Origin of the sequence: Adhaeribacter terreus (assembly GCF_042657365.1) — a bacterium.
GTDB lineage: Bacteria > Bacteroidota > Bacteroidia > Cytophagales > Hymenobacteraceae > Adhaeribacter_A > Adhaeribacter_A terreus.
Genome location: NZ_JBHSKT010000003.1, coordinates 288,357 through 403,699 on the forward strand (window position 1 = coordinate 288,357; position 115,343 = coordinate 403,699).

Sequence of the window (115,343 nt, forward strand, 5' to 3'; positions counted from 1 at the left end):
CGTAAGCCAAATGCCAGCAATCAAAAACCGGCTTTTCCGGAACAAACACGCGCCTGCGGCATAAAGACCACAACGGCATTTGAGGTGAAAGTGCTGGCCAAAGGGCTCGAAAAACCCTGGGCTGTAGAGCCCCTTTCAGATGGTGCTTTACTCGTTACCGAAAAACCCGGCCGTATGCGGATCGTTTCGGTTTCCGGACAAATAAGTAAACCGATAGCAGGTTTGCCGGCAGTAGATTATGGCGGACAAGGTGGTTTACTGGATGTAGCTTTGAGCCCGGATTTCGATAAAAGCAGAAAAATCTTCTGGAGTTTTACGGAAGCTCGTAAAGGTGGCAACGCAACTTCCGTTGCCAGCGGAATTTTATCGGCAGATCGCACCCGGTTAGAAAATGTGAAAATTATCTTTCGGGCTTTACCGGTACACGATGGACGACATCATTTTGGTTCACGGCTGACTTTTGGTCCGGATGGTTTTCTGTATGTAACCCTGGGCGAACGCTCCGATATTGAGATCAGGCCGCAGGCACAGGAAATGAACAGCCACATGGGAAAGATCCTGCGCCTGACACCCGAAGGAACTTCCGCTCCTGGCAATCCTTTTGCAGGAAAAAAAGATGTAATGCCTGAGATCTGGACAGTGGGTCACCGGAACGTACAAGCAGCTGCTTTCGACCAGAACGGCCAGTTTTGGATCGTAGAAATGGGGCCGCAAGGCGGCGATGAACTTAACCTGATCCAAAAAGGAAAAAATTATGGCTGGCCTTTGGTAAGCTTCGGGGAAGAATATTCTGGGGAACCGATTCAGGGATCAGTTACAGATAAAGCTGGCTTTGAACGACCGGTTTATTACTGGGACCCGGTAATTGCGCCGTCTGGAGCTCAGTTTTACAGCGGTAAAGCTTTTCCGGAGTGGAAGGGTAATTTGTTTGTTGGTGCATTACGCGATCAGAAACTGGTTCGTCTGAAAATTGAGAACAACAAAGTGGTTGGCGAAGAACATCTGCTTACTGAACGAAGCCAACGTATTCGGGATGTGAAAGAAGGACCTGATGGCGCTTTATACCTGGTAACCGATGAGACTAAAGGAGAATTACTAAAAATTGTTCCTAAACAGTAATCTTTTCGGAAGATCGAATTAAAAGATTCCGCGTTTTGTTTTCGGCCTTTTGGATTACTTTCCGGATGAAAAACGGTATGGTTTTAGGCATAAAAACTCAAGCCAAATTTAAACAAATGCAGATAAGAAAACGGTAGGGTTTAGGGTCGAAAAACTACCATTTTCTTATCTGCTTTCTCTTGAATTTTTCAGGAAAATTTTGAAGTAATACACTCGTGTTTCTGTTCTGAATTCGCCTTACGCTTTCACAAATTCTTTTGTACTTCTTGTCGTATCGATCGGGCGGACCAGCTTTTCAATTTCGGCTCGTTTAGGTTCTAAAAATGGCGGTAACGATAGTTTTTCGCCCAGCGTTTCGTAGGGTTCATCGCCCATAAATCCTGGGCCGTCGGTGGCAAATTCGAATAAGATCTGGGGCGCAACCCTTATATACAGCGATTCGAAAAAGTGGCGGTTTACGTAGCCGGAAGTTGGAATGCCAAAACTGCTCATCCGCGCGATCCATTCATCTAAAACGGCCCTGTTTTCTACCCTGAACGCAGCATGATGCACCGTACCGTAGCCTTGTTGCGCGATGTTTATTTTAGCATTTTCCTCCACGATCACCGATGCGCCGTTGCCGCCTTCGCCCATTTCAAATAAATGAAATGCGCCGTCCTGAGCTGTTTCCTTCCACAAAAGCACCGTTTCAAGCATTATTTTAAAGTTCTGAAAATCAGCGATCCGGACGAAAACGGGGCCTAAACCGGTAATTGCAAATTCCAGTGGCACAGGACCTTTTTGCCAGGGCGTGCCGGAAACAATGCCTTTATTATTTTCATCGGAGATCAACTGGTACTGCTGGTCGTCAAAATCAACGAAGGAAAGCGTTTTCTTGCCGAATTGTTCTTTTATGTTTTCGTGGCTGATCTTTAACCGGTCGAAACGCTTTATCCAGTAATCCAAAGCTGCATTGGTAGGCACCCGGAACGAGGTTTTAGCAATTTCGTTGGTACCGTGCACGCCTTTCTGAATACCCGGAAAATCGAAGAAAGTCATATCGGTTCCGGCGCTGCCTTTGTCGTCGGCAAAAAACAAATGGTAGGTCTGAATATCGTCCTGGTTTACCGTTTTCTTTACCAGCCGCATGCCCAAAATATTCGTAAAAAAATCGTAATTCTTTTCGGCGCTGCTGGTAATGGCAGTAACGTGGTGCACTCCTTTTAGCTGATTCATAAAAATTTCACTATACAATTCAGTTGAAAAACGGTATGGTTTTAACCTCAAAAACTCAGGTAATCTTCTGCCGCTGTAAAATTGGTTTCTTCTTTCACAGAATTATTATTTTCTCCGGAAAAAAAGAAATGAAGTGGCCGAAATAAAATCTCAGGATTCCTCCACCCGCTCCGTTTCCCGGTTCGTTTTTTCACCCAGAAATTCTACCCAAGCCTTTTTAATGCACGGATAATGTTTGGATGCTTCCACCTGATTCCTGAACGCTACCAGGTTATCTTCAAATCTTTTGGCTAGTTTTTCATCTTTTAAATTGCCTTGTGCATCAAAAGCCTCGTGCGCCGTAGCCAGCGAAAACATATCCGGATAAACCCGTGTGCCCAAATGTTCCAGCGGAATGCGCAAAGACCACAAACCCCGGTTGCCGCCAACCATAGATGGCGAAGCTGACATTAATAAAGCGTGATGCTGGTGAAAAGGCTGCGGCCGGAAACGGGAAACCCAATCAATCATATTTTTCAGCACGCCGGGCATGGAAGCGTTATATTCCGGCGAAGCAATAATAAAAGCATCGGTAGCCAATACACGTTTCCGGAATGCTTCTGCGCCCTCCGGATGAAAATCATCTACCTCCAGATCCTGATTAAAAGAAGGACAATCGAACGCGTTCATATAAGCAAAATCTACTTTACTGCCATTTTTTTCGAGCACCTGCGCCGCTAATCTGGCCAGTTTGGTGTTCAGCGAATCAGCCCGCAGCGAGGCCGAAAAAACCAGAAAACTGGTTTGCCCTTGTCCGTCAGGCATTTGTTGTTCTTCCATCAGTTATAGTTTAGAATTTGGGTTGCACAAAAGCATGAAAATTTGATCGTCTTCCTTTTTGGTGGATTACGCGTAATATTCGAATTAGTGGCTTAAAAGCGCACAAATTTCACCGTTAACTTATATTTCAACCCAATATTTAGCATGAAAGCAATTACCCTGATACCCGGCACCAAAACCGTATGCCTGGAAGATAGAACCGAACCGCAAATAACCACCGACGATGAAGTGAAAATAAAGGTCTGGGAAGTAGGCATTTGCGGCACCGACCGCGAAGAAACGTCCGGCGGCCAGGCCACTGCACCAGCCGGAAAACAGAAACTGGTAATTGGTCATGAAATGTTCGGGCAGGTGGAAACGGTAGGCAAATTGGTTAAAAAAGTCAAATCCGGAGATTTTGGCGTTTTCATGGTGCGGCGTGGTTGCGGCGAATGCGAGGCTTGCCTTAACAGCCGCAGCGATATGTGCTACACCGGAAACTATACCGAAAGAGGCATAAAAGGTGCCGACGGTTTTCAGGCGGAATACGTGGTAGACAAAGAAGAATTCCTGATAAAAGTACCGGAAGCAATCAAACATCTCGGCGTTTTAACCGAACCCATGAGCGTAGCCGCGAAGGCAATAGATGAAGCTTTGGGTTTACAAAAAGCCCGCTTAAAAGACATTATGAACCAGGAAAAATGGCTGCAGGGCAAAAGAACGCTGGTAGCTGGAACGGGTGCTATTGGCTTGTTGGCTGCATTAATTTTACGCCTGAAAGGAGCCGAAGTAATAGGTCTGGATATTGTGCCGGAAGATTCGTTGCGGCCGCAGCTTTTAAAACAAATTGGCGGTACGTATGTAAACGGAAAGTTGGTTAAAATGCAGGAAATAGATAAAGTATTTGGCCAGATCGATCTTATTTTTGAAGCCACCGGCATTGCCGAATTGCAGTTCCAGTTAATGGAAGCGTTGGGCATAAACGGCATTTACGTTGCCACCGGAATTCCTACCGGCAAACGCCCCATATCAAATATAAGCGCTGACCTGATGAAACAACTCGTTCTGAAAAACCAGATCCTGCTCGGCAGCGTGAATGCCAGTTATGCGCACTATGAAATGGCTGTAGAAATGCTGCAACAAAGTTACCGGAAGTGGCCCGAAGTTGTAAACCAGCTCATCACTTCCCGCATTCCTTTCGAGGATTTTCAGACTGCCTTACATCAGCACGACGACGATGAAATAAAAGTGGTGGTGGAATGGCATAAAGAAACAAAAAACTCTAGGGTTTAGAGCCCAAAAACTCTGGCAACAGTTTCTTGGATCTTATAAAAAAACCGGCTCAGATTTTAAAATTCTGAGCCGGTTTGGGAAACTTATTTCAGCATTATTTTGCCTTTCATTACGGGGTGAAAAGTACAGTAATAGCTGGCACTTTTGGTTACCGTCAACCTCCAGGACTTACCGGTAGCCAAGTCCGGCGATTTCCAGGATTTTCCGCTTGCTTCTGTTACATTATGCACTACCATATCGCGGTTAATGAACAAGATCTTATCACCGTTTTTTACGGTAATCTGCGCGGGTTTGAACTTCATTTGCACGATCTCCACAGTATGCGTTACCGGCGCTTTTTCTGCTCCGGAAACAACCTTGCCAGTATAGAAAAGCAGCAATGTAACAACAAGCAATAAGGCTGGCTTTAAATTCTTTCGGATACTCATTTTTTACTGATGCTCCTGAATTGTTTCTGAACCATTTGGGCATGTTCCAGGTGCGCTTGAAAAATTGGAGCTGCATCCTGCAACAGTTTCTTGAGTTCCGCATTTTCCGTTTCCGGAATGAGCACATCTTTAACCGTCGAAATTACGGCTTTGTGGTAAGCAACTTCATTGTCGATGTACGCTTTGTCGAAAGCAGCCCCGGATTTTGCCCGCAGTATGGTTTTGGTTTTTTCCGCATCGGCCAGTAGCTTTTTGGTTGTAGCATTATCTTTCGGGGTTATCTTTAATTTTCCGGCAAGCGCCACCGCCTGGTCAATTACCGACTGGTGATCTTTCGCCATCATATCAGCAAACTTTATCACTTCGGCATTCTTCGATCTCTCTTTCGCAATTTTAGCATAATCTATGTCGATCAGGTTGGCGGTTACTGCTACCGAAGCCACTTCGGGGTCTGATAATTTACCGGTTGCTTTCTGAGCCTGGGCCGGAACCTGCAATAAAAATACACTGAACAGCGCACCGGCTATCCAGGCAGTCGCATTTTGAATTTTTCTCATAATTTTCGTTTTAGTTGTGGTTTATTTCTTAGAGTTAAAAAACGACCAAAGGTTACAAAAACGGATAGGGTAAATTTTATGGCTGTAACAAGATGTTTACCCTAAAGTTAGGCTTTAAAACGACAAGCTTGGAAAGCACTTTTTCTCGTTAAAAGTATACCGTTCTGGACATCAGCAAGCATTGCAGAATTCTTTTTGAAAACGGAAAAACAGCGAGATAAAACGCTATGGTTTTTGCTTGAAAAAGTGCTTCGGATCAATTAGCAAATAGCTTGGAAATGCCTTTATGTATGATAGAAAAACCCCAGAATAGCACCGTAAATCAAATGGCCCAGCAGCGTTACGATCGGGGTTCCTTTGCCATAGTTCAGCGCAAATATGCCGGGCGGCTCCAGCTGTTTGGTAGGCGTTGGCCCCTGAAAAGGCCGGGCCATACGCGGGTGAATAAACGTAAGAATTTCCAGCCCGACCGATAATACAAAAGCTACGTGCACCAGCCCGATGGCCATCCCAAACCACCAGGTTTGCAAACCCGAACTTTCGAAAGCAGCGCCGTAAATAAAAGCAAAGAGCCAGCCCATGGTTAAGTGAGCCAGCAAACCAAGCCACGGCGCTTTGTTCCGGTTTGCGGTAAAAAGCGTGCCTAAAATAAAGGGCAGATCCATGCGGGTAAAACCCAGCGGCCGGGACGCAGCAAGCAAAATGGTTAGTATAATGGTAGCGGCAAAACCCCATAAGAGCAGGTTATCGATATTCATCGGGCAATTTCCTTTCCTTTGCACGATTCATTTAAAGTCAGGGCGGCGCAGATCAACCCGATATGCGTAAAACCCTGCGGATAATTACCCAGCATTTCTCCGGTTTCCGGTTCAAATTCTTCGGCCAGCAAGCCCGCCGGACTCGCATTTTTCAGCACCGCTTCGAATACCATTTGTGCTTCCTCAATTTCCCCCGCCATCACTAAATTTTCTACCAGCCAGAAATTACAGATCCCAAATGCCCCTTCGCCACCACGCAAACCATCGTCTACATGTTTATAACGGTACACTAGGTTCCGGTTCGTAAGCTGCTCTTGAATTTGCTGCCTGGTAGAACGCATTTGCGGAGAATCTGCGGGACAATAACCAACCAGCGGAAAAACCAATGAACTGGCATCCAGCGTACTTCCATTGAACTCGCGGGTATAAGCGCCGATTTTTCCGTTATACCCATATTGCTCCACGGCCTTCCGGATCTGCTGGCTTACTTCGCGGTATTTCTCCAGGGGAGCTTCCTTCCATTGATATTTTTCAGCCAGCTTAATTAACCGGTCAAGCCCAGCCCAGGCCATTACTTTTGAATGCGTATGATGCGTATTTGCGGAACGTACTTCCCAAATTCCGTTGTCAGGTTGGTTCCATTCCCGGCAGATTATCTCGCCTAAGCCCAACAGAAATTTCCGGGAATCGCGGGCAAATTCTTTAACCAGCGGCGCATATTCATAAACGGCATCCAGCACTTCGCCATAAACATCCAACTGAAACTGATCATGCGCGCCGTTTCCAATACGCACTGGTTTCGAATTATTAAAACCGGTAAGCCAGTTCAAAGTTGTTTCCTGCAAAGAAGCATGTCCGAAAACCGAGTAAACAACCTGTAATTCCGGTTGCGTAAGGCGGGTGGCGTGCAATATCCAATCCATATACGCATGCGCTTCTTCCTCAAATCCCAGTTTCACCAAAACCCGGGTGGTAAAAGAAGCATCGCGCAGCCAGCAAAACCGGTAATCCCAGTTGCGTTCCCCTCCAGCTTCTTCCGGTAGCGATGTGGTTGGTGCCGCAATAATGGCTCCGGAAGGTGCATGCGCCAATAGTTTCAGGGTAAGGGCGCTGCGTTTTACCATTTGTTCGTACAAGCCTTTGTATTTGCATTGCTTCAGCCAGTTGTTCCAATATTCATCGGTAAGCTGCAATCTTCTCAAAGCTGTTTCTTTCAGTTCGGGTAATACAGCAGGGCTTTGGCTGGAATAACTTAAAGAAAAAATAACCCGTTCGCCGGCGCGTAAACGAAACGTTGCAGTTGCGCATTCTTTAGTTTTTGCCACGTTTATGATACCGTTATCCAGGGTGCTGAGCAAGTTAAAAATATGCTCTTTCCATAAAACCTGAATGCCTAACTTCTTACGGTCTTGCAGCGTGGCAGCTTCTTTCCCGTAAAATAACCGGGGTTCATATTCCATTCGAAATTCTATTTCGCCGGAAGTTACTTCGAGCACCCGCAAAATTTCATGATCCGGAAAAAGCGATCTGGTTTTCTCTTCCTCCGTCATGGCTACAAACGCATCGAGTAATCTGGCCTCCGAATCAGCTACTTTATAGCGTGTTTCCACCACATTCGAAGCCGGAAGGTATGTTTGGGAACACGTAAAAGCTGCAACCGGCGCAATGGAAAAATGACCTCCCCGTTCCGTATCTAACAGGGCCGCTAAAATAGCCGGCGAATCGAACTCTGGTAGACAACACCAGTCGATGGAGCCGCTATTGCTTACCAAAGCAGCCGCGCGACAATTTCCAATAAGTGCATAATCTGAAAGTCTGGCGGCCATTATAATGTAATCGGTTCTTAAAAAAGAAGATCTAAAACCAGCTTCCTTTCTTCTTCGGATAGCTATTTAGTTATATGGTGTAATTCCCGGTAAGCAGCAGTAAACGGATGTTCTCTGGCATCGCCGGCTTTCATAATATGCATTACTTTCCAGTTCCGTTCTTTTAAATAATCAGAGATCAGAGCCCGATGACAACGCCACCAAACCGCTTCCGAACACATGTAAGCGGTACGTTTTGCAACAGCCAACTCCGTAAGCCGGCTTATACCTTCAGCAAATGCAGTGGTTTCGGTATAATCGGCGTAAGCCCGGAAAGATGCGCTGGTCCAGATGGTGTTTTTGGAATCGGGGTTAGGTTTGCGGCGGCCGCCTAATTCCGGAAAAGGTTGGTAAGCAATACCGGTTTCAGGCAGATAATTTTCCAGCGCACCGGCATTGAATTGCGGGTATTTCCGGGAACCCGGAAAGCGCCTGACATCCGCCAACGCTTCAATTCCAAACGACAGCAAGGTTTCCAGAAAATCCTCCTGGCTCCGGGTAGAGTGGCCGATGGTCCAGATTTCAGGTTGCGGCTTTGCCATTACTGTTTGATTCTGATTTTTTTTTAAGCGTTTTCTACTGGTTAGACGCTTAAAAAACGGTAGGGTTTTAGGGTTAAAAACTCAGGAAAGCCAGATAATTCACTTTCCCGGAAACTACATCTGCTAATCGTGTATTTTGATAAGCACCGAACCTTTGTGAGCGGCAATGTGGTCGGTTGTATCGCTTTAATTTCGTATTGCGGTTCTTCTTTGCTGGCGCGGTGCGTATGGCCTTTATAATCGAAATCTGAAGTGTGCACTTTGATGATCTTGCCAGTAACGTAGCCCGCTTCAGAATTCCATTTCACGTGGTCGCCGGTTTTGAAGCTCTTTTCCATAGCTTTTTTCTTTTCTTTTAAAGGCTCGCGTTCATATATTCCGAATTCTGCTTTTGAAAGTTTATTCAATAACCGGCAAATTCTTCGGTGCGGATGTTATCGTCGTCTATGCCGGCATCGGTAAGCGTTTTCCGGATGGACGAAACCATACTGGCCGGGCCTGAAATAAAGTAAATAGGCGCGGAAAGATCGGGAAGATATTTTTTTAGTAATTCCTCCCTGAAGAAACCTGTTTCTCCCTCCCATTTTTCGCCGGTTCCTTCTAATTTGGTCATGGAAGGCACAAACGTAAAGTTGGGATTTTCTTTCCGGGCAGTCAGCAGATCATCGAGAAAAGCCGTAGTTTTTGGCGAATTGTTGGCGTAAAAAAGAAAGAGTTTATGCTCGGTTTTATCGTGAGCAGCTTGCAGCAACATACTGTGCATAGGTGTAATGCCAATGCCGCCGGAAAGAAAAACCACCGGTGATTTTGTATTGTTCGGCAAGGTAAAAGAGCCTGAAGGTCCTTCCATGGTTAATTCCGCCCCCGTTTCCATATTTTTCAGGTTCCGCTTAAAAGCAGTATCGCGCATGCGGGTAGCAAACATGATATCTTCCTGGTATGGCGCATTGGCCAGCGAAAACGCCCGGCCATTTCCTTCTTCATCGGTTTCTTTCGGATCAATAAGCTTGAATTCTGCATACTGCCCGGCTTTATAAGTGAATCCGGCCGGTTTTTCGAAATAAAAAGCCATGGTGCCATCAGCTATTTCTTTTTTGCTTTTGAGCCTGATCTGATATGTTGCCATATATTTTCATTTATGGTTAAACAAACAAAATTACGACCTTTAAAAGAGAGGTACCTCACTTTAAACTTAAAGCAGTATTCCAGCAAATTCCGTGACATTGCTTTACAATGGCAACCACCCCGACAAGTAATTGTTTATACTTACCGGACGAGACACCATTCCTAACCTTCAATCCTAATCGCAACTATATTATTCTATAACGATTAGAGCCTCCACAAGGAATTACGTTACATCCTTTTGACATTATTTTTCAATTCGGGAAGATGTCTATAAAGAGAATTTTATACTACAAACTGAAACCGGCACCAGCAGCAACAACTGAATAGAAGTTAAAAACGCTATGGTTTTAGATGGAAAAACTATTGTTGCTACAAGCGCTTTTCACTTTTTATTGAGCCTGAAAAACTCTGGGGAAGAAAAAAGATAACGAAGGGAAGCTTTAATGAATCAGTCTAAAATAATAAGTTAATGACTGGTACAGAAACAAAGAAAAAACAATAAAAATAACATGTCGTTTTAAAAGCGATATAAACAAAAAAGCACTTACAAGTTTTATCTCGTAAGTGCTTTTTACTTTTTGAGCCCCCAGTCGGAATCGAACCAACGACCTACTGATTACAAGTCAGTTGCTCTACCAGCTGAGCTATGGAGGCTTCTTTCTTTCAGGCTTAATTGCCCGATTGATGATGCAAAAGTAGCGGCTTAAACTTATTTTACAAGTTTTTGCCGCTACTTTTTTTTAACTTTTTAATAACGTTTTGAAAATCAAACTGAAAAAATTAGCTACGGATCTCTTTCAGTTGTTTCTGCAGAAGCTCTATCCGGCTGTTGGCCTGTAAAATACGGTCATCGTACTCTTCTCGTAGCTTTTCAGCATTCTTGGAGCGAGCAAAAAACTCGATGTTCGTCTTAAGCGTACGAATGTCGTTTTCAAGCTGACTGATTTCTTTGCGAATGCTCTGCTCCTTCTGATACAATTTATTCGATGCATCCGGACCGCCTTTCAGTTTATTCATCTGAAGTTTGAAGAGCACATCGGTTTTTTGTTCGTTGGACAGCTCCGGAACAGTATCAAGGTATTTTTCCATCAAGGCAAAGAATTTTTCTTCTGCCTGGGCATTGCTGCGACCAGAACCGGAATCAAAACTCTGCCATTTGGTAACCATTTCTTTCAGGTGTTCCAGATTTCCAGCCTGCGGATGCTGATGCTGCGAAATGCGTTCCGTAAGTTCATCCAGATAAGCGGTTTTTTCTTCCGAAAGTTTATCCAGTTCAGCTTCTTTGTGCTGCGCATCTGCCTGCCGGCGATCGAAAAATTCGTTGCATGCGGCGCGGAAGCGTTCCCAGATCTTATCGGAATATTTATCCGGAACACGGCCAATGGTTTTCCATTTTTTCTGCAGCTGGATCAGCTGTTCTTTGGTCGCATCCCAATCGGTACTATCTTTTACAGCTTCGGCCTGTTCGCAAAGTTCCGTCTTCAGCTTCAGGTTCTGCATTTTCTGCTCATCCAAAGCTTTGAAGAACTGGTTTTTGTTATGGAAGAATGCTTTATAAATTCCCCAGAACTTTTTGTTGATTACGTCGGCATTTTCCTTTGGTACTAAACCAATGGCATCCCATTCTTCCTTAATTTTCTGAATCTCGTCGGTTTTATCGCGCCAGTCGTTAATGCGGTCGGTATTGTAATTCTGGAAAACTTCCAGGCGGTTCAATACTTCCGTTTTCTTAGAAAGGTTAGCTGTTTCTACCTCGCGGCGGCCAGCCATGAATTCTTTTTTGCGCTCATGCACTTTTTCCGAAGCCTGGATAAAGCGTTCCCAGATAGCATCGCGCTGGTCGTTCGGAACCGGGCCAATGTTTTTCCATTCTTCGTGTAAATGGCGCAGTTCCTGCAAGCTCGCATTGATCGATGGATTCTGCTCCAGCGCTTCGGCGCGGGCTACCAGTTGTAATTTGGCATCTAGGTTACGTTTGCGGTCCAGCTCTTTCAGCTCAAAATAAATGCTACGGTTGTTGTAGAAAATATCAAGCAGCGCATGGTAAGAATTCCAGAGCTGCTGCGATTCGTTTTGCGGCACTGGTCCAATTGCTTTCCATTCTTCTTGGATCGCTTTCATTTTATCGGCACTGCTTTTGGTTTCGGCAGCTTCTACCACTTCGCGAAGCTGGGCAATAAGCTCCTGTTTGCGCTGCAGGTTTTTCTGCTTCTGTTCTTCTTCACTGCGCTGATCGCGGTAACGGTTTTCGCGGAACTGTTGTATAGCCTTTTCAAGCTGCTGGCGTTCCGGCGATAAACGGTATTCAAAATCATCGGCAGTACCGCCTTCGGCAATGAATCTTTCCTGCGCTTCATTTTTTTCAGCAGCCAGTTTCAGTTCATATTCGCGGTACATATCGTTTACCTGGCGGAAGTTTTTACGGCTATCGGTTTTCAGAATTGCCATTAACTGCCGCTCGAGTTCAGCTGCCGGCATGGCCGCATAATCGGTGTCGGTAAACTGCTCGTCTTCAGTACTTAATTCGTAAGTTTCTTCCGTTTTTTCGGCTGAAATATGCGCTACACCAGTACCGGTATTTTCAATTTCTTCCGCTTTACGCTGGGCAGGCATAACTTCCGGAATGATCTCATGCGCTGCAATAGCACCAGAAATTACATTGCCAACAGTATTTTCGTCGCCTAAAGCAGCATCACGTTCGGCTTCAGTTGTACCACCAGAAACGGTATTACTTTGACCTGAAAAAGTGCCGATAGCTGGTTCATTTGTAATAGTTGCTGTTGATTCTTCAGTTTCTGAGACGTTGGTTTCCACCACTGGTTCGCTTACTTGTGAGATCGGGTTTTCTGCAGGAGGAATTACTTCGTGCGTAGCAACTGCTCCACCGGCAACTGTAGAAGCATCTGGTGCTGAAACCGGCGTCTCAGTGCTGGCCGGAGTTTCGGTGCGCGGCATATTTTCAGGCAGTGAAATCGACCCTGCTTCAATATTTTCGATATTTGTTTCCGGTGCAGGTTGCTCAGTTTTTGTTTCCGGAATTGGAATGGAATTGGTGGCCGGGGCAGCTGCAGGGGCTATTGGTTCAGCAGGCATACTTTCGGCAAATGCCGTTGGTGAAACCGGAGCAGCAGGCTCATTACTACCAGGAGTCGCTCCGCTCTTCCGGGCGTTTATTTCGGCCAGGCGTTTCTCCAGAATACTCATTGCGTCTTCTTTAGGCGCGGGTGGTGGGGTATTATTGGGGTTATTTGGGTTAGCGTTATTCTCGTTCGTCGGGTTTTCGTTCTCTAAGGTCATTAGCTCAGGGGTTAGCGTTGGTTTACAGTATGGTATCTTCTTTTAATTCGGATGTTAGTTTAAGCTCGGGTCTACAGGGTAGTTTGACAGTATCTTATACTTTCCGCCCATTTCTTTTAATATCTGGCGCCAGAGCGTATCAGCATTCAAAGTAAATAATTTTTTCGAGGCATTGTTGTTCACGATCCAAACATTTTTCTCGATCTCTTCTTCCAGTTGCCCGGGCGTCCAGCCAGAATAGCCTAAAAAGAAGCGTATCTCTTCCGGATTTATTTCTCCGTTTTCGAGTTTGTTTTTTACATAATCGTAATTTCCACCCCAATATAAGGTATCGCTCAGTTTTATGGCATCCGGAAAATCGGTGCGGTTATGAATATAATGTAACGTATTATGCTGCAGAGGGCCGCCAATGCCGAGTTCCATTTCCAAACCTTTATCGAAGTAGTCAAGCACGTCGGCCAGTTTCAAATTAGAACGGCGGTTCAATACAAGCCCGAAACTTCCTTCTTCGTCGTGCCGGCATACGAGCACCACGGTCCTTTCAAAGTTCGGGTCGCCCAGGTAGGGTTCGGAGATCAGAATGCTGCCGGCTTTAATATCTGTCATTTGCATATTATCGTTATACTTTTCAAGCCTAAAACACTACCGTTTACGGTTATGCCACCTCACAATACGCACAACATACTCCTTAAGTGGCAAAAATGTTAATTAAATAACCAATAAATGTTAAAAATATTGCCTGATTATGCATTTTGGCTTGCTTACTATAAAAACCATTTAGTAAACAATAGGTTTTCGGCAATAAAATGAAAGCTTACCGGCTTTTTTTTTAATTTTGAACAGCATTGCCCCAAAAACTATGAACCAACCACTTTCCCTAGCCGATATCCGGAAGAATTATTCCCGCGAAGAACTGACCGAGCAAAGCGTATTGCCAGACCCGATCCAGCAATTTGAATTCTGGCTGAATGAAGCGTTAAATGCCCAGGTAGAGGAAGCTACTGCGATGGTACTTTCTACTGCTACGCCGGATGGCCGTCCGTCGTCGCGGGTGGTGCTTCTGAAAGGAATAGAAAACGGCAGCTTAATTTTTTTTACGAATTACATGAGCCGCAAAGGCCAGCAACTCGGTAGTAATCCTTTTGCAGCCATTACTTTTTTCTGGCCCGCGCTGGAACGCCAGGTACGCATTGAGGGAAAGATAGAGAAAATTTCCGAAACGGCTTCCGATATTTATTTCCATTCGCGGCCGAAAGGAAGCCAGATCGGTGCTTGGGCCTCGCCGCAAAGCCAGGTGGTAGAAAGCCGCTCTGAACTGGAACAAGCCGAACACAGCTTTGCCGAAAAATTCAGTTCTACAGTAGAAATTCCGCGTCCGAAACATTGGGGCGGTTACCAGCTAGTGCCCGATTACCTGGAGTTCTGGCAAGGCCGCCCAAACCGCCTGCACGACCGCATTGTTTACGAAAAGCATAATCATGGTGGCTGGCATATAAACCGCATTGCACCCTGATTTTTATTATGTATTTTAAATTTTAACCCGGCAGAAATTCAATTGCATTGCTTCGGGTTTTTACCTGAAAAAGGATAGCGTTTTTCCCTTGCTAAAGAAAGAAAAACAGAAACCTCATAATCGATAAATTGCACTTATGGCCGAAATAAAGCCACTCCGCGCCTGGCGCTACCACAATAAGTTTACTCCACAGATCGATTCGCTTACGTCGCCGTTATTCGACGTAGTTTCTAAAAAACAGCGCGAAGCATTATACCAGAATCCATTAAACAGCATCCATCTATCCGTTCCGCGTGGCGAAAATCCGGCCGAAAACGCTGCCGCTTTGCTGGATGACTGGAAGCGCGATAATGTACTTCATCAGGATGAACTGCCGGCTATTTACGTTTATTACCAGCATTTTCAATTGGCCGGTTCGAATAAGAGCTATGTGCGCAAAGGATTTTTATGCCACATTAAAGCCTACGACTGGAACGAAAAAGTTTTACTGCGTCACGAAAACACCATTCCGGATGCGGTAAACGACCGGATAGAATTGCTGGAAAAAACTCTGCTGAACAGCAGCGCCACGCACGGTCTTTACGCCGATCCCGATTTCCGTTTAGAGCAATTAATGGATGAAGCCATGCTGGATCCGGTTTACGAAACGGAAGATTACCAGGGCGCCCGCGATGTTCTGGCAATTATTCAGGACGCCAAGGTTATTGAACAGTTTATCAACGTTTTAAAAGACAAACAAGTATTGCTTGCCGATGGGCATCACCGCTACGAAGGTTCGCTGGAATACCGCAAAAAGATGATGGCGGCCAACCCGAAACACACTGGAAACGAGGCTTATAATTATCATTTAATGTACCTCACCAATTCCGAATCGGATGATTTGCGCATTTTGCCTACGCACCGTTTACTGGAAAAACTGCCTATTCCGAAAGAGGAATTTCTACAAAAGCTAGAGCCATATTTTGTAGTTACGCCCAAAGAAGATCCGTTTGAACTGAACGAAGTAATTGCCGGTAAACCCTGGGCTTTTGGTTTGTATTTAGATGGTCTGGCTTATAAACTGCGCCTGAAACCGGAAGTGCATGGCATGATAAATTGGGAAACTACTCCGGAAGTAAAGCAACTTGACTTAACGGTGTTGCATTTCTTCGTTTTCGAAAAAGTGCTTGGCATTGCTTCGGAAGCGCAGCGTAATTACCCGGGGCTTAGCTACGTGCGTAATTTCACCGAATGCATATCCAAAGTAGATACGCACGCCGCAGAAGCCGCTTTTATCACCAACGAAGTATCGATGGAGCAGGTGAAAAACGTTTGCTTTAGCGGCGCTATTATGCCACAAAAATCTACTTTCTTTTACCCGAAGGTGATCTGCGGTTTTGTTTTTAGTTCTATAAAAGAAGATGAATTTACCCGTGAAACTGATCCTTGCTTCTAATTCGCCGCGCCGCAAAGAAATATTAAGCGGTTTGCGCATTCCGTTCAGCATCCAGGTAAAAGACGTAGCTGAAGATTTTGAACCGCACCTGCAACGCGAGCAAATTGCCGAACACTTAGCCGAACACAAAGCCTCTGCCTACAAAAATGACTTAAAAGCGGATGAAGTTGTGCTTACGGCCGATACCATTGTGTGGCTGCAAGACAGCGTGTTGAATAAACCCAAAGATCTGGCCGAAGCAAAGCAAATGTTGCAACGTTTATCGGGCAATGTGCATGAAGTAATTACCGGCGTTTGTCTGCAATCGCACGAGAAACACGAGGTTTTTCACGATGTATCAAAAGTTTATTTTCGGGATTTAAGCGAAACCGAGATCGATTTTTACCTGGAGCATTTTAAACCACTGGATAAAGCCGGAGCTTACGGGGTGCAGGAATTCATTGGCATGATCGGGATCGAGCGCATTGAAGGTTCTTATTTCAATGTGATGGGCTTGCCGGTGCATTTGGTTTATGAAAAACTGAAGTATTTTGGCATATTACCTTTATAAAACGGTATCGTTTTGCATGTAAAAAGTCAAGGCCGGATAATTATTTATCCGGCCTTGACTTTTTTTGCCTGAAACCCTAGCACTTTTTACTTGAATTTCTCTTTCAGAATTTCCATTTCTACGGTTGGTGAAATGCGTTCGTAAAGAATGTTGTAAACGGCCGTGGTAATAGGCATATCTACTTTGTATTTCTTATTCAATTCGTAAATGCTTTGTACTGCGTAGTAACCTTCGGCAATCATGTTCATTTCAAATTGCGCAGATTTTACGCTGTAGCCTCTTCCTATCATATTCCCAAAAGTACGATTACGACTGAACTGCGAATATGCGGTAACCAGCAGATCGCCTAAATAAGCGGAACCAACCAGGCTGCGGTGCTGCGGCATTACGGCATTCAGGAAACGGTCAATTTCATCCATGGCATTCGAAACCATAACCGCCTGGAAATTATCGCCGAAACCTAAACCGTGGGCAATGCCGCAAGCCAGGGCAATTATGTTTTTCATAACAGCACAATATTCAATGCCGTCAATATCGCCGAGCGGATTGGCTTTTACATAACGGTTGCGGAGTAATTCGCAGAAGCGGTTGGCATTGTCCAGATCATGAGAACCGATGGTAAGATAAGATTGCTTCTCCAGCGCCACTTCTTCCGCATGACACGGGCCGGCAATTACGCATTGGTGTGAAGCCGGTACGTTGTAATGTTTTTCGAGGTAATCGGTTATCAGGCAGTTTTCATTCGGGATCATGCCTTTAATAGCCGAAACCATAACTTTGCCTTCGAAAGCAGTTTTTGGCAGCGAAGCAATTGCGTTTTGCACGAAAGCGCCCGGCACCGCCAGAATAACCCAGTCTGCTGCTTTCACAACTGCTTCAAGATCGACAGATGGTTTTACGTAGTCAAGATCGAAACTTACGCCACTCAAATAACGCGGGTTATGATGGTATTGCAGCAAGTGTTTTATGTCGTCTTGCTGGCGCATCCACCAGTGTATTTCCGATCTGTTTTCCGAAAGAATTTTTACGAGTGCAGTGGCCCAACTGCCGCCGCCAATAACCGCTATTTTTTCCAATTTCAGTGTTGCTTTAAAAATAAAATTCCGGTCCCGAATTGCTTCGGAACCGGTTTTTTGTCTGTTTTACCTACCGTTTTCCGGTCTATTCTTTGTCGTCGCCTTTGGTATCGCTGGCTTCTTTTGCAATGGTTTCTGCATCTTTAACCACTACGTTATCATTGTTTTTCAGAGTTTTGGAAACTGCCCGGAATGGTCCGGAAATTACCTCCTGCCCTTCTTTCAGGCCTTCAAGAATTTCAATGTTATCGAAGTCAGAAATACCGGTCTTTACTTTTTTAGCTACAGCCTTTCCGTTTTCATGCAGAAATACGATCTCCAGCAATTCTTCTTTTGGTTTCTTTTCGTCGTCAGCTTCGTTCTTATCTTTCCGGCGTTCTTCTTTTTTTTCTTTACCTGTCAGGAAATCGGCCGTTCTGGTAGTTACAGCAGCCAGCGGAACGGTTAAAATATTCCGTTTCTGATCCGTAATAATATCTACAGAAGCAGTCATGCCCGGCCGGAATGGATTACGTTTTTTCTTCCGCGCCAGTTCTTTATAAGACTCATTCAGTAACCGGATGCGTACTTCAAATTCCGTTACTGCTTCCAGCGTCAATGCATCTTTTGCAGTGTTCGCGATCTGGGTTACTACGCCTTTAAATTTATGATCCTGGTTGGAATAAGAATCTACGTCTACAATTACCGAGTCGCCGAGTTTTACGCGTACAATATCGTTCTCATTCACGTTTACCCGCACTTCCATGGTGTTCAGGTTGGCAATGCGCAGCAATTCTGTACCAGCCATTTGCGAAGTACCCACTACCCGCTCGCCGCGCTCCACGCTTAGCTTAGAAATGGTGCCGCTTACCGGCGCATAGATCGTAGTTTTATTCAGGTTTTCGCGGGCTTCTTTTAAAGAAGCAATGGCACTTTGAACGCCGTATTCAGCCGCTTTTACGCTTTCCTTTCCAGATTCAATTTCCTGCTGGCTTACATCGAAATTAGCTTTACTGGTTTCGAATTCGGCCTGCGAAATTACTTTCTCTTTGTAAAGCGAAGTATTGCGCTGGTGCGTTTGCTTGATCTGCACATTATTGGCAATATTCTGTGAAAGTCGCGCTCTGGCCTGCGCCAGGTTTGCTTTCGCCTGGTTTACGGCTGCAATGCGCATATCTACCATGCTCTGGTAATTATCTGGCTTTATTTTAAGCAGCAACTGGCCTTTTTTAACTGAATCGCCTTCAGCAATATATAGCTCCGTAATTTCACCGGAAACGTCGGGGCTGATCTTTACTTCCACCTCCGGCTGCACTTTGCCCGAGGCGCTTACGCGTTCCGTAATATCAGCGCGCTTTACTTTGTCTACGGTTATACCCGTACCGACCGGTTTACCAACCCAGCCTTTTTTCTTAGCCACCAGGCCAATAATCAATAATACTAAAACAATCGCACCTAAAATGTATATCAGGCGGTTGGAGCTTTTTGCAGCCATAGTTTTCTTTAGAACGTGATCGGTTTTCCCTGGTAAAAGTCGAGAATTTTCAGCTTAAATGTATAATCGTATTTCGCCTGAATAATATCTGACTGGGCTTTAATATAATTATTTTTCGAAACATTAAAATCGGTACTGTTCAGAATACCGTTATTAAAACGAATTTCGGCGTTTTTATAAGCTTTTTCGAAAGACTCCAATTGTTTTTTAGCAGCTATATATTTTTTCTGCGAAGCCGTAGCATCGGCATAAGCCTGTTCTACTTTCTGGCGGAGCGTGTTTTTCTCGAGCTGCAGATTCAGTTCCGCATTCTGCACATTTACCTGCGAACGTTGCACGCTGTAACGGGCCTGAAAGCGGTTGAAAATTGGAATACTGAGGTTTAGGCTTAAAGCCTTGCTGATGTTATCGTTAAATTGATCGCCGAAAGCATATTTGCTTACAACAAAATTTGGCGCCGGAGTATAAATAGTAGTTGGCGAACCGCCGTTTGGATCCGTGTAAAAAGTAGAAGGCGTAAAGATAATGCCATCTACGGTGGTAGCTTGCCGCGCGCTGGAATAACCGGTAGAAATAGAACCCGAAAACGTTAATCTTGGATAATAATTTCCGCGCGCAACATCTACGCCTTTCATTGCGCTGCGAACCCGCAACGTTGCCGCATTGATTTCCGGCTGGGTTTGCTGGGCCGTTTCAAAAACCTGTTCCGCATTAAAACCAATTACCGATTGGTCTGGCTCCGGAATTACGGGTTTTTCAACTTCGAAATTAGATTTATCCTGCAGATCGAGTAATTGCATGAGGTTCAGTTCCGCAATGTCTTTGTTATTCTGCGCGTTAATTACGTTCAGTTCATCGGCGGCCACCTGCGCATTTATTTCCAGCAGATTGGTTTCGGCCACACTACCAGCTTTATAGAGCTTTTCCGTGCGAACAGCCTGCGATTGCGACGTGCTTAAATTCAGTTTGGCCGTGGTCAGTAATTCATCGTTGAAAAGCACCTGCATATAAGCCGTCACGATGTTCAGGATCATATCGTTCTTTGCTTTGGCCAGGTCGGCTTCACTTGCCTGCAGATTAATGCGCGATTGCTGCACATTGTTCTTCAGCTGCATACCTGCAAATAACGTAACGTTGCTGTTCAGACTCAAACCCGTAGACCAGATACTCTGGTTCACGAAATTATTGGTGAACGGGTCAATAGAACGACCGGCATTGTAGTTTTCGTTTACATTGCCTGAAAGGCCCGGGAGTTGCGCCGCACGGTTTTCGCGCAGGTTAATTCTGCTTACTTCGGTATTTAAGGCGCTGAGTTTAACCTGAAGATTGTGCTGCAAGGCATGGTCTACGGCTCGTTGCAGACTCCAGCGCGTACCCGTTTCGCTTTGGGCGTTTGCCGGTAAATAACCCGCAACAGCCAAAGCCATTATTAAAATACTTTTCTTCGGTATCCGAAACATATCAGTCAATATTTGGAATATAGGTTACATTTTTTACCCACTTCAGATGCCGCAGATATTCCAGCGCAACCGAACTTATGCTGCTGTCCATTTCGATGAATTGTCGGGCCATTTCATTTTTCCCTTTGCGGGAAACGTTCATGGTGGCAATGTTGCAATCGTCGTGGGCAATTACGTCGGCAATAAACGCGATGCTGCCTTTCACATCATCGGCATCAATAATTAAAGTGTGCAAACTGGCTGAGAAATCGGCTGAAAAACCATCTACTTCCACGATCCGGATCACGCCGCCGCCGCGGCTCTGACCAATAACTTCCACTTCGCGCCCGCCACCTTTCAGGTTCAGTTTAATGGTGTTCGGGTGCATGGTAGAAGCATTGCCAATGGAGCGGAACGTGTATTTCAACCCCCTTTTTTCGGCAAGTTCAAAAGCATCTTTTATCCGTTTGTCATCGGTTTTAAAGTCGAGCAGCCCTGCAAGTATCGCTTTATCGGAACCGTGGCCTTCATACGTGCGCGCAAACGAATTGTAGAACGTAATGATCGCTTCTTCCGGAAGACTGCCAAGAATACGATTTGCCGCGCGCGCAATGCGCACTACGCCAGCCGTATGGGAACTGGAAGGTCCAATCATAACCGGGCCGATCATGTCGAAGATGCTGCTTTTTTCAGCCATAACAGGTAAATAGGTAAGAATTATATTCCAAAAACCAAATTTAGCAATTAAGCCGTAGTTTGTTCTTTTTTGTCTGAAATTTCTGCTCCTTCTTCCCGGTCAGGAAGGCTTTGCTGTTCTGAAACGGTACAGTTTTCTGTCTCAAAACCGGACACTTCTTGCTCCTTCAATTTTCCGATAGGGCCGCAAAAACGGTATGCTTTTCGGGTTAAAAAGTAATTCAGGAGAGAATAAAAAATTGAAAATCAAGGTTTTTTAAGCGAAAAGCATAGTTTCTTTGGTAGGAATATTCTGCTTACCAATACTTTTTAGTTTATTTGCACTGCGTTAGCATTCACGATTATAGTGCCAAAATGAACCAAGAATTTAGCCCTGAGGTGCTGAAACAATTAAAGCGCCTGCAAGAAAAATATACCGCCGACGGGCAAGACCTGGCTGGTTATCTGGAAGGTTTGTATCATACCCAATACCTGAACTATTGGGATTACATTCACCTCGACACGCTTTTAAGCCTGCAGAATCCGAAGTCGGACATTCCGGATGAGAAGATCTTTATCATGTATCATCAGATCACGGAGCTTTACTTCAAGCTTTGCCTGAACGAATATGAGCAGATCGGTAATAATCAGAATATTACGGTAGATGAACTGATAATGCGCGTGAACCGCGTAAACCGTTATTTCGATGCGCTTACCAGCTCTTTCGATGTAATGGTAGAAGGCATGTCCCGCGAGCAATTCCTGACTTTCCGGATGGCGCTGATGCCAGCTTCGGGTTTCCAGAGTGTTCAGTATCGTATGATTGAGCTGGCTTCAACAAGCTTATACAATCTCAGCGACAAAGCAAAACGTGCTGCATTAGGCCTGAACTCAACTCACGACGAAATGATGGGTTGCATTTACTGGAAAGCCGGTGCAACCATGGCCGAAACGGGTGTAAAAACTTTAACGCTGCTGCAGTTCGAAGAAAAATATACCGATTTCCTGATTAAATTCTCGCACGAGTATAAAGACAAGAATGTGTGGGCCGTATATAAACGTTTACCGGAAGAAGACCAAAAGAACCCGAAACTGATCAAGCAGTTAAAAGCGCTGGACAGCAACGTAAACGTGAACTGGCCACTGATGCATTATAAGTCTGCTGTGCGTTATTTAAAAACCGACCCAAGCAACGTAATTGCTGCTACCGGCGGAACGAACTGGCAAAAATACTTGCCTCCACGTTTCCAGAAACGCATTTTCTACCCGGAGATCTGGACCGAAGAAGAAATTGAAAACTGGGGCATGGGCTGGGTTGAAAGCGTGTTGAGCGAAGCAAAGTAATTTCTTAATTTGCTAATGCGTCATTCAAATGTTGCGTTAGTATTTCATATAAAATCCTCACTAGTGAAAACTGGTGAGGATTTTTGTTTAATAGGCAAAAAAAAATATCAGAAAGAATTACATTATTTTTCTGAAGACCAAATACTTATATTTTTATACTCTCTTAAATTAAGCCTTTTATAAATCATAAGGCAAATAATAATTGGGATTAAGAAAGAGGAACAAATATAGAAATAGAACCAAAACTTTAACTCTGAAGCATAACTTTCCAACGTATAGCCTTCAGGGTAAGAACCGGCAATATCAATTTGATCTTTATAAAGCGATGCGATATTGAAAACCTGCATTGCCGAATAAAGGAAGAATAAAATAAGCAAAGGCTGTAATACAATTCGAATTATCTTTTTCATGAGATTTTAAAACTTCGGCTTCAAAATCTCTGCTAAAACAATTGCTTCTCTTGCCGTTTGCGGATTCTGCAGCATTTTCGCGTAAACCGAAACCGGTTTTTTATCGCTGGCCTGGTAAATAATTTTTTCGCGTCGTTGCCGGATAATATCTTCCCGCTGCGCTACAAATTCACCCAAAATCGTTTCCTGCGAACGGCCCATTGGTTTCAACGTTTCCAGCGTTCTATGGCTACCTTCTTTCACTTCCAGCGACTTTTTGCTTCCTTCTGGTACTTCCAAAGTACGAGCAGTTCTGGGTCCCAAACGTTCCAGTATTTCTGCTTCGGTTTTTGGCCGGTGCTGACGGATCATTTCATCTACTGAAGTTTGGGGTTTGGGTACAAAAGGTTTTTTATTGGTAGCCGCAGGCTGGTTAAAGGCATTCCGGAACATCTTCACGATCCAGATTCCTAACCAGATAACCGCTACTAATATGAATATTACAATTTTAATTCCTTCCATAATAGGCCAGAGTTTTTTGCTGCCAAAAGATACCGTTTTTTACGGCAAAACTATCCGAAACAAAGCATTTTCTGAATTATTTCTCCCGAAAAAGCCTTAAATTTGTTAGTTAATGTGTTTTGCTGAAGGCATAATAAAATAGGGTTTTCAATATTTGACCAGATCACTTTATTGCGTTATGTCGACGCAGAAGAGATCTCATCAGGTTGGTAAAAAAGCCAGAATAAAAGGTAGCACAAACCCGATGGGATCTCTCCTGCGTCGAGATGACCAGGAAGAGTGGAATTAGAAAAAAACGCTAGGCAAAAGCCGCCAAAAAGTGCTTCAGCAAAAGCAACTAACTTCAAGTCCTCCCTTGTTTTTAGGGGAGGATTTAGGTGGGGTAAATTTACAGGAATGCAGGTATCAAAATTAGAAATTAAAGGATTTAAGAGCTTCGGCGACAAGGTAACCTTAAACTTCAACGACGGAATTACCGGAATTGTGGGTCCGAACGGTTGCGGAAAATCCAACATTGTGGACGCGATCAGATGGGTGCTGGGTGAACAGAAAACCCGGAACCTGCGCTCCGATAAAATGGAGAACGTGATCTTTAACGGCTCCAAAAACCGCAAGCCGGTACAAATGGCAGAGGTTTCCCTCACCTTCGACAACGACAAAGGCATTTTGCCGAGCGAATATTCGCAGGTTACGGTTACGCGCCGCTACCACCGCTCCGGCGATTCGGAATACCTGCTCAATGGCATCACCTGCCGCCTGAAAGATATCAACGATCTGTTCTTAGACACCGGTATCGGTTCGGATTCTTACGCCATTATCGAGTTGAAAATGGTGGACGAAATTCTGAACGACAAGGAAAATTCGCGCCGGACTTTGTTTGAGGAAGCGGCTGGAATTTCCAAGTTCAAGGTCCGGAAAAAGCAGACGCTGAAGAAACTGGAAGAAACCGATGCCGACCTGGAACGCGTGGAAGACGTGCTGTTCGAGATCGGGAAAAACCTGAAAAGTCTGGAACGTCAGGCGAAGATTTCAGACAAATATTTCAAGCTGAAGGAAGATTATAAAAAGTACAGCCTGGAATATGCGCGCCGCAGTATGGAGCAGCACCAGAGTACGTTGGAGCGTTTGGAGAAAGAACTGGAAAAAGAAAGTACGCAGAAAACCGATATTTCGGAACTCCTGAACCAGACCGAAGACCAGCTTCAGCAGCTTAAAAACCAGCTCGACGAAACCCAGCAAAACCTGAGCGCGAGTCAGAAAAGCATCAACGACCAAACCTATAGAATTCGTCAGCTGGAAGCGGATATTAAGCTGAAAAGCGAACGTTGCGGATATTTGAAGGAACGCGTTTTGAACTTGCAGCAGCAACTGGCGCAGGACAAAGTGAACCTGACGCAGACGCAAAGTTCTATTGAACAACTGGAAGGCGAAGTGGAAGCGGTGCAGGAAAATTTCCTGGCGGCGGAAGAACAAACGCAGTCGCAGCGGGTGCATATTAACGAGGCTACTACTTATAAAAACACGCTGCAGAACCAGTTCCAAGAGGTTTCGGCGCGTTATAAAACGAAGCAGCAAACGGTTTTCAACCTGAACAAAGATTTGGAAATTGCGCAGGTGCAGATCGTGAATTTGCAGAATGAGATCGAGAAACTGGAGCAACTTTCGGGTTCGGAAGAAGACGTGGCGCGGCAGTTTGAAGAAAATTTAGCCGACCTGCAATTCGAGCTTTCGGAGAAAAATGCGGAGCTGGAAAAATTTATTGCCGACCAGGAACAGATCCGCACCGACATCAATAACCTGGAGATCGAAATTCAGACCGAGAAAACGGAACTGGCGGAACTGAGCCGTAAAACCGACTCCAAAAATAACCAATACAAGCTTACCAAATCGCTGGTCGATAACCTGGAAGGTTTCCCGGATGCCATTAAATTCCTGGTGAAATCGAAGGATTGGGACAACCCGGCCCCGCTCCTCTCCGACCTGATTTTGGTTCAGCAGGAATATAAAGCACTGATCGAGAGCTATCTGGAGCCTTATATGAACTTCTTCGTGGTTGATACGCCGGAAGATGCGCTGCAGGCAATTACGCTTTTGAACAACCAGAATAAAGGGCGCGCCAACTTCATTATCCTGAGTGAAATTGCCGATATGGAGATGGAACCGACGGTTTCGGAAGGCAAACTGGTGGCGGCTTACGAAGTGGTTTCGGCGGACCTGAAATACGACGAATTGCTGCGCTATATGCTCAACGACGTGTTTATCAGCAACGAACACGACGCAAGTTTCTTTTCCGGCGACGGCAGAACGTACATTCTGAACGACGGTTCGATCATTAAAAAACCGCTTTCGGTTTCGGGTGGTTCGGTTGGTTTGTTCGATGGAAACAGAATTGGTCGGGCGCAGAATCTGGAAAAACTGGCGGAAGAATTAACGGAACTTCAGCAAAAAACCGAACTTCAGAAAAGCCTGGTGAACACCAAACAGCTCGTTTTGCAAAACCTGAAAGCCGCGCTGGCGCCGCAAACGGTACGCGAAATGGAGAAAAAAGTGGCCGAAATGCAGCAGGAACTGATGGGCGTGCGCATTCGGCAGGAACAGTATCTGTTGAACCGCAAAAACCAGCTGGCGCAGAAAGACGAACTTCAGGAACGCCTGAACGACCTGCGCTACAAGTTCCAGGAAATGCGTCCGGAAGCCGAAGCCGGCAAGGAAGAACTGGAATTGCTGGAAGAAAACATCGGTAATTTAACCGACCAGATCAACAAGCAAAACGAGGTTATCGGGCAGCTGAACGCAGTTTTCAACCAGGAAAATATTACCTACCACCAGCTGAAAAACCGCCTGAGCAGCTTGCAGCAGGAAATTATTTACAAGCAGAAAAACCTCGAAAACAGCACCGTTCGCATTCAGCAGCAGCAGGAAGAACTGGAACGCGCGCAGATCGAGATCGAAAATTCGGAAGCGTTTGTGGAAGAAAATTCGGATGCTTTAATTGGCCTGATGGCGGAAAAAGATGCGGCTGCGAAACAGCAGGAAGAAGTTGAAAAACAATACTTTACCTTGCGCGGCGAAATTGACCTGAAGGAAAAACAACTGCGGGAAATGCAGCGCAACCAGCAGCTTGGCAACGACCTGATGATGCAAATGCAGAACACCATCAACGAAACCAAACTCAAACTGGTAGCGGTGCTGGAACGCCTTTCTGCGGAATTCAACTTAACGCCGGAAGACCTGCAAAACTCCGTGGAGCCGCTGGAAATCGAGACCGAAGAACTGAGTAAGAACATCCAGACGGTGAAGCAGCAGCTCGATAATATTGGTCCGGTAAACCCGATGGCGGCCGAGGCTTATATGGAAATTGAGGAACGCAACACCTTCATCCGTACGCAGCGTCAGGACTTGCTAAACGCTAAGGAAATTCTGGTAAAAACCATTGAAGAGATCGATACGGTGGCGAAGGATAAATTTATGGCGTCGTTCCTAGAGATCAAGGAGAACTTTAACCGCGTATTCCGCAGCCTGTTCTCCGAAGACGACAGCTGCGACCTGATCCTGGTAGACCCGAGCAACCCGACGGAATCGAAGATCGAAATTATGGCGCGCCCGAAAGGCAAACGTCCGCTCACGATCAACCAGCTTTCCGGCGGTGAGAAGACCTTAACGGCTATTTCCCTGCTGTTTGCCATTTACCTGCTCAAGCCGGCCCCGTTCTGTATCTTCGACGAGGTAGATGCCCCTTTAGACGACGCCAACATTGACAAGTTCAACAACATCATCCGGAAATTCTCCGACAGCTCGCAGTTTATCGTGGTAACGCATAATAAGCGCACAATGGCATCTACGGATGTGATGTATGGCGTTACGATGAAAGAGCCTGGAGTAAGTAGTTTGATTCCGGTGGATTTGAGGCAATTGGCTTAATTTGGTTGTTGGTTTTTAGTTGTTCGTTGTTGGTTCAAAAGAATACATTAACTTGTACCAGATATTTTTCTGATTTAATAAAAACTAACTTAAATTATTTAAATGAATTGGATAACAATTATAGGTATAGTCTTTATTGCAATCGGAACTTTCCTAACTTTCTACGGCCCTTCAATTGATAGTAAGAAAGATAAAGAGGAATTGAACCAAAAATTTTCAGAGTTTAATAATGAATTAAAATCAATTCGAAGAGAGGATATTCCACAAAGTGAAAAGGAGCAAAAAATTGCTGAACTGAAGAATGAATATTCTCAATGGGCTTCAGAATTTTCTAATAATAAAGAACTTTACAAATTAGAGTATCAAAAAAATAACTTAGGACTTGAAGAGAAAAAACTGGCAATAAATAAGGAGTGGAAATATTTTTATAGCAACTTTTTCACCCAATTAGAATCAAGTGTTATTGCTTATAATGAATACTCTAAAAATGGAAAGATAGAAATAATTGAAAAATTTCAATTTCCTTCTATTATTTTTAATGCAGATCATAAAAATTTCTTTTATATTCTAAAATTTGGCGAAACGATTTTTTGGAAAATTTTTATTTTAAATAATCAGACCTTTAAAGAAAAAGAACTACCTCCTATTGTAATTAGTGTCTCAAACAAAAATATTGGGGATGATTTTGTTATGCCTGCTCTAGGCATTTACCCATTTCCTGAAAGAAAATTAATAATCGTTAGAAAACTCAATAACGAAATTAATATTCCACCAAAAGAAGAATTCCCTTTAAATAATTATGAAAAATCAATGCAAGAAATTATTAAAGGGATTGTTCAATATCAGGTTTTAAAACTTGAGGAAAAATAGCGGGGGGTATTTTTCTGCCGTTGTTGGGATTTCCCCGTTATTTGGAGTCTTCCGCAGGACGACTTCAAACAGCGGCGAGCACAAATTTCCTATCAAATCGCTATCATTTCCAGCCCAAAAACTAACGCTTTAGTATTTCGTGCGAAGATAATTATTTCCGGCCGCACGAAATATCCTGCGGGAATTTATAATTTAGGCGCAGCAAAATCCCTTGCTTCTGATGCCACTTATGTCCGAAACTGACTTTAAATACGACCTTTTCTTTGAGTTATCGGCCGATCTGCTTTGCATTGCCGGTTACGATGGGTATTTCAAGAAAATAAATCCTGCCGTTTCAGAGCTGCTGGGCTATACTACGGAAGAATTGCTGGCAAAACCCATCAACGATTTTGTGTATGAAGAAGATAAGTTTCAAACGGCGCAAGTCCGGACCGAATTAACCAAAGCCAAACCGTTGCGCAATTTTGAAAACCGGTACGTAACCAAAGCCGGCGAAATTGTGTGGCTTTCCTGGACTTCGCAACCAATAGAAAGTGAAAAGCTGATCTTCGCCGTTGCTAAGAATGTTACGCACAAAAAAAAGCTGGAAGAAGAACGAAACACGTTGCTGGCAAATCTTACCCGGATCAACCAGGAGCTGAAACAATTCACGTATACCACTTCCCACGATCTGCGTTCGCCAGTCAATAATTTACTTTCCATTTTCAGTTTGATCGATGTTTCGAGGATAGAAGATCAGAAAACGGCCAAATTTGTCGGAACCCTAAAATTAGCAAGCGACCAGCTGCGGCGAACCATGGATAATTACGTGGATATTCTGATCGAAAAGCACGATGTACATGCCAATATAAAAGAAATTGATCTGGCGGAAAATCTGCGGGAAGTGCTGCAATCCATCAGTTCTTTGGTGCAAACTTCCCAAGCAACTATTCAGACTAATTTTGAAGCGGCGCCAACCGTTCATTTCAATGAAGTTTACCTGAAAAGCATTTTTCTGAATCTGATCACCAACGCCATAAAATACGCCCGGCCCGGTTTTCCGCCGGAAATTTCCATTTATTCAGAACAGGAAAATGGCCAGATTAAATTAATAATTACCGATAACGGACAGGGTTTTGACCTGGAAAAAGTAAAAGACCGCATCTTCGGGCTGCACCAGAAATTTCTGGACCGTTCCGATAGCAAAGGCATCGGGCTTTATTTGGTACACAGCCACATTACAAGTTTAGGCGGGAAAATAAGCGTAGAAAGCAAACCAAACCAAGGCGCAAAATTTATCATTACGTTTCCGGAACAGCCCCAATTTTAGCAGAACATTTCAGGTTAAGTAATTCCGAAAGTAAACTGATTACGCGTAATTCGTTTTCATAATTACAATGTCGCGAACGATCTGGTTTAATTTATCGACCGTAAAGGGTTTTTGGATCAGTTCGAAAACCAGGCTGTAATTTTTGGCTTGCACCAGATCCGCTTCATTTACCGACGAAGTAAGCATGTAAAGAAAGCATTTGTTTCGGAGTTGCGCCTCGTAAGGTTTAAGTTGTTCCAGAAATTCCCATCCGCTCATAACCGGAATATGAAGATCTAACAGAATGATCTCCGGCAAGTTACCGGTTTTCAGATCCTGCATTATTGCGGCCAGGGCTTCCCGGGGATCTTTAAAAACCGAACAGCCATTGGAGTAGTGGTTTTCCGTAAAAATATATTCCGATGAAAGCAGACAAACTTCGTCATCATCGATCAAATAAACTTTACTGATCATTTTCAGGAAGCGTTAGTGGTAAAAATTTGCAGGTAGTTTTTGAGGGCAGAACCATAGCGTTTTTACACGCGCTGGTTGAATTTTCAATATAACGAATAATAAATAAATACCATTGCCTGCGTATTAAAAAACGCTATCTCTCGGCATGTCCCCTGACAGGACCACATCTCCTATGCTCCCATTTTCGTCCTGACAGGGGACAGGCCGAGGGTAGATAAATTTAATCTCCACACCTGCAAAGACGCAAAATATTGCGTCTCTACCGCACTCCATTTTCCGGATATTTCGCCGTAACGGTCCGGTAAAAATCTTTGATCTTTTCGATATCGCCATCCACGTCGCCAGTTGGGTAAAATAACGGGCCAACGCCGGCTTCTTTTTTCTTGTAATCGAGGTAACCTAAAGCAATGGGAACGCCGGCGCCGTAAGCAGCGTGGTAGAAACCTTTACGCCAACGCGGCTGGTATTTGCGAGTTCCTTCGGGCGTTACCATAATGATGAGTTGTTCGCGTTCGTTGAACAGATCGATCATGGCGTTTACCAGGTTGTTGTTCTTTTTACGGTCAACTGGCAAGGCACCCATTTTATCTAAAAGCCAGCCCAAGGGGCCAACCATGCTTTCTCTTTTTATGGTAAATTTTACGGGCAGGTCCATCAGGTAAAAAGCGCCGCGGGCGTAAATAAAATCCCAATTACTGGTATGCGGCGCGGCCACCATAATGCATTTTTTAACTTCGGGTGGCACCGTACCTACCTGTTTCCAACCGGCTACCTTGAAAATTACTTTCGCTAAAAACTTTCCGAACATGATCTGATAAATAGAAAACAAAGTTAGAAATAATGGTACAGCTTTACACAAAAAAAGTCAGGCTTACCGGCCTGACTTTTTCGTTCATTTTCTATACCATTTTTATTTCGTTGGTAAAACCCGGGTTGGGGCCCACAAATAAGCCTGTACGCCAATATTCAATACCGGGCCAAACTGGCTGTCTTTGGTGTTGAAGGTCGGATTATCTACCCGGCCTTGCACGTAGTTAAAACTCAGCAATGGTTCAATCGCGATCCGGTCGTTCAGGAAATAAGCGTAACCTATGCCCACGGCTGCACTTTTAATATCGGTTTTATTACCACCTTTCACGGTGTTTACGCCAGCATTTACGTTAAGTTCGCCAAACAGGCCATTATTGAGGTAATAGCGCACAAAAGGGCCAGCCAATAAATATGTGTTTTTAGCGCCAAAGCGCGTAGAATCTATATTAATGCTGGTGTGTTCTACCGCTGCATTAATACCAACTGCGAAATCTGGCAGGAAAAAATAGCCGGTTTTAGTAGCGAACCGTACTTCGATCAGGTCTCCGGTTTCTTTCTTTTTGGTATTCAGATTTTCCCGGGAAAACTTTTGGTAAGAAGCTCCTAAATTTCCACCCAGCATAATGGATCCGTCTTTGATTTTGGCACTGATAAGGGAACTTGAGTTCTGCTGGGCAAAAGCGGCAAAACTAAAAGTCAGGAGAAAAGCCAGCGTAAGTAATCTGCGCATAAAAGGGTAATTTGAAGAATTAAGGTTTCGTTTTTCTTTCCTTATACGCGATTTCAAATTTCAGGACGAACTTCTATTAAAGTTTTGCTATATAATTTTTGCAGGCAGTTTTTAGCGTTTAAAGCATACCGTTTTTTGATAGTGAATAATGATTAGTGATTAGTGATTAGTATTTAGAATTTCTCCTTACGATTTCTGTCATTTTAATTTCTATCATTTTGTGTACGATCGAAGAAACTTGTTGGCGGCTGGCAAGAATGTTTTTAACGTAAGTTGAAATGTTCTTGCGCTCAAGTTGATGTTCATTGGAATTGCAATTAGTGTCTAAACAAAAAAGCCGCTGCTTTTTAAAGGCAACGGCTTTTTTATGAATCAATAAATTGAAATTACTTCAGGCGTTCTTTAATATCTAAACGGTGTTTACGGGCTGTGTCGGCAGCAATATCGTAACCGGCATCCAAATGGCGTAAAACGCCCATGGCCGGGTCGTTGTGTAAAACGCGTTTCAGGCGAATTTCAGCTTCTTCCGTGCCATCGGCTACAATTACCATACCCGCATGAATAGAATACCCAATGCCTACGCCGCCACCGTGGTGCAACGAAACCCAGCTCGCGCCGCCCGCCGTATTGATCATCGCATTCAGTACTGGCCAGTCAGCAATGGCATCAGAACCATCTTTCATCGCTTCGGTTTCACGGTTTGGTGACGCTACGGAACCAGTATCTAAGTGGTCGCGGCCAATTACGATCGGGGCTTTTACTTTTCCTTCACGCACTAATTTATTGAATGCTAAACCGGCAATTTCGCGTTCGCCCTGGCCTAACCAGCAGATGCGCGCCGGTAAACCCTGGAAAGCAATGCGTTCCTGCGCCATTTTGATCCAGCGAGCCAGTGATTTATTTTCAGGGAAAAGCTCCAATAAAACTTCGTCCGTAACGCGAATATCTTCGGGATCGCCGGATAAAGCAACCCAACGGAATGGACCTTTGCCTTCGCAGAATAACGGACGGATATACGCCGGTACGAAGCCCGGGAAATCAAATGCATTTTCTACGCCACGCAGATCGTGTGCTTGTCCACGCAGGTTATTGCCATAATCGAAGGTAACTGCGCCTCGCTTCTGCAATTCCAGCATTTGCTTTACGTGACGGGCCATGGTATCCAGCGATTTTTCTACGTACAATTCCGGGTTCTGCTGGCGCAATACGTTGGCTTCTTCCACGCTCATGTTTTCCGGGAAATAACCAACCAGAGCATCGTGCGCCGAAGTTTGATCTGTTAAGGTATCCGGGGTAATATTTTTATCGATCAAAGCCTGTAACAGATCAACGGCATTGCAAACTACACCAATGGAAACTGCTTCGCCTTTGGCTTTTGCTTCTAGTGCCCACTCAATGCCTTCTTCAATCGAGTTGGTCATTTTATCGAGGTAGCGGGTTTCCAGACGTTTCCGGATGCGCCATTCTTCCATTTCAGCGGCTAAACAAACACCTTCGTTCATGGTAATAGCCAGTGGCTGCGCGCCGCCCATACCGCCTAAACCGGCCGTTACATTCAAGGTACCTTTTAAAGAACCACCAAAATGCTGACGAGCAACTTCGGCAAAAGTTTCATAAGTACCCTGCACAATGCCTTGCGAACCAATGTAGATCCAGCTGCCGGCGGTCATTTGTCCGTACATGGTTAAACCTTTGGCTTCCAGTTCCCGGAATTTTTTCCAGTTGGCCCAATGCGGAACCAGCATAGAATTGGAGATCAGCACGCGCGGTGCATCTTTATGCGTTGGTAAAATTCCAACCGGTTTTCCGCTCTGTACTAATAGCGTTTCATCTTCCTCCAGGTCTTTCAGCGCTTTCACAATCAGGTCGAAGGCTTCCCAGTTACGGGCTGCTTTACCAGTTCCGCCGTAAACTACCAGGTCTTCCGGGCGTTCAGCCACGTCAGGATCGAGGTTGTTATAAAGCATGCGCAATGCAGCTTCCTGCACCCAACCTTTGGTGTTGAGTTCGGATCCGGTTGGAGTTTTGCCTTTCTTAGAGATGTCGGTAATTGTAGTTGCCATAGTATTAGTAAGCGCTTGAAAAACGGTATGTTTTTAGGTAGAAAAAGTCTGAAAGCGAAGATACAAATTTTTAGTAAGCCGCTAAAGGTTTAAGCTTGTCCTGCAAAGACATGGTGTATTGGTAGCCGATATCGAAAAGTGCCTGCGATTTGGTATAATTCAGCAAACCAAAACCTTTTAACTCCGGCGCTTCAATTAACAGATCACAGTATTTGTAACGTGCCTGCACATTATTGTTAATAGCCAGGTGAAACGTACGTTCGATCATGGTTTTTAACGTGGTTACACGCGCCTGGTGGTTCAACGGATTACAGTGCACGCCAATTACAAAGTCGCATCTGTTCGTCAGGCATTCTACCGGCATGTTGTTCAGCAAGCCGCCATCTAACAGTTGCCTGCCCTGGTATAAAACCGGTTGATAAAGCAAAGGCACGGAACAGGAAGCCAGAAGTGGTTTCATCAGTTTGCCTTCCGAAAAATAAACCACCACACCCTGGTCAATATCTGTAGCTGTAATTACTACTTCATATTTCAGGTTTTCGAAACTGATATCGCCGAGGTATTTCAGCAGCACTTTCTCCACTTCGTCCAGGTTCATTAACCCGAACCGGCTGAAAGCGGGCCGCATTAACCGGCCTACATTGGTTTGCTGAATAATTTTCAGGATCTCTTTCGGGCTGTAGCCGGCACCATAAAAAGCGCTGGCAATGGCCCCGGAACTGGTTCCTGAAAGCACTTCTACCGGAATATGCAATTCGCGGAGCGCCTGCAAAACGCCTAGGTGTGAAATACCACGCGCCGCACCTCCCGAAAACGTTACTCCTACCCGCTGCTGTTTAGGGATCAAAGCTCGGCGAGTTTAAAGGTATTTTCCAGCCGTACGCCTTTTTCCGTTTGCATTACAGTTGCACATTCATTAACCGCATCGTGTTCAAAGAAAAGCACATACTTATCGGCAGCGGCTTTGGTCAGGAAATCTTCTTTTTCAGCCAGCGTGAGTAACGGGCGCGTATCGTAACCCATAACATACGGAATAGGCAAATGCCCAACCGATGGTAGCAGATCGGCCATGAAAACCACGTGCTTGTTTTTATATGGAATTACTGGCAGCATCATTTTATCGGTGTGCCCATCCATATATAAAATATCGAACTGGCTAAACGGCGATGGCGTATCCCGGTTTATGAATTTTAGGTGACCGCTTTCCTGCATAGGCAGAATATTCTCTTTCAGGAAACTGGCTTTTTCGCGCGCATTCGGAATAGTTGCCCACTTCCAGTGATCTTCGTTGCTCCAGTAAGTGGCGTTCGGAAAAACCAGCTCCAAACCCGAACCATCTTTTTTATACCGCACGCCACCGCCGCAATGGTCAAAATGCAAATGCGTCAGAAAAACGTCCGTAATATCTTCGGGTGAAAAACCAGCGTTCTTCAGGGAGCTTTGTAAAGTAGCATCGCCGTGCAGATAATAGTGGCTGAAGAATTTAGCATCCTGCTTATCTCCAATCCCGTTATCGATCAGGATCAGGCGGTCGCCGTCTTCGATCAATAAGCAGCGCATGGACCAGGTACACAAATTATTTTCATCGGCCGGGTTGGTGCGTTGCCATAAAGTTTTCGGCACAACTCCAAACATGGCGCCGCCATCCAGCTTAAAAAATCCGGTATCTATTACGTGCAGGTTCATCTTTCGATTTTTCGTATTTCTGATGTGCGATTCTTCGACTTTTTTATCTGAAAACCATACCGTTTTCAGGTAGAATTTCCTGTAAAAAAGAAGTGGCAATATTTCTCTTCAGAAAAACTGAAAAGGAATATTGCCGTGAAAATTAAATGATCGTGTAGTTTTTATCGATGCCGCCGGCAAGTTCATTCACTACGCCCATGCTCGAGAATTTATCGATGCGCTGCGAAATGCGTTCTTCCGGATCCATAGCTTCGAGTTCGTCTAACGTATCCAGAATTTTCTTCTTCAGCGTCTTTATCATTTTTCCCGGATCGGTGTGCGCGCCGCCAAGCGGTTCTTTAATAATACCGTCTATGAGTTTGTTTTTCATCATATCCGGCGCGGTCAGTTTCAGCGCTTCGGCAGCCTGTTCTTTGTAATTCCAGCTTCTCCATAAAATAGAAGAACAGCTTTCCGGCGAAATAACCGAATACCAGGTATTTTCCAGCATGAACACGCGGTCGCCGATGGCAATACCCAGCGCACCACCAGAAGCACCTTCGCCGATCACAATACAAATTACCGGTACGGTAAGGTTAAACATTTCCTTCAGATTACGGGCAATCGCTTCGCCCTGTCCGCGTTCTTCCGCTTCCAGACCAGGAAATGCGCCCGGAGTATCGATGAGAGTAACGATCGGTTTACCGAATTTTTCGGCCATCAGCATTAAACGCAGCGCTTTTCTATAACCTTCCGGATTCGCCATTCCAAAGTTGCGCAATTGACGCTGCTTGGTATTGCGGCCTTTCTGCTGCCCGATGAACATTACCGTGCGGCCGTCGAGTTCACCAAAACCACCTACCATGGCTTTATCGTCGCTTACATTTCGGTCGCCGTGCAATTCTATAAATTTATCGGCCATGCCTTCAATATAATCCAGGGTATATGGTCGGTCGGCGTGGCGCGAAAGCTGCACACGCTGCCAGCGGGTTAAATTGGCGTAGGTCTCTTTTTTGAGCGTTTTTATTTTATCTTCCAGCGCTTTAACGGCTTCCGAAACGTCAACCTGGCTTTCTTCGGCCAGCTTTTTCATTTCCTGCAATTTGCCTTCAAGGGCGGCTATGGGTTGTTCAAAATCTAAGAGCATATAGTTTTCTCCGTTTTAGTATTACAAAAGTAAAAGATTCCGCGAAGCGAACAGTATTTTTAACCAAATTTCGTAAGGGCTAAAAAATAATTTCTCTGAATATGAACGCTTTAAAAAAACCAGCTGAAAATATTATTACCCAACTATTGCACCGTAAACTTCAACCTTCTACATTTGCATCATCAAAACGGAATAACGCAGCCGAAAACGCTAAGTGAAAACGTTCAGAATTACTGGTCCGGTAGTTCAGTTGGTTAGAATGCCGCCCTGTCACGGCGGAGGTCGCGGGTTCGAGTCCCGTCCGGACCGCTAAAGGCTCTTCAGAAATGAAGGGCTTTTTTCATTTAAAACTATAGCGTTTTTTTAGCTTTTTCTATTTTTATAATTGGGTTAGCCCTTATCCAATATTTTAAGCGATATAAAAAACACTATAAAAAAAGTAATTAGCCCCAAAAGGAAAGGACCTATTAAATTAAAAGCACATAAAACACCATCGCAAGCACCACTATCCCAACCGTTAGCAGATATCCTTATAATGATTAATGCAACTATTAACGCAATTGCGATTGCTTTTATTTTGATGTAATGTCGGTCTGGCTGCATAATTTCATTTAAATAAAACCCAATAAAAGCAAATTTTCTACCTCAGAATCAAGTATTAACGTTTTTTGTAAAAATATTTCTTCCTGAATATTGCATAATTAAAATTAACCTTCTATATTTGCATCATCAAAACGGAATAACGCAGCCGAAAACGCTAAGTGAAAACGTTCAGAATTACTGGTCCGGTAGTTCAGTTGGTTAGAATGCCGCCCTGTCACGGCGGAGGTCGCGGGTTCGAGTCCCGTCCGGACCGCTAAAGGCTCTTCAGAAATGAAGGGCTTTTTTCGTTTATATCTCTTTCTGAATTCTCACGTAAATATTGCCATTCAGTACCTCCAAATCATCCGGAGTAATGTTTTAACAATATTTTTGATTTATTAAATTTTAGTCTGCATCTTTGACAAAAAGCTAAAACTTCCTTATGTATCTCATGTCTTGCTTGCCACAGCTGGTTTATCAGAAAGATGGGCATGAAATTGAGTATTTCGACAAGTATAAGGCCTTGCAATTAAGCTGGTATGGCCACGTAACCAGCGAAACATATATGCATGTGTTAGATGAGATGTTAAGATTGGGAATACAATATCAAACAGAGAACTGGCTGATTGATGCCCGTGATGTAGATTTTATGGAATTGGGCGAAAGGAACTGGACCAGAAACTATTTCAGAAATGAAGTTTTAAAATGCCCTTTAAAAAAAGTGGCGCGCCTGGCCAGCGGCAATTTTGAAAATGAGACCTACATCTCAAGTTTTATTTCCAGCGTTTTGAACGGCATGAACCTGCCTTATAAATTTTGCTACCTCCCAGATGCCAATTCTGCTTTCGAATGGTTTTCAGAAGATGATTGCACAAGTAAGGAGGATTAAAACGGTAGACAAATTGCCTTAAAAACTCATTGTTGCTTTTCTTTGCTTAAATGGCCGTTGTAGCGAATAATCCGCATGATCATATTTAGCAGGAGCGCCTCAATTTTCTCTTCTTCAGTTTTGGGCTCCCGAACCTTCTCTCCTTCTGAGGCGAACGTGATTTTTATAAGCGAAGGCGCTTTCAGTTTCATTTCAACCTGCTCGAGCTGCCACTGATAAACACTGATCTCCATCAGTTCAGAAATATTCTGCTGCCCGTATATTTCTGCGCGGCGGTTTTCCTGTCGAATCGCATCAAGCAATCCCTCCATGTCATGGATATCATTCTGAATGCTTGTAAGAAATGTTAAAATATCGGCCTGCAAAACGCTACTTGACATAGTTTATTTTAATTGACTAACAATAAATTAAAGCCAAATATTCGGATTTAAAAAACTAACGAAATTAACTTCTTTAAGTTATTGGCAATTTGTAAATTCCTGACTATTTGCACTAAGCCTGTGCAACTCCTGTTCTATCGGAAGCGTCATGATTGTGATCAGTGCATCCAGGAAAGGAGTTTTCACAATACTTTTCCGGTGCATTAGGGCCAGCAACCCAACCGGTTCTTCATTAAGGTTATTAAGCGGTGCGCCTATATAACTTTCAATTCCGAGATCAACCAGCATACGGTCTTCCGGAAAACGATTTTGTAACTGAAAAGGAAAACAGCAGATCTCATTCCCAAAAACCTGCTCACAAGGTGTGTTTTCCAGCGCATACTCCACATTGGGAACCACTAGCTTTTCAATTACCATGGTAAGGGTACGAATGGTCTGTTCCTTATTCTTATTTAACCGGCCAATCAGTACATAGTCTACATCCAGCGCATTTGACAGATATAAGGCTACCGCTTCAAAAAAGCAGGGATGAGCTTTCGGGTTATTTACCAACTCTATTGCTTCATTCAGCTTATTCCTTTCAAACTCCGTCCAGGTAGTATATAATAACGCCCCAATCTCCATATCCTACATGCAATATAGCTTTATCAATTCAACTATCAATACCTGTGCACAAAATTTGCGTCGGGTAAATAACATGAAAACTGTTGCCACAATTCCATATTACAACACTTTATCATTTTTGTCATATTTTTTTCACTCCCCGCTTATTATCTCTAATATTTAACGAAAAGCGCTTCTAAAGTCTATAAATAACAAAGAAATCCAGAAGTTTGCTTTGAATTTTAAATTATGATGGGTAAACATTTGTATGAATTTCTTTTAAAAATTCAATGGCGTGTTATTATTCAGAATAATTACTATTTGAAGGCTTTTAACTCAGAAAAAACGGTAGGATTATATAGTTAAAAACTCCACAAGTTCAAACCTTAAAGATGAAGAGATAAATTTTTTCAAATAACACAAGAAATTTATAACGCAAAAATATCCTAAAATTTCAGGAGGGCTTGAATTCACTAAAAGTATTATCTGCGTAAAATAGCACAATTTTAATCACTTTAGCCGGCTCAGTTTTCTGAAAGGTTTTATCAGTTTCAGGAGGAAAATGAATAGGATTTTTCTGGATATCCAGAGGTTTAGGGAGGTCAATTTTCTCTTCTAAAGGAACAAACTCAGTATTTGGCTGCAAGGAAATCTCTGAATGCTTCGCTGCTACTGTTTTTAGCATTTCGCCGTTCCCAAATAAAAGCCACTCCAGGTTAAGCTCCGGAAAAGCAGATCCAACCTTTTGCACAACTTCAAGGCTGGGCTTATTGCGCTCCGAAAAAATATGGCTGATTACAGGGCGCGAAACACCTACCAGATCAGCAAAAGCAGCTGGAGATAAATTAAAATGCGTGGCTATTTTACGCAGGCGGTCTATCAAAAGTGAAAATTTATAAGCGTACTTGTTGTAAATTTAAAGATAAACAAAAGTTTGTTGCTAGAGAAGCCTTACTTAAAACAAATCATTACTTACATTTATTAAACGCTTCATGTAGCAGTATTCACAACCCTCACTTTTAGTCATTTATATCAATAATTAAAATTCCCACAAAGAACTATTTACAATTGTTTTACAAATGTTAATCAAAGTTTACATCTGTAAAACAATTGTAAACTGGCTTCTTTTAGTCTAATCTGCTTGAAAAAAGTAATTGAATATAGAATTTGAGTTCTAAGTAGTAGAAAAGCTTAAATAAAGATGACATAGACAATGTGTCAGTTTACTTGCAGGTATAGTAATTATAAATTTTCCTGCTTTCAGCCAGATCAGCTACATACTTCTGAACTTAGAGTATTAATTGAATTCTTAACTTATAAAGAAATATTCAAGTAGCCGAATATTTAACAGAATCAGAAGCCTAGTTCGGCATTATCTGAACTTTTCAACCAAATCAAATTTTTATTATTTGTAATATCTATAGGATCACGATTCATAATTACATCAATTGTTATTTCGCTAAAATTTATTACTCTACTAATTAAACAAAAAAAAGCCTGAACCGCGATCAAGCGGTTCAGGCTTTTAATATTACAATTGGCTCCTTAATTAAAATATTCGTTTTTCAGATCCTTATCATGCCCGTATAGATCTTTCCGGAAATGAACGTTGCCATCGGCATCGGCCCAGCTGGTAAAGTAAACAATGTAAACCGGTACTTTTTCTTTCAAGTTTACCCATTGCTCTTCACGTGCGTTCATTGCTTCTTCAATTTTAGATTCATTCCAACCCGGTTTATTTTTCAGCAGATAGTTAGCTAGTTTGGCTGGTTGCTCTAAACGTATACAACCGTGGCTGAAACCGCGTTCGGTTTGGCTGAAAAGTTTATCGAACGGAGTATCGTGCAGGTAAACATTATATTCGTTTGGAAACATAAACTTCACCAAGCCTAAAGAATTTTTTGGTCCCGGGCGCTGCCTGATCAGGTATTTAAACGTTTTTCCGTTTACATTGGCCCAATCTATGGAAGAAGGTGAAATACGCTGCAGGTTTTTACCAGAACCGCTTACAATTTCCATATCCTGGCTGGCTATGAAATTTGGGTTGCGCAGCATGGCTGGCTTTACTTCGTTTTCTAAGATCGATGCAGGCACGTTCCAATAGGGCGAAAATACCACGTATTCGAGTTTGTCGCTGAAGATCGGGGTTGAGTTCAGGGTTTTACCCACCACAACTTTCATATTCAGAGCTTCTTTATCGTTTTCGTAAACCCGCAGCATGTATTCAGGAATATTTACCAGGATATATTTGTCCCCGAATCGTTTTGGGATCCAGCGCCAGCGCTCCATATTAATGATGATCTGCTCGATCCGGTCATCAATGCTTACGTTCATGGCTTTCAGAGTCTCTCCTCCTACCACACCATCTACCGCCAGACCGTTTATTTCCTGAAACTTACGAACCAGCTGGTCTAAACTTTCATCAAAAACGGTATCGGTTTTGGCTGAAAAACTACTGGCTTTGGCAGGATCGTATTCTAACAGCAATCGTTTTCTTACGTTATTTACTACAGGAGATTGGTCGCCGAGTTTTAGGTTCTTTACTTCCGGAATTTGCGGCCACGGTCCTTTAGATTGCATTTCCCGGTATCTTTTAAGAGCCGTTCTTAAATGCTTGTAATCTTCGTGCAGCGGAGCAAATTCGTAATATGGGTAACGGCTTTCGCGTTCCTTTAAAATAGTTTGCAGCGCTTTATTCAGCTTTATCTTGTTTCTTTTTACGCGCCAGCTAATGCCCTCGGTTTTGCGTGGGTTTACAATACCACGGTAAAAATCTGAACCGTAATTGAAATAAGAGGCTGTAAGCGCTACGTCAATTTCCTGCTGTTTTTTGAGGCGTTCGGCTTCGTTGCGGGTATCTTCATAATCTTTGAACATTTTCCGGTAATCCATGAACTGGTAATCTTTCGGGTTCAGGGCTTCTTCTTCGGCGCGACCGATAAAATCTAATAAACTGTTGGCCTGCGGTACCAGTTTTCCATTTTTGAACCAACCTAATTTCCAGCCACGGTCGCGATAGAAAACGCGTACAAGTTTTTCGTGCTCTTTAAATTCCGGGTGCTTCTTTACATAATCAATCACCTGCACGCTATCTAACTGAGCAAGTTGGGCGGTTGACCGGGAAGAATCGGTTTGCTGTGATTCTGATGAATCAGAACCTTGTCCGGAGTTTTTATTACAGGCGAAATTCGAAAATAAGATAAGGTTAAAAAGCAGGATTAGCCTGACTTTGCTGAGGTAATTCATAAATGCTTACGGATAGTTGAAGTTCAGTTTCTAGTGTTTTAAGCTGCGGTATAATTGCTTTTCTGAAGTATAGTCTTTTGCTAATTATTACTTCTATCTCTATAAAAATGTTCGGCTGATTATAGAACTGCGCTTTGTTTACGATTAAAGCCTTAGTTTTTACCGGAAAAACCATAGCGTTTTATAGGTTAAATTCTATATTGAAAACAAATCATGGCATTCATTTCTTGGCAGGAATTATTCCGGAAGCTTTTTTTTAAATATATTGCCGCGAAACCAGAACCCGACCGTATGACTTACCGCACTTCGCTCGTGCTTTTTGCAGCTGTGGCCCTATTGCAAGCCGGTGGCTGTTATTCCAAAAAAACTAAAGAAGATATGACGACTACTCAAACCAAAGATCAGGCTGTGGAAGCAAGCCACGATTCGCATAGTTATTCTAACCCGGAAGCCATTGCTGTTTCGCATTTAGACCTGGATATTGAAGTACTTTTCGACCAGAAAACTTTGCGTGGCACTGCCACCTTAAACCTGAACAGAAAACAGCAAAGCAATAACCTGATCCTGGATGCGCGCGATTTGAAAATTCTAAAGGTAACCGATTCAGGAAGTAATGCGGAACTGCCGTTTAAGCTGGGAGAAAATAAGGAAGTATTTGGGCAACCGCTGGAAATAACGCTGAAACCGGAAACCAAAAGCGTAACGATCCAATACGAAACGTCGCCGGAAGCTGCTGCTTTGCAGTGGCTCAACCCGCAGCAAACTGCCGGAAAAGTTTATCCGTTCATGTTTACGCAATCGCAGGCAATTTTAGCCCGCACCTGGATCCCGTGCCAGGATAGCCCGGGAGTTCGTTTTACCTATAATGCCAAAGTAAAAGTTCCAAAGGAAATGCTGGCGCTGATGAGTGCCGAAAATCCGGTACAAAAATCTGCCGATGGCGTTTACACTTTTAAAATGGATCAACCAATTCCGTCGTATTTAATGGCTTTATCGGTTGGTGATCTGGCATTTAAAAACCTGGGCGACCGCACCGGTATTTATGCTGAACCAGTTTCGTTGGAAGCTGCCGCTTATGAGTTTGCAGAGCTGGAGAAAATGCTGGTTACCGCTGAAAAACTTTACGGGAAATACCGCTGGAACCGCTACGATCTGCTTTTGCTGCCTCCAAGTTTCCCGTTCGGTGGTATGGAAAACCCGCGAATTACTTTCCTTACGCCAACCATTATTGCCAAAGACCGCTCACTTACGAGTTTGGTAGCGCATGAACTGGCCCACTCCTGGTCAGGAAATTTAGTTACGAATGCTACCTGGAACGATTTCTGGCTGAACGAAGGCTTTACTGTTTATTTCGAACGCCGCATTATGGAAGCCATGTACGGAAAAGATTATGCCGATATGCTGAAGGTTTTAGGCATGCAGGATCTGAACCGTACCTTGGATGAACTTGGCGCCGACCAGCCAGATACCCGTTTGAAACTGGATCTGGAAGGCCGCGATCCGGACGATGGCTTAACCGATATTGCGTATGAAAAGGGTAATTATTTCCTGCTGAATATTGAAAATGCCGTAGGCCGCGAAAAATTCGATGCTTTCCTGAATGGCTATTTCCAGAAATTCGCTTTTCAGACCATGACCACCGATGCGTTTGTGAAATATCTGGAAGCCGAACTGATAAAACACGACCCGGAACTAGCACAGAAAATAAACTACGAAGCCTGGATCTTTAAGCCCGGAATTCCGAAGAATGCAATAAAGGTAAATTCGGTGCGGTTTGAGAAAGTAGAAAAAGCCGCTACCGATTGGAAAAATGGCAAGCCGGCCTCGCAAATAGCAACCAAAGAATGGTCGAGCCACGAATGGCTGCATTTCCTGCGCGCGTTACCTGCCACATTATCGTCTGATCAAATGCAGGAACTGGATAAGACTTTCAATTTCACGAATTCCGGAAATTCAGAGATCCTGGCGGCCTGGCTTGAGATCGCGGTAAAAAACAATTACGAACCGGCAGATAAAGCCCTTGAGAATTTCCTGATACATGTTGGTCGCCGCAAATTCCTGATTCCGCTTTACAAAGCCTTACTCGCAACACCAAACGGTAAAGAAAAAGCTAAAGCAATTTATGCCAAAGCCCGTCCGAATTATCATGCGGTAGCAACCAGCACCATCGATGAGTTTTTGAAGGAAAAATAATAGCGTTTTTGCGCTCACCATAATACCAAACCGGCTGGCAATTGTCAGCCGGTTTTTTTGTGCCAAAGCATAGGTTTTTTTTCACTATTCAATGCTTTACTAATTCAGGTTTTTCAAGTCACTTCTAAAATTATGGCGGAATTATTCCGGAAAGGTGCGCTTTCATAAAACTCAATTTTTGTTTTGCGTATATAGTTTCAAAATTAACCTTGCGCATGACTTTATTTCCCAAAGGCAAACTGATCGCGATTGGCGGCAACGAAGATAAAGGTTCTTACCCAAATCCGCGCGCCAAACGTTTTTATAAACTGAACTTCTTTGAACTCGGCATTTTGAAACGCTTTATGCTGGAAATGCACCAGGAATGTCCACGCATTGAAGTAATAACTACTGCTTCCATGATTCCGGAAGAAGTTGGCGAACGTTATTTAAGTGCTTTTTCGTTGCTGAACTGCGAGAATGTGGGTTTAATGCACATTGGCTCTGAAGAAGCTGCCCAGGAACCGGAATACTTGGAACGTTTGAAAGCTGCTGACGGTGTATTGTTCAGTGGCGGTGACCAATCGCGCATTACGCAAATGTTTTTAGGCACTAAATTCCTGGAAACGCTGAAACACCGCTATAATACCGAAGAGAATTTTATAATTGGGGGAACCAGCGCCGGCGCTATGGCTATGTCGCGGATCATGATCCGGGGCGGCAGCGTACCAAATTCTTTGATGAAAGGTTCGGTTAAAATTGGCGAAGGTCTAAGTTTGCAGAATAACGTGATCATCGATTCGCACTTTGTGAAACGCGGTCGATTTGGCCGATTAATTGAAGCTGTAGCCCTGCACAATAATCTGATAGGTATTGGTTTAGGGGAAGATACCGGCGTATTGATTACGAAAGGTCACTTTATTGAAACCATTGGCTCGAATCTGGTAGTGATAATAGACGGACATAATATAGAACACAACAATGCTCCCACTGCCGATAAAGGCACGCCGCTTTCCATCGAAAACATTGAATTGCACGTGTTGGCAAAAGGAAATGTGTACGACATTAATACCCGCGAATTCTATTACGATTATGAGCAGCATCTGGAATGGAAAAAATCGCAGCAAACAGCCAAAACAGAACCGGTTATAAAGCCAGAAACTGAAACAGAAACCTATCAAACACCTCCTGAAGACCGCCTGTGATCAGTCTTTGTAAATTGCGATGAAAGCAGGCTCGTTGTTCAGGCAGGAAGCACGATACATACCTTCTGAATTGAAAGGCAGCGCAATATTTCCCTGCCGATCGACAGCGATCAAACCGCCTTCTCCGCCAAATTTTACCAGCTTGTCGTTCACTACCAATTTACACGCTTCCTGGAGAGAGAGACCACGGTATTCCATCAGGCAGGAAACATCGTAGGCTACAATAGCCCGCATAAAAAACTCCCCATGACCGGTGCAGGAAACTGCGCATGTAGCATTATTCGCGTATGTACCGGCTCCGATAATGGGCGTATCGCCGATACGGTTGAAATTTTTATTTGTCATGCCTCCGGTTGAAGTTGCCGCTGCCACATTTCCGGCCTGATCTAATGCTACAGCCCCAACTGTTCCGAATTTTTTATCGTGATGATGTGGCGGATGATCCTGATGCTTTTTTATGATTTCTTCAGATATTTCTTCTGTATGATCGAGCTGGTAAATATCGGTATCGCGGATTTCCTGCCATTGATCATAGCGCAACTGGTTAAAGAAATAAGATTCTGGCTCAAATTCCAGGTTATGTAATCTCGCAAATTCTTCGGCTCCGGGGTAGCTTAAAAAAACGTGGTCGGAATGCGTCATTACATAGCGCGCCAGTTTTATCGGGTTTTTTACATTGCGTAAACCACTTACAGCACCAGCCATCAGATCGGCGCCATTCATTATAGAAGCATCCATTTCATGAATGCCTTGTTTGGTAAATACGCAGCCCTTACCAGCATTGAAAAGATCGCAGTTCTCTAAGTAAACTACAGTAGCTTCTACGGCTTCCAAAGCAGAACTTCCGGCAGCCAGCAAAGCCCGCCCTGTTTCAAGGGCGTTTTCCAGTTCCTGCAGATAGCGTTTTTCATTTTCGGCAGACATGAGCTGGCGGGTTATGGTGCCGGCTCCGCCGTGTAAGGCAAGGGCAAAAGTATTCATAAACAGTTTTTCGGGGTGAATCTATAGCGTTTTTCCGCTTACGCATAAAGCTTTTGAAGGTAACGGCAAGGCAGAAAAAAAAATTGATTTTTCAAATTTCATACAGAAAAGACCCGGTAAACCGTAAGAAATTCAGGCTGAAAGTATTAAGAAAAAAATATTGAGAAGTGTGCTTTTTGAGGTGCCAATATGGAATTATTAAGGCCTTTTTTTCGTATATTTGTAGATACAAGATATATTAAATAATTATAATTACAGTATTATGGCTTACGACGCCCAAGGTAAATTACACGAGATTTTCGACGAACAGCAGGTAAGTGAGAAATTCAAAAAGCGCGAATTTGTGCTGGAGATTCCGGATGGTGCTTATACTCAATTTATAAAATTCCAGTTAACGCAGGACAAATGCAACCTGCTGGATCAGTACAATGTTGGCGATGAAGTGAAAGTTGCTTTTAACCTTTCTGGTAAGCCATTCACTAAAAACGGTACTACCATGTACTTCACCAACCTAGGCGCATGGCGTATTGAACCAGCCGGTGCTCCGCAGGCTGGTGGACAGCAGCGTGCAGCAGCTCCGCAGGCAGCCGCTTCTACTTTCGCGATGGACGAAGCTGATAACGACCTGCCTTTCTAAGCAGAAAGCAACATATATTTTTGAAATGCGGGCTGAAAGGTCCGCATTTTTTGTTTAGCGCCGCGGGTGCGCTTTGCGGTAACCCACTACCAAAATAATGATCCAGACCGGGAAAAAAGCGGTGCAGATCGATGCGAAATAAGGATCTACCGTAAAGAATAAAACGAAATACAAAAGCAGGTTAATAACCAGGCCGGCAATTCCAATTACATAATAAGGGTTTCGTTTTTTCATAGCTTCAACCAATTTGAACTACAGTTTCAACGTAGAACACCTGAACCGGTTCTGTGCAGGAATTTGAATATGGTAATTCCTTGAATGAAGTAGTAATAAATACTTTTTCAGGCTAAAACCCTACCGTTTTTTCTTCCGTTCGGTACATTATAAATTACAGCAATTGCTGAAATAAATTATTCATTGCTACGGCATCTCGAAATATGTTCGATCCGGAAAAAAATTCCACACAAAGCTTAACCAATAAAATTGCGGTTGTAACTGGTGCCAGTTCGGGCATTGGTAAAGTTACAGCGCGTGAACTGGCCCGGCTTGGCGCACACGTAATTATGGTTTGCCGCAACCAGGAAAAAGGCGAAAAAAGCAGACAGGAAATTATTGCGAAAACTGGTAATCAGAACGTAACCCTTTTACTGGCAGATCTGAGCTTAATGCAGGAAACCCGGCGCGTGGCAGAAGAAATAAACCACCTGATTCCAAAGCTCGATATTCTGATCAATAATGCCGGGATGATGCCCGGAAAACGCGAAGAAACTGCCGAAGGGTTTGAGCTTTCCTGGGCTACCAATTATCTGTCGGTGTTTTTGTTTACTAATCTCCTGCTCGATAAACTGTTGGCTGCATATTCGGCCCGGATCATTAATGTATCTTCGGAAGTGCACCGGCTTGGATATATCAATTTGCAGGAAATGCATAAACCGGGAAAATACAGCTCCATTACTGCATACGCCGATAGCAAACTTGCCACCATTATGTTTACTTATGAACTCGCGCGCCGCCTCGAACTAACTGGCATTACGGTAAACTGTCTGCACCCGGGTGTTGTTGCTACAAATGTTACGGGGCAAGCACACACCGCCATGAAATACTTGTTCATGCTCGGGCGGCCCTTTATGCGTTCGCCGGCAAAAGGCGCGGAAACTACTTTATACCTGGCAACTTCGCCTGATTTAACCGGAGTAAGCGGTTTGTATTACAAAAATAAAAAAGCAGTGCGCTCTTCGGGCCAAAGTTACAACCCGGCCATTGCGCGGCGCTTATGGTTATTATCTGAAAAGCAGACCGGTTTTCAAGCATAATAAATCTGGCTACTGCTTTAAACAGCAAACATGAAAGAACTACAGCTACTTATTTCCGGAGGCGAAAGCGATACGCTTGATTTTAAAAAACGTATCAGGCAGGCTGATCGCATTGCCCGCACGGTGGCTTCCTTTGCGAATACGCGCGGCGGCATTATTCTGGTTGGCGTAATGGATAACGGGGAAATTTCAGGCATAGATCCGGAGGAAGAAAAACATACTTTGGAACAAGCTGCTAATCTTTATTGCAAACCACCGGTTAAAGTCTTTTTTAAAGAACTGGAAGATGAAGATGGAAAGACCGTGCTGAAAGTTGTGATTCCGGAAAGTGCTGAAAAACCGCATCTGGTTAAAATAAACGAAGGCGACTGGCGTATTTACCTGCGGGTAAAAGACGAAACGGTACAAAAGAGCCAAATGGCTGAAAAAGTGCTGAAAAATGAGGCTACCGAAAAAATGCTCCCGGTTTTCGACGAACAGGAAATTGCTCTGCTCGACTTTTTGAAACAATACCAACGCATTACGCAGAAACAATTCATGAAACTGGTAAATGTTTCGCAACGGCAGGCTTATCATATTCTGGTCAGAATGGTATTACAAGGCTCGATCCGGCTGCACAACAAGGAAAAAGAAGATTATTATACCCTTCGATAAAGTTTAAATTCAAAGCGAATCAATATTTCTTACCTTTACGCAGTCCAACTATATCAGAAAAGCGAAACGAATATGAATAATACTTTTGGGAAAAATATAATCCCGGAAAATGATGAGGAACGCTTAGCTGCACTTCGTAACTATAAAAAAGTGGACTTTCAGGTTGATAACCACTTTAATAAAATTGCCCGGCTGGCCGCCAAGATCTTTAATATGCCTATTGCTTTAATTGCGTTTGTAGATAAAGAAGAAGTTCTTTTTAAAGCAAATGTGGGCATGGAAGGAACCGATACCGTGAGCCGGGGCATTAGCCTCTGTTCGCTGGCGGTGCTGGATGAGGACGTAACCGTTTTTGACAGACCTTTGGAAGAAGCCTGTTTGCTTTCTAATCCTTTGGTTACCGGTCAGTTTGGGTTAAGATTTTACGCCGGCGCACCGCTCAAAACCCGGGACGGGTATAATATCGGCACCTTATGCATTGTAGATAAAAAGCAACGCTATATTACCGAAGCGCAAAAATCTATTCTTCAGGATCTGGCTTCCATTACGATGGACCAGCTGGATTGCCGCCTGGCGTTGCTGGAACGAACTGTAACTAACTGATGTCGTTAAAATTTTATAAAAGAAAAAGCCTTTGATTTACATCAAAGGCTTTTTCTTTTTAGCAGATAGCGAATATTAATCGTATTTCTTGGCGTTTTTCTTTTCCTGTTTTGCAGCTTTCTTTTCCTTTTCGGTTTTAGCCGGTTTCTTTTTGTCTTCCTTGCGGGCGTCTGTTCCTTTAGCCATCACTATTAAAATTTAGGTTTAAAATTCCGTTACAAAGGTAAACTTCAAATTAAAGAAATTATTGCTGGAAAACCGACATGCATAACTGTCATTTGGTTATTTTTTTCAATTGCACGGATTAATTAAACGCAAAAAAAAACGCTATAGTTTTAGGCTGAAAAACCGGTACAAAATTTCCTTAAAAAGAGCGAAAATTAAAACTTTCGTTTTCAGCGATTTACCATTTTTTTCACATTTTATTCAGAAAATATAGCGTTTTAACTATTCAGATTCTGTAACTGTGCGTACAAATAGTAACCGGAATTTCCATAAAAGCCGGTTGCAAAACGAAGTCAGGCAAATTAGCTACTATTCTAAACCAATCTGATCCGATGACTGAAAAACAGAAAGCAAAACTGAAAAAAATGTTCGTGCTCGATACATCTGTGATTCTTTATGACCACAGCGCTGTAGAACATTTCGGGCCCCACGATGTAGCCATTCCGATTACCGTGCTCGAAGAGCTCGATAACTTTAAGAAAGGCAACGACATTAAAAATTTTGAAGCCCGCGAATTCATCCGGTATATCGACGAACTATCTTCTTCGAGCCGTTTGCAGGAATGGATCCCGCTTGGCGGCAAAGATAAAGGCCGTTTCCGGGTGCTCATGAGCCATGCATCGGAAATTGACGCCGAAAAGGTTTTTGGAGAAGAAAAAGCGGATCATAAGATCCTGAATTCGGCTTTACAATTGCAGCAGGAAAATCCGAAATGCCTGGTTATTCTGGTTTCGAAAGATATAAATCTGCGTCTGAAAGCCCGTTCGCTGAATTTAATTGCTGAAGATTACGAAACGGGTAAAATTCAGAATGTTTCATCGCTTTACACCGGCATAGACGAATTACATAATGTGAGCGATGAAGCCATTGGCGAACTGTACGAAAAAGGCAGTTGCGACAGCAGCCGTATTCTGCAAAATCCGCCTGCAGATAATCATTACTTTATTCTGCGCGGCTCAAACAGTTCTATTCTGGCATATTTTAATCCGGAACAGAAACGCATAGAACGGGTAGATAAGATGATGTCTTATGGCATAAAACCGCGCAACGCCGAACAAACTTTTGCCATGCACGCCATTATGAATCCGGCGGTAAAACTGGTTACCATTCAGGGCATTGCCGGTACCGGTAAAACGCTTTTGGCTTTAGCCGGAGCGCTGGAACAACGCCGCAACTTCTGGCAAATTTACTTAGCCCGACCAATCGTTCCGCTCAGCAATAAAGATATTGGTTACCTGCCCGGCGATATAAAAAGCAAACTTAATCCTTACATGGAACCGCTCTGGGACAACCTGAAATTCATTCAGAACCAGTATTCAGAAAACAGCAAGGAAGCGAGTAAACTTAAGGAAATGGTGGAGCAGGAAAAACTCATGATCGTGCCTTTGGCCTATATCCGCGGACGAAGTATTTCAAATGTGATCTTTATTGTAGATGAAGCCCAGAACTTAACGCCGCACGAAGTAAAAACCATTATTTCCCGCGCCGGCGAAAACACCAAGATCATCTTCACCGGCGACATTTTCCAGATCGATACGCCTTATCTCGATACGCAAAGTAACGGCCTCTCCTATCTGATCGATAAAGCGAAAAACCACAAACTCTACGCGCATATTACCTTACAAAAAGGCGAACGTTCTGATCTGGCAAACCTGGCGAATGAACTTTTATAAAGTGGAAATTTGAAAGAGAGTAAAATTTATATTTAACATATTTCTCACACTCATTACATTTTATAAATACTCTCAATTAAAAAAGCAGCGCTGAAATTTATCAGCACTGCTTTTTTGCTTCCAAAGCATAGCGTTTTTACAAAGTAACTTCCTGCTTTAAATAGCGGCTTTGAATAATATCCATGTGATGGTTTTCGTGCGCAGCAATGACCCAGGCTAATGAACGAACATTATACGTGGCGTTATTAGCTTTACCGAAACTATCAACCATTTCCGGGCTGAAGCTTTTGAAAAGCATAATAGTTGATTGACGTTGCAAACGATATTCAGCAATAATATTAGCCAGTTTCCGGCGGTTCGCATCAGAATTCCGGGCATAATCGTCTTCACTGAAACCTGGCAGCATAGCTTGCTCATTTCTGGCAAAACACAAAGCGCGGAAAGCCATAATGCGTTCCGTATCGAGCATATGCTGCAGCAATTCTTTTAAGCTCCATTTTCCTTCTGCGTAGCCTTTTTCGGTTTCGGCTTCTTCCAGGTTATCGAATAAACGTAGCAGATCTTCGCATTGGGTTTCCAGCAAAGCTAAAATATCAGTTTCCGGCAGGCGCTTCAGGTAGGTTTCAAAATAGGCCGGATATTCGTTCGGGGCGGGTTTGTGGAGATTGTTCATGATTAAAACGGTAGGGTTTTTGGGTTAAAAAGTGCTTAGCAAAGTAAACGTTATTTCAGAAATTTACTTGTGCTTTTTTTGCTTTTTTACTCTCGCTAAAAACCACACTCTTTCTTAAACTAACATATTTTTAAATAATTCTTCAGCGAAAACGCTATGGTTTTGGGGTCAAAAAGTCACAGCGTAGCCGGATGTTTTTCTAAACCGCCACGCTTCGTCATTTTTGCTTAACTTCGTCTTTTAAATCTTAATCACTACGAATGAAAAAGAAAACCATTCTGGTCCGGTTGCTGGCTTTGCTTTTGCTTGCGCCCTTAACCGGCCGCGCTGACGAAGGCATGTGGCTGCCGCTGCTGCTCAAACAACTGAACGAAAGCGACATGCAGAAACGCGGTCTGAAACTTTCGGCCGAAGATATTTACAGCATCAACAAAACCAGTCTGAAAGACGCCATCGTTTTATTTGGCGGCGGCTGCACCGGCGAAATGATCTCCGGTGAAGGACTTTTGCTTACCAACCACCACTGCGGCTACAGCCAGATCCAGAGCCACAGTTCTGTAAAACAAGATTACCTGACAAACGGTTTCTGGGCCATGAACCGCTCCGAAGAATTACCGAATCCAGGCTTAACCGCAACTTTCATTGTAAGAATGGAAGACGTAACGGCGCAGGTTTTAAAAGATATTCCGGCTAATTTACCGGAAGCTGAGCGCGAGAAAAAAGTGCAGGCAAACATTGCAGGCATTGAAAAAACAGCTGTTACCGGCACGCATTACAAAGCCCAGATCAAGCCTTATTTCTATGGCACCGAATATTACATGTTCATCACCGAAACCTTTACCGACGTTCGTTTGGTAGGCGCGCCACCTTCTGCAATCGGTAAATTTGGTGGCGACACCGATAACTGGATGTGGCCACGCCATACCGGTGACTTTTCGGTTTTCCGCGTTTATGCCGGCCCGGATAACAAACCAGCCGCTTACGCTGCCGAAAATAAACCTTATAAACCGAAACATTTCCTGCCAATTTCCCTGAAACCGATCAAGGAAACTGACTTTACCATGGTTTTCGGTTTCCCGGGCCGCACCACGGAATACCTGCCTTCTTATGCAATTAAAGAAATTTATGAAGTTTCGAATCCGGCTAAAATTGCGATCCGCGAAACCAAACTGAATATCCTGGACAAGCACATGAAAGCTTCCGATGAAGTTCGGATTCAGTACGCCGCCAAATATGCCAGCATCAGCAACTATCACAAAAAATGGATCGGCGAAAATCGCGGATTAAAAAAACTGAATGCCGTTGCTAAAAAACAGGAACTCGAACAACAATTCACAACTTGGGTTAATGCGTCGCCGGAAAGAAAAGCCAAATATGGCACTGTACTTTCTGAGTTCGAGAAAAATTACAACAGCCTGAACGGCATTACGCTTTCGCGCGATTATTTTATAGAAGCCGCTTTGGGCGTGGAGCTGATCAGTTATGCGCAGAACTACGTGGCTTTGGTAGATCTTATTAAAAACAAAGCGCCGCAAGCCGATATTGAAAAGCAACTGAAAAACCTGGGCAATTACGCAGGCTTTTTCAAAAACTACAACCTTGCAACCGATAAAGAAGTTTTCGCGGCGCTGCTGGAAATGTATTACAAAAATGTAGATTCTAAATTCCAGCCGGAATATTTCCGCACGACCGTTGAGAAAAAGTACAAAGGCAACTTTAAGAAATTCGCTGAAGATGTTTACGCGCAATCGTTTATGGTTTCACCGGAAAAAATTAAAACGGCATTGCCTAAAATTTCGGCAACCAATACCAAGCTGATCGAAAAAGACCCGGCTTATTTACTGGCTCGCGCTTTTACAGACAACTACCGCGCTAAAATTATGCCTACTTACGTAACTGCTTCCGATGCCAACACGCTGACGAACCGCTTATTTGTAACCGGCCTGCGCGAAATGCAAACCGATAAAAAATTCTATCCGGATGCAAATTCTACCTTGCGTGTTGCTTATGGTCAGGTTATGGGTTACGAGCCAATGGATGGCGTAAAATACGATTATTACACAACGCTGGAAGGTTTAATGGAAAAAGCCGACCCGACGAATGTAGATTTCCAGGTGCCGCAAAAACTGATCGACTTGTATAACGCAAAAGATTACGGCGATTATGCGGTGAACGGCGAAATGCCGATCGCGTTTGTGGCAACCAATCATACTACCGGCGGTAACTCCGGAAGCCCGGTAATTAACGCCAACGGCGAACTGATCGGTACCAACTTCGACCGCGCCTGGGAAAGCACCATGAGCGATATTATGTACGATCCGGACCGCGTACGCAATATTGTGCTGGATGCGCATTATACGCTTTTCATCATCGATAAATTTGCCGGAGCCGGCCATCTGATCAAAGAAATGAACATTGTGCGCGAAGTAACACCGTTACCAATGCTCGAGAACGATGTGGATCCGCAATCGGAAATGAAAATCGAAAAATCGGAGAAAAAGAAAAACAAAAAGAACAAATCGAAAACCAAACTGAAAGCCGCCTAAAAACGGTATCGTTTCAATCAAAAAAAGTCGTGCCCGATGATCAGGCACGACTTTTTTATTGGATTTTGATAGCGCTTCAGAATTGTTTTTTCAAACTAAAACCAACTCCCATTTCCTGGGTTTCTGTTGGGAAACTGTAAACGTTCCAGCTTACTTTTTTCTCCGAAACCGGTACCGTTTTATCAGCAAGCAAATTCCAGACACTCAATATTATCGTGGAAGTTCCCAAACCAATATTCAACATCGAAAGTGCTTTTTTAGCTTCATTCGTTTCCGGATACCTCCCCATACCACTGTAGTAATCTTTCTCAAAATTAGCCGCCCCCAGAATTACCGAGCCTGCGCCCGCAGCCAAACCCAATACCGGCACAATTTTATTATCCGAGCCTTGTGCGATCTGTATCAGGTTTACCGCATTCAGCGACAGATTAGCACCGCCCAAAACTGCCGAAGGCAAGCCATAACCATTTGAAATATAGTTGTAATTGTAGCTCGGTGGTGCTCCATAAGCCGGTTGAATCATCGCACATTCTTCCAACGTTAATCCCGAACTTTCAACCCAAGCTAGTAGTTCCGGCGTTTTCATATCGAAGATCCGATCGTATTGATGCGCTGCATTTATTTTTTCAGCAAGTTGGCGGCCGGCCGTTTGTTCGATCAAAAAACCAACTGCGCAAATATTCCCATCTTTATCAATAAAGCAAGGTCGCCTTTCCCCTGGATGATCATAGTTTTTCGGAAATAAGCCTGCTCCAATATAAGCGTGTAATTGATCTAGCAATGATGCGCGCCTTCGTTTTAATTCTTCCGGTAAATGTGCAGTCTCTCTTTTCCTTAGGATCTTCTCAACGTAAGTCAGATGCGTTTGAATGCGTTCTTTTTCACTTAAATATTCCGGAATCACCCCATACTTTTCAATTAAACTGATGTCTCCCAGCACGGCATTTATTGTCTGGTTCGAATCAGTCGGAGTTTGCTTATGGTTGGTAAACAATGCTAGTGCAAGCAGGAAAAGGCAACAGGATATTACAGCTTTTTTCATCGATGATTTGAGTTGTTTCCAGTATGACTTTACCCAAACCTATTCCGTTGCATTAATTTTTTCCGCGCGCCGCTTTTTCAATTGCATCCCAGTTTTCCGAAGGTATCTGGTCTAATCCGTTAAACTCGCCTGCACCGTAAAGCCATTCACCGCCATCGATTGTAACGACTTCACCGTTCACAAAAGCTGCAAAATCCGAAACCAGGTAAGCTGCCAGGTTAGCCAGTTCCTGATGATGCCCGAACCTTCCAACCGGAATACGCTTCACCGGATCAACAATTTCAGCTACATCCGCGGGAAACAAACGGCTCCACGCACCTTCCGTCGGAAAAGGCCCTGGTGCAATTGCGTTCATTCTTATGCCGTATTTCGCCCACTCCGAAGCCAGCGAACGCGTTAAAGCCAGCACGCCAGCCTTGGCGCAAGCCGATGGTACTACATAACCAGAGCCGGTCCAGGCATACGTGGTAACGATATTTAAAACAGCTCCCGCTTTCTTATTTTCGATCCATTTCTTGCCTATAGCCAGCGTACAATTATAACTGCCTTTTAAAACGATATCAGTAATAATATCAAACGCTTTCGCACTTAATCGTTCTGTCGGGCTGATAAAATTTCCGGCCGCATTGTTCACCAATACATCGGGAATCCCGAATTTCGAAATCGCCGCTTCCAGCATTTTTTCTACCTCCACGTATTTTCGAACGTCGCAGGCAATTGGTAGAATTTCGCCTTTGGTTTCTTCCGCCAATTCTTTGGCAGTAGTTTCCAACACATCTATTTTCCGGCTGGCTATAATTACTTTGGCGCCTAATTGCAGAAAATATTTTGCCATGGAACGGCCCAGACCGGTGCCACCGCCGGTAATCAGGATCACTTTATTTTGCAGCGCGTTGTCACGCAGCATCGGTTCGGTATAATGCATCGCTAATTTTTTAAAGTAAATTTCAAGTTAAAAATGTTTTGCCAAAACGGTAGGGTTTCTGACCTAAAAAGTAGAGCAAATCTAAAAAAGCGCAAAGGAATATAAATGCGTAAATTTGCCACACACAATTTCAGATGACAGCAAAAAAAATCAGCATTTTAGGTTGCGGCTGGCTCGGATTACCTTTAGCCGAAGCTTTTGTGCGGCAAGGCTACGAAGTTCACGGCTCTACTACAACACCGGAAAAGTTAACCCTACTCGCTGAAAAGCAGATCCTGCCCTATCAAATCGAGTTGAATACGTTGGAACTGAAGCCGGAAAATCAGCTGTTTTTCGATAATGAGATCCTGATCGTGAATATTCCGCCCAAACGAAATTCCGGCAACAACTACGCGCAACAAATAAATAACCTGCAACAAGCTTTACTGCGTTCCACTGTTAAAAAAGTGATCTTCGTAAGTTCAACCAGCGTTTATCAACCGGCTTTAGAAGAAATTACCGAAGCAAGTACACTAGATCATGAAAATGCAAAAGAACTGCTGGAAGCTGAAAGTATCATTGCTAACGATGGAAATCCGTGGCAAACTACTATTATCCGTTTCGCGGGTTTGTTTGGTTCAGGGCGTGCCCCGGGTCGTTTCATTGCCGGGAAAACCGATCTTCCGGATCCCGAAGCGCCGGTAAATTTCATCCATTTGGAGGATTGCATACAGATCATTCAGGAGATTGTGAAGCAGGAAAAGTGGAAGGAAATTTTTAATGCCTGTGCAGATGAACATCCAAGTCGCAAAGTTTTTTATACTGAAGCGGCGCGTAAATTACAATTTCCCGCACCAACGTTCGAAGCAAAAAAGGTAGGAAAAAAGCCTGAAAAACTGATCAGTAACCAAAAATTAAAAGAAACTTTACATTACAAATTCACTTTCCCGGATCCGTTAAAAGCACTTTGATCATTAATAAAACGGTATCTTTTTCAGCTCAAAAACTCAATATATGGCGCAAACAATTGCAGTGATCGGTGGTGGTGCCGCCGGATTTTTCGGGGCCATAACCTGCGCGCAGCAGAACTCGCAAAATCAGGTGATCTTATTTGAAAAAACCGGCAAACTACTCAGCAAAGTATTGGTTTCCGGTGGCGGCCGCTGCAACGTTACGCATCATTGCTTTAACCCGAACGAGCTGATAAAATTTTACCCGCGCGGCAGCAAACAACTCAAAAAACCTTTCCAGGAATTTGGCGCCCAGAATACTGTAAACTGGTTCGAAAAACGTGGCGTTCAACTCAAAACCGAAGCCGACGGCCGCATGTTTCCCATAACCGATAATTCCGAAACTATTGCCAATTGCCTGCTCCGCGAAGCTAAAAATGCTTCCGTAGAAATTTTAACGCACACCGATATTTCCGAAATAGTAAAGCTGGAAAACGGCACTTTTGAACTGTGCAGCGCGAAAGGAAAAACCTGTAAAGCAGACAAAATATTAGTTACGACCGGCGGCCAGAACAAACCCGAAAATTACGAATGGCTTAAAGCATTAGGCCATAAAATAGAAAAACCGGTTCCTTCGCTATTTACTTTTAACGTGCCGGGCTCTTATCTGAAAGAATTAATGGGCATTTCAGTGCCGCGCGCCATTGTAAAAATTTCCGGTCAGAAACTGGAAAGCGATGGACCTCTTTTGATCACGCATTGGGGTTTCAGCGGACCAGCTATTTTGCGTTTATCGGCTTGGGGCGCAAGAATTTTAAATGAACTGAATTACCATTTCAATATCAGCATCAATTGGGTTCCTGATTTCACGGAAGAAACGCTCCGGGCTAAACTACTTTCCTACAAATCGATCCACGGCAAAAAGATCATCAGCAGCAATCCGTTTTTTGGTTTACCGCAGCGCCTCTGGAAAATTTTTACCGACCAGGCCGGTATTTCTGCCGAACTGCGCTGGCTCGATGTTTCAAACAAAAACCTGAATAAACTACTGGAAACTTTATTACGCGGCAACTTTGAAGTCCGAGGCAAAACTACATTTAAGGAAGAATTTGTAACCTGCGGCGGCGTATCGCTTTCTGAAGTAAATATGCAAACCCTGGAAAGCCGCCACGTTAAAGGCCTATATTTCGCTGGGGAAGTGCTAGATATTGACGGCATTACCGGCGGTTTCAATTTTCAGGCGGCCTGGACAACCGGTTTTCTGGCCGGTAAAAGCATGGCCCAGGAACAATAATTCCAGCTCAATTTCCAGCGATAACATTTTCAGGGTTTTATAAGTACAATGAGGCTGTATATGGTTCCAAAATTTATAGACTATGAATAATCAAAATGAAATTGTTTCGGTATTACACCACCTGATAGACCGTTGTAAAGACGGTTCGAAAGGATTTTTCACCGCTTCTGAAGATGTGGATGATCCGCAACTAAAGGACATGTTCAAGAAATTCTCGGTGCAACGCGACGGTATGATCACCCAATTGCAGGATGAATTGCATAAAATGGGAAAATCCGATGCAGAAAGCGGCTCTATTGAAGGGAAAGTGCACCGCGCCTGGATCGATCTTTCTTCGGCGCTGGCCAGCAAAGACCGCAAAAGAATACTGGAAGAATGCGAACGTGGAGAAGATTACGCGGTTTCAGCTTACGAGAAAGCCTTAAAAGCAGACTTGCCGGCAAATCTTCACCAGATCGTAGAGCAGCAGTACCAGCAAGTAAAACAAACCCACGACCAGGTACGCAACCTGCGCGATCAGGCAAAATCTGCTTAAAAACGCTATCATTTTAAATAAAAAAACCGGTACTTTTCAAGGCACCGGTTTTTTTTATGGTTATATATCATTGAAACTGAAATCGGTATCGTTTAGGCCTTTAAAAGTAAAAATCCCTAAAAGCAAAAAGCCAGACTTTTAACGGCCTGGCTTTTTGCTATCAATGGTTGCAATTAAACTTTCATCTAAGGGTTTTTACGCCGGTTTTAATGAGAAGGTTGCAATTATTTTTAATTTAGTCTGAAAAATTAAGCAAGGCAGTAACAAAAATATCTTACTTACCTTATCTACAGGGTTTTACAAACCGGGTTATTACCAGCTTTTTTTCTTGCCGCCGCCGCTAAAACGACCGCCGCCCTTTTTCATTTCGTCACGCCAGTTGCCGCCGCCACTTCTTTCGCGGTCACCGCCACGGCCACCATCCCGGTCAGAACGGCCACGGTATCCTCCTCCTTCGCGGTCGCCACGGTCTCTGTCGCGGAATCCGCCATCACGGGAACGTCCACCTTCGCGGCGATCGCCACGGCCACCACCATCACCAAATTCACGGCGTTCCGATCTTTCAGAATTAGCAGCCGAAGCATCTTTCTTCTGCGCTTTCTGGAACGTAACCGGAATATCGTTAATAGAAACGCGGCCCATCTGATCCAGCACTTCCTGGGCAAATGCCAACGGAATTTCTACAAAACTGAAACGGTCGTAAAGATCGATGTCACCAATTTTATTTGAAGGAATGCTGGTATGCTCGGTTAAAGCATCGATGATATCTTTCGGATGCACGCGGTCTTTTTTGCCCATGGTAACAAAGATCCGCTCCATGCCTGGTTTCGGGCCATCGATTCCTTTAGCAGCTTCGGCGCTTTTTTCCTTGGCTTTAGATTCGCGCATGCTCATTTTTAACAATGCTGCAGCAACTTCTAAAGAAGTAAAATCCTGGGCCAATAATCGCTCTACTTTCGTAACGGCTTTTTCTAAACCACCTTTGGCAATAACTTCTTTTATCTGCTCCAGGAATAACGTGGTGCGGATCTCGCTAACATCTTCGGAAGAAGGAACCGGCTGTTGCAGGATCTTCGCCTTTGTGTAGCGCATAATGTCTTTCAGCTTATAAACGTCGCGGCCGGAAACAAAAGAGAACGCCTTACCAGATTTACCTGCGCGGCCAGTACGGCCAATACGGTGTACATAAGCTTCTTCGTCCTGTGGAAGGTCATAGTTGAAAACGGCTTCCACGTTATCTACGTCAATACCACGGGCAGCAACGTCGGTAGCTACTAATAATTCCAGAGTACCGCTTTTGAATTTCTGCATCACATTGGTACGCATGGTCTGGTTCAAGTCACCATGCAAACCATCGGCAAAGTAACCGCGGGCCTGTAGGTTAGAAACCAGTTCATCTACCATGCGCTTTGTATTACAGAAAATGATACCGATCTTCACGTTATACATATCGAGCAAACGGGTAAGCACTTCCATTTTCATGTTGTTGCGAACCTCGAAATAAACCTGCTCGATGTTGGTAACGGTAAGTTCTTTATGAGTAACTTTTACCAGGTGCGGATCTTTCTGGAATTTCTTGGTGATTTCCATGATCGGCTTGCTCATGGTAGCCGAGAACAGGATGGTCTGGCGTTCAGCAGGAACTTTGGTCAGCACGAATTCAATGTCTTCGCGGAAACCCATATCCAGCATTTCATCAGCCTCATCCAGAATGATTTTTTTGATATTTTCCAGTTTCAGTGTACCGCGCTCAATGTGATCCATCACGCGGCCCGGCGTACCAATTACGATCTGCACACCAGAGCGTAAAGCTTTTAACTGACGATCATAAGACTGACCACCGAAAATAGGCACAACGCTGATGTTGCGCTTGTATTTAATTAGTTTAACAACTTCTTCCGAAACCTGGATTGCCAGTTCGCGGGTAGGGCACAATATTAAAACCTGAACGTTTCTATCATTTTCATCGATCCCCTCAATTGCAGGGATGGCGAACGCAGCGGTTTTACCGGTACCAGTTTGAGCCTGACCAATAACGTCGCGGCCCTCCATAATTACCGGTATTGCTTCGGTCTGAATCGGCGAGGCCTCTTCAAAACCCATATCAGCAATGGCGCGCTGCATTTCAGCGCTTAACGGTAATTCTTCGAATTTAATTTTATTCATATAATGATTTATTAGAAGGCTGTCTTTTGATTGGTATAATAAATTGCGCCTTCATCAAGCTGCAAAGATACTACAAATAATTCACAACTTACGCAATATTATTGTGGGTTTGTTCTCAGCAGAATAAAGTGAACTGCTGAATATCAGTGCAATTCTTTTTTAAGCCCAGAAATAAATAATAAAAATACTATATCCCTCTTGCCCTCGAAAATTTGCACAAACCTGTTATTATCGGGCTGCTAACCGTTCGAAAGTTGCCGTTCACCATTTAGAGTTTACATAATCGTATATTTATTTGGATTAAACCGTATAAACTTTTGAAATCCAAACTCTAAAAATACTGACGTTTTATCGTCCTATTGCTTTCTGATATAGCTTTTGCCGCCAGACGGGAAACAAAAAGTTATATTTTCAATTTCAGCAGATTACTGCTTTTTACCAGAAACCAATTACCAGTTATCCCGATTTCAGATTCAAGCTTATTTTAAAAAAATACCCGCCGGCAAACGCAATTTCTTTTGCATTTGCCGGTAATGCGAAACCTGATATTAAACTTCTAAAAAACTTCGATTATGCTGCACATTTCCAAAATTGTCCGCAATGGCAAAGAATTTAACCTTATCGCTTCCGGGGCTTTAGCTTTTAAAATTTACAACAAAATCTTGAAAGAGCCGGTATTCGAAAATCTCAAGTTCAAAAGCTCCAGCATTCTTTGCGATGCCATTTCTACCAGTCCGCTTTTCAAAGCCGACCCAACCGTAAATTCTGTGTATTTTGCAATTGTATCGGATCTTGACAAAGAAACCAACAACGCGCTTTGCCTCAGAATGGGACAGGAACGCCTGCAAAATGGCTACGCGGTATGCGAAGTAATTGCCATGTATTACAATGAACGGTATTTCCGGGCGGTAAAACAATTGCGCAACAGCTTCGATGAGTTGTTTGAATTGAATAAACCGAGCGTTAACCAAAGCAAAGCGTTGCTGTATTCAGAACAACAAAACTGTCTATTAACGGATTATTCCATCACCCTGGCTAAAATTCTTTACCACATAACGCTGGAAGATTTTAACCCGGGACGCGTTCTGAAGTTCGAAAATCAGCACGTCGAGGCCGCCTGATCGGGCTTCAGGAAATACGTTTTCCTGCGTTAATTTTCCAGTTGGTCCTGGGCTACAGAAACAAAAGCTTTCAGTAGTTCAGGACCTCTTTTTTTTAATGGTTAAATTGTTGAATTATTACATCCTGTCATCCTGAGCGGTAGAGAAGGACCTTGTAGGCTTTGAGTAGAAACCTTACTGCTGGCTTCAACTTTTTTTCTTCCTAACCATACCCTTTTGCCCAAACGCTAAAATGACTTTTTCACCTCAAAACCGGAGCGTTTTCAGGAATTCAATCCTGACTTTTTCGAGCCCAAAGCATAGCGTTTTTAAAAGTAGCGCAGGGTTTAAACCCTGCGCTACTTTTGCTTTCTCCTAATCCCAATCAACAATTTAACAATTCAGCCATTTAACAATTTAATTAGGTAACTTAGCTTTCTGTTCTGCCCTTTAATTTCCGCCGAAAGAAAACGCTATGCCTGCTGTCTTAAAAGTCTATTCCTCCTCTGCCGGGTCCGGCAAAACCTACACGCTTACCAAAGAATACCTGAAGCTGGCGCTGCAAAGCCCCGATCCCTCCTACTACCGCACCATACTGGCCATCACCTTCACCAACGATGCTGCCGCCGAAATGAAGGAACGCATCCTGCACGCGCTCCGCAGTTTTCAGCCGGAAAACGCTATGGATCTGAAGGAAAAAACTAAGGGCGAAAATCTGTTAGAGGAAATTACCAATGAACTGAACCAGGAATACCCGGGCCACAATTACACCACCGATCTTTTAAGAATTCGCGCCAGAGAAGTTTTCACCCAGATCCTGTTCCATTACGCCGATTTTGCGGTAAGCACGATCGATAGTTTCGTGAACAAAGTGGTGCAGGCTTTTACCCGCGAACTGAATATTCCTTTCAATTTTGAAGTGGACTTGGATGCGGCCACCTTGCTGAACACCGCCGTAGCGATGCTACTGGACCAGGTAAAAGACGGCGAGGGAAATCTGCTGGCCAATACGCTGGAACAATACGCCGAAGAAAAAGCTTCCGAAGGAAAAAGCTGGAATAGTCTGCCTACCGAACTGGCCGAATTCGGCATGAACCTGCTGAACGAACAGGTTTACGAAGCAGTGCTTTCTCTGCAAAAACTGAAACTCGACGACTTCCGGAAAATCCGCTCTGAACTGCAGAAAAAATTAAAAACCATTGAAACAGAAATTCAAACGGTAGCAAAAGAAGGTGCGGACTTAATTAGCAATGCAGGAATTCCGGCGGATGCTTTTGCAAATGGGAAATTAGGTATTCCGGCGTATTTTGAAGGCTTGGCAAAAGAAGTTGATCTGGAAAAACCGTATGCTTACGCGCATAAAACCTTTGCAAGCGGGAAGTTCTACAGCGGCAAAGCTTCTGCGTTGGATAAAGCAAACATTGATGGCATTTGTGGTAGTCTAACCGATTGCTATAACCGGATTGAAGCGATAAAAACGGAACGCGGTTCGGAGTATGCCTTGATCAAAGAAATGATCCCGAATCTGTATAAACTTAGCGTTTTGAATGAGCTGGAAAAGTGTATGCAGGAGATCAAGAAAGACAAAAACCTGGTGCACATTTCGGAGTTCAACAAGAAAATTACTGACATCGTTTTGCACGAACCCATTCCGTTTATTTACGAACGTCTCGGCGAAAAATATCACCACATCCTCATCGACGAATTCCAGGATACTTCCGCTTTGCAATGGAACAACCTGCTGCCGCTTATCGATAACACGCTCGCCGGTGGACATTTTAATTTAGTGGTGGGGGACGCGAAACAGGCCATTTACCGGTGGCGCGGCGGCGACCTGGAACAGATCCTTCATTTGTACAAAGGGCAAACGCAAAACCTCTATGAAAACCGCCGCAACGAAGAAATTTTATCGGAACGCTACCAATCCGTAGACCACAGTTTGCGGCCGCAAAACCTGAACACCAACTACCGTTCCGATACCCAGATCATCAATTTCAACAACGGACTTTTCCGCTTTATTGCCGACCATAAAGGCCGCGAATTTGAAACCCTTCAAGGCATTTACGATAACACGTTTCCTCAGATCGCCCCGGGCGGCAAGAACGAAAAAGGCGGTTTGGTGCAGGTAATTTTTGCTTCCGACGAAGACCCGAATTTTGAGCTCGATCTGCAAACCGGAAACCGCACCGAAAACCTTTTTGAAGGCTACGCACACCCACAAAATATCTCGTATTCCGAAAGCAATTTCGACATTACGCTGCAACTGGTAAAGCAAGCTTTAAAAGATGGTTTTGCGCTGAAAGACATTGCCGTTCTGAGCCGGAAAAATGCCAACAGCCGCGAAATCGCTACCTTTTTAAAGGAAAAAGGTTACGACATTATTTCCCAGGATTCGCTTTCGTTGCAGAACGCCGAAGTGGTGAATTTGCTCATTTCTATTTTCCGCATTTTTAACCGTCCGGACGATGGTTTGGCGCGCGCCGAAGCCTTGGGTTTGATCTACAAAATTGTAAAAGAAGCACCCATAAACAGCCGCGTAACCGAAGAGATTGCCGCCGTAGCCGACGATGCCCGTTCCGAAATTTTCTTCAACAAAGTGCGGGCCCTGGGCTACGACCTGAAGGAAAAAGAAACCGGCAATTTAAGCCTGTACGATCTCACCGAAAAGCTGATAAGAATTCTCGACCTGCTGGGCAAAAACAACGAATGCGAATACCTATTCCGTTTCCTGGATCTGGTAATGGAATACAGCCTGAACAACAGCAACAACCTGGCAAATTTCCTGCAATACTGGGACCTGCACAAGGAAAAACTGAGCATCAACACGCCCAAAGACCTCGACGCCATTACCATCACCAGCATCCACAAAGCCAAGGGCCTCGCCTACCCCGTGGTCATTGTGCCATTTGCCGACTGGAGCGTGGTGCCGATGAACCGGTCGCTGCTCTGGGGGAAACTGGATGCAGAAAATTCACCTGCCGAAAAACTGGATGTGGCCGTGGTAGGAATGAGCAGCCGCCTGGAAAATACGCCGCTGAACGCCCAGTACCAGACCGAACTGGAACGCACCTTTATTGAGAACCTGAATATGCTGTACGTGGCCCTCACGCGCCCCGAGCACCGGCTTTACCTCATTGCCAAAAAACTCGATTTCACGAAGGAAGGCAATATGAAAAACATAAGCTACTTTCTGCACGCCTATCTCGTAAACAAAGGCCTCTGGGACCTCGCCAAAACCGTTTATACGCTGGCCGAAGACACCTCGACTTTTCAGCCGAAAAACGCTACCGTTTCCGGGCATTACAGCCTCGACCAACTGCACGCCACCGACTGGGAAAAACGCCTGAAACTAAAGCAGCACGCCAACAATATTTTCGACTTTGAAACGCAACAGCAGCAACGCAAATGGAGCCGCCGCCTGCACTACGCCCTCTCCCGCCTAACGACAGCCGACGAACTGGAAACGGTATTGAATTCGCTCAAAAATCAGGGCATTATCAGCCGCCGCGAAATGCCGGAATTTACCGAACGTTTGCAGACCGTGGTGCAGCACCCGCAAATGCAATATTACTTCAGCAAGGAAGTGATTTTTGAAAACGAAAAAGAGATACTGGACGTGCGCGCCCTCCGCTACAAACCCGACCGCATCGTTTTCGACCAGCACGGGAACGTTACCTTAATTGACTTTAAACTGCCGCCGGAAAAGAACGAATACATCGAAAATCTGAATTCCTATGCCCAGCTTTTTGCGGAATTAATGGTTTCGGAAATTACCTGTTTGCTTTACTATTTTGAGGAAGAACGGGTGCATAAATGGAAGTTCGTTCCGGCCAAGGCTGGGGAGCAGATTGGGTTGGGGATTTGAGGTTTTTTTTATACAATAGGTAAAAATGAACAGGAAAATACTTTTGAACCAATTACAATTAGCATTTAGTCCTATTTGTAATTTTGATTTCAGTATAATTAAAAGTGATCCAATTCTTCAAAATATATTGAAGGAAAGTAGAATTTATATTATTGCTCAAAGACCTGTTTTATCATTTGAGAATATTGTTCCTAATATAGACGAAGGTGAAATACAATTTGAAATTAGGCAAATTGGAAACCCTTCATTTTTGAAGTGTAAGCTGCCTATATTTCAAAATGATATTACATTAGATAAAAGTGAATATATTTTTTTGAGCCTAAGTTCTAATGATATTAATAATAAGGTTGCTTCAATTCCAATAAACAATATTCATAGAATATCTTTAATTCAAAAAGATGATTATATTTTTTGGATTTCCCCAGAGATGTTTATTCATTATTATTTGAATGAATCACTGGAAGCGGAAGTAATTGGTAATATTGACGAATTTGTTAAATATAAAGTTAAATATGTTGGAAAAGCAACTGACCAAGATATTTGGAAAAGGTTAACCGGACACGCAACATTACAAGAAATTCTTTCAATAGAGTATCCATTAAATTATGGATCATTACCCACCCACGAAATTGCAATCCTATTTTTGAAATTTTACGATAACATTTCTATTAGTTCATTTGGTGATGATTTTGAGAATGAACAAGAAAACAGGGAAATGGTTGATACATATTTAGGCAGAAATATGCCTTCTCAAAAAACCATTTTTTTAGATGCTGAAAAGGCCTTAATAAAGGCAATGCAGCCTAAATATAATAAAGAAGTCTATAAGAGTTATCCAGTTAGTAAAGATGGGCTACATAAATTCAAATACAATTACTATCAATTTTCAATTAAAAGTAATATAATACTTCAATATGAACAAGGTGAAATAGTCGGTATGAATGAGCTTTATGGTGGTGATTCAATACAAGTTGAGGAAGGTAAGTCAATGAAAATTGTAAAGTATTCTAAGGAACCAAATAGTTAAATTTTATAGAAATCTCCAATTCATTAAATTAAAACTTTTCTTACTCCCACCAAATGCAAACCTTCCTCCACCAAACTGCGGCTGCTTTACTTCAGAAATACCCCGACAATATCAGCCAACTGTGCGTGATCGTGCCGACGCGCCGGGCGGGTTTGTATTTCAAAAATGCGCTGGCGCAACTGGCGCCGGGCGGAATGTGGAGCCCGGAAGTTTCTTCGATGGAGGATTTTGTGTGCAACCTGGCCAAAACCGAAATTGTGGAGCCCATCAGCCTGCAGCTCGAGCTTTACGACATCATCCAGGAATTCGACCAGAAACTCGATTTTGACCAATACGTGAGCTGGGCCGGCACTCTGCTCGAAGATTTCAACCGCATCGACCAGAACCTGGTAGCCACCGACAAGCTTTTCGAATACCTTTCCGAAGCCAAAGCCCTGGAGCGCTGGGATCCGGAAGCACTGGGCCAGCCCATTTCCAATACCGTTGCCAACTACTTCAAGCTCTGGGAAAACCTGGAAAAAACCTACCGGAAACTGCGGCAGAATTTACGCAAGAAAAAGCAAAGCTACCCCGGAATGGCCTTCCGCTACGTAGCCGAAAACGTTAGAGAGATCACCGAAAAAACTACCTGCCACCGCTACATTTTTATTGGCCTGAATGCGTTGAGCCGGTCGGAAGAAAAGATCGTGCGCACGCTTTTAAGCCTTAATAAGGCCGACGTATTTTTCGATGCCGATGAGTATTATTTAGCCACCGATTCGCCGAACCGCGCCGGGCATTTCCTGCGGAAGTACCGAAAAAACTGGAGCCTGCCCGAATGGAATTTCAGCGGAAACGAACTTCTTACTTCCGAAAAAGAAATTAACGTGATCGGCGTGGCCAATGCCAGTATGCAGGGCCGGGTGGCTGGTCAGTTGCTGGACGAAATTCGCAGCAAACAACCGAACGCCGAAGTAGCCATTGTGCTGCCCGACGAAAATATGCTGCTGCCCGTGCTGCACGCCATCGGCGAAAACGTGCCCGATTACAACGTTACGATGGGGCTTACGCTCAAAGGCACGTCCCTTTTCAACCTGGTCGATCTGCTTTTCGATGTGCATTTAACGGGCATTATTCAGCCGGGGCAAACGGGTTACGCGGTGCAGCATTACCATTACCTGGCCGTCAATAAACTCCTGAGCCACCCGTTCATTCGTCGCTACGAGCATTACCTCCACGAAAATTTAACGGAACAGCCGGAATTCGAAAATCTGGTGCAGAACGTGGTAACCAAAATTCTGGATGAGAACCGCATTTTACTTTCGGCGCAAACCTTAATCGAACTTGGCAAAGAACACCCGCTTTTCCAGTCGCTTTTCCGGCCGTGGCGCAACTGCGACGACATCATTGCGGCGATGTTCGAAATTATCGATCTGCTGAAAGATATTTACCGCTTCGATCTGATCAACCCGGTCGAAACGGAATACCTCTACCACCTGTACACCATCGTAAAACGCCTCGATTCCATATTCGATTGCCGCCAGCAAAAGATCTCGGTGCGCAGCTTCAAGAAATTCCTGTACGAGCAAATTGGCCAGACCCGCTTACCTTTCGAAGGCGAACCGATATCGGAAATTCAGGTGATGGGAATGCTCGAAACCCGGGCGCTGGATTTTGAAAACCTGATCATTTTATCAGTCAACGAAAAGACTCTGCCGGCCCCGAAAAAGCATTCTTCGCTGATGCCTTACGATGTGCTCCGCGAGTTTGGTTTACCAACGTATTCGGAACAGGAAAGCATTACCTCCTACCATTTTTACCGGCTGCTGCAGCGCGCCAAAACCGTAAGTTTACTCTATGTACAACCTTCAGATACTTTTGGCGCCGCCGAAAAAAGCCGCTTCATTCTGCAATTAGCCAATCATTTAGCACCGATAAATCCGAAGATAAAATACACCGAACAAACCGGCATTGTAATCCAAACCGAAAAGAAGAAAAGCTACAACCACGACATAATTATTGAAAAAGACGAAGCTGTTTTAAACAAACTAAAAGCGAACCTGAAAAAAGGCTTGTACCCGTCGCATTTGAATATGTGGGTGCGCTGCAACCTGCAATACTATTTCACTAAAGTTGCCGGACTGCGCGAAACAAACGAAATGGATGAGCAGATCGGTACCGACCAGTTCGGGAATATCGTCCACAAGGTTCTGGAAGATTTTTACCAGACGTTTATGCTCAATAAGAAACCGGTGCTGGAATCTGACCTGCGGGAAATGCTAGGGAAATTGCCGGAAAAAGTCAGGCAGGAATTTAAGCGCGGAACCTTAGAAGCCTTGCCGGAGCAGGGAATGAATTACCTGCTATACAAAGTGGCCCTTAAAATCCTGCAGAAATATCTGGATCTGGAAATCAAATCGGGCGCCTATCCGCTGAAAGTTTTGAAACTTGAGCAAAGCCTGGAAACCCGAATGCAGGTGCCTGTGGGCGATGAACTGGTTGAAGTGAACCTGGCCGGTAAAGCCGATCGAATTGATAAAACCGGCAATAAGATCCGGGTGATCGATTACAAAACCGGCTTCGTAAGCCCTACCGATCTGAAAGTAAAAACTGAAGAACTGGAAACCAATTTTCTGACGAACAAGAAATACGAAAAAGTGCGGCAGCTTTGGTTGTACCGGTATTTAATGGAAAAAAGCCTTTCAGAAATTCCGGTTATGGCCGCCGAAAACGGTATGGAATTGCTGGAAAAAACTGAGATCGAAGCCAGCATCCTTTCTTTCCGCAACCTTGATAAAGGCCTGATGAAAGCGCAACTCAATTTTACGGATGAAGGTTTTGAAACGACCGAAGAATTTCTGGCGGAAAGCGAAAAATACCTGCACAAATTCATTCAGCAAATGCTCGATCCGGAAGAACCGATCAGGAAAACAAATGATCTTGAAGTTTGCCAGTATTGCGCTTATCGGGGAATCTGTGCGCGGTAGAAACTAAAAGACCTCACAGGTTTTAAAAACCTGTGAGGTCTGAATTAATCGTCGATCGTAAATCTAAAATCGTAAATCCAATCTATTGTTTCGGAATTTTCAGAACCCAGCCCGGCTGAATGAGATCCGGATTTGAGATCTGATCTTTATTCGCTTCGTGGATCTTTTTCCATTGCATGGCGTCGCCGTAAAAGTTCTTGGCAATTTTAGAAAGCGAATCGCCGGATTTTACGGTGTAGGTATCCATACCGGTGGCAGCGGCTGGTTGTCCTGCTGCCTGACCTTGATTAAAGAATCCGCCGGTGGAGTCTTTGGCGGCGCCGGTTTTAGGTTGTTCTACCGGTTTTTGTTCGCCTTTTTTAAGAAAATCAAATAGTCCCATAGTTTTAAATTCAGTTAAGAAAAAAAATGACAGACTTTGTATAAGTCTGTAACTCTACCGAATACGCCAGAATTAGCCGGTTTGTTGTTAAACAATTTATCAGTTGCTCGGCTGCTTATTTTCAGAACCAATCTTTATTCGTTTCGTATCCAAGTTCATTTCCGGCAGCATTTAAATTGCCTTAAAATCATCAAGCTAAAAAACTATGAAAAACCTGAAATTGAAACATTCTTTCCTGGCGCTGTACCTGTTTGCCTTGATCTTTGCTTATGGGTGTGGAAACAAAAATAAAGCGGGAGCAACTGCTAATCTTTACGGCGCCGACAGTAAAAGCTGGACTACCGACAAAGAGCGCGATGCTACCGGCGATAAGGTAAAGCAAACTGCTGAAGACGAAAAAACCGTACTTACTTTCTTTGCCAACGGTAATTTTTCCATGAATTCGAATCTGCAAACCATGAACGGCACGTATCGCTACGACCAATCCGGTAAAACGCTTATGTTAACGCCAAACGGTTCCAACACTTCCATGTCTTTTGAAGTAACTAAACTCGACGATGATGAACTGGATCTGAAAGCGCCGGACGGTTCTAAAATGGAACTGGATGCAGAGTAATTTAACGCGCTGATTAACGCGCTGATTTTAAAATTAAAAAATTGCCGTTGTTGGCGTTTTCACCAACAACCTAAACTTCAGAGTCCGGTTTTGCTTAGGCAGAGCCGGACTTTTTTGTGCTTTTACTCTACGGTTTTTCTGAAATTTTTCTGCAGGGCACTAAACTAATGCGGCGCTTGTTCAGGGGCGGAATTTGTGGTAAATTTAAGGTATGGAATGGATATCGGTAGTGGCCGGGGCGTTGCCGGCAAGTGGGTTGGTTTACTTGCTTTTGAAAAATCAGATCGGGGCGCTTGCGAAAAAAACGAACGCGGCTGAAATGGCTTTGAACTTGTCGCAAACGCAGCTGGAAGAAAAGAAACAGGAAATTTCTAGGTTGCAGGAGCAGGTGAAATTTGAAAACCGCCAGGTAATTACGCTGCACGCCGAACTGAGCAAAACCGAAACTGATCTTTACCATTTAAAGCAAAAACTGGCCGAGAATAAAGAAGAACTGGCCGGTTTACGGCAGACTTTTTTGGAGCAATTCCATACCGTTTCCAACCAGGTTTTGGTGCAGAATTCTGAACATTTCAAACGTGCTTCCGCCGAAAATATCGAGCAAATTCTTCTGCCTTTAAAAGAGCGCATCAAAGAATTCGAAGCAAAGGTTGAAACGACTTACGAGAAAAGCCTGATTGAAAATACTACGCTGAAAGAGCAAATTGCGCAATTGGTAAACCTGAACCAGCAAATGAGCAAAGATGCGCTGAACTTAACTAATGCTCTGAAGGGCGAACGCAAAACGCAGGGTAACTGGGGCGAATATCTGCTGGAAAGTCTGCTCGAAAAATCGGGTCTGGAAAAGGAAATCCACTACCGTCGTGAAGACGTGCGCCGCGATGCGGAACAGAAAATTTTCCGTCCAGATGTGATCATTTTACTGCCTGACGATAAACATTTAGTGATCGATTCAAAGCTTTCGCTGGTAGCTTATGAAGCGTATTGCAGCGCGGAAGACGAACTGGTACAGCAACTTCAATTGAAGAACCATTTAAATTCCCTGCGCACGCATTACACTGATTTGAGCCGCAAAAACTATCAACATCTGCACGGCATCAATTCCCCGGATTTTGTGCTGATGTACATTCCAATCGAACCTGCGTTTAACCTGGCCATGCAACACGACCGCGAAATGTTTGTGGAAGCTTTGGACAGGAATATTGTGTTCGTTACCAATTCTACTTTATTAGCTACGTTGCGAACTGTTGCCAGCGTCTGGAAACAGGAAAATCAGAAACGGAACGTGCTACGCATTGCGGAAGAAAGCGGAAAACTTTATGATAAATTCGTAGGTTTTGTGGAAGATATGAAAGACATCGGGCAGCATTTGGAACGCAGTCAGCAGAAATACAGTCTGGCGATGAATAAACTTTCGGAAGGAAACGGCAACCTGATTAAGCGGGTGGAAAACCTGAAAAAGATGGGTGCCAAAACCAGCAAAAGCCTGGATCAGAATTTACTCAAAGATTCGCTTCCTGAGCCTTCCGAGAATTAAGCATTGCTACAAATGAATTAGAAACCGGATGATTAAACTCTCCGGTTTTTTGCGTTAAAAGCCTACCGTTTTGGTTGTACTTTTCGGCGGCAAAACGATAGCGCTTTATCCCGGAAAGTCAGCTTTTTTCTGAAGTAGATATTTGTATCTTTGATTTTAAAACCATCGCCCAGCTTATGAAAAAACTGATCTTACCGGCATTAGCCGTAGGTTTATTATATTCCTGCCAATCTAAAGTGCCAACCACTCCTACTACTGAAACTGCGGTAGTGGTAACTCCTGAGCCGGCTGCTATTCCCCGCGATTTCCGGGGCGAAGCCGATAAATATCTGAGAGAATATTCCGCAGCGTATCAGAAGCTATATTACCAGGCTTCGGAAGCAGAATGGGCATCTAATACCAAAATTATTCCCGGCGACAGCACCAATGCCAAGCGTACGCAGGCGGCCAACGAAGAAATTGCGCGATTTACCGGCAGCGAGTTCAACATTAATAAAACCCAGGAACTACTGGCACATAAAGATAAATTAACGCATCTGCAGGTTTTACAACTCGAAGCAATTTTGTTTCAGGCAGCCAATAATCCACAAACCGTTCCGGACCTTGTAAAGCGGCGTATTAAAGCGCAGACCGAACAAACCGAAAAACTTTATGGCTACGATTATAAACTGAACGGAAAGTCGGTTACTACCAATCAGCTCGACGATATACTGAAGGATGAGAAGAACCTGAACAAACGTTTGCAAGCCTGGAATACCAGCAAAGAAGTTGGCAAAGAATTAAAAGAGGGGCTGGTTAATCTGCGCGACCTTCGCAACCAAACTGTACAGGCCCTGGGCTACGAAGATTTTTTCAGTTACCAGGCTTCTGAATATGGCATGACCCGCGAAGAAATGATGGGTCTTATTCAGAAACTAAACCAGGAATTATTGCCGCTTTACCGCGAACTGCACACCTACGCACGATACGAACTGGCTAAAAAATACGGAGTGAAACAAGTTCCTGACCAGATTCCGGCGCACTGGTTACCAAACCGCTGGGGCCAGGACTGGAGCAGCATGGTTACCGTAAAAGGTTTTAACCTTGATGCCCAACTTAAAAAGAAAAGCGCCGAATGGCAGGCCAAACAAGCTGAAAAGTTCTACATGAGTCTCGGCTTCCCGGCTTTACCTGAAACTTTCTGGACCAAATCTGACCTATATCCGCTTCCGAAAGACGCCAAATACAAGAAAAATAACCACGCTTCGGCCTGGCACATGGATTTGGATAAAGACGTGCGCTGCCTGATGAGTATTGAGCCGAATGCCGAATGGTATGAAACTACGCATCACGAATACGGCCATATTTACTATTACATGACCTATTCCAACCCGGATGTTCCGGTTATGCTTCGCGCAGGCGCCAACAGGGCTTACCACGAAGCGTTGGGAAGTTTAATGGGCTTAGCCGCAAGTCAAAAACCTTTCCTGGCTAGCCTGAACCTGATCGATCCGAAAGCGAAAACCGACGACATGCAGTTATTGCTGAAAGAAGCCTTGAATTACGTGGTTTTCATTCCGTTTGCTTCCGGTGTGATGACCGAGTTTGAACATGACCTTTATGCAGGCAACCTGGCAAGCAATGAATTCAACCTGCGCTGGTGGGAGCATGTGAAAAAGTACCAGGGCATTGTCTCCCCCACCACCCGTGGCGAAGAATTTACCGATGCCGCAACCAAAACCCATATCAACGACGACCCAGCCCAGTATTACGACTATGCGCTTTCATACGTAATTCTATTCCAGCTGCACGACCACATTGCTAAAAACATTCTGAAGCAGGATCCGCACGCTACCAATTATTACGGCAATAAAGAAGTAGGTGCATTTCTGAAAGGTATAATGTACCCAGGTGCAAGTGCTAACTGGCGTAAAATGCTGATAGAAAAAACAGGCGAAGATCTGAGTGCCCGCGCCATGGTTGCTTATTTTGAACCGCTTATGGAATATCTGAAAAAGCAGAATAAAGGTCGCAAATACACCATGTAAAAACGCTATGGTTTTAGCCTGAAAAACTAATCGTATGCAAATAAAAAAAAGCCCCGAAGTTATTTCGGGGCTTTTTTATTTTATCGTCTTAAGAAAACGCTATCTTTTTCGGCTTCAAAAGTAAATGGTTTGAACTATGTCTTTAATTAATAATTTGCTTCAACAGCCGGTAGATCGATCAGAATAAAGGAAGAGTTCTTTGAGGCACTGATCTTGATCATCTGTTGTTTTTCGAGCCTGATCTGGTCATTGGTCATCAATTCTGTACCATTCACAAACATGTGGCCTTCGGTTAAATAAATGAGCACTTTCCGGATATCGAATGTCTTATAATCTATTTCCTGATCTTCTTTCAGATTGGCGTAATAAACCGTAGAATTCGTATTCATGTAAATTACATCATCAAGCACTTTCTGCCCGGTGGCCAGCGGAATCAGTTCGTTATGAGCATCCAGGAAATTAATGGCTTTCTGTTCGTACGATGGCTGCAAACCTTTGCGGTTCGGTAAAAACCACAATTGGTATAAATGCAGTTCTTCTTCCGATTTATTTTCCTCGCTGTGGGTTATACCGGTTCCGGCGGTCATGCGCTGCACTTCACCGGCTTTAATGGTTTTCTCGTTTCCAAGACTATCCTTATGCGAAATTTCGCCTTTCAACACGATCGTTACAATTTCCATTTCCGAGTGCGGGTGCATCGGGAAACCGGATTTTGGGGCTATATAATCGTCATTAAAAACGCGTAACGGCCCGAATTGCATATTTGAAGGGTCGTAATAATCAGCAAAAGAAAACAGGAAGTAAGAATTCAGCCAGCCATGTGAAGCGTGGTGGCGCTCAGCAGATTTTATCAGTTGAACCATAGTTCTATTGTTTGGTAGTATCGAATTTTAGAAATACCCTATTTAACTGAGGGATATTACGGCAAATATAATGGGAAGTTAAAAGGGTTAGCCAAATATAGCTAACCCCTTCCTTTAAATTAAATACTTTTTGTAGCAATCAGATAGCCTTTTTCAGCTTTAGCACTTCATGCTGAAGATCGAGTACAATAGAAGAAAGTTTGCTGAGTGAAAGATCGGCCATCGGGAAAGAACTGCTGATATAAGCCTTCGCTTCCCATATCTCAAGAATATCACTCACCGGAACTTCGTAAGGCGGATAGATCGGGTTATCGGAATGCAATGCCATATATGCGCCGGCATTTACTTTATTATATAAGCGCTTAAATACCACACCCTCGCGCTGGCTGACAATAATACATGGCGTGCCGTCTTTTATATAATTCCAGTCGTCTACAAAACGGCCAACAATTACGGTTCCGCTGACCAGCGGCAACATCGAATCTCCGGCAATCTCGAAAGCACGGTAAGTACCGGTACCTGCCAGCATTGGCAACCTGAATTTCGGAAGTTCTTCCATAAATTCTGGATCGGCGTAACCATTCAGATAACCAGCGCTGGCGCGTTGCGGCACAAGTTCAATATTCTCGTTTTGATCCTGATCTACTGTAATTGCCAGTACCCGTAACTTTCCTTCCTGATTTTTAGCTTCTTCCTGCGTTACCTGTGGCACCAACTGGCTATGATCCTGCGTGATCAAAGAATCGAGGGAAATTCCAAAAAGGCGCGCAATACTTACCAGCGTAGATAATTTAGGCTCTGCCCTTCCCTCTTCATAAGCTCCTATCAGAGAGCGTTTTATATTTATTTTTTCGGCCATTTGCGCCTGCGTGATACCCAAACGCTTGCGAAGATATTTTAAATTTGTGCTAAGCATGTTCTAATCATTTTAGTAAACCCCTGCCGCAAAACCTGTGGTTTTACATTTATCTATAAAACTACGGAAAAACAAAATAAATTACTAATTAATTTAGCATATTTATTTATAGTTTAGATTTTCTGACAGATTACAGTATCAGAAATTGGACTGAATATCAAAGACACACACACGCACACAATTAAACTTTTCTAATATACAAAAAACCATTATTCGGTTTGTAATACTGCTATTTGCACCTATTTTATAAATTAATTGTACCCTAGCCCTAAAACGTTATTTCAAGGAACTTATAGTATTTTATCCTGAAACTATCCTTTAACTTCGAAGTAAATAATGTTGAAAAACCTCATAGACTATGCGGTTGAAAATTTATAGAAGGAGAATAATTATTGTAAAGAAATACTTTTTAAGCGGCTTTTAGATTTTACTACGCAAAAAAACAGCAACCAATAAGTTATGTTTTTGTCTATTTGCCCATAATCTCTTGCAAATTATTTCTCTTAAAAAATTGGATAAGACATTTGACCTGGACTTTGAGGCCATTAGTCAGATAATAGCTAGTCAGGGCTTTTAAAAATTGTTTTTAACAGGCATTCTGTTTTAAGCAAATTGGATTTATTTCTGTAAATGGCGGTCAAAAATTTGTACCTATTTCCAGAAAGTCCTTGTAGATTTTGAACTTTATCTTGGCTATGATCTGTTATTAGGGAATAGTTCAGGAAAATATGGATGGCAATGGCGATAAGATCAAGCTTGCAATTAAACTTTAATAAATATTATCCTGATTTTGAAAACTTAGAGAAATAAGATTATGAAAGCGAACCAATTTAAAAAAGCAGTATCATATTTTGCCCTTGCCTCTGTATTTACAATGGCTGGCTGTCAGAAAGATGATGTTATTGAAAATGAATCGGCATCGAATCAGCCAAACGTAACTGCCGGCGAAAGCGGTAAAGCCATTGAAGGCCAATATATTGTAACCTTAAAATCTGGTGAAACCACAACCGAATCTATCAACGAAATGATCTCTGAAGATCAGATCAGCGCGCAAGACGTTGGTCAGAAATTCGATGGTGCCATTAAAGGTTTTACCGGTAAATTATCGAAAGATCAGTTAGAAGAACTGAAGAAAAATCCGAATGTTGCTTCTATTGAGCAGGACCGTATTATTTCCCTGGCCGATAACTCTACCACCATTGCGCAGCCGACCCAGACTATTCCTTGGGGTGTTGCCCGTGTAGGTTACGGTGATGGTACCGGTAAAACAGCCTGGGTAATCGATAGTGGTATTAACCCGAATCACCCGGATCTGAACGTTGACCAGTCGAGAAGTAAATCCTTTATTACAGGTGTTACTTCCTTCGTAGATGGTTATGGCCACGGTACAATGGTGTCAGGTATTATTGGTGCTAAAAATAATGCTCAGGGTGTAGTTGGTGTGGCTGCAAATGCTACAATTGTTGCGCTTCGTGTATTTGATGACGCCGGTCGTGGTAGTGTGTCTACAGCAATTAAAGCGGTAAACCACGTAATTGCCAACGCTAGACCAGGCGATGTAGTAAATATGAGTTTAGGTGCCGGTATTTCTTCTACGTTAGATAACGCGGTAAAAAGTGCGGCTGCTAAAGGTATTTTGTTTGCCATTGCAGCGGGTAACAGCGGTGTAGACTGTTCGAATAACTCTCCGGCCCGTGCCAATGCTACTGGTATTTATACCGTATCTTCAATGAATAACCTGGGTCAATTCTCAGCTTTCTCGAACTACGGTGCACCAGTTGACTTTGCAGCGCCAGGTGAAAGTATTCCATCTACCAATAAAGCAGGTGGTTACTCAAGCGGTAGTGGTACCTCGTACGCTTCGCCACACATTGCGGGTTTATTATTGCTGAATGGTAATTCTATTCGTAGCCGTGGTGCAGTAACCGGCGATAAAGACAGCAGACCAGACCCGATCGCAAGTAAATAATCGGAACGATATAATAAATAAAAAAGCCCCGGAATTATCCGGGGCTTTTTTATGTTTTTTTGTTTTTGCGGTTAAAAACAGCCAGCGAAAGCCTGATCTTAAAGTAATCGTATTGCTCCTGCAGGTAATCGAAAATATCCTTCAGCTTAGCATCAGTAGGTAGCATTTTAATGGCTGCTTCAATAGCGCTGTAATCCTCCTGGTTTAAGTATTTATTGATATTGATCTCATAGCCTTGTTCAAATAATGTGGCCAGGTGAGAAAAAATGGTAACCGGATTAAGGTCGCGCGCTTTTGCAATTTCTTCCGGACTTAGGCCTTGCTTATAAAGTTCGAAAGTTGCCAAATGAGTTGCTCCTTTTACTTTATTGCCTTGCTCGGTTTGCTCCGAAATGAACAGTATTATCTCGTTTATAAAATCGTAGCCATAATTTTCGTATTTCACCATGCCTACTCCGGATATTGCCAGCATCGCCACCCGGTTAGTTGGTTTTTCAGCAGCCATTTCCAGTAAGGTATTATCCGAAAAAACCACGTAGGGCGGCACGTTGTGCTGATCGGCAATTTGCTTTCGAAGTTTGCGCAGTCGTTCAAATAAAGCATCTTTTTGTAGCTCTTTTTTCGGACGGGCATTGGTTATTCTTTCTGCAGGCTGAGCAGCGGCAACCGGTGTGAATTTTACCAGCGGCACTTTTTTATGCTGAAACAATACCGTTTCGCTGTTGGCATTCAGTTTCAGGGCATAATTCTGGTCGTAAGCAATTTCAAACAAGCCGGCGTTCAGCATTTGATGCAGATACGTTTGCCACTCCATAAAACCAAGATCGTTGCCAGCTCCAAACGTTTTGATTTTGTCGTAGCCTTTTGCCAAAATATGTTGGTTCCGGGAACCGCGTAATACATCGATTACGGTACCGATCCTGGCTTCTTCTTTTAAACGGGCAATGGCTGAAAGTGCTTTCTGCGCATATACGGTTCCATCGAACGTTGAAGGCGGATTCCGGCAGATGTCGCAGTTTTTACACGATTCTGCTTTGGTTTCGCCGAAATATTGCAGCAGGATTTGGCGGCGGCAATGATTCGCTTCTGCAAATTGCTGCATTCGTTCCAGTTTCGCCAGTTGCAATTCCGGTTCTTTGTCTTTGCCTTCCGTGAGCATGGTCCGCAGCGAAGCTACATCGCCGTAACTGTAAAATAATAGCGCTTCCGATTTTGCTCCATCGCGGCCGGCACGACCAATTTCCTGGTAATAACTTTCCAGATTTTTAGGCAAATTATAATGGATCACCCAGCGAACGTTCGATTTATCGATTCCCATTCCGAAAGCAATGGTAGCACAAACGATCTGAACATCATCCCGCAGAAATTTTTCCTGGGCTGATGCGCGCTTTTCAGCTGTAATTCCGGCGTGGTAATAGGTTGCTTTAAAACCGGCCGTTTGCAATTTGGCGGCTAAATTTTCGGTAGCATTCCGGCTTAGGCAATAAATGATTCCCGGTTGATTCGGATGTTCATCCAGAAAATTCAGGATATGTTTTATGCGATCGCGCCCCGGCTTTACCTGCAGATAAATATTGGGCCTGTCGAAGGAAGAAACGAAAGTTTGCGGGTTATGCAACATCAACTGTTGCAGAATATCCTGGCGGGTAAGTTTATCGGCGGTGGCTGTAAGCGCAATTACCGGAACTTCCGGAAACTGTTCTTTAATGTATTTGAGCTGGGTATATTCCGGGCGGAAATCGTGGCCCCAGGCAGAAATACAGTGAGCTTCATCTATGGCAAACAGGTTTATTTGCAGCCGTTTCAGGAAACTGAAAAAACCCGCAGAAAGCAGTTTTTCAGGTGAAACGTATAGCATTTTTAGCTTCCCGTCATAGCATTTATTCTCAATGATTTCCTGTTCTTTGGAAGATTGGGTGCTGTTCAGAAAATCTGCCGTAATTCCGTTTTCCCGCAAAGCTTCTACCTGGTCTTTCATTAAAGCAATGAGTGGCGAAACGACCACACAAATGCCCGGTTTTACCATAGCCGGAACCTGATAGCAAAGCGATTTTCCGCCGCCGGTAGGCATTAACACAAGCACATCGCGGTTTTGCAGCACATTCCGGATTATATCTTCCTGCATTGGCCGGAAAGAATCGTACCCGAAATAATCTTTTAAAACCTGTTTTGCCGCCTGAATTTCCATACCCTGTTAAATTTTGTTAAAATTACAAAATTCCATTCATATAAAGAAAAGGCACCACCTGTTCAGACTTTTTACGCCCGAAAACATAGCGTTTAGGAGCATTTTATGAGTTAACGTAGCAAACAATAAACTTAGCCCTCCGTAAAATTTGAGTCACTTAAACCCTAACTTATGAGATCGGACAAAACCAACGGCCTTGAGCACGTTCTAATAAAATGTATTACCGCCTGCGAAACATGTGCAACTTTATGCCTCCAGGAAGACGATGTAAAAATGATGGCGCGCTGCATTCAGCTGGACCGCGATTGTGCGGATATTTGTATGCTTACAGCGCGGCTCGTAGGTCGGAATTCAGAGCATGCTAAACACGTAATGAAAGAATGCATTGAAATTTGCAAAGCCTGCGAAGCCGAATGTGCCAAACACTCGCATGAGCATTGTCAGCATTGTTCGGCTATTTGCAGAGAATGTGCGCAGGCTTGCGAGATCTGGATGAAAGGTTAAAAGGATAAAGTTATTAATTAAAAACGCTATGCTTTTAGCATAAAAAACTGCTAAAAAAAGCCCCGAAGAAATTCGGGGCTTTTTTATTTTAACGGCCGGTAATCAGGTCAATTATGGCAGTAATAATGGAGAGTATAATGCTGAAGATCAGCGCCCATAAAAACCCATCGACCTGGAAACCGGGGACAATGGCTTCAGCTAAAAGTATGATTAGCGCATTGATAATCAGTAAAAATAGCCCAAGCGTTATAAAAGTTATGGGAATAGTTAACAGCACCAGAATAGGCCGGATAATAGCATTTAAAATAGCCAGGACCAGCGCCAGAATAAGCGCACTGCCGAATCCGGAAACGTGTACACCCGGCAAAATGTACGATGAAAGCACTACCGCTACACCGGTTAGCAGTAATTTAATTATAAAACCCATAGTTTTCAGCGTTAGAATATGAAATTTAGAATATTGCTTATTTACTGAAATACCGGGGTTTTGTTTTCGATAATAGCGTTAATTAACCTAAACGGGAAGGAATTATTGACAAAAGAAAAAGGCCTGATAATTCAGGCCTTTTTCTTTTTAAGTTCTGTTGTTTACTACTTCGCGTGCAACAAGGGTGCTTCCAGTTTTTTCTGCGAAACCGCCATCCAGTTACAAAGTTTGTAAAGCAAGCGCGCGCCTACGTTTCCGTTCCATTCGCTTTCGCCAGGTCCTACTTCTACCAGGTCAAAACCTACAATTTCACGGCCGGAACGCACCAGTGCTTTAATTAAATAAATCGCCTGATCGAATTCCAGACCACCAGGAACCGGCGTTCCCGTACCCGGACAAAGTTTTGGATCGAGGCCATCGATATCAAAGCTGATGTATACTTTTTGCGGTAACTGGGCAATGATCTTTTTACATTGCTTCTTCCACGATTTGCCGTCATTCATTCCTTCTTTCAAAAAGAAATCGTAGAATATAGCCACGCGTCCGTTCGATTGTTCAGCCAGTTCCGCTTCCGATTGCGCCAGGTCTCGGATACCAACTTGCACAATTTTCTTCATCTGCGGAATTTTCAGGGCATTGAACATAATCGAAGCGTGAGAATATTCAAAGCCTTCGTAAGCATCGCGCAGATCGCAATGTGCATCTACGTGCAGAATTCCAAATTCCTCATGCACTTCGCCTAAAGCTTGCATCAAACCAAGCGGTGTGCTGTGGTCGCCGCCCAGCAGGCCTACCATTTTACCTTGTTTCAGGTAAGCCAGGCTGCGTTCTTTTAACCAATCTGCCAGCGCCTTGCCTTTTTCATTGATAAGCCCTACCATTTTTTTATAGTCGGTTTTATCATCTTTCGGGCTGCCGGCTTCGAGCCATTTTATGTATTTTTCGGCTTGCTCACGGTATTTGGAGCTTTCGTTCTGCCAGTCTTCTGAAATGTCTTCCATCCAGATTCCCAGTTGCCAGGCGTCTTTAATTTCCGGATCGAAAAGATCCAGTTGTGGCGAAGCTTCTTTTACAGCCAGCGGGCCTTCGGCGGTACCGGCGCTGTAAGAAACGGTAACTTCCCAGGGAACCGGAATAATTACGATCTCTGCATCATTTTCATCGAAAGGCAAACCGAATAAACCGGCGTTACTATCGCCAACACCATTGAAATCGAAATTCGCGATCTTGTCTTTTTTAGTCATTTCCGATACCGTTTTGGCGGCCATATTATTTCAGTTTTAAAAGTTGTTTCACGAAATTAGGCAACGCAAACGCAGCCGCGTGAATATCTTCGTTGTAATACTTCAGATCGTTTTTGCGCGAAAATTCTGCGGCGGTTGCTCGGTCGTATACCAGTGGCTGCGCGTTGCCTTTGCTTGAGAAAGAGAAGCTCCAGGTGCCGGTTGGGTACGTTGGAATAGCAGCTAAATAGCAATGCACTTTATCAGCTCCAAAAATACCACGGTAGCAATCATAAATCTCGGCAAAAACGCTGGCATTGAAACGCGGCGATTCGCTTTGGGTTACCATAATTCCGTCTTCGGTCAGGCAGCGGTAAACTTCTTTGTAGAATTCAGCAGTGAATAAACCTTCACCCGGGCCAACCGGATCAGCTGAATCTACAATTATAAGGTCGAAAGCGTTATCGGCACATTCTTTAATGTATTTAATTCCGTCTTCTACCAGCAATTTCAGTTTCGGATGATCGAAAGCAGCGGCAGTTTCCGGTAAATGCAGTTTGCAGGCTTCGATAACCAGCGCATCGATCTCTACCAGCACAACTTCTTCCAGGTCAGGGTGACGCAGTAATTCACGAACTGTACCGCCGTCGCCACCACCAATAACCAGCGCGCGTTTTACACGACCGTGGCTCAGCATTGGTACGTGAGTGATCATTTCATGGTACACATATTCGTCTTTCTGCGTGCACATAACCATGCCATCTAAAGTAAGCATGTTGCCGTAAGCCTGCGTCGCAAAAACCTCTACTTTCTGGTATGGCGATTCTTTTTTGTAAAGCTGGCCATCGTGTTTTAAAGAAAGGGCAATATTTTCGTCGCGTTCGGTAAACCAAACATCGCGGGTGAATTTTACCGGATGATCAAATGACTTTTGCTCAACGTTGCGTACCGTTTCAATGTTAAAATCAGAACGCTGCATCAGGCCCATCTGGCCGCGGCGGCACTCCATAGAAGAACCGTGGCTGGCTTTAAAAGCTTCTTCCAGATATTTATAAGAAACCCACGGATTCACAGAATCTCCGCAGGTAAACAAATCTACTGCTGCATAACCGTATTCCGGCCAGGTATGGATCGCTAAATGGCTTTCCTGGATTACTACAACGCCCGAAACGCCATACGGTGAAAAATGATGGAATGTGCTGTTGATAACGGTAGCGCCGGCCGTTTCTGCCGCCTCAACCATACTCTTTTCAATGTGCACCACATCATTCATCAATTCCGGAGAACAGTTATAGAACTCCACCAAAATATGTCTGCCTAAAGCTTCCATTCGCAAAATGTTTGTTAAGATCCGTTGCGGATATAGTTAAAAAAGAACGCAAAAAAACGAAATATAAGCCGATTATCAAAAGAACCATTTTCAGGGCTTTGAAAAACGGTAGGGTTTTGGGTCTAAAAACTCGAATTTCAGGCCTGTAGGTAAAACTCACTTTTATATTTTTTCGGTTTTAACCTGGTAATGCACTTTTTCGGAAGCCGGCAAATGCTGAAAAAAATCGTAATGCTGTATGGCATGTTTAATTTCAGGTTTAAGGCCGAACTCATTTAAATGGTAGATCAGAAATAACTCCGAATCCGACAAATTGGTTTTCATGATCAGGCTGTAATAATCGCTTTCATCGTCAGCATCCTGCCGGAAACGTTCTACCATATTCAGTAGCACCGTTAAATTGCGCAGATACGGGTTCAAAATGCTTTCATAAAACCGGAAATGGTAGGTAAAATAGTCGCGAAAGTAGGCGTATAATAATTTTTCCGTGCGCTGTTCTTTAGGTAACAACCGAACTTTACCAATATAGGAACTGAGCACTTTTTCCTTGAAAAAAATAAAGAAATTGGTCCCGTTCCAAGCAACCTGGTTAATATCGTGCGCCGAAAGTTTGCCCACAATTTCGTTGTGCTGCACTAAAAAACTGATGAAAAGCGTGGAGAAACTTTGCTGTTGATAAATGCGCTGGGTTTTGTGCAATTCTGTGCGTTGCAGCTCAAATTCGCGTTTCTGATAAAGCAGCGTGGCAAAGAATAAAAAAACGCCGGCCAAGGCCCAAAGGGAACCTACAATGCCACCAATAAATTCGCCATATTGCCCAAATCTTACACTCAGCACTTCCGGCGATTTACCTTCTACCCTGCCGAACAAATTGAACTGCTGCACGCCCCAGACCAGAATAACTACGCCCATTAAAATAAGGGCATAACCGAAGAATTCGAACGTGCTTATGTTGTTCTTCTGGATTTTGAAACGCATCCGGTAAACTTTAAAACAGATTACCGGGTTGTACGCTAAAAAATAAAAAACGCTATGTTTTCAGTGGTAAAAAGTCAGAAACAAACCAAGTTCATAAATTACTGGTTATTTTCTTCCAGGAAACTATACGAACGAATGATATCCAGAATTTTGATAAATGTATTGGTATCGAAGAAGATCATCAGCGGCAATTCTACCACTTTGGTAAAATTGGTAAATTGCGTAATAACCGTAAAAACCATCGGCTGGAATAACGGATGATGCGCCAGAATATCTTTCAGCGAATCGGCAATGTTGCCTTTTGGCGCTACCGGCGGCGACCCGTAAATATTGGCTTTCAGAATGTTAGCCAGCTGGGTAACCAATGCACCGGTAATAATATTGCTGATCTCCAGCAACAAAGATTCCTGCATATCAGAAAGCTCACCGGTGTGTTTATATTCTACTTTCAGGCACACCTCGCTTAACCGTTCGATCTGGCTGCTGGAGAAAAGCATCAGTGTTGAGCCGTTAAAATCGCCTTTTATATCGCTCTGAATAATTACGTGCGTATTTTCATAATCCGCAACCAGCTTTAGGATCTCTTTGGGATCGGTTAGATGTAAGTCCGGAACTTTCAGGAGCACAATGTCCTTGGCAATAACTGCAAAAGAATCTGCAGCCCGGGCCAGGCCAATGTTCAGGATCTCTTTAATAATGTCTTTTTCCAGCTCAGATACTTGAAGTTCCATGGATCTTACTTTTTAATAAAACAATTACCGCATTTGCTGCCGGCCACATTCCTATCGCTTCGAAATAAAATAGCGGGTTATAGCCGGCACATCGAGCACCAGACAAACTTTACCCGTTCCTAACAATGTAACGCCACCGTAAATATCGATATTATCGACCGGCTTATTCAAAGGCTTGATCACAATATCCTGCTGACGCAACAGTTTATCAACAATCAAACCTAATTTCCGGTTATTATACGTTACGATAATAATATTTTGCTCATTACCTTTCAGCACTCTTTTGTCTCCTAACCGCATCTGCCCTTCCGGTGCATTCAGCAATTCGTCGAGGTAAAGCACGCTGATAGTTTCATTCATAATTTCTGCTACGAGCATATCGCCAACCTCGTGAAGCTGGTGATTATGCAAGGCCACTACAGAATCGGTATGCATAAGTGGGATCGCAAAAAAACCGCCGGCAACTTCAAATAGAAGCGCGCCTTTTACGGCAATAGAAGTTGGTAAATGCAGCGTGAAAGTTGTGCCAATCCCAATTTCAGATTCCACCCGCAGGCGGCCGCCAATCGAATCGATCGCATTCTTAACCACATCCAATCCTACTCCGCGCCCCGAAAACTCCGTAATTTCTTTCGCCAGTGAAAAACCCGGTTCGAAAATATAAGAAAGAATTTCGGTATCGCGGAGGTCATTCACCACATCGGAAGTTAAAAAACCGCGTTGCACAATTGCCCGCTTCATATCATCTAGGTTAATACCTTTGCCATCATCGCGCAGTTTAATATTAACCATATCCCGATCGTTCTGCGCCGAAAGCCACACGTTCCCTTCAGCTTCTTTCCCTTTACTCAACCGTTCATCAGGACCCTCAATGCCGTGGGTAATGGCATTCCGCATCAGGTGCAGCAGCGAATCGGTTATGATCTGCAGAATGTTCCTGTCTATCTGAATATCCTGCCCCGAAATTTCCAGATGAATCTGTTTTTTTTCAGCAACGGCAATATCACGCACAATACGCGGAAATTTATTGAACAAGGTGCCCACATTTACGAGGCGGGCATCCATTACACTGAACTGTAGCTCCTCCGTAATGCGGTATAAATGCGAACTCACCGAAGCCAGATCGGAACTCCCCAACTCTTTGCTTAATGATAATATCCGGTCACGGTCAATGATCAGCTCGCCAACCAGGTTCATCATGTGGTCCAGCTTTTTGATCTGGATATAAATAAGTTCTGAAAGCGATAAGTTTTTCGCGTTATAATCACGCTGCACTTTAACAACTTCCAGCGTCGAAATATCCGGGGTCTCAACGATCAGATCCAGGTTACGAAGTAAGACCTCATTGGTGGCTTCTTTGTAATTCGGATTATCTAAATTGGTTATCAGCTCGCCCAGCATGTCAACGCCGTCGAAAAGCACCGTAACCACTTCGTCGCTAAAATTCAGTTCTTTATTCCGGATCAGGCCGAAAGCAGTTTCGAGTTTATGCGAGAGATCCGAAATATTAATAAAACCAATCGCCTTGGCATTTGCCTTCAGGTTATGAAGCAGGCGGAAGATCTCGGCCAGCAGCTTTTCATCCTTCGGCGATTTCTCAAGCTCGCTGATATGGCGGCTGAGAGCGTCGTAGTATTCCAGCGCTTCTGCTACAAATATTTCCCGGTATTCCTGTTCTCTCGATTTCATTAAAAGCCTGGCTTCTGGATTGCTTCAGCAGCCGGTAAGTCGGTAATAAATTTATTAATTAAAGCCGGAATCCGGAATAAAGAGCGCACATGCGTTACGTGTCCCTGCTCAATCGCCGATTTAGCCATGCCAAAAATTACGCTCGAAGCCTGGTCCTGCGCTACCGTTAAGCCACCCTTTTTACGGATAGCTTTTAGTCCCTTCGTACCGTCGCTACCCATGCCCGTAAGCACAATGCCCATCACATTTTTGCTCCCGATCGCGGCTACAGATTCCATCAGTTTATCTACCGAAGGCCGGTCATACACATTTTCAGAATCTGGTGCGAAACCAATCTTATAATTTCCTGTGCGGCTTAATTGCGGTAAAACAACCATATTTTTTCCGCCCGGCGCAATTATTATTTTTCCTTTCAGCAGGTTTAATCCCGGTCTTCCTTCCACCACTTTCAAACTGGTTAACGTTTGCAGTCGGCGCGCAAAAGAACCCGTAAAACCAGCCGGTAAATGCACCGCGATCAATACACAGGCATCCAGTTTTTCGTCCAGCCGCGCTACGATCTTTTCAATAGCCTGCGTGCCACCCGTAGATGCTCCGATCACAATAACACCTTTGGGCGCTTTCGCAGCAGGAGTTTTTAACGCAAAAACGCTATCGTTTGGCAAGGAAAAAGTCGAAACAAATTCCGGTTGCCGCACAGCCCTGATCTTTTTCAGGATCTCGCCCTGCATATCGCGTAACCTGGGTTGCAGCTGGTGCGCCGGCTTCAGAATATAATCATAAATGCCCGTTTCAGCCGCTTTCATGGCTGCACCTTCACTTTGGTTAACCTGATGGAGCAAAACCAGGGCCGGTACGCCGCTTTCCTGGTAAACCTGTTGCAGACAAAGTAATTGCCGCTGGTATTCCAGATTCAGGTCGGCCAGTACCACATCCGGGCGCTGTAACCGCACTGCAGCCACCAGCTCCATTTCATTGGCAGCTGTGTCCAGCACTTCCAGATCGGGTTGGGCCTGCACCATATTGGTGAGCACCAGCCGCGAAAAATTGGAGCTGTCTGCAATTATTACCTTAAGTTTCTGCGAACCCGTGAGCACTTCTGAATTTCCTTAGCGGTTCTGTTTAGTAAATGCTTATTTCAAAGCGTTACCAACGGTTTCCAGCACTTTCTCTTCCGAAAAAGGCTTCACGATATAAGCCAAAGCACCATGTTCGATCGCTTCGTTCACAATAACTTCCTGACCAACGGCGCTTACAATAATCACTTTCATATCCGGGTTGTCCTGCTTAATGCCTTTCAAAACATCCAAACCAGTATTATCCGGCAGAATTACATCCAAGGTAACTAAGTCTGGTGTAGTTTCTTTGGCCAGCTGCAAAGCCGTTTGCCCGTTTGGCGCCTCACCCACCACCTCGTAACCAGCATCCGTCAGCATGTTTTTGAGCATGGTACGCATGTAAAAGGAGTCGTCAACAATTAATATTCTCTTTTTCATAATCTTTCAGATGTGTCTATAATTTGCAATATTACTTTTTAAGGCTAAAACCCTAGCGTTTTAAACCGGTTTCAGCATCTGGATCTCATCGTGGGTCAGAATTTTAAAAATATCCAGCACAATGATCAGGCGACTGCCCAGTTTACCAATTCCTTCAATGTAATTATCATTTATGTTCAGGTCCTGAATAAAAGCCGGTGTCTTGTCAATTTTAGAAACCGGAATGGTCAGGGACTGTGGCATATCGCGTACAATTATGCCGATCGTATAATCTTTGGCTTCAATGGCCAGCGTATACGTGGTCATGTCCGGATCGGGATGCGACGAACGGATCCGGAAACGTTCTTCCAGATCCATGATCGCAATAATATCGCCGCGAATATTAGCCACGCCTTTAATGAAATCAGGCGTTTTCGGCATCCGGGTAATTTCCGGGGTAATGGTTACTTCCTTTACCTGTTCAATGCGGATGCCATATTCTTCTGAACCAAGCTTAAACACGATCAGATGGACCGTAGCTTCCATGGCTACGTCCTTCTGTTCGGTTATTTCTTCGGGGTTCTGTTTCTTATTCATTTACTACTTTTTCGAAGCGGGTTTTCTGGTAGTGGTTGCACTGGCAGCCGTTTTCTTAGCATCTTCGTTCTGGCGCGCCTCAGCCGCAGTTGGTTGCTTTGTTGGAGCAGCCTGTTTACGCGCAGCTGTTACAGGCATTACAGGGTTACGGCGCTGACTTTTCTGCTGGATCAGTAAATTACCGTTTATCAGTTTAAAGGCCGAAATACCTACCTGTAAGTCTTCCGCAATATCGTTCAGCTGCTGGCTGGAAGCAGTAAGTTCCTGCATGGAAGCTGAAAGCTGCTTGGCCGTACCGGCTACCTGTTGTGTACCCGATGCCGTTTGTTCTGCAATGGCAACTACTTCTTCCACGTATTTTACTACGTCGGAGATCGATGATTTCTGCACTTCGGTAGCCGTTAAGATGTCTTGCGAAGTACGTAGCGTTTCACCGCTGGAAGTTGCAATGTTTTTGAAAGCGCCGGAAGCTTCGAACGTAGCATTCTTTCCTTTCAATACGCGGCCTTCCATGGTCGAGATCGCTGCCGCTGCCGAAGAAGTATCTTTCTTTACGTCTTCCACCAGCGTCGCAATTTCGTTCGCCGATTTCCGTGAACCTTCCGCCAGTTTCCGGATCTCTTCGGCTACTACCGCAAAACCACGACCGGCTTCCCCGGCTCTTGCCGCTTCAATTGCCGCGTTAAGTGCCAGCAAGTTGGTTTGAGCAGCAATGTCAGTAATCACACCCAGGGATTTTGAAATTTCCTGCGAACGCGTACTCAATACTTCAATGGTTTTAGAAGTAAGGGCCGCGGAAGTTGAAATCTCCTCCATGTTTTTTACCACTTCGGCTACCGTTTTCAGACCGAGCTGCGAAGTTTCCTCACCCAAAATCGCCGATTTGTTCACTACATCTGCTTTATTGGCTGTTTCCTTGGTAGCTTTCATGATCTCTTCGATCAGCTTAAAGGCCTGGTCAGTTTTTAATGCCTGGTTCTGCGCACCTTCCGCCATCTGCTGCATCGAGAGGGAAACATCTACCGTTATCCGGCTCATTTCCAATCCTTTGGCTGCCATTTCCTCGGAAGAAGAACCTACTACCAGCGAGCTTTCATTGATCTCACCAAGTAGGGCATTCAGGTTATCTACCGCTACATTCAAGGCATTTGACATGGCTAAAATATCACCAGCCGTATGGATCTCTACTTTCTGAGTCAGATCACCTTCTGAAATGGCCCGCACAATTCTGGATACTTCCAGAACTGGCGTTACAATGGATTCCAACAGGTCGTTCAGGGTATCAACGAGTTCTTTCCAGCTTCCACCTACACCATGTACTGTTGCACGTTCTGTCAGTTTGCCTTCAACACCTGCAACTCTGGCCACACGGCTAACCTCACCCGCTAAGCGGTTCAGGTCATCCACCATGCTGTTAATAGTTGCAGCCAGATCAGCTACTTCACCTTTTGCTTCCAGGATCAGTTTCTGCGTAAGGTCACCTTTCGATACCGCCGTTACGATCTTGATGATACCGCGTACCTGCGTGGTAAGGTTGGCCGCCATGGTGTTTACATTGTCGGTCAGGTCTTTCCAAACACCGCCAACATTTGGCACGGCTGCCTGGCCACCCAATTTACCTTCCGTACCCACCTCAAGCGCCACGCGGGTTACCTCGCCGGCGAAGATGTTCAGAGAATCAACCATCTGGTTCAGAATGTTCTTCAGATCGAGAATCTCGCCTTTCACTTCCACCGTCATTTTCTGGCTCAGGTCACCGCGGGCAACCGCCGTCGCAACGTTGGCAATATCCCGCACCTGAAGTGTCAGATTAGAAGCCATGGTGTTTACGTTGTCCGTAAGTTCTTTCCAGGTTCCGCGCACTTTTGGCACATTGGCTTGTCCGCCCAGTTTACCCTCGGTACCTACTTCACGCGCCACGCGGGTTACTTCGTCAGCAAAGATGTTGAGCGAATCCACCATCTGGTTCAGGATGTTTTTCAGTTCAAGGATCTCGCCTTTCACTTCCACTTCCATTTTCTGGCTCAAGTCACCACGGGCTACGGAAGTTGCTACATTGGCAATATCCCGTACCTGCGAGGTTAAGTTGGAAGCCATGGAATTTACGTTATCCGTTAAACCTTTCCATACCCCGCCTACATTCGGCACGTTTGCCTGGCCTCCCAGTTTTCCTTCGGTTCCTACTTCAAGGGCTACGCGGGTTACCTCATCCGCAAAAATGTTCAGGGAGTCCACCATCTGGTTGATGTTCTCTTTCAGCTGAAGGAGCTCGCCTTTAACATCTACCGTAATTTTCTGGCTCAGATCACCACGCGCAACTGCGGTGGCAACGTTGGCAATATCGCGTACCTGGTTGGTTAAGTTACCAGCCATGTAGTTTACATTGTCGGTAAGGGCTTTCCAAACGCCTGCCACATTTGGCACCGTTGCTTGTCCGCCTAGTTTACCTTCCGAACCTACTTCCAATGCCACGCGGGTTACTTCCGAAGCAAAGGAGCTCAGCTGATCCACCATGATGTTGATCACATCTTTGATCTGGAGGATCTCGCCTTTTACATCTACCGTAATTTTCTGCGTTAAGTCACCGTTAGCAATCGCAGTCGCTACTTTCGATACGTCGCGGAGCTGAACTGTTAAGTTACCGGCCATCGCGTTTACATTGTCGGTAAGGTCTTTCCAGGTACCGGCCACACCACTTACTTCGGCCTGACCACCCAGTTTACCTTCCGAACCTACTTCACGCGCCACGCGGGTCACTTCAGAGGCAAAAGAGCTCAGCTGATCCACCATGATGTTGATCACATCTTTGATCTGGAGGATCTCGCCTTTTACATCTACCGTAATTTTCTGCGTTAAGTCACCGTTAGCAATCGCAGTCGCAACTTTTGATACGTCGCGGAGCTGAACCGTTAAGTTACCGGCCATCGCGTTTACATTGTCGGTAAGGTCTTTCCAGGTACCGGCCACGCCACTTACTTCAGCCTGTCCGCCCAGTTTACCTTCCGTACCTACTTCACGCGCCACGCGGGTTACTTCCGAAGCAAAAGCATTCAGCTGATCTACCATGGTATTAATGGTGTTTTTCATCTGAAGCATTTCGCCTTTTACATCTACCGTAATTTTCTTCGATAAATCGCCATTTGCAACAGCCGTGGTAACTTCGGCAATATTTCTTACCTGGGCAGTTAAGTTTCCAGCCATGGAATTTACATTGTCCGTCAGGCCTTTCCACACACCGCCTACGTTCGGCACATTCGCCTGGCCACCCAGAATACCTTCCGTACCTACTTCACGCGCCACACGGGTTACCTCACCGGCGAAGATGTTCAGGGAGTCCACCATCTGGTTGATGTTTTCCTTCAGCTGGAGCATTTCACCTTTTACATCTACCGTAATTTTCTTCGATAAGTCTCCATTAGCAACAGCAGTAGTAACTTCGGCTATATTCCGTACCTGACCGGTTAAATTACCAGCCATGTAGTTTACATTGTCCGTCAGGTCTTTCCATACACCTGCTACGTTTGGCACTTCGGCTTGTCCGCCCAGTTTACCTTCGGTGCCTACTTCACGTGCTACACGGGTTACCTCACCGGCGAAGATGTTCAGTGAATCAACCATCTGGTTCAAAATGTTCTTCAGATCGAGGATTTCGCCTTTTACTTCTACGGTCATTTTCTGGCTCAGGTCACCTTTCGCAACCGCGGTAGCAACGTTGGCTATGTCACGCACCTGCGAGGTCAGGTTGGAAGCCATGGAATTTACGTTATCCGTTAAGCCCTTCCATACGCCACCAACATTTGGCACAGCCGCCTGTCCTCCAAGTTTACCTTCCGTACCTACTTCCAGGGCCACGCGGGTTACCTCACCGGCAAAGATATTCAGGGAGTCTACCATCTGGTTGATATTCTCTTTCAGCTGGAGCATTTCGCCTTTAACGTCTACCGTAATTTTTTTCGATAAGTCGCCGTTGGCAATGGCAATCGCAACTTCGGCAATGTTTCGTACCTGCCCCGTTAAGTTAGAGGCCATGTAGTTTACGTTGTCGGTTAGCGCTTTCCATACCCCGGCTACGTTTGGCACCGAAGCCTGACCACCCAGAATACCTTCGGTACCTACTTCACGGGCCACGCGGGTTACTTCGTCACCGAAAATATTGAGCGAGTCCACCATCTGGTTGATGTTCTCTTTCAGTTCAAGAAGCTCGCCTTTTACGTTTACCGTAATTTTCTGCGTTAAGTCACCTTTCGCAACCGCCGTAGCAACGTTGGCAATATCACGTACCTGAGAAGTCAGGTTGCTGGCCATGGTATTTACGTTGTCGGTAAGTTCTTTCCAGGTTCCGGCTACGTTTGGTACCGTTGCCTGGCCGCCTAATTTTCCTTCCGTTCCTACTTCACGCGCCACGCGGGTTACTTCATCACCGAAAATGTTAAGCGAATCCACCATCTGGTTGATATTCTCTTTCAGTTCGAGGAATTCACCTTTAACGTTTACTGTAATTTTCTGGGTTAAGTCGCCTTTTGCTACCGCAGTAGCTACGTTGGCAATATCACGCACCTGGCTCGTTAAATTAGAAGCCATGGTGTTTACGTTGTCGGTCAATTCTTTCCAAACACCACCAATATTCGGCACTTTGGCCTGGCCACCCAGTTTACCTTCGGTACCTACTTCCCGCGCTACGCGGGTTACTTCGTCAGCGAAGATGTTCAGGGAGTCCACCATCTGGTTGATGTTCTCCTTCAGCTGAAGCATTTCGCCTTTTACGTTTACTGTAATTTTCTGCGTTAAGTCACCTTTCGCAACGGCCGTGGCAACTTCGGCAATGTTACGTACCTGGCCGGTAAGATTGGAAGCCATGTAATTTACATTGTCCGTCAGGTCTTTCCAGATACCAGCTACGTTTGGCACGCTGGCCTGGCCGCCCAGTTTTCCTTCGGTACCTACTTCAAGTGCCACACGGGTTACCTCACCGGCAAATATATTAAGGTTATCGATGGTGCGGTTAATGGTTTCGGCCATGAGTTTGAAGTCGCCGGAAACCGGGATCTGAAAGGTTTCATCCAGATTACCGCGGGAAATATTCTTAAGAACTTTGCCTACTTCAAGTACCGGTACCGCAATGGAATCTACCAGACCGTTGATGTTGTTGATCATGTCTTTCCAGAAACCGGAAGCATTTTCGGCGGAAGCACGGGCTTTCAGGTTACCTTCCACACCTGCAACTTTGGAGATACGCGATACCTCGCCCCCTACACCACCGATCATTTCCACCATGGAGTTGTAGGCTTCGGCGATCTCGGCAAAAATATCGTTGCTTTGTTTGGTCAAACGCACAGAAACGTCGCCTTTTTTAAAGGCATCGAGGGCGTAAAGCACTTTATTGAGCTGTTCGCTCATGTAAACTTCTGAGCGCGGATCCATTACTTCATTCAATTCGAGTTCAGCTTTGGTACGGCTTTCGGCAGTAGATTTTCGGTCTACAAACGGCTTTGAAATGGCAGTTTTTTCATCGGCTTTTTCGTCGGCTTTTTTTATTGGAGCTACAATCTCCGCCATTACTTCCGGCGCTTTTTTATCTTTTAAAGGCGCAGGCGGTGCGGCAGGCTTTTTCTCAGCACTGGCTGATTTTTTAGTGGTCTCCGGCGTTTCTTCACCAGCTTTACCAATCAGCTTGTCTTTGTTCAATTTCATGTTCTTACCTAAAGCCATATTATCAGGGTAAAATGCGCAGACACTTTACAATTGAATGAATTTCCTATTTAAAGTAAATTGCCATTATCAACAGGCAATATACAAATTATCTTTCCGAAACGATGTGTTATGTGTTTTATTTGTTAATTCCGGATCTTCACAAATAAAACGGTATCATTTTAAGCCTAAAAACTCAGCTGCCAGCGCCAGGTAATCTTTAGCGCCGTTAGAGCTGCGGTCGTACTCCAGAATACTTTGCCCGAACGATGGCGCTTCGGCCAGTTTTACGTTCAGGCGGATGCGGTTCTTAAACACTTTTTCGCTGATGTTTTCGTGCAGGTATTCTTCTATTTCCTGGCTGAGTTTCCGGCGTTTATCGAACATAACCACCACAATTCCTTTAACTTTCAGCTTTGGGTTAAAAGCCTTCTGTACATCGGAAATTGTATTTAGAATCTGTCCTAAACCCTGCAAGGTCAGCACTTCCATTTGCAACGGAATCACTACTTCGTCGGAGGCAGCCAGCGCATTTACGGTGAGAATGGAAAGCGACGGCGGACAGTCGATCAGGATGTAATCGTAGCCTTTGGCTTCCTTGAGAATATTTTTCAGGTAGGTTTCCCGTTCCGGCTGATTCACAAGCGAAATTTCAATATCGACGAGTTCATTTGAACCGGGTAAAATACTTACGCCTGAACGTTCAGATTTTATCTCGTGAAACGCTTTGGTCTCAGTGAAAATATCGGCCAGAGTACCGGCCGGTTCCGTAAGTCCTAAAGAGTACGAAAGGTTTGCCTGCGGATCGAGGTCTACAAGCAGCACTTTTTTTCCTAAGGAAGCCAGGGCACAGCCCAGGTTAATTGTGGTAGTAGTTTTGCCGGTGCCGCCTTTCTGGTTGATCACCGAAATAATTTTTGCAGCCATTTATTTTTTTTGAAAAGCGAAATCGAAAACGTGAAGTTATGGCCAAACTACCGAAATAGATAAGATTTCTGCAATTTTTTTGTTCAATTTTCGTAAACCCGCTAATCCTCAACACTTCAGACTTTTTACCCGAAAAGCAATAGCGTTTCTGAATCTGGTTTTCTTAAAGCCCTATGCAATACGGTTAACAAGGCTTTAGAGTTTTACAATTAAAAACCATAACGTTTTCAGGCTTCTTCGGTCAGGTTTTTAGCTACCAGTTTGCCGGAATGGAAATGAAGATCGGCCCAGTTTTCAATTTCAAAAGACAGGATCACGGCGCTGGCTGGCGGCAGATAAGAAATAGAAGTTGCACCGAGACGAATGGAAAACTGGGTAACGGTTGGGTTATGCCCCACTATTAATATAGTATCTTCCTGGCGAAAGTTTTCGTGAATAAAATCGAGCAGGTCGGTTTCGGAAGCCCGGAATAAAATGTTCTCTGCTTCGAAACGGCCCGAGTTTCCTAAAAGCCCGTTGGCAAGTGCCGCCGCAGTAGCCTGGGTACGCTTGGCAGAACTCGCCACTATCTTTTTTGGGGTAATGCCTTGTTCTTTCAGCCATTCGGCGGATTTTATTGCGGCAATCCGGCCTTCTGGTGTAAGTTCGCGGTCGTGATCTTCCTGACAGGGAATCGGATCCTGGGTATGAGCATGGCGAACAATAATGAGGGTTTTCTTCATTCGGAATAAAAACAATTGGGAAACAAAGTTTGTTTGGAAAGCACCGCAAAAATAAAATGCCCGTAAAGCCTGAAAAAGGGCACCTGCGCTTTTATTTCGAAAAAAATATACATCTTTGAAAAAATTTGGTTGCAGAACCAAGACAATTATACAAGATAGATGGCGAAAAATTTAGTGATCGTGGAGTCTCCGGCGAAGGCCAAGACCATTGAAGGCTACCTCGGAAAGGACTTTATTGTAAAATCGAGTTTCGGGCACGTGCGCGACCTGCCTAAAGATAACCATGCAATAGATATTGAACACGGTTTTAAACCTACCTACGTAGTTTCAGCCGATAAAAAGGACGTTGTTTCGCAATTAAAAAAGCTTGCCAAGGAAGCCGAAATGGTTTGGTTAGCAAGCGATGATGACCGCGAAGGAGAAGCCATTTCGTGGCACCTCGCGGAAGCCTTAAACCTGAACCAGGACAAGACCAAACGCATCGTTTTCCGCGAAATTACCAAGAGTGCGATCCTGAATGCGATCGAACACCCGCGCGATATTAACATAGACCTGGTAAATGCGCAGCAGGCCCGCCGCGTGCTGGACCGTTTGGTTGGTTTTGAGCTAAGCCCGGTGCTCTGGAAAAAAATTAAAACCGGATTATCTGCCGGCCGTGTGCAATCAGTAGCAGTGCGGTTAGTGGTAGAAAGAGAGCGCGAAATTGATCGTTTCAAGGCAGAATCGGCTTATAAAATTTCGGCGGTTTTTGAAGTGGATGGTAAAAAACTGGAAGCTGAATTGCCGCAACGTTTCAAGCAGGAAGAAGATGCCCGCGCGTTTTTAGAGAAATGCTTCGGCGCGGATTATACGATTGAAAACCTAGAGAAAAAACCTTTAAAACGTTCTCCGGCGCCGCCATTTACTACTTCTACGTTGCAGCAGGAAGCCAGCCGTAAACTGAGTTTTTCGGTAGCGCAGACTATGACGGTAGCGCAGAAACTTTACGAAGCCGGTAAGATCTCTTACATGCGTACCGACTCCCTGAATTTAAGCGTAGATGCGCAACAGGCAGCTGCCGCGCAAATTACCAAAGCTTTCGGGGCACAATACGCACAAACGCGGCATTATAAAACCAAAAGCGCCGGCGCACAAGAGGCCCACGAAGCCATCCGCCCGACCGATTTTGGCGCCATAGAAGTAAGCGGCGACCGCAACGAACAACGCCTTTACGAACTGATCCGCAAACGCGCCATGGCTTCGCAGATGGCTGACGCGGAAATTGAAAAAACCACTGCTACCATTGGCATTTCTACCCAGGAAGCCAAGTTTGTGGCAACCGGCGAAGTGATCAAGTTTGAAGGTTTCCTGAAAGTTTACATTGAAAGCAAAGACGAAGAAGAAGGCGGCGATGAAGATGTGAAAGGCATGTTGCCTCCGCTTGCTGTTGGCCAGGCTTTAAAACCTTTGAGAATTCTGGGCACGCAGCGTTTCAGCCGTCCGTTGCCACGCTATACGGAAGCTAGCTTGGTTAAAAAACTGGAAGAAATGGGCATTGGCCGGCCTTCTACCTACGCGCCAACTATTTCTACCATTCAGAAACGCGGTTATATAGAGAAAGACAGCCGGGAAGGAAAAGAACGCGCGTTCAAGACTTTTTCCCTCGAAAACAATACCATTTCGGAAGCTACCAAAACGGAAATTACCGGCGCCGAAAAAGCCAAGCTTTTTCCGACGGATATTGCGATGGTGGTGAATGATTTCCTGGTGGAGCATTTCCCGGCGATCATCGATTACCAGTTTACGGCCAAGGCGGAAGAGGAATTTGATGAAATAGCGAACGGCAAGCAACAGTGGAACAAGATGATCGAGAATTTCTACAGCCCGTTCCACAACCGCATTACTTCCAGCGAAACCATTGAACGCTCGGCCGTTAGCGGCGCCCGCGAACTGGGTTTCCACCCGGAAAATGGCAAGAAAATTTCGGCGCGTTTAGGTCGTTTCGGTCCGTTTGTACAATTGGGCGAAGAGAACCCGGACACCGGTGAAAAACCGCTTTACGCCAGCTTACGCAAAGGGCAATTTCTGGAAAGTATTACGCTGGAAGATGCGTTGGAATTATTCAAATTGCCGCGCATAGTTGGGAATTTTGAAGACAAGGAAATGACGGCGGCAATCGGTCGTTTCGGTCCGTTTATCAAGCATGCCAGCAAATTCTATTCATTACCGAAAACGCTCGATCCGTTTACCGTAACCGAGGAAGAAGCCATAGATCTGATCCAGGCGAAACGCAAAGCCGATGCCGAAAAACTGATCAAGAGTTTCCCGGAAAATCCAGAAATACAAGTGCTGAATGGTCGTTTCGGACCATATATTGTGGCCGGTAAAAAGAACGTGAAAATTCCGAAAGGCAAGGAACCGGCCGAACTTACGCTGGAAGAATGTCTGGAACTGGCAGCTGCTACGCCGGACAAACCAGCTCGTGGAAGATTTGGAAAAAAAGCAGCACCAGTTAAGGAAGAAACCGCCGATAAACCAGCTGCAAAGAAAAAAGCACCGGCGAAAAAAGCTACTGTTGCGAAAGCGAGTACGAAAACTGCTACTGCAAAGAAGTCGGCGGAGAAGAAGTAAGGCCAGTTTGAAAATTTGAAAATGATTTTCGCAAATTTAGAAACCTCAGTTTTTTTAGAAAGCTGAGGTTTTTTATTGGGCAACTCCATTTTCTGTTGCTGAGATAAATTTCCAGAAAAAAGAAACCTGTTGGGTGCTTTATTAATCTTTGTTAGATTTGGAAATAAAATTCAGCTATGTTACAACCGATTAGAGAAAAACTGTATCAAAATCGGCCGAAAATCCTTCGTACATAGTGGGGATAACCTTAGTAGTGTTTTATATCCAGTAGTTGTAAGTAATGGGACCCATAAAAGAAAGTCCGCGAAATAAAGATGAAAAGAGAAATTGGATTTGGATTTTGATAATACTTGCCCTTGGAGCTTGTGAGAAGAAATCAGAATTATCAATAAAGGACGCATCTAATCAATTTTGTAATTGCTTTAACTCTCAACCAGCAGGCACAGTTGACGACAGACTTAGTCCATGTTTACAGGAAATTGCCGACCAGAAAAACGATGAATGGAATAAAGCTGGAATAAATAATCCAGATTCGATTAACCAAAAAATGTCCAGGTTCGGGTTAGATGTAATGCTCGATATGATGCGTACTTGCGACAATTACTTTATAGCTATCAACGACTTGTACGACAAGGGATATCCTGCAGATACAACACAATTGAATTGGAAAATTATTAAAGAATTATCAAGAAGAATTAATACAGAAACAAATCCAGACACTGTAAAATCTTTATTGCACAAGAAGGCTCATAGACTTATTCAGGCGAGAGAATTTGACCAGGCTTTTAAAAGTATTGACTCAATTAAAACGTTGGATAACCGTGACTATGGCGCAAATCTCGCAAGTGCGTACATCTTCAACCAAAAAGGCCTTTATGATAAAGCAGTGACAGAAATTAACAAGGCAATTGAAATATCGGGAGATGAAAATCTCAAATTATATGCAGAAATAGCAAAGCAGAAAAACCGAATTTCGAAAAAGTAAAACTGTAAAAACCACTGCTTACAACAAGGTATTTACAAAACCTTTGCTACGCTTCAGGCTTTACAAATACTAGACGTTAAAAATTCCCCCAAAAAACGCTACCAAAAATGAAGAAAAAACTCGTAGTTCTCTCCGGTGCAGGAATCAGTGCTGAAAGTGGTATTGCTACTTTCCGGGATGCGAATGGTTTGTGGGAAGGGTACGACGTGATGGAAGTGGCATCGCCGGAAGGCTGGCGGAAAAACCCTGAACTGGTGCTCGATTTTTATAACCAGCGGCGGAAAAATGCACATACGGTAAAACCCAACCGCGGGCACGAAATTCTGGCTGAACTGGAAAAGGATTTTGACGTGACCGTAATTACGCAGAACGTAGATGATCTGCACGAGCGCGCCGGTTCTACCAAAGTAATTCACCTGCACGGAAAGCTATTTGAAAGCCGCAGCACGCTTGATGAAAACCTGATCTACCCCATAAACGGCTGGGAACTAAACCTGGGCGATATCTGCGAAAAAGGCTCGCAGCTGCGGCCCAATATTGTGTGGTTTGGCGAAGCGGTTCCGATGATCGAAATAGCTGCTGAAATAACCGAAAACGCCGATGCATTTATTGTAGTCGGTACTTCGCTGGTGGTTTATCCGGCGGCCGGTTTGGTGCATTACGTCCCGAAGCTTTCGCCCATTTTTGTGGTAGATGTAAATATGCCGGAGTTACCGAAGCGCCGCGATCTGCATTTGGTAGAAGAAAAAGCCAGCACTGGTTTAGCCAAAGTTGCCGAAATGCTCAGACACCGCTATTTAACTTAGATTCACCACAATTTTTCATCGTTAAACAAAATTTTCAACCAAAGCAGGCAACCGATTTAAAGTGTATCAGTAAAATTATAGGCTGATACAACCCTAAATCCCGCCCTGCTATTATGAACCGGAAATATTTACAATCTTCGAACTTATCGGCCGTTCGCTACCAGCCTTATACCGGAGTGCTGGAAGTAGCTTTTCATGACGGACAGGTTTACCAGTATTTCAAGGTACCGGCAAAACTATACGCTGAAATGATGCACGCGTCTTCGCACGGCAGCTTTTTCAATTACAACATCCGCCGGCAATTTACTTACCGGAAAGTAGGTTGAACTTATAATTATTTGCTACCTAATTCTCAATCTACTCTTCGTAACTTATAAGCGTAGTGTGCTGGCAAACCGTGTGCAGATCTCGGAACAGCTGATTGAGTAAACTGGTTTGAGTAGCAGCAGCCATGCCCAGATACGGGAACATTTCGTGCGCAGCCTGACGGGCTACTTTCGCGACTTTTTTGCTCGCTTTTGATACCGTTTTTTTCATTTCTTCGGAGAGCATTTGCTGCGTTTCCATTTCCTGCCACGATTCATTTACGGCCGCATAAAATGCAGTGCGCGCTTGTAATAATTCATCATGTGCGTTTTCAAACTTTTCCCGGATAAAAGCATAGCGTTCCGTTGAAGGATCTTGTCGGCGTTGACGATTTTGTTCCAAGGCTGCAAAGGCTTCTTCCAGGAAATGTAACCCCACTCCTAACGCAACCACAGCAAAAGAAACTTCGGCAAATTGCCAGAACGGATATTTGTAAAGCAGATAATCAGGAAATAATAGCGGCGGCTGACTCAGATCGAACGTTCTTTCTGCCGGAACAAAAGCGTTTTCGGTTTTTATAGAATGACTGCCGGTTCCCTGCATGCCAAACGTTTTCCAGTCTTCAATGATCGTAACCTGATCGGGTAAAAGTACAAAACTTCGAACCATTTCTACTTCGGTTTTGGTGGCTTCTATTTTGCAGTTTGCCGTGAAAATGGTAGCGTGGTGCGCGCCGCTGCAAAATTGCCATTGTCCGTTTACTATGTAGCCGTTTTCTTGTTTTACAGCCGTACCAGTTATCGCTCCGCTACCGGCTACTACCGCATTTTCAGGTAAAAACAGCATTTCTGCAATGTTTTCGTTTAAGTACGCTGAAAAGAAATTACCGCCGAAGCCAATGGTTACCAGCCAGCCAAAACTTCCGTCTATCTTAGCAGCTTCTTCAAAAATAGCTAACGCTTCGGGCAAAGGCATTTCGGCGCCGTGCAGGCTTTTGGGCAGAAAAAGTTTAAAAAGCTGATGCTCGTAAATGTAAGTCAGAATTTCCGGCGATAACTTTCCGGTTTCTTCTAATTTGCGGGAATAATTACGGACTTGCTGAATAATTTCTTCGTTGAAAAACTGCACGTTATTTTCTCTGATTAAGATTTGTTCTGATAACATTTTCGAAAACCGAATGGAAGATTGTGAGCACTTTTTAAGGCTTAAACCCTACCGTTTTTAATTCGAACTGAACGTCATTTTGCTGGACACTTTGATCTGCTGAAAACCGGTAAACGTTACCTGTTCCGTAATTTTGTTGTAGCTCAGATCCAGCTCTTTATTACGCAAGCCTTCCACGGTAAAATCTGTAAATAGCGAACCTACCGAAAGAACCAGGCCCGGTGGCAATTGCGTAATGCCGGCCATGGTTGGAAAATGCAAAGCAGTGCCCAGAAAAATGCGGGCTTTTTTCTTGTCGGTATCGAGCCAGTACCAATTGTCTTCGCCCGTAGATTTTACCCCGATCAGGTTCTGGATCAGCGTGTTTTCGTAAGTCAGTTTTCCTTTGTCTTTTATCATGAGGCGGTGGCCGAAACCAACAGTAGTATCACTGAGCAAAATACCATTTACCGCGGTGCGCACGTGCAGATCGTACCCGTTAAAACTGGAATGAATGACCGTTACCTGCGGATCCGCTCCCGGATTGATCACCCGGATCTCGTAATGATTTTCCATTTCCTGCAGTTTCCAGTTCGCTTTTAAACGGGCATCGCGCGAACGCAACGACAAAAAAGGATCATCATCGCCAACTTTACAAGCTGAAACGCCTAAACCCAACAGCAAAACCAAAATAAGCGGAAGCGAAAAATACCTGCGTAAACAATTCATAACCTGAAGGTAAAAGAAAATTAATTGATGACGATCTTTTCGAGCACGAAACCTACATAATACGCTATGAATGCAGCCAATCCGCCTAAACCAACGGTTTCCAGAGTGCCACGCCAACGGCTTTTGCCGGTTACGATGCTTTTCATTTGTCCGATAATGGCTAAAGCAAAACCGGTAGCCACGCAGGAAATCAGAAAAAGATTGCTTTGTAAGACCGGAAAAACGGATACCAGCAAATATGAAAGCAAGGGAATTATGCCAATAGCAACGAAAGAGAAAAAAGTAACGCCGGCAGTTTTGTAGGGCGTTTTATCGTCTTTCATCATGCCCAGTTCTTCGCGCATCATGGTATCGAGCCAAACTTCGCGGTTCGCTACAATGGTTGCAACCACCTGCTCCAGCAATTCGCCCGAAAAACCTTTAGCTGCGTAGATCTGACGAATTTCATCAACTTCCTGCTCAGGCATATTATCAATTTCCCAGTTCTCTACTTTACGATGCTTGTCGTAATTATCGCGTTCGGCCTGGGTAGAAAAAAAATTTCCAACCGACATTGAAAAACCATCGGCAATTAAATTGGCCATGCCCAGAATAATTACCACCGAAATATCGAGGTTGGCACCTGCCGCACCGGCCACCACCGCAAAAGTAGTTACTGTGCCATCTATGCCGCCGTAAACAAATTCCGAAATGTACGATTTATCGATTCCAAATAAGCCGCGTTTCTGGTGCAGGGTGGTTTCCATGGTTCATATTTTAAGATTAATTACCGGCCAGTATTTCTGTTTGCCAGCCCAGGTTTTTGCGGTAAAAAAGATAGCCTTTTTCAATAAGCAACGGCGAAGGAATATTGTTGTGATAAAGTTGCCCGGTGCCCAAACCCTGCGGAATTAAATTACTGAATGTGGAGGTAAACTGGGCAATAGCATTCAAGCCGATATTCGATTCCAGCGCCGACGTGATCCACCAGCCAATATTACGTTCTTCGGCCAGTGCTATCCACTTTTTGCTTGCTTGTAAACCACCTAACAGCGTTGGTTTGAGAATAATGAATTGCGGCCGGATCTGGTCAAGCATTTTCTGCTGCACCACCATGTCCGTTACCCCAATCAGCTCTTCATCCAGCGCGATCGGGATGGGGCTTTCAGCGCAGATCTTCTTCATGGCTGCGTACTGGTTCGGTTTTATGGGTTGCTCTAACGAATGAACGGAAAATGCAGCAAGTTTTGAAAGTTTTTCCAGTGCATCTTTCGGGCTGAAAGCGCCGTTGGCATCGAGCCGAATCTGTAATTTTTCGGGCGGAGCCATTGCTCTGACCGATGCGAGTATTTTCAGCTCTGTTTCAAAATCGAGGCCGCCAATTTTCAGTTTCAGGCAATCGTAACCCTGATCCAATTTCTGCAGAATCTGCTGTTGCATGAATTTTTCGTCGCCCATCCAAACCAGACCATTTATCGGAATGCCAGTTTCGCCCTGCGTAAATTCAGTATCAAAAATTATCTTTTTCCCGCCGTTCTTAAAATCGAGCAAAGCCGTTTCAACAGCAAATTTCAGAGCCGGAAGATCATGAAGGTCCTGCTCCCAAAGCCAGCTTTCAGCATTTGAAAAAACGCTATGTTTTTGCGCATTAAAAGTCTGGCAAAACGCTTCGATCTTCTCTTCAAAATCCGGCCGAAAATCAACACTCAAACCTTCGAGCGGAGCGGCTTCTCCCCAACCAGTGATCTCAGGATTTTTGGGATCGGAAAGCTTCAGGTAGTAAGCCGTATGCGAGGTTAAACTGCCGCGCGAAGTACGGGCATCGAATTTAAATTGCAGGTTGTGGCGGGAAAAACGGAGTTGAAAAGGCATGAAAAACGGTAGGGTTTAAGCGCTTAAAAGTAAGATAGTTTGCGCGGAAATACTACGATTTTAAGCACGAAGCGTTCAGGAAGAGCCAAACCTTTCACAAAAAATGGAGTTAAAAGAAAAACCAGAATTCATCAACTTCCCAGAATTATATGTTATTGCCGGTAGAAACTGCAACCAATGTCTTAACCACCCGCTTCCTGGCTATAAGAACGCAAACTGAAGCAATTTGCCAGCCTTTGCAACCCGAAGATACGGTAGTGCAACCCATTGTAGATGTAAGTCCTCCAAAATGGCACCTGGCGCATACAACCTGGTTTTTTGAAACCTTTATTCTGCAGCCGCACCAACCCGATTACGCTGTTTTTCACCCCAAATACAACTACCTTTTCAATTCGTATTACAACAGCATTGGAAGCCGAGTTTTGCGCAACCAACGCGGTACCTTAACCCGCCCGAACCTGCAGGAAGTTTACCAGTACCGCGCTTACGTAAACGAACAAATGCAGGAGTTTTTAACCAAAGCTTCCGCAGAAAAATTAGCCGAAATAGCACCGGTTTTTGAGCTTGGGCTGCAACACGAACAACAACACCAGGAATTACTCATCACCGATATAAAATACATTCTCAGCACCAATCCGCTGCTGCCTGCATACCTACCAAAACAAACCAAAACGGTATATTCCGAAGCCTTAAAACCCGAAATGCTACCCGTAAAAGGCGGAATACATGAAATTGGCTACCCCGGCACCGATTTCTGTTTCGATAATGAATTAGGCGTGCACAAAGTTTATGTAGATGATTTTAAGATCATGAACCGGCTCGTTACCAACGGCGAATACCTGGAATTTATGCAGGCCGGCGGTTACGAAGATTTTAGACATTGGCTTGGCGAAGGTTTTGAACTGGCCAAAACGGAACATTGGCAGGCGCCGCTTTACTGGGTTCAGCACGAAGACAAATGGCAGCATTTTACCTTGCACGGCCTGGAAGAAATTGACCTGCATGCACCCGTAACGCACATCAGTTTTTACGAAGCCAACGCTTATGCAACCTGGGCCGGCAAACGCCTGCTCACCGAATTTGAATGGGAAATTGCCTGTAAACAATTCCATCCCGACCCTGCAAATGGTAATTTCCTTGAAAGCAAAAATTTTGGCACTTTGCCTGCAAAAAATACCGAAGGTTGTGCCCAATTGCTTGGCGATCTCTGGGAATGGACTTACAGCGCATATCATCCTTATCCGAATTACAGCAAAGCGCCCGGCGCACTTGGCGAGTACAACGGCAAATTCATGATCAACCAGATGGTGCTGCGCGGCGGTTCCTGTGCTACGCCGCAAAGCCATATCCGTCCGACGTACCGCAATTTTTTTCACCCTGATAAACGCTGGCAATTTACCGGTATCCGGTTGGCCGAATAAAGATTAGAACCCATGGATTTACGCTTAAATACTTCGAACGCAAACCAAACTTCCGAATTGGTAAACGCAATGAATTACGATCCTGAATTGGCGCGCGATGTGCAGGAAGGTCTGAAGCAAACCCCGAAAAGAATTTCCTCCAAATATTTTTATGATGGTGCCGGCAGCAAATTGTTTCAGCAGATCATGGAGTTGCCGGAATATTACCCTACCCGTACGGAGTTTAAAATTCTGGAAGAACAGCAAGCTGAGATCAGCAGATTTTTTGGGCTATCCGACTTTTTCCATTTAGTAGAACTTGGCGCCGGCGATGGTCTAAAAACCAAAATATTGCTCAGGCAACTGTTGCACATGAAAGCAGATTTCGAATACGTGCCGGTCGATATTTCGGGTGATATTCTGAAGCTGCTGGACAGCAGTTTAAAAACCGAACTTCCTGCTTTAAAAACAGATAGTTTTACCGGCGATTATTTTAAAGCACTGCACTGGCTGCAGAAAAATAAAGAAGGCCGTAAAGTGGTGCTCTTCTTAGGCTCCAACATCGGTAATTTTGAAGACGGCGGCGACCTGGAATTTCTGCAGGAGATCCGAAAATATCTGAACCCGGAAGACAAAGTTTTAGTCGGTTTCGACCTGCGAAAAGACCCGCGCACCATCCGGCAGGCTTACGACGATGCGGCCGGTGTAACGGCGGCTTTTAATCTCAATTTACTCAAACGTCTGAACCGGGAATTAGGCGCCGATTTTAACCTGAACCAGTTCGAACATTTTACCGATTACGATCCGCTTAGCGGCGTAGTGAAAAGTTACATTGTGAGCAAAAAACAGCAAACCGTTACTTTTTCAGCCCTAAACCATAGCATTTCATTTGCAGCCTGGGAAGCCATTCATACCGAAAATTCGCATAAATATACTCCGGTGCAAATTGAAGAACTGGGCGAAAAAGCCGGTTTAAAAACCGAACAATTCTTTACCGACGAAAAACATTATTTTGCCGACGTGCTTTTCCGCGTAATTTAGCGCCTATGAAAAATCTGGATCTGTCTTCCGGCGCGGCGCACTTTTTAAGTCCGCGGGCGGCGGTAGAAAATACCATTGCGGCGCTGCAAAAGAATGAAACTTTTTACGGGGAAATTGCGGGTCTGCCAGCTTTGCGAGAAGCTGTTGCCAAACGTTACGAAACCGATTACCAGGCAATAATTTCTCCGGAACATGTGCTGATCACGGCCGGAACCAAGCATGCACTTTTCACTTTATTTTCTGTGGTGTTGCAGCCCGGCGATGAAGTAATTCTCCCCGCTCCTACCTGGTTTGGCTTTACCGAGCTTTTCAAACTGCTGCACGTAAAAGTGATTTTGCTGGAAACTGTTCCGGAAGAAAATTATGCTATAACTCCGGAAAAACTGGAAGGTCTGATCACAGAAAAAACGAAACTGTTTATTTATTCGAACCCCGGTAACCCAACCGGCAGAATTTATACCAAACCAGAAATTGAAAGCTGGCTGAATATGCTGGAAACATACCCGCAGGTAAAAATTCTGAGCGATGAAATTTACGACCTGATCGTTTACGACCAGCATAAGATCACGTCGTTAAAGCAGTTCCCGGATCCGCAGCAAAAACATATGCTGGTAAACGGGTTTTCTAAAAATTTTGGAATGAGTGGCTGGCGGATCGGGTATATTATTGCACCGGAAGAAATTCTGAAAAAGTGCGTTCATTTCCAGCAAACTACCATCTCGGGCGTAAACCCGTTCATACAGGAAGGCGGTGTGGCTACTTTAGAAAGCTTGCCGGAATTTCTGCCGGAACGAATTGAAGCGCTGCAAAAAAACCGCAAACTGCTCTGCAACTGGCTCGATAAGCAACCCGAAATTTCCTATACCAAACCTGATGCTGCATATTACATTTTTGCGGATCTGAACAAACTTCTGCAAACTGAAAAGCTGCGGCAAAAAGGCTTAACCACTTCCGCGAAATTCTGCCAGTTTATGCAGGATGAACTGAAAATTTTAATGCAGCCCGGAGAAAAATTCAATGCTCCCGGGTTTGTGCGCATCACGTTTGCCGTTCCGGAAAATGACCTGTTGGAAACTTTGCAACGGTTATCCGTTTTTTTGGAACAGCAATAAAATTTCCTGTTCAAAGCCGTTCGGACAATTTATCTATTTAAGAAAACTTGCGTAATTACCCGGATATATAGCGCTTTTTCCGGCAAATACTGCCTACTTTTGCGCCCCCAAATCCTACCGTTTTTATGTACGTTCTCACTTACAAAGACCATTTCAAAGCCAATATTTCGTTAGCATACCCGGTGGTACTGAGCCAGTTAGGTCATATTCTGGTAAACGTGGCCGATAGCATGATGGTGGGCCAGCTCGGCACGATTGAATTGGCCGCATCGTCTTTGGCGAACAGCGTTTTTGTGGTGGCTATGGTTTTCGGATTGGGCGTTTCATACAGCATTACCCCATTGGTTGCTTCGGCGGCCGGCAACAATAACCATAACCGGATGTCTTTGTTGCTGGTGAACGGTACGGTTTTATGCACGCTTTTTGGAATTGCGATTGCTGCGGCCGGATACTTTTTTTCACCCATGCTGGTTTATCTCAATCAGCCTGCCGAAGTGGTGGAAAAAGCCATTCCGTACATAACCATCCTGTTCTTTTCGCTGCTGCCGCTCATGGTTTTTCAGGGTTTCAAGCAGTTCGCCGAGGGCATGTCGGTTACCAAACCTCCCATGCTTATTTCCATTTTCGCCAACGTGCTGAACGTAATTCTGAACTACGCGCTGATCTACGGGAAATTAGGATTACCGGAAATGGGTATGAACGGAGCCGCCATAGCCACGTGCATTGCCCGGGTTTTAATGGCCGTTCTTATAGCGTTTTACGTGCTGCGTTCCGAAGATTTTAAGCGATACAGTTACCATTTTCAGCGCAAATATCTATCGTTTATTCACATGCGCCGCATCACCAAAATTGCTTTTCCTATTTCCGGGCAGATGATCTTCGAAGTAGGTGCTTTCAGTTTTTCTGCGGTTATGATCGGTTGGTTAGGTGCAAAAGAATTAGCAGCGCACCAGATCGCGATCAGCACGGCTTCGGTTTCTTATATGATGGCCAGTGGTTTAGCAGCAGCGGGAACTATTCGGGTAGGTATGCAGGCCGGGCGCGGCGATTTTTCGGAACTTCGGAAAGCCGGTAACAGTAACATGATCTTAGCTGTTATTTTTATGACGGTATGCGCGCTGCTTTTCATATTATTGCAAAACGTAATTCCGCACTGGTACACGCAAAATGCCGAAGTAATTCAGTACGCGGCCGGTTTGTTGGTTATCGCCGGCATTTTTCAGATCTCCGATGGTGTGCAGGTAGTAGGTTTGGGAGTTTTGCGGGGCCTGGAAGATGTGAAAGTTCCGGGACTGATCTCGCTGCTGGCGTATTGGGTGGTAGCTTTGCCGATGGGTTATGTGCTGGGTTTTAAATTCGGAATGGGCGTTTACGGCGTCTGGACGGGTTTACTTGTAGGCCTGACCATTGCGGCAGTTTTGCTATACCTGCGTTTCCGGAAATTAAGCCACACGCACTGAACATTTTTCTGCAAAACGAACGTTATAGTTTCAGGCTGAAAAAGCATAGCCTTTTGCTATTATGTTATCAATCAATATTATACCCTTCCTATTTACGTGGTTCCTGGGCTTCGAAAATCCGGCAGCACCGGTTAATTATATAACTGATGAAATTTCATGGAAAGCTTCGCGTCGCCTTACCTGGGAAGATTTTAAAGCCAAAGCCGACGACAAAGATCCGCTACACGCATTAACCGCCACCAACATCGATATGAAAGCCAAATGCGATAACGGCGAGCTGAAAGTGAAAGTAGAATCCGTGTTTTCTACCAAAGAATCGTGGAGTAAAAACAAGCAATCGGAGCGCCTGCTTTTTCACGAGCAGCTGCATTTTGACATTACTGAAATCTATGCGCGCCGCTTATACAAAGAACTCACTTCCCTGAAAAATGCCTGCAACAATACCGAACAGTTAAACAAAATTGCAGACCGGGTTTTTGACGAATGGAAAAAACAGGAAGACTTGTACGACAAAGAAACCAACCACGGCCTGGATCAGGAAAAGATGAAAGTATGGGCCGGAAAAATTAACTTAGAACTAAAAAGTCTGGAAGCGTACGCTGATAAAGACTAAACGCTACGCTTTTGTAGTTAAAAACTGCTTCTGATTTTTCGGAAGCAGTTTTTTTTTTATGCCCTCTGCAGCCTTTGTGCTTAAACAAAACCATAATTTATTTTCAACTGAAGTAGGCTGGGAAAAAACAAATATTATAATATTTTGTTCTTTTCTCATAGTAGTATTAATGCATTAATAAAATTAACATTAAAAGCATTCCATTAACCATTGTTGCTTTATTTAAAGTAATTATTATATTATTCAGACATTAATTATTAGCAGACTACCTGAATTTCTGAGTAAAACGTTGTCATTTTCAGAGCATTAGTAGTAAAAGTGATAACCTCCCCGCTCTTCTTCCCCTTCCTTTTGTTGAACTAATCTTTCACAACTATTAAATAATTCAATTTTAAGACTATGAAAAAAATGATTCAGGATCAGCGATCTGCTTTACGGTGGCTAATTTCTTCAATAATATTAATTGCCATTACCAGCATCAGTGCAGAAACGCTAACGGGTTGTAACCCTAAACCCAAAGAAGATGCTGCTTCTACAAACGAAAGTTCCGGAGAAAATGGTACAGCAATGAATGCTTCTGAAGGAGCTGAAAAAGTAGACAAACAGGCCGATAAACTCCTGAAGGAAATGAGCGACTATTTAACCGCTATGAAGCAGTTTTCCTATACTTCGAAAGGCATAATTGAAATTGTTGGAGACGATAAAACGAAAGATAAGGTAACCTACAATTCGGAGGTATTTATTAAGCGGCCCAATAAAATGCGGGTAAACGTAAAAAATGAAGACCGCAATGCCGCCGTTTATTACGATGGCAAAAAATTTACCGTGCTGGGCAAAAATGCAAATATGTATGCCCAGGCCGATGCTCCCCCAACCTTAGACGCTGCCTTAGATTCAGCCCGCGAAAAGTTTGTGCTGGACCCGCCTGGCGCCGATATGCTTTATACCAATGCCTATGACGGTCTGATGGAACAGGTTACGGATGGAAAAGTGCTGAAAGAGGAAAACATAAACGGAAAAGCAGCTAACCATTTGGCTTTCAAAAGCAAAGAAGTAGACTGGGAGATCTGGATCCAGAAAGGCGAAAGCCCCGTACCGCTCCGGTACAAGATCATTTCTAAAAACGAACCGGAACGCCCGGAAATGACCGTAGATTTTTCCGATTGGAAACCAGGAACCGGTAACGCCTTCGCCGACCAGCAATTTGTTTTAACGCCGCCGGCCAAATCCAGAAAAATCCCTTTCATGACGCTGGGCAGCGGCCCTACAGCCAGTACCACAAACCCAAAAAAGAAATAAAATACAGTTATGGAACGGTTAAAAAAAATTGCAGTGGTGCTGGCGGCCTTCTTTTTAACGCTACTGCTTTCAGAGGAAATATTTTTAATGGCTCAGGGCATCCGTAACCAGCGCGCCCGCATGGATGTACGCGGAACTTCGCGCCGTACTGCCCGCCGGGTAAACCGCAGACACGACTATTACCAGGGTGGCCGGGGGTATTATGGCGGCGCCTATGTAGCACCCGCTGCAGTGGCAGTTGGTGCAGCAGCTACCGCTGCGGTGCTATATTCCTTACCAGGCGGGTGCGTAGATTATTCCGGCTACTACAACTGCAACGGAACCTACTACCAGCCGCAAATGCAGGGCACCGAAGTAGTTTACATCCAGGTAGAAGTTGATGATTAATGTAATTTCAGGACTGTAAAATATAAACTCTTAAAGAAGAAAATAATTCCTGAACATGCCGGAAAATTCCAAAATGACCAGCATGTATGGCTTAATAGAAATTCAAATAACCAATGAATAAACGTTACCACTATGATCATTAAAAAATTTGCGGTGCTGCTGGCCGCATGCTTCCTGACCTTGCTGCTTTCTGAGGAAATACTTTTACTGGCCCAGGGCATCCGCAACCAGCAGGCCCGCATGGATGTGCGCGGAACCTCCCGCCGCACTGCCCGCCGGGTAGACCGGAGGCAGGATGTCTGGGACAGCGGCTCCAGCAATACCGTTTATGTAGAGCCTGCTCCCGCTGCCGCCGCGGCTGCAACGGCCGCCATTCTTTATTCGCTTCCCGCCGGCTGCCAAAACCGGGATGGCTTGTATTACTGCAACGGAATTACCTACGAAGCTCAAATGCAGGGTACAACGGTAGTTTACATTCAGGTCCAGTGAGTTTACCTTCAGTTTCAGTGAAATTAGTTAACCAAAATCAGGAAAATAATAAACCAGGTACCGGAAAAGCGGTAGGGTTTTTCGGTAAAAAAGTGAAATACCAAATCACTTGTTACATTGAATAAACGTGAAATTCCCCCTTTTAAAAATTTCCCGAAACTATGAAAAGGATAAACACATTACTTGTCGTCATAACCAGCCTTTTTGCGCTGCAAGCTACGGCCCAAGAGGTAGAACCGCAGCCGGAAAAAAGGGTAAGCATGGAGATCTACGGCTTTACCATGATGGATGCCGGCTACGATTTCAAACAGGTACACCCAGATTGGTTCGATGTGGTCCGGCCAACCAAATTGCCTTCCTTTAAAGACGAATTCGGGGAAGATGGCGAAACGTATTTCAGCGTCCGGCAATCCCGCTTGGGCGTGAAAGGCTACCTGCCAACCAGATTCGGCGAACTGAAAACCACCTTCGAATTCGAGATGTTCGGCACAGGGGTAGATGCCGGGCAAACCACCATTCGTCTGCGGCATGCTTACGGCGAACTCGGAAAATGGGGCGCCGGCCAGTACTGGAGCCCGTTCATGGATATTGATGTTTTTCCGAACACGGTGGAATACTGGGGACCTAACGGTATGGTTTTTTTCCGGAACGTCCAGATCCGCTACATGCCAATTCAGGGCGATACACGCTTAACTTTTGCGCTGGAACGGCCGGGAGCCAGCGCCGATCAGGGAATTTATGCCGACCGTATCGAGCTGGCCGGCATTGTACCGCAGTTCCAGTTACCCGATCTTTCAGCCGAATATCGTTACGGAAAAAAATGGGGCTATGTGGAATTAGCCGGTATAGTGCGCCGCATAGAATGGGTAGATAAAGACACCATTTCCCTCGATTTCAGCGGCGACGCCACCGGCTGGGGCTTAAACCTGAGTTCGGGCATCAAATTCTTCAAGAAAGACATCCTGCATTTATCGGTGGTTTACGGCGAAGGAATTCAAAACTACATGAACGACGCCCCGGTAGATATCGGGATCCAAAACCAGTTTGATAACCCGAATCAGCCAATTAAAGGCGTAGCCTTGCCGTTGCTTGGCATTGTAGCGTTTTACGATCGTTACTGGTCAGATAAGTTCAGCTCCAGCGTTGGCTATTCCATGCTCGATATCGATAACTCCGATGGCCAGGCTGCCAGCGCATTCAAAAAAGGGCAATACGCTATCGGCAATATTATCTACTACCCTACTGCCAATGCCTTAATGGCTTTAGAATACCAGTGGGGCAGCCGCGATAATTTCAAAGATGGCTGGAATTCTACCGATTCCCGCATTCAGCTTACTTTCAAATACAACTTCAGCCACAAATTATACGCGGAAACTACTCCGGAATAACCAGCAATTTCTACCCTGAAAAGCAACCCAAAAAACGCTATCCTTTTCAATAGAAAAAGTGGTGGCCTGAAAGAATATCCTGAAAAACGCTATCCATTTCCGGCAAAAAAGTCGAAGCTGTAAGAGCAACAAATAGGTAACCGGATGTTTAAAAATTTAAAATTCCTGCTCATGAAAATAAAATTACATTATCCTTTCCTTGTACTTGCCCTCGTCTGCTTTTCCGGGCACCCCCTTTTAGCCCAGACAACCCGCACGGAAAAAGACCTGCTCGGCGAAAAGCAAATTCCCGCCGATGCTTACTACGGCGTACAAACCGCCC

101 protein-coding genes and 3 tRNA genes (2 of these 104 cut by a window edge) are annotated in these 115,343 nt (G+C 44.3%); 46 read left to right on the forward strand and 58 right to left on the reverse strand.

The annotated features are described in order from the left end of the window. A protein-coding gene (locus ACFPIB_RS06475) for a PQQ-dependent sugar dehydrogenase (RefSeq protein ID WP_378016617.1) crosses the window boundary here: on the forward strand, positions 1-1,119 show its 3' portion. The gene continues 159 nt to the left of window position 1, outside the view; only the last 1,119 of its 1,278 coding nucleotides appear in the window; the start codon falls outside the window, past its left edge; the stop codon is at positions 1,117-1,119. 237 nt (positions 1,120-1,356) lie between these two features. Here the strand turns inward: ACFPIB_RS06475 and ACFPIB_RS06480 are convergent, their stop codons facing one another. Then, complete coding sequence (locus tag ACFPIB_RS06480) at positions 1,357-2,334, reverse strand: ring-cleaving dioxygenase (RefSeq protein ID WP_378016618.1); 978 nt, start codon at positions 2,332-2,334, stop codon at positions 1,357-1,359. 150 nt (positions 2,335-2,484) lie between these two features. Next, positions 2,485-3,153 carry an NADPH-dependent FMN reductase gene (locus tag ACFPIB_RS06485; RefSeq protein ID WP_378016619.1) on the reverse strand — a complete coding sequence of 223 codons (669 nt, stop codon included), beginning with the start codon at positions 3,151-3,153 and terminating at the stop codon, positions 2,485-2,487. Positions 3,154-3,297: 144 nt separating this feature from the next. Here ACFPIB_RS06485 and ACFPIB_RS06490 point away from each other — a divergent pair, with 144 nt between their 5' ends. Further along, positions 3,298-4,425: a glucose 1-dehydrogenase gene (locus tag ACFPIB_RS06490; protein WP_378016620.1), complete on the forward strand. Its 1,128-nt coding sequence runs from the start codon at positions 3,298-3,300 to the stop codon at positions 4,423-4,425. A gap of 83 nt (positions 4,426-4,508) precedes the next feature. On the opposite strand, the gene ACFPIB_RS06495 is transcribed toward ACFPIB_RS06490, so the two are convergent. From ACFPIB_RS06495 to ACFPIB_RS06540, 10 genes are all read right to left on the reverse strand, one after another. Further along, on the reverse strand, positions 4,509-4,853 hold the full coding sequence (locus ACFPIB_RS06495; RefSeq protein WP_378016621.1) for a plastocyanin/azurin family copper-binding protein: 345 nt from the start codon (positions 4,851-4,853) through the stop codon (positions 4,509-4,511). Further along, complete coding sequence (locus ACFPIB_RS06500) at positions 4,850-5,410, reverse strand: DUF4142 domain-containing protein (RefSeq protein WP_378016622.1); 561 nt, start codon at positions 5,408-5,410, stop codon at positions 4,850-4,852. Before ACFPIB_RS06500 ends, ACFPIB_RS06495 begins: the two co-directional genes overlap by 4 nt. A gap of 284 nt (positions 5,411-5,694) precedes the next feature. Next, on the reverse strand, positions 5,695-6,168 hold the full coding sequence (locus tag ACFPIB_RS06505) for a hypothetical protein (RefSeq protein ID WP_378016623.1): 474 nt from the start codon (positions 6,166-6,168) through the stop codon (positions 5,695-5,697). Further along, positions 6,165-7,994, reverse strand: a complete 1,830-nt coding sequence (locus tag ACFPIB_RS06510) for a glycoside hydrolase family 15 protein (RefSeq protein ID WP_378016624.1) — start codon at positions 7,992-7,994, stop codon at positions 6,165-6,167. The genes ACFPIB_RS06505 and ACFPIB_RS06510 overlap by 4 nt, the downstream gene beginning before the upstream one ends. A 62-nt stretch (positions 7,995-8,056) precedes the next feature. Next, positions 8,057-8,575: a DUF488 domain-containing protein gene (locus tag ACFPIB_RS06515; RefSeq protein ID WP_378016625.1), complete on the reverse strand. Its 519-nt coding sequence runs from the start codon at positions 8,573-8,575 to the stop codon at positions 8,057-8,059. Between the two features lie 41 nt (positions 8,576-8,616). Further along, complete coding sequence (locus ACFPIB_RS06520; protein ID WP_378016626.1) at positions 8,617-8,913, reverse strand: hypervirulence associated TUDOR domain-containing protein; 297 nt, start codon at positions 8,911-8,913, stop codon at positions 8,617-8,619. A 65-nt stretch (positions 8,914-8,978) separates the two neighbouring features. Continuing rightward, positions 8,979-9,701 carry a ferredoxin--NADP reductase gene (locus ACFPIB_RS06525; protein ID WP_378016627.1) on the reverse strand — a complete coding sequence of 241 codons (723 nt, stop codon included), beginning with the start codon at positions 9,699-9,701 and terminating at the stop codon, positions 8,979-8,981. 580 nt (positions 9,702-10,281) lie between these two features. Next, positions 10,282-10,354: transfer RNA gene (locus ACFPIB_RS06530), tRNA-Thr, on the reverse strand. 126 nt (positions 10,355-10,480) lie between these two features. Next, positions 10,481-12,997 (reverse strand): DUF349 domain-containing protein, encoded by a 2,517-nt coding sequence (locus ACFPIB_RS06535; protein WP_378016628.1) that lies wholly within the window; start codon positions 12,995-12,997, stop codon positions 10,481-10,483. Between the two features lie 54 nt (positions 12,998-13,051). Next, positions 13,052-13,603, reverse strand: a complete 552-nt coding sequence (locus tag ACFPIB_RS06540; protein ID WP_378016629.1) for a YqgE/AlgH family protein — start codon at positions 13,601-13,603, stop codon at positions 13,052-13,054. A 253-nt stretch (positions 13,604-13,856) separates the two neighbouring features. Between ACFPIB_RS06540 and pdxH the strand changes: the two genes are divergently transcribed. The 3 genes from pdxH (at position 13,857) to ACFPIB_RS06555 (ending at position 16,495) form a co-directional block, all read left to right on the forward strand. Beyond that, a complete protein-coding gene (gene pdxH / locus ACFPIB_RS06545; RefSeq protein ID WP_378016630.1) occupies positions 13,857-14,510 on the forward strand; it encodes a pyridoxamine 5'-phosphate oxidase in 654 nt (217 codons plus the stop codon). Between the two features lie 136 nt (positions 14,511-14,646). Beyond that, positions 14,647-15,945, forward strand: a complete 1,299-nt coding sequence (locus ACFPIB_RS06550; protein WP_378016631.1) for a DUF1015 domain-containing protein — start codon at positions 14,647-14,649, stop codon at positions 15,943-15,945. Beyond that, positions 15,911-16,495 carry a Maf-like protein gene (locus ACFPIB_RS06555; RefSeq protein ID WP_378016632.1) on the forward strand — a complete coding sequence of 195 codons (585 nt, stop codon included), beginning with the start codon at positions 15,911-15,913 and terminating at the stop codon, positions 16,493-16,495. The genes ACFPIB_RS06550 and ACFPIB_RS06555 overlap by 35 nt, the downstream gene beginning before the upstream one ends. Positions 16,496-16,581: 86 nt before the next feature. On the opposite strand, the gene ACFPIB_RS06560 is transcribed toward ACFPIB_RS06555, so the two are convergent. From ACFPIB_RS06560 to sdaAB, 4 genes are all read right to left on the reverse strand, one after another. Then, complete coding sequence (locus ACFPIB_RS06560) at positions 16,582-17,571, reverse strand: NAD(P)H-dependent glycerol-3-phosphate dehydrogenase (protein ID WP_378016633.1); 990 nt, start codon at positions 17,569-17,571, stop codon at positions 16,582-16,584. Positions 17,572-17,656: 85 nt separating this feature from the next. After that, a complete protein-coding gene (locus tag ACFPIB_RS06565; protein ID WP_378016634.1) occupies positions 17,657-19,045 on the reverse strand; it encodes an efflux RND transporter periplasmic adaptor subunit in 1,389 nt (462 codons plus the stop codon). An 8-nt stretch (positions 19,046-19,053) separates the two neighbouring features. After that, on the reverse strand, positions 19,054-20,472 hold the full coding sequence (locus ACFPIB_RS06570; RefSeq protein WP_378016635.1) for a TolC family protein: 1,419 nt from the start codon (positions 20,470-20,472) through the stop codon (positions 19,054-19,056). 34 nt (positions 20,473-20,506) lie between these two features. Beyond that, positions 20,507-21,181: an L-serine ammonia-lyase, iron-sulfur-dependent subunit beta gene (gene sdaAB, locus ACFPIB_RS06575; protein WP_378016636.1), complete on the reverse strand. Its 675-nt coding sequence runs from the start codon at positions 21,179-21,181 to the stop codon at positions 20,507-20,509. A gap of 353 nt (positions 21,182-21,534) precedes the next feature. Here sdaAB and ACFPIB_RS06580 point away from each other — a divergent pair, with 353 nt between their 5' ends. After that, positions 21,535-22,503, forward strand: coding sequence for a tryptophan 2,3-dioxygenase family protein (locus tag ACFPIB_RS06580; RefSeq protein ID WP_378016637.1), 969 nt, complete (start codon positions 21,535-21,537; stop codon positions 22,501-22,503). 122 nt (positions 22,504-22,625) lie between these two features. Here ACFPIB_RS06580 and ACFPIB_RS06585 read toward each other — a convergent pair whose 3' ends face one another. Further along, on the reverse strand, positions 22,626-22,913 hold the full coding sequence (locus tag ACFPIB_RS06585; protein WP_378016638.1) for a hypothetical protein: 288 nt from the start codon (positions 22,911-22,913) through the stop codon (positions 22,626-22,628). 6 nt (positions 22,914-22,919) lie between these two features. Then, the gene (locus tag ACFPIB_RS06590; protein ID WP_378016639.1) at positions 22,920-23,414 is read right to left on the reverse strand and encodes a hypothetical protein; all 495 of its coding nucleotides are present in this window, start codon (positions 23,412-23,414) and stop codon (positions 22,920-22,922) included. Between the two features lie 396 nt (positions 23,415-23,810). On the opposite strand from ACFPIB_RS06590, the gene smc reads away from it, so the two are divergent. The 3 genes from smc (at position 23,811) to ACFPIB_RS06605 (ending at position 29,514) form a co-directional block, all read left to right on the forward strand. After that, positions 23,811-27,335, forward strand: a complete 3,525-nt coding sequence (gene smc, locus ACFPIB_RS06595; RefSeq protein ID WP_378016640.1) for a chromosome segregation protein SMC — start codon at positions 23,811-23,813, stop codon at positions 27,333-27,335. Positions 27,336-27,437: 102 nt separating this feature from the next. Next, the gene (locus ACFPIB_RS06600; protein ID WP_378016641.1) at positions 27,438-28,205 is read left to right on the forward strand and encodes a hypothetical protein; all 768 of its coding nucleotides are present in this window, start codon (positions 27,438-27,440) and stop codon (positions 28,203-28,205) included. Between the two features lie 229 nt (positions 28,206-28,434). Beyond that, entirely contained in the window at positions 28,435-29,514 is a 1,080-nt protein-coding gene (locus ACFPIB_RS06605) for a PAS domain-containing sensor histidine kinase (protein ID WP_378016642.1), read from the forward strand. A gap of 39 nt (positions 29,515-29,553) precedes the next feature. Here ACFPIB_RS06605 and ACFPIB_RS06610 read toward each other — a convergent pair whose 3' ends face one another. From ACFPIB_RS06610 to ACFPIB_RS06640, 7 genes are all read right to left on the reverse strand, one after another. After that, positions 29,554-29,967 (reverse strand): response regulator, encoded by a 414-nt coding sequence (locus tag ACFPIB_RS06610; protein ID WP_378016643.1) that lies wholly within the window; start codon positions 29,965-29,967, stop codon positions 29,554-29,556. A gap of 259 nt (positions 29,968-30,226) precedes the next feature. Then, positions 30,227-30,796, reverse strand: a complete 570-nt coding sequence (locus tag ACFPIB_RS06615) for a 1-acyl-sn-glycerol-3-phosphate acyltransferase (RefSeq protein WP_378016644.1) — start codon at positions 30,794-30,796, stop codon at positions 30,227-30,229. An 81-nt stretch (positions 30,797-30,877) separates the two neighbouring features. After that, entirely contained in the window at positions 30,878-31,507 is a 630-nt protein-coding gene (locus ACFPIB_RS06620) for an outer membrane beta-barrel protein (protein WP_378016645.1), read from the reverse strand. A 386-nt stretch (positions 31,508-31,893) separates the two neighbouring features. Next, positions 31,894-33,570: a urocanate hydratase gene (gene hutU, locus ACFPIB_RS06625; RefSeq protein WP_378016646.1), complete on the reverse strand. Its 1,677-nt coding sequence runs from the start codon at positions 33,568-33,570 to the stop codon at positions 31,894-31,896. Positions 33,571-33,640: 70 nt separating this feature from the next. Beyond that, entirely contained in the window at positions 33,641-34,417 is a 777-nt protein-coding gene (locus ACFPIB_RS06630; RefSeq protein WP_378016647.1) for a patatin-like phospholipase family protein, read from the reverse strand. Continuing rightward, complete coding sequence (locus ACFPIB_RS06635; RefSeq protein WP_378016648.1) at positions 34,414-35,256, reverse strand: MBL fold metallo-hydrolase; 843 nt, start codon at positions 35,254-35,256, stop codon at positions 34,414-34,416. The genes ACFPIB_RS06630 and ACFPIB_RS06635 overlap by 4 nt, the downstream gene beginning before the upstream one ends. Positions 35,257-35,398: 142 nt before the next feature. Further along, entirely contained in the window at positions 35,399-36,382 is a 984-nt protein-coding gene (locus ACFPIB_RS06640) for an acetyl-CoA carboxylase carboxyltransferase subunit alpha (RefSeq protein ID WP_378016649.1), read from the reverse strand. Between the two features lie 235 nt (positions 36,383-36,617). Here ACFPIB_RS06640 and ACFPIB_RS06645 point away from each other — a divergent pair. Continuing rightward, positions 36,618-36,691: transfer RNA gene (locus ACFPIB_RS06645), tRNA-Asp, on the forward strand. An 81-nt stretch (positions 36,692-36,772) separates the two neighbouring features. Here ACFPIB_RS06645 and ACFPIB_RS06650 read toward each other — a convergent pair. Further along, entirely contained in the window at positions 36,773-36,985 is a 213-nt protein-coding gene (locus ACFPIB_RS06650; RefSeq protein ID WP_378016650.1) for a hypothetical protein, read from the reverse strand. Between the two features lie 179 nt (positions 36,986-37,164). Between ACFPIB_RS06650 and ACFPIB_RS06655 the strand changes: the two genes are divergently transcribed. Together ACFPIB_RS06655 and ACFPIB_RS06660 are read left to right on the forward strand one after the other, a co-directional pair. Then, a tRNA-Asp gene (locus ACFPIB_RS06655) sits at positions 37,165-37,238 on the forward strand. A gap of 168 nt (positions 37,239-37,406) precedes the next feature. Next, positions 37,407-37,853, forward strand: coding sequence for a hypothetical protein (locus tag ACFPIB_RS06660; protein WP_378016651.1), 447 nt, complete (start codon positions 37,407-37,409; stop codon positions 37,851-37,853). 26 nt (positions 37,854-37,879) lie between these two features. On the opposite strand, the gene ACFPIB_RS06665 is transcribed toward ACFPIB_RS06660, so the two are convergent. The 5 genes from ACFPIB_RS06665 to ACFPIB_RS06685 all read right to left on the reverse strand — a co-directional run bounded on the left by ACFPIB_RS06665 (position 37,880) and on the right by ACFPIB_RS06685 (position 42,257). Further along, complete coding sequence (locus tag ACFPIB_RS06665) at positions 37,880-38,233, reverse strand: hypothetical protein (RefSeq protein WP_378016652.1); 354 nt, start codon at positions 38,231-38,233, stop codon at positions 37,880-37,882. 78 nt (positions 38,234-38,311) lie between these two features. After that, entirely contained in the window at positions 38,312-38,857 is a 546-nt protein-coding gene (locus ACFPIB_RS06670) for a GAF domain-containing protein (RefSeq protein ID WP_378016653.1), read from the reverse strand. Positions 38,858-39,290: 433 nt separating this feature from the next. After that, positions 39,291-39,719: a helix-turn-helix transcriptional regulator gene (locus ACFPIB_RS06675; RefSeq protein ID WP_378016654.1), complete on the reverse strand. Its 429-nt coding sequence runs from the start codon at positions 39,717-39,719 to the stop codon at positions 39,291-39,293. A gap of 662 nt (positions 39,720-40,381) precedes the next feature. Beyond that, entirely contained in the window at positions 40,382-42,082 is a 1,701-nt protein-coding gene (locus tag ACFPIB_RS06680; RefSeq protein WP_378016655.1) for a L,D-transpeptidase family protein, read from the reverse strand. Further along, positions 42,042-42,257, reverse strand: a complete 216-nt coding sequence (locus ACFPIB_RS06685; RefSeq protein WP_378016656.1) for a hypothetical protein — start codon at positions 42,255-42,257, stop codon at positions 42,042-42,044. The genes ACFPIB_RS06680 and ACFPIB_RS06685 overlap by 41 nt, the downstream gene beginning before the upstream one ends. Before the next feature lie 38 nt (positions 42,258-42,295). On the opposite strand from ACFPIB_RS06685, the gene ACFPIB_RS06690 reads away from it, so the two are divergent. Both ACFPIB_RS06690 and ACFPIB_RS06695 read left to right on the forward strand, forming a co-directional pair. Beyond that, positions 42,296-44,275 carry a M1 family metallopeptidase gene (locus ACFPIB_RS06690; protein ID WP_378016657.1) on the forward strand — a complete coding sequence of 660 codons (1,980 nt, stop codon included), beginning with the start codon at positions 42,296-42,298 and terminating at the stop codon, positions 44,273-44,275. Positions 44,276-44,490: 215 nt separating this feature from the next. Continuing rightward, the gene (locus ACFPIB_RS06695) at positions 44,491-45,459 is read left to right on the forward strand and encodes a cyanophycinase (protein ID WP_378016658.1); all 969 of its coding nucleotides are present in this window, start codon (positions 44,491-44,493) and stop codon (positions 45,457-45,459) included. On the opposite strand, the gene ACFPIB_RS06700 is transcribed toward ACFPIB_RS06695, so the two are convergent. Further along, positions 45,460-46,440 (reverse strand): isoaspartyl peptidase/L-asparaginase family protein, encoded by a 981-nt coding sequence (locus tag ACFPIB_RS06700; protein WP_378016659.1) that lies wholly within the window; start codon positions 46,438-46,440, stop codon positions 45,460-45,462. 262 nt (positions 46,441-46,702) lie between these two features. On the opposite strand from ACFPIB_RS06700, the gene ACFPIB_RS06705 reads away from it, so the two are divergent. After that, on the forward strand, positions 46,703-47,077 hold the full coding sequence (locus ACFPIB_RS06705) for a DUF3127 domain-containing protein (protein WP_378016660.1): 375 nt from the start codon (positions 46,703-46,705) through the stop codon (positions 47,075-47,077). A gap of 54 nt (positions 47,078-47,131) precedes the next feature. On the opposite strand, the gene ACFPIB_RS06710 is transcribed toward ACFPIB_RS06705, so the two are convergent. Then, a complete protein-coding gene (locus ACFPIB_RS06710; protein ID WP_378016661.1) occupies positions 47,132-47,311 on the reverse strand; it encodes a hypothetical protein in 180 nt (59 codons plus the stop codon). Positions 47,312-47,514: 203 nt separating this feature from the next. Here ACFPIB_RS06710 and ACFPIB_RS06715 point away from each other — a divergent pair, with 203 nt between their 5' ends. The 4 genes from ACFPIB_RS06715 (at position 47,515) to ACFPIB_RS06730 (ending at position 51,545) form a co-directional block, all read left to right on the forward strand. Next, on the forward strand, positions 47,515-48,390 hold the full coding sequence (locus tag ACFPIB_RS06715; RefSeq protein WP_378016662.1) for an SDR family oxidoreductase: 876 nt from the start codon (positions 47,515-47,517) through the stop codon (positions 48,388-48,390). 30 nt (positions 48,391-48,420) lie between these two features. Then, positions 48,421-49,044, forward strand: a complete 624-nt coding sequence (locus ACFPIB_RS06720) for an AlbA family DNA-binding domain-containing protein (RefSeq protein ID WP_378016663.1) — start codon at positions 48,421-48,423, stop codon at positions 49,042-49,044. Positions 49,045-49,116: 72 nt separating this feature from the next. Next, on the forward strand, positions 49,117-49,647 hold the full coding sequence (locus tag ACFPIB_RS06725) for a GAF domain-containing protein (RefSeq protein WP_378016664.1): 531 nt from the start codon (positions 49,117-49,119) through the stop codon (positions 49,645-49,647). Between the two features lie 557 nt (positions 49,648-50,204). Then, complete coding sequence (locus ACFPIB_RS06730; protein ID WP_378016665.1) at positions 50,205-51,545, forward strand: PhoH family protein; 1,341 nt, start codon at positions 50,205-50,207, stop codon at positions 51,543-51,545. Between the two features lie 136 nt (positions 51,546-51,681). On the opposite strand, the gene ACFPIB_RS06735 is transcribed toward ACFPIB_RS06730, so the two are convergent. Then, the gene (locus ACFPIB_RS06735; RefSeq protein WP_378016666.1) at positions 51,682-52,218 is read right to left on the reverse strand and encodes a DinB family protein; all 537 of its coding nucleotides are present in this window, start codon (positions 52,216-52,218) and stop codon (positions 51,682-51,684) included. Between the two features lie 260 nt (positions 52,219-52,478). On the opposite strand from ACFPIB_RS06735, the gene ACFPIB_RS06740 reads away from it, so the two are divergent. After that, positions 52,479-54,764 (forward strand): S46 family peptidase, encoded by a 2,286-nt coding sequence (locus ACFPIB_RS06740; RefSeq protein WP_378016667.1) that lies wholly within the window; start codon positions 52,479-52,481, stop codon positions 54,762-54,764. A gap of 76 nt (positions 54,765-54,840) precedes the next feature. Here the strand turns inward: ACFPIB_RS06740 and ACFPIB_RS06745 are convergent, their stop codons facing one another. Continuing rightward, positions 54,841-55,806 carry a hypothetical protein gene (locus ACFPIB_RS06745; RefSeq protein ID WP_378016668.1) on the reverse strand — a complete coding sequence of 322 codons (966 nt, stop codon included), beginning with the start codon at positions 55,804-55,806 and terminating at the stop codon, positions 54,841-54,843. A gap of 52 nt (positions 55,807-55,858) precedes the next feature. Next, entirely contained in the window at positions 55,859-56,731 is an 873-nt protein-coding gene (locus ACFPIB_RS06750; RefSeq protein ID WP_378016669.1) for an SDR family oxidoreductase, read from the reverse strand. 134 nt (positions 56,732-56,865) lie between these two features. Between ACFPIB_RS06750 and ACFPIB_RS06755 the strand changes: the two genes are divergently transcribed. The 3 genes from ACFPIB_RS06755 to ACFPIB_RS06765 all read left to right on the forward strand — a co-directional run bounded on the left by ACFPIB_RS06755 (position 56,866) and on the right by ACFPIB_RS06765 (position 59,489). Further along, a complete protein-coding gene (locus tag ACFPIB_RS06755) occupies positions 56,866-57,681 on the forward strand; it encodes an SDR family oxidoreductase (protein WP_378016670.1) in 816 nt (271 codons plus the stop codon). 43 nt (positions 57,682-57,724) lie between these two features. After that, positions 57,725-58,954 carry a BaiN/RdsA family NAD(P)/FAD-dependent oxidoreductase gene (locus ACFPIB_RS06760; protein WP_378016671.1) on the forward strand — a complete coding sequence of 410 codons (1,230 nt, stop codon included), beginning with the start codon at positions 57,725-57,727 and terminating at the stop codon, positions 58,952-58,954. A gap of 82 nt (positions 58,955-59,036) precedes the next feature. Beyond that, on the forward strand, positions 59,037-59,489 hold the full coding sequence (locus ACFPIB_RS06765; protein ID WP_378016672.1) for a ferritin-like domain-containing protein: 453 nt from the start codon (positions 59,037-59,039) through the stop codon (positions 59,487-59,489). Positions 59,490-59,801: 312 nt separating this feature from the next. Here ACFPIB_RS06765 and ACFPIB_RS06770 read toward each other — a convergent pair whose 3' ends face one another. Next, on the reverse strand, positions 59,802-61,655 hold the full coding sequence (locus ACFPIB_RS06770) for a DEAD/DEAH box helicase (RefSeq protein ID WP_378016673.1): 1,854 nt from the start codon (positions 61,653-61,655) through the stop codon (positions 59,802-59,804). A 572-nt stretch (positions 61,656-62,227) separates the two neighbouring features. On the opposite strand from ACFPIB_RS06770, the gene ACFPIB_RS06775 reads away from it, so the two are divergent. From ACFPIB_RS06775 to ACFPIB_RS06790, 4 genes are all read left to right on the forward strand, one after another. Then, a complete protein-coding gene (locus tag ACFPIB_RS06775) occupies positions 62,228-62,776 on the forward strand; it encodes a hypothetical protein (protein WP_378016674.1) in 549 nt (182 codons plus the stop codon). A 454-nt stretch (positions 62,777-63,230) separates the two neighbouring features. Then, entirely contained in the window at positions 63,231-66,620 is a 3,390-nt protein-coding gene (locus ACFPIB_RS06780) for a UvrD-helicase domain-containing protein (RefSeq protein ID WP_378016675.1), read from the forward strand. 43 nt (positions 66,621-66,663) lie between these two features. Further along, a complete protein-coding gene (locus ACFPIB_RS06785) occupies positions 66,664-67,647 on the forward strand; it encodes a hypothetical protein (RefSeq protein WP_378016676.1) in 984 nt (327 codons plus the stop codon). Positions 67,648-67,700: 53 nt separating this feature from the next. Next, the gene (locus ACFPIB_RS06790) at positions 67,701-70,613 is read left to right on the forward strand and encodes a PD-(D/E)XK nuclease family protein (protein ID WP_378016677.1); all 2,913 of its coding nucleotides are present in this window, start codon (positions 67,701-67,703) and stop codon (positions 70,611-70,613) included. Between the two features lie 82 nt (positions 70,614-70,695). Here ACFPIB_RS06790 and ACFPIB_RS06795 read toward each other — a convergent pair whose 3' ends face one another. Further along, on the reverse strand, positions 70,696-70,995 hold the full coding sequence (locus ACFPIB_RS06795; RefSeq protein ID WP_378016678.1) for a LysM peptidoglycan-binding domain-containing protein: 300 nt from the start codon (positions 70,993-70,995) through the stop codon (positions 70,696-70,698). 205 nt (positions 70,996-71,200) lie between these two features. On the opposite strand from ACFPIB_RS06795, the gene ACFPIB_RS06800 reads away from it, so the two are divergent. The 3 genes from ACFPIB_RS06800 (at position 71,201) to ACFPIB_RS06810 (ending at position 75,175) form a co-directional block, all read left to right on the forward strand. After that, positions 71,201-71,611 (forward strand): hypothetical protein, encoded by a 411-nt coding sequence (locus ACFPIB_RS06800; protein ID WP_378016679.1) that lies wholly within the window; start codon positions 71,201-71,203, stop codon positions 71,609-71,611. A 211-nt stretch (positions 71,612-71,822) separates the two neighbouring features. Further along, a complete protein-coding gene (locus ACFPIB_RS06805; RefSeq protein WP_378016680.1) occupies positions 71,823-73,148 on the forward strand; it encodes a DNA recombination protein RmuC in 1,326 nt (441 codons plus the stop codon). Positions 73,149-73,324: 176 nt separating this feature from the next. Continuing rightward, complete coding sequence (locus tag ACFPIB_RS06810) at positions 73,325-75,175, forward strand: M2 family metallopeptidase (protein ID WP_378016681.1); 1,851 nt, start codon at positions 73,325-73,327, stop codon at positions 75,173-75,175. A gap of 146 nt (positions 75,176-75,321) precedes the next feature. On the opposite strand, the gene ACFPIB_RS06815 is transcribed toward ACFPIB_RS06810, so the two are convergent. Continuing rightward, entirely contained in the window at positions 75,322-76,038 is a 717-nt protein-coding gene (locus tag ACFPIB_RS06815) for a pirin family protein (protein ID WP_378016682.1), read from the reverse strand. A gap of 139 nt (positions 76,039-76,177) precedes the next feature. Beyond that, positions 76,178-76,954: an XRE family transcriptional regulator gene (locus tag ACFPIB_RS06820; protein ID WP_378016683.1), complete on the reverse strand. Its 777-nt coding sequence runs from the start codon at positions 76,952-76,954 to the stop codon at positions 76,178-76,180. A gap of 814 nt (positions 76,955-77,768) precedes the next feature. On the opposite strand from ACFPIB_RS06820, the gene ACFPIB_RS06825 reads away from it, so the two are divergent. Then, positions 77,769-78,923, forward strand: a complete 1,155-nt coding sequence (locus tag ACFPIB_RS06825) for a S8 family serine peptidase (RefSeq protein ID WP_378016684.1) — start codon at positions 77,769-77,771, stop codon at positions 78,921-78,923. Positions 78,924-78,972: 49 nt separating this feature from the next. On the opposite strand, the gene recQ is transcribed toward ACFPIB_RS06825, so the two are convergent. Next, entirely contained in the window at positions 78,973-81,111 is a 2,139-nt protein-coding gene (gene recQ, locus ACFPIB_RS06830) for a DNA helicase RecQ (RefSeq protein WP_378016685.1), read from the reverse strand. Between the two features lie 171 nt (positions 81,112-81,282). Between recQ and ACFPIB_RS06835 the strand changes: the two genes are divergently transcribed. Then, complete coding sequence (locus ACFPIB_RS06835) at positions 81,283-81,615, forward strand: four-helix bundle copper-binding protein (RefSeq protein WP_378016686.1); 333 nt, start codon at positions 81,283-81,285, stop codon at positions 81,613-81,615. 88 nt (positions 81,616-81,703) lie between these two features. On the opposite strand, the gene ACFPIB_RS06840 is transcribed toward ACFPIB_RS06835, so the two are convergent. The 12 genes from ACFPIB_RS06840 to ACFPIB_RS06895 all read right to left on the reverse strand — a co-directional run bounded on the left by ACFPIB_RS06840 (position 81,704) and on the right by ACFPIB_RS06895 (position 97,402). After that, positions 81,704-82,042 (reverse strand): phage holin family protein, encoded by a 339-nt coding sequence (locus tag ACFPIB_RS06840; protein ID WP_378016687.1) that lies wholly within the window; start codon positions 82,040-82,042, stop codon positions 81,704-81,706. Positions 82,043-82,206: 164 nt separating this feature from the next. Next, positions 82,207-83,310, reverse strand: coding sequence for an agmatinase family protein (locus ACFPIB_RS06845; RefSeq protein ID WP_378016688.1), 1,104 nt, complete (start codon positions 83,308-83,310; stop codon positions 82,207-82,209). Position 83,311: 1 nt separating this feature from the next. Continuing rightward, the gene (gene speE / locus ACFPIB_RS06850; RefSeq protein WP_378016689.1) at positions 83,312-84,595 is read right to left on the reverse strand and encodes a polyamine aminopropyltransferase; all 1,284 of its coding nucleotides are present in this window, start codon (positions 84,593-84,595) and stop codon (positions 83,312-83,314) included. A 162-nt stretch (positions 84,596-84,757) separates the two neighbouring features. Next, a complete protein-coding gene (locus ACFPIB_RS06855; protein WP_378016690.1) occupies positions 84,758-85,573 on the reverse strand; it encodes a putative phage abortive infection protein in 816 nt (271 codons plus the stop codon). A gap of 98 nt (positions 85,574-85,671) precedes the next feature. Then, complete coding sequence (locus ACFPIB_RS06860; protein WP_378016691.1) at positions 85,672-86,304, reverse strand: chemotaxis protein CheC; 633 nt, start codon at positions 86,302-86,304, stop codon at positions 85,672-85,674. A 51-nt stretch (positions 86,305-86,355) separates the two neighbouring features. Further along, positions 86,356-87,993: a chemotaxis protein CheA gene (locus ACFPIB_RS06865; RefSeq protein WP_378016692.1), complete on the reverse strand. Its 1,638-nt coding sequence runs from the start codon at positions 87,991-87,993 to the stop codon at positions 86,356-86,358. Next, positions 87,993-89,090 (reverse strand): chemotaxis protein CheB, encoded by a 1,098-nt coding sequence (locus ACFPIB_RS06870; protein ID WP_378016693.1) that lies wholly within the window; start codon positions 89,088-89,090, stop codon positions 87,993-87,995. Before ACFPIB_RS06870 ends, ACFPIB_RS06865 begins: the two co-directional genes overlap by 1 nt. Positions 89,091-89,126: 36 nt before the next feature. After that, positions 89,127-89,489 (reverse strand): response regulator, encoded by a 363-nt coding sequence (locus ACFPIB_RS06875; RefSeq protein WP_378016694.1) that lies wholly within the window; start codon positions 89,487-89,489, stop codon positions 89,127-89,129. A 60-nt stretch (positions 89,490-89,549) separates the two neighbouring features. Beyond that, positions 89,550-90,065, reverse strand: a complete 516-nt coding sequence (locus ACFPIB_RS06880) for a chemotaxis protein CheW (protein ID WP_378016695.1) — start codon at positions 90,063-90,065, stop codon at positions 89,550-89,552. A 3-nt stretch (positions 90,066-90,068) separates the two neighbouring features. Continuing rightward, a complete protein-coding gene (locus ACFPIB_RS06885; RefSeq protein ID WP_378016696.1) occupies positions 90,069-95,774 on the reverse strand; it encodes a HAMP domain-containing protein in 5,706 nt (1,901 codons plus the stop codon). Between the two features lie 156 nt (positions 95,775-95,930). Continuing rightward, positions 95,931-96,680: a ParA family protein gene (locus tag ACFPIB_RS06890; protein WP_378016697.1), complete on the reverse strand. Its 750-nt coding sequence runs from the start codon at positions 96,678-96,680 to the stop codon at positions 95,931-95,933. Positions 96,681-96,907: 227 nt separating this feature from the next. After that, entirely contained in the window at positions 96,908-97,402 is a 495-nt protein-coding gene (locus ACFPIB_RS06895; RefSeq protein WP_378016698.1) for a SixA phosphatase family protein, read from the reverse strand. A 159-nt stretch (positions 97,403-97,561) separates the two neighbouring features. On the opposite strand from ACFPIB_RS06895, the gene topA reads away from it, so the two are divergent. The 4 genes from topA (at position 97,562) to ACFPIB_RS06915 (ending at position 102,129) form a co-directional block, all read left to right on the forward strand. Next, positions 97,562-100,012 carry a type I DNA topoisomerase gene (gene topA / locus ACFPIB_RS06900; protein WP_378016699.1) on the forward strand — a complete coding sequence of 817 codons (2,451 nt, stop codon included), beginning with the start codon at positions 97,562-97,564 and terminating at the stop codon, positions 100,010-100,012. A gap of 280 nt (positions 100,013-100,292) precedes the next feature. Then, positions 100,293-100,997, forward strand: coding sequence for a tetratricopeptide repeat protein (locus ACFPIB_RS06905; RefSeq protein WP_378016700.1), 705 nt, complete (start codon positions 100,293-100,295; stop codon positions 100,995-100,997). 107 nt (positions 100,998-101,104) lie between these two features. Next, complete coding sequence (locus ACFPIB_RS06910; protein ID WP_378016701.1) at positions 101,105-101,803, forward strand: SIR2 family NAD-dependent protein deacylase; 699 nt, start codon at positions 101,105-101,107, stop codon at positions 101,801-101,803. A 113-nt stretch (positions 101,804-101,916) separates the two neighbouring features. Then, complete coding sequence (locus ACFPIB_RS06915; protein ID WP_378016702.1) at positions 101,917-102,129, forward strand: KTSC domain-containing protein; 213 nt, start codon at positions 101,917-101,919, stop codon at positions 102,127-102,129. A gap of 31 nt (positions 102,130-102,160) precedes the next feature. Here the strand turns inward: ACFPIB_RS06915 and ACFPIB_RS06920 are convergent, their stop codons facing one another. The 4 genes from ACFPIB_RS06920 to ACFPIB_RS06935 are packed head-to-tail and all read right to left on the reverse strand — an operon-like array spanning position 102,161 to position 105,832. After that, positions 102,161-103,273 carry an acyl-CoA dehydrogenase family protein gene (locus tag ACFPIB_RS06920; RefSeq protein WP_378016703.1) on the reverse strand — a complete coding sequence of 371 codons (1,113 nt, stop codon included), beginning with the start codon at positions 103,271-103,273 and terminating at the stop codon, positions 102,161-102,163. Positions 103,274-103,330: 57 nt separating this feature from the next. Then, the gene (locus tag ACFPIB_RS06925) at positions 103,331-103,981 is read right to left on the reverse strand and encodes a hypothetical protein (protein WP_378016704.1); all 651 of its coding nucleotides are present in this window, start codon (positions 103,979-103,981) and stop codon (positions 103,331-103,333) included. A 20-nt stretch (positions 103,982-104,001) separates the two neighbouring features. Next, the gene (locus tag ACFPIB_RS06930) at positions 104,002-104,727 is read right to left on the reverse strand and encodes a VIT1/CCC1 transporter family protein (protein ID WP_378016705.1); all 726 of its coding nucleotides are present in this window, start codon (positions 104,725-104,727) and stop codon (positions 104,002-104,004) included. Between the two features lie 16 nt (positions 104,728-104,743). Next, positions 104,744-105,832, reverse strand: a complete 1,089-nt coding sequence (locus tag ACFPIB_RS06935; protein WP_378016706.1) for an o-succinylbenzoate synthase — start codon at positions 105,830-105,832, stop codon at positions 104,744-104,746. 149 nt (positions 105,833-105,981) lie between these two features. On the opposite strand from ACFPIB_RS06935, the gene egtB reads away from it, so the two are divergent. The 5 genes from egtB (at position 105,982) to ACFPIB_RS06960 (ending at position 111,458) form a co-directional block, all read left to right on the forward strand. Next, complete coding sequence (gene egtB, locus ACFPIB_RS06940; protein ID WP_378016707.1) at positions 105,982-107,253, forward strand: ergothioneine biosynthesis protein EgtB; 1,272 nt, start codon at positions 105,982-105,984, stop codon at positions 107,251-107,253. A gap of 12 nt (positions 107,254-107,265) precedes the next feature. Then, entirely contained in the window at positions 107,266-108,273 is a 1,008-nt protein-coding gene (gene egtD / locus ACFPIB_RS06945) for an L-histidine N(alpha)-methyltransferase (protein WP_378016708.1), read from the forward strand. A 5-nt stretch (positions 108,274-108,278) separates the two neighbouring features. Beyond that, positions 108,279-109,385 (forward strand): pyridoxal phosphate-dependent aminotransferase, encoded by a 1,107-nt coding sequence (locus ACFPIB_RS06950; RefSeq protein WP_378016709.1) that lies wholly within the window; start codon positions 108,279-108,281, stop codon positions 109,383-109,385. A gap of 125 nt (positions 109,386-109,510) precedes the next feature. After that, positions 109,511-110,845 (forward strand): MATE family efflux transporter, encoded by a 1,335-nt coding sequence (locus ACFPIB_RS06955; RefSeq protein WP_378016710.1) that lies wholly within the window; start codon positions 109,511-109,513, stop codon positions 110,843-110,845. A 61-nt stretch (positions 110,846-110,906) separates the two neighbouring features. Continuing rightward, positions 110,907-111,458, forward strand: coding sequence for a DUF922 domain-containing protein (locus ACFPIB_RS06960; RefSeq protein ID WP_378016711.1), 552 nt, complete (start codon positions 110,907-110,909; stop codon positions 111,456-111,458). Positions 111,459-111,461: 3 nt separating this feature from the next. Here the strand turns inward: ACFPIB_RS06960 and ACFPIB_RS06965 are convergent, their stop codons facing one another. After that, positions 111,462-111,617, reverse strand: a complete 156-nt coding sequence (locus ACFPIB_RS06965) for a hypothetical protein (protein WP_378016712.1) — start codon at positions 111,615-111,617, stop codon at positions 111,462-111,464. Between the two features lie 240 nt (positions 111,618-111,857). Here ACFPIB_RS06965 and ACFPIB_RS06970 point away from each other — a divergent pair, with 240 nt between their 5' ends. The 5 genes from ACFPIB_RS06970 to ACFPIB_RS06990 form a co-directional block, all read left to right on the forward strand. Next, positions 111,858-112,757, forward strand: a complete 900-nt coding sequence (locus ACFPIB_RS06970) for a DUF2092 domain-containing protein (RefSeq protein ID WP_378016713.1) — start codon at positions 111,858-111,860, stop codon at positions 112,755-112,757. A gap of 9 nt (positions 112,758-112,766) precedes the next feature. Further along, positions 112,767-113,144: a hypothetical protein gene (locus ACFPIB_RS06975; RefSeq protein WP_378016714.1), complete on the forward strand. Its 378-nt coding sequence runs from the start codon at positions 112,767-112,769 to the stop codon at positions 113,142-113,144. 132 nt (positions 113,145-113,276) lie between these two features. Next, entirely contained in the window at positions 113,277-113,633 is a 357-nt protein-coding gene (locus tag ACFPIB_RS06980) for a hypothetical protein (protein WP_378016715.1), read from the forward strand. A gap of 161 nt (positions 113,634-113,794) precedes the next feature. Then, the gene (locus tag ACFPIB_RS06985) at positions 113,795-115,021 is read left to right on the forward strand and encodes a DcaP family trimeric outer membrane transporter (RefSeq protein ID WP_378016716.1); all 1,227 of its coding nucleotides are present in this window, start codon (positions 113,795-113,797) and stop codon (positions 115,019-115,021) included. A 171-nt stretch (positions 115,022-115,192) separates the two neighbouring features. Then, positions 115,193-115,343, forward strand: partial view of an aspartate ammonia-lyase gene (locus ACFPIB_RS06990; RefSeq protein ID WP_378016717.1) — the start only. The gene runs 1,397 nt beyond the window's last position; the window shows 151 of its 1,548 coding nt (coding positions 1-151); it begins with the start codon at positions 115,193-115,195; its stop codon lies off the right edge, out of view.

Coding starts and splice junctions, on each gene's coding strand:
- ACFPIB_RS06480 (WP_378016618.1), bottom strand. CDS start 2,334: ATGAATCAGCTAAAAGGAGTGCACCACGTTACTGCCATTACCAGCAGC.
- ACFPIB_RS06485 (WP_378016619.1), bottom strand. CDS start 3,153: ATGGAAGAACAACAAATGCCTGACGGACAAGGGCAAACCAGTTTTCTG.
- ACFPIB_RS06490 (WP_378016620.1), top strand. CDS start 3,298: ATGAAAGCAATTACCCTGATACCCGGCACCAAAACCGTATGCCTGGAA.
- ACFPIB_RS06495 (WP_378016621.1), bottom strand. CDS start 4,853: ATGAGTATCCGAAAGAATTTAAAGCCAGCCTTATTGCTTGTTGTTACA.
- ACFPIB_RS06500 (WP_378016622.1), bottom strand. CDS start 5,410: ATGAGAAAAATTCAAAATGCGACTGCCTGGATAGCCGGTGCGCTGTTC.
- ACFPIB_RS06505 (WP_378016623.1), bottom strand. CDS start 6,168: ATGAATATCGATAACCTGCTCTTATGGGGTTTTGCCGCTACCATTATA.
- ACFPIB_RS06510 (WP_378016624.1), bottom strand. CDS start 7,994: ATGGCCGCCAGACTTTCAGATTATGCACTTATTGGAAATTGTCGCGCG.
- ACFPIB_RS06515 (WP_378016625.1), bottom strand. CDS start 8,575: ATGGCAAAGCCGCAACCTGAAATCTGGACCATCGGCCACTCTACCCGG.
- ACFPIB_RS06520 (WP_378016626.1), bottom strand. CDS start 8,913: ATGGAAAAGAGCTTCAAAACCGGCGACCACGTGAAATGGAATTCTGAA.
- ACFPIB_RS06525 (WP_378016627.1), bottom strand. CDS start 9,701: ATGGCAACATATCAGATCAGGCTCAAAAGCAAAAAAGAAATAGCTGAT.
- ACFPIB_RS06535 (WP_378016628.1), bottom strand. CDS start 12,997: ATGACCTTAGAGAACGAAAACCCGACGAACGAGAATAACGCTAACCCA.
- ACFPIB_RS06540 (WP_378016629.1), bottom strand. CDS start 13,603: ATGACAGATATTAAAGCCGGCAGCATTCTGATCTCCGAACCCTACCTG.
- pdxH (WP_378016630.1), top strand. CDS start 13,857: ATGAACCAACCACTTTCCCTAGCCGATATCCGGAAGAATTATTCCCGC.
- ACFPIB_RS06550 (WP_378016631.1), top strand. CDS start 14,647: ATGGCCGAAATAAAGCCACTCCGCGCCTGGCGCTACCACAATAAGTTT.
- ACFPIB_RS06555 (WP_378016632.1), top strand. CDS start 15,911: ATGAATTTACCCGTGAAACTGATCCTTGCTTCTAATTCGCCGCGCCGC.
- ACFPIB_RS06565 (WP_378016634.1), bottom strand. CDS start 19,045: ATGGCTGCAAAAAGCTCCAACCGCCTGATATACATTTTAGGTGCGATT.
- ACFPIB_RS06570 (WP_378016635.1), bottom strand. CDS start 20,472: ATGGCTTTGGCTGTTGCGGGTTATTTACCGGCAAACGCCCAAAGCGAA.
- sdaAB (WP_378016636.1), bottom strand. CDS start 21,181: ATGGCTGAAAAAAGCAGCATCTTCGACATGATCGGCCCGGTTATGATT.
- ACFPIB_RS06580 (WP_378016637.1), top strand. CDS start 21,535: ATGAACCAAGAATTTAGCCCTGAGGTGCTGAAACAATTAAAGCGCCTG.
- ACFPIB_RS06585 (WP_378016638.1), bottom strand. CDS start 22,913: ATGAAAAAGATAATTCGAATTGTATTACAGCCTTTGCTTATTTTATTC.
- ACFPIB_RS06590 (WP_378016639.1), bottom strand. CDS start 23,414: ATGGAAGGAATTAAAATTGTAATATTCATATTAGTAGCGGTTATCTGG.
- smc (WP_378016640.1), top strand. CDS start 23,811: ATGCAGGTATCAAAATTAGAAATTAAAGGATTTAAGAGCTTCGGCGAC.
- ACFPIB_RS06600 (WP_378016641.1), top strand. CDS start 27,438: ATGAATTGGATAACAATTATAGGTATAGTCTTTATTGCAATCGGAACT.
- ACFPIB_RS06605 (WP_378016642.1), top strand. CDS start 28,435: ATGTCCGAAACTGACTTTAAATACGACCTTTTCTTTGAGTTATCGGCC.
- ACFPIB_RS06610 (WP_378016643.1), bottom strand. CDS start 29,967: ATGATCAGTAAAGTTTATTTGATCGATGATGACGAAGTTTGTCTGCTT.
- ACFPIB_RS06620 (WP_378016645.1), bottom strand. CDS start 31,507: ATGCGCAGATTACTTACGCTGGCTTTTCTCCTGACTTTTAGTTTTGCC.
- hutU (WP_378016646.1), bottom strand. CDS start 33,570: ATGGCAACTACAATTACCGACATCTCTAAGAAAGGCAAAACTCCAACC.
- ACFPIB_RS06635 (WP_378016648.1), bottom strand. CDS start 35,256: ATGAACCTGCACGTAATAGATACCGGATTTTTTAAGCTGGATGGCGGC.
- ACFPIB_RS06640 (WP_378016649.1), bottom strand. CDS start 36,382: ATGCTCTTAGATTTTGAACAACCCATAGCCGCCCTTGAAGGCAAATTG.
- ACFPIB_RS06650 (WP_378016650.1), bottom strand. CDS start 36,985: ATGCAGCCAGACCGACATTACATCAAAATAAAAGCAATCGCAATTGCG.
- ACFPIB_RS06660 (WP_378016651.1), top strand. CDS start 37,407: ATGTATCTCATGTCTTGCTTGCCACAGCTGGTTTATCAGAAAGATGGG.
- ACFPIB_RS06665 (WP_378016652.1), bottom strand. CDS start 38,233: ATGTCAAGTAGCGTTTTGCAGGCCGATATTTTAACATTTCTTACAAGC.
- ACFPIB_RS06670 (WP_378016653.1), bottom strand. CDS start 38,857: ATGGAGATTGGGGCGTTATTATATACTACCTGGACGGAGTTTGAAAGG.
- ACFPIB_RS06680 (WP_378016655.1), bottom strand. CDS start 42,082: ATGAATTACCTCAGCAAAGTCAGGCTAATCCTGCTTTTTAACCTTATC.
- ACFPIB_RS06685 (WP_378016656.1), bottom strand. CDS start 42,257: ATGGTTTTTCCGGTAAAAACTAAGGCTTTAATCGTAAACAAAGCGCAG.
- ACFPIB_RS06690 (WP_378016657.1), top strand. CDS start 42,296: ATGGCATTCATTTCTTGGCAGGAATTATTCCGGAAGCTTTTTTTTAAA.
- ACFPIB_RS06695 (WP_378016658.1), top strand. CDS start 44,491: ATGACTTTATTTCCCAAAGGCAAACTGATCGCGATTGGCGGCAACGAA.
- ACFPIB_RS06700 (WP_378016659.1), bottom strand. CDS start 46,440: ATGAATACTTTTGCCCTTGCCTTACACGGCGGAGCCGGCACCATAACC.
- ACFPIB_RS06705 (WP_378016660.1), top strand. CDS start 46,703: ATGGCTTACGACGCCCAAGGTAAATTACACGAGATTTTCGACGAACAG.
- ACFPIB_RS06710 (WP_378016661.1), bottom strand. CDS start 47,311: ATGAAAAAACGAAACCCTTATTATGTAATTGGAATTGCCGGCCTGGTT.
- ACFPIB_RS06715 (WP_378016662.1), top strand. CDS start 47,515: ATGTTCGATCCGGAAAAAAATTCCACACAAAGCTTAACCAATAAAATT.
- ACFPIB_RS06720 (WP_378016663.1), top strand. CDS start 48,421: ATGAAAGAACTACAGCTACTTATTTCCGGAGGCGAAAGCGATACGCTT.
- ACFPIB_RS06725 (WP_378016664.1), top strand. CDS start 49,117: ATGAATAATACTTTTGGGAAAAATATAATCCCGGAAAATGATGAGGAA.
- ACFPIB_RS06730 (WP_378016665.1), top strand. CDS start 50,205: ATGACTGAAAAACAGAAAGCAAAACTGAAAAAAATGTTCGTGCTCGAT.
- ACFPIB_RS06735 (WP_378016666.1), bottom strand. CDS start 52,218: ATGAACAATCTCCACAAACCCGCCCCGAACGAATATCCGGCCTATTTT.
- ACFPIB_RS06740 (WP_378016667.1), top strand. CDS start 52,479: ATGAAAAAGAAAACCATTCTGGTCCGGTTGCTGGCTTTGCTTTTGCTT.
- ACFPIB_RS06745 (WP_378016668.1), bottom strand. CDS start 55,806: ATGAAAAAAGCTGTAATATCCTGTTGCCTTTTCCTGCTTGCACTAGCA.
- ACFPIB_RS06750 (WP_378016669.1), bottom strand. CDS start 56,731: ATGCATTATACCGAACCGATGCTGCGTGACAACGCGCTGCAAAATAAA.
- ACFPIB_RS06755 (WP_378016670.1), top strand. CDS start 56,866: ATGACAGCAAAAAAAATCAGCATTTTAGGTTGCGGCTGGCTCGGATTA.
- ACFPIB_RS06760 (WP_378016671.1), top strand. CDS start 57,725: ATGGCGCAAACAATTGCAGTGATCGGTGGTGGTGCCGCCGGATTTTTC.
- ACFPIB_RS06765 (WP_378016672.1), top strand. CDS start 59,037: ATGAATAATCAAAATGAAATTGTTTCGGTATTACACCACCTGATAGAC.
- ACFPIB_RS06770 (WP_378016673.1), bottom strand. CDS start 61,655: ATGAATAAAATTAAATTCGAAGAATTACCGTTAAGCGCTGAAATGCAG.
- ACFPIB_RS06775 (WP_378016674.1), top strand. CDS start 62,228: ATGCTGCACATTTCCAAAATTGTCCGCAATGGCAAAGAATTTAACCTT.
- ACFPIB_RS06780 (WP_378016675.1), top strand. CDS start 63,231: ATGCCTGCTGTCTTAAAAGTCTATTCCTCCTCTGCCGGGTCCGGCAAA.
- ACFPIB_RS06790 (WP_378016677.1), top strand. CDS start 67,701: ATGCAAACCTTCCTCCACCAAACTGCGGCTGCTTTACTTCAGAAATAC.
- ACFPIB_RS06795 (WP_378016678.1), bottom strand. CDS start 70,995: ATGGGACTATTTGATTTTCTTAAAAAAGGCGAACAAAAACCGGTAGAA.
- ACFPIB_RS06800 (WP_378016679.1), top strand. CDS start 71,201: ATGAAAAACCTGAAATTGAAACATTCTTTCCTGGCGCTGTACCTGTTT.
- ACFPIB_RS06805 (WP_378016680.1), top strand. CDS start 71,823: ATGGAATGGATATCGGTAGTGGCCGGGGCGTTGCCGGCAAGTGGGTTG.
- ACFPIB_RS06810 (WP_378016681.1), top strand. CDS start 73,325: ATGAAAAAACTGATCTTACCGGCATTAGCCGTAGGTTTATTATATTCC.
- ACFPIB_RS06815 (WP_378016682.1), bottom strand. CDS start 76,038: ATGGTTCAACTGATAAAATCTGCTGAGCGCCACCACGCTTCACATGGC.
- ACFPIB_RS06820 (WP_378016683.1), bottom strand. CDS start 76,954: ATGCTTAGCACAAATTTAAAATATCTTCGCAAGCGTTTGGGTATCACG.
- ACFPIB_RS06825 (WP_378016684.1), top strand. CDS start 77,769: ATGAAAGCGAACCAATTTAAAAAAGCAGTATCATATTTTGCCCTTGCC.
- recQ (WP_378016685.1), bottom strand. CDS start 81,111: ATGGAAATTCAGGCGGCAAAACAGGTTTTAAAAGATTATTTCGGGTAC.
- ACFPIB_RS06835 (WP_378016686.1), top strand. CDS start 81,283: ATGAGATCGGACAAAACCAACGGCCTTGAGCACGTTCTAATAAAATGT.
- ACFPIB_RS06840 (WP_378016687.1), bottom strand. CDS start 82,042: ATGGGTTTTATAATTAAATTACTGCTAACCGGTGTAGCGGTAGTGCTT.
- ACFPIB_RS06845 (WP_378016688.1), bottom strand. CDS start 83,310: ATGGCCGCCAAAACGGTATCGGAAATGACTAAAAAAGACAAGATCGCG.
- speE (WP_378016689.1), bottom strand. CDS start 84,595: ATGGAAGCTTTAGGCAGACATATTTTGGTGGAGTTCTATAACTGTTCT.
- ACFPIB_RS06855 (WP_378016690.1), bottom strand. CDS start 85,573: ATGCGTTTCAAAATCCAGAAGAACAACATAAGCACGTTCGAATTCTTC.
- ACFPIB_RS06860 (WP_378016691.1), bottom strand. CDS start 86,304: ATGGAACTTCAAGTATCTGAGCTGGAAAAAGACATTATTAAAGAGATC.
- ACFPIB_RS06865 (WP_378016692.1), bottom strand. CDS start 87,993: ATGAAATCGAGAGAACAGGAATACCGGGAAATATTTGTAGCAGAAGCG.
- ACFPIB_RS06875 (WP_378016694.1), bottom strand. CDS start 89,489: ATGAAAAAGAGAATATTAATTGTTGACGACTCCTTTTACATGCGTACC.
- ACFPIB_RS06880 (WP_378016695.1), bottom strand. CDS start 90,065: ATGAATAAGAAACAGAACCCCGAAGAAATAACCGAACAGAAGGACGTA.
- ACFPIB_RS06885 (WP_378016696.1), bottom strand. CDS start 95,774: ATGGCTTTAGGTAAGAACATGAAATTGAACAAAGACAAGCTGATTGGT.
- ACFPIB_RS06890 (WP_378016697.1), bottom strand. CDS start 96,680: ATGGCTGCAAAAATTATTTCGGTGATCAACCAGAAAGGCGGCACCGGC.
- ACFPIB_RS06895 (WP_378016698.1), bottom strand. CDS start 97,402: ATGAAGAAAACCCTCATTATTGTTCGCCATGCTCATACCCAGGATCCG.
- topA (WP_378016699.1), top strand. CDS start 97,562: ATGGCGAAAAATTTAGTGATCGTGGAGTCTCCGGCGAAGGCCAAGACC.
- ACFPIB_RS06905 (WP_378016700.1), top strand. CDS start 100,293: ATGGGACCCATAAAAGAAAGTCCGCGAAATAAAGATGAAAAGAGAAAT.
- ACFPIB_RS06910 (WP_378016701.1), top strand. CDS start 101,105: ATGAAGAAAAAACTCGTAGTTCTCTCCGGTGCAGGAATCAGTGCTGAA.
- ACFPIB_RS06915 (WP_378016702.1), top strand. CDS start 101,917: ATGAACCGGAAATATTTACAATCTTCGAACTTATCGGCCGTTCGCTAC.
- ACFPIB_RS06920 (WP_378016703.1), bottom strand. CDS start 103,273: ATGTTATCAGAACAAATCTTAATCAGAGAAAATAACGTGCAGTTTTTC.
- ACFPIB_RS06925 (WP_378016704.1), bottom strand. CDS start 103,981: ATGAATTGTTTACGCAGGTATTTTTCGCTTCCGCTTATTTTGGTTTTG.
- ACFPIB_RS06930 (WP_378016705.1), bottom strand. CDS start 104,727: ATGGAAACCACCCTGCACCAGAAACGCGGCTTATTTGGAATCGATAAA.
- ACFPIB_RS06935 (WP_378016706.1), bottom strand. CDS start 105,832: ATGCCTTTTCAACTCCGTTTTTCCCGCCACAACCTGCAATTTAAATTC.
- egtB (WP_378016707.1), top strand. CDS start 105,982: ATGTTATTGCCGGTAGAAACTGCAACCAATGTCTTAACCACCCGCTTC.
- egtD (WP_378016708.1), top strand. CDS start 107,266: ATGGATTTACGCTTAAATACTTCGAACGCAAACCAAACTTCCGAATTG.
- ACFPIB_RS06950 (WP_378016709.1), top strand. CDS start 108,279: ATGAAAAATCTGGATCTGTCTTCCGGCGCGGCGCACTTTTTAAGTCCG.
- ACFPIB_RS06955 (WP_378016710.1), top strand. CDS start 109,511: ATGTACGTTCTCACTTACAAAGACCATTTCAAAGCCAATATTTCGTTA.
- ACFPIB_RS06960 (WP_378016711.1), top strand. CDS start 110,907: ATGTTATCAATCAATATTATACCCTTCCTATTTACGTGGTTCCTGGGC.
- ACFPIB_RS06965 (WP_378016712.1), bottom strand. CDS start 111,617: ATGAGAAAAGAACAAAATATTATAATATTTGTTTTTTCCCAGCCTACT.
- ACFPIB_RS06970 (WP_378016713.1), top strand. CDS start 111,858: ATGAAAAAAATGATTCAGGATCAGCGATCTGCTTTACGGTGGCTAATT.
- ACFPIB_RS06975 (WP_378016714.1), top strand. CDS start 112,767: ATGGAACGGTTAAAAAAAATTGCAGTGGTGCTGGCGGCCTTCTTTTTA.
- ACFPIB_RS06980 (WP_378016715.1), top strand. CDS start 113,277: ATGATCATTAAAAAATTTGCGGTGCTGCTGGCCGCATGCTTCCTGACC.
- ACFPIB_RS06985 (WP_378016716.1), top strand. CDS start 113,795: ATGAAAAGGATAAACACATTACTTGTCGTCATAACCAGCCTTTTTGCG.